The sequence below is a fragment of the Streptomyces kronopolitis genome, assembly GCF_014646275.1.
In the GTDB taxonomy this organism is placed as follows: Bacteria; Actinomycetota; Actinomycetes; order Streptomycetales; family Streptomycetaceae; genus Streptomyces; species Streptomyces kronopolitis.
The window spans coordinates 25,040-138,513 of record NZ_BMND01000004.1 but is presented as its reverse complement, the minus strand read 5'-3'; the positions used below and the strand labels follow the sequence as shown (position 1 = coordinate 138,513).

Here is a 113,474-nt window from a genome sequence, read left to right as displayed (position 1 = left end):
TCGAGCCAGGTGTTGAGCAGGGTGCCGCCGTAGATCTCGACGGCGATCTGCCGCCAGCCGCGGGAGCCGGTGTCCGGAATCGGCTTCACCCGCAGATTGGGAGAGTCGGTGTGAGCCCCGACAATTCGGTACGGCGTCGACGCGCTCGCGCCCTCGGGCACGTACCAGGCGATGATCGCCCCGCCGCGCAGCACATACTTCCCGCCGCTCGTGCCGTCCCACTCGTCGACCTCGGCGACCTGGTGGAAACCGGCCTTCTCCAGCCGCTCCGCCGCATTCGCCACCGCGTGGTAGGGGGACGGGCTGGCGGCGAGGAAGGACATGAGGTCGTCGGTGTGGCCGCGATCGAAGCGGGCGGAGTTGGTCATGGATTCAGCATAAGGATCCCGACCCGGCATTCCTCGTGCGCATGCCTCGTGACTCCGTTGCCTTCCGGCCACGATTCGGGTGCGCCGGAGCGAAGTCCGTAAGGGAAGCGGCAATTCCGTGTTTCCGTCCCGCTCGTCGGGGTGTCCGTCCCGCTCGCCGGGCGGACGGGCGGACGGGCGGCGCACCGGCGCGGGCGGCGCCGGCCGCAGATGACGCGGCCCGCCTCTCCGGGGGAAGAGAGACGGGCCGCGTCGGTCGGTGCGGTCGGTCAGGGACCGGTGAGGACGCCGCAGCGGGCTGCGGGCGGCGTGCTCAGAACGCGGCCTCGTCGAGCTCCATCAGCGACTGGTCGACGCTCTCGGCCAGGCCGCGCTCGAGGCCGACGCCCGGCAGGACGTGGTGCGCGAAGAACTTCGCGGCGGCGATCTTGCCGGTGTAGAAGGGCTTGTCCTTCGCCGAGGCGCCGGCCAGCTTCCCGGCGGCCACGGCCGCGCCCTTGAGCAGGAGGTAGCCGATGACGACGTCGCCGGAGGCCATGAGCACGCGGGTGGTGTTCAGCCCGACCTTGTAGATGGACTTGACGTCCTTCTCGGTCGCCGCGAGGTCGGTCAGCATGGTGCCGACGATCGCCTCCAGGTCGGCGGCGGCCTTGGCCAGCTCGCCGCGGGCCTCGGCCAGCTCCTCGCCACCGGTGTCGCCGGCGAGGAACTGCTTGATCTCGTCCGACAGGGCGGTGAGCGCCTGGCCCTGGTCGCGGACGATCTTCCGGAAGAAGAAGTCCTGGCCCTGGATCGCGGTGGTGCCCTCGTAGAGGGTGTCGATCTTGGCGTCCCGGATGTACTGCTCGATCGGGTACTCCTGCAGGTAGCCGGAGCCGCCGAAGGTCTGCAGCGACTGCGCCAGCTGCTCGTAGGACTTCTCCGAGCCGTAGCCCTTGACGATCGGCAGGAGCAGGTCGTTGAGGCGGGTCTCGGCGCTCGCGTCCTCGCCCGCGGCCTCCTTGACGATGATCTCGTCCTGGACCGTGGCGGTGTAGAGCACCAGGGCGCGCATGCCCTCGGCGTACGCCTTCTGCGTCATGAGGGAGCGGCGCACGTCGGGGTGGTGGGTGATGGTGACGCGCGGCGCGGTCTTGTCGGTGAAGGCCGCCAGGTCCGGGCCCTGCACGCGCTCCTTGGCGTACTCCAGCGCGTTGAGGTAGCCGGTGGAGAGGGTGGCGATGGCCTTCGTGCCGACCATCATCCGGGCGAACTCGATGATCTTGAACATCTGGCGGATGCCGTCGTGCTTCTCGCCGAGCAGCCAGCCCTTGGCCGGGTGGTTGGCGCCGAAGGTCATCTCGCAGGTGTTGGAGGCCTTCAGGCCCATCTTGTGCTCGACGTTGGTGGCGTAGGCGCCGTTGCGCTCGCCCAGCTCGCCGCTCTCCCAGTCGAAGTCGAACTTCGGCACGATGAACAGCGACAGGCCCTTGGTGCCCGGACCGGCACCCTCGGGGCGGGCGAGGACGAAGTGCACGATGTTCTCGGACATGTCGTGCTCACCGGAGGTGATGAAGCGCTTGACGCCCTCGATGTGCCAGGAGCCGTCCGCCTGCTGCACGGCCTTGGTGCGGCCGGCGCCGACGTCCGAACCGGCGTCCGGCTCGGTGAGCACCATGGTGGAGCCCCACTGCTTGTCCACCATGAGCTGGGCTATGCGGTGCTGCTCCTCGGTGCCCTCGTCGAAGAGCACGCCGGCGAAGGCGGGGCCGGACGCGTACATCCACACGGCCGGGTTGGCGCCCAGGATGGTCTCGGCGAAACCCCACAGGAGGGAGCGCGGCGCGGTGGTGCCGCCCAGCTCCTCCGGGATGCCCAGCCGCCACCACTCGGCGTCCATGTAGGCCTGGTAGCTCTTCTTGAAGGTGTCCGGGACCGGCGCGGTGTTGGTGTCCGGGTCGAAGACCGGCGGGTTGCGGTCGGCGTCGGCGAAGGACTCCGCCAGCTCGTTCTCGGACAGCCGGGCGATCTCGGACAGCACGCTCTTGGCGGTGTCGACATCCATCTCCGCGAACGGTCCGGTGCCGTAGACGCTGTCGCGGCCGAGGACCTCGAAGAGGTTGAACTCGATGTCGCGGAGATTCGACTTGTAGTGGCCCATGGGTACGGCTCCGTTAAGGGTTCGGGAGAGGGCCCCAAGGGAGGGACCTCAGACGCAATACCAGCTAGTAGCTAAATGATGCTACCCACCGGTAATAAGAATCAACCCCTACCGCCCATCTGTGACGAGCGTCCCCCGCCGCCCGCCGACTCAGTACGCTGGGCGGCATGTACGGCTACGACCAGAACGCGGGTGCCGGGCAGCAGCAGTACGGTGCGCCGCCCCCGCCGCAGCAACCGGCCCCCGGGGGCTACGGCGAGCAGCCGCTCTACCCCGAGCCGTCCCCGCCTTCCCTGGCCGACGCGGTGCGCGCCTTCACCACCGGCTCGATGTCGGCCGAGGACTTCCAGGGCATCTTCTCCACGTCCAAGATCTACTGCCCGCGCGGTGACAACCCCGGCTTCCTGGCGCTGCACAACACCCAGCAGCCGGTGATCCCGATGTTCACCTCGCTCAAGGAGCTGCGGCGGTACGCGGGCAAGGAGTCCAAGTACTTCGTGATCACCGGCGCCGAGGTCCTCGATCTGCTGCCGACCGGCTACGGCTTCGTCCTCGACATGGAGGGCGACCACCGGATGGTCTTCGACGCGAAGGCCGTGGAGCAGATGGTCGACTTCGCGATGCGGCGGATGTACGGCTAGCGGATGTACGGCTAGCGGATGTACGGCTAGGGATTGTCGACGCGCGGCCGGGCCCGGGAGGGGTTCCGGCCGTCTTTGCGGTGTGAGGGGCCGGTCCCGGGAGGGGGGTCGGCCCCTTCGGCTGTCCGTCGACCGTGCCCGATCCCCCCGGCGGCAGATTTTCGATTACCCGTCTGACCTGCGGATATGCGGCCGGGAATGCCGTGCCCCTTGCGGGTTGTTCACCATTCAACTAAGTTGGGTGCGACCGAGGAGGCCTTGATGCCCGCTGTGACCGTAGAGAACCCGCTGAGCCTGCCGCGTGTGGCGGCGCCCGCCGCGGCGCACACCCGTCCCGCGCTGGCCGTGGCCACCGCTCCGAGTGGAGTACCTGATCGACGGCACCTTCGTGCACCGTGACTCGCACGGGGGCGGCGGCGTCATCAACGACGGCGACACCCAGTGGATGACGGCCGGTTCGGGCCTGCTGCACATCGAGGCGCCGCCGGAGTCGCTCGTGCTGTCCGGCGGGCTCTTCCACGGCCTCCAGCTGTGGGTGAACCTCCCGAAGAGCGACAAGATGATGGCCCCGCGCTACCAGGACATCGGCGGGGGCAACGTCAAGCTGCTGACCAGCGCCGACGGCGGTGCGCTGCTGCGGCTGATCGCCGGTGAGCTCGACGGCCACCAGGGCCCGGGCATCACCCACACCCCGATCACGATGATGCATGTGACGGTGAACCCGGGGGCCGAGCTGACCGTGCCGTGGCGCAAGGACTTCAACGCCCTCGCCTATGCCCTGGCCGGACGCGGCACAGCCGGTGCCGAGGGGCGCCCGTTCCGCATGGGGCAGGCGGTCGTGTTCGGCGACGGCGACTCGCTCACGATCCGGGCGGACGAGTCCCAGGAGTCGCGCAGCCCGAACTTCGAGGTGGTGCTGCTGGGCGGGCTGCCGATCCGCGAGCCGATGATGCATTACGGCCCGTTCGTGATGAACACCCACGCCGAACTCGCCCAGGCCTTCGAGGACTTCCAGGCCGGACGGCTCGGCACCATCCCCGCCGGGGAGCACTGACGACGCGTCGGGGGCGCGGCGGACACCGCGAGCCCGGCCTGATCCCCACGGGCAGCCAGGTGCGGCGTTTCACGTGAAACGCCGCACCGGCCCGTTGCGGGGCCCGGGCGCGGGCCTTCGGGCGTGGTGGACTGTCCGGGTGCGAAACGACTCGGACGACAACCGGCCCGGCGCCGAGCGTGAACGGCCGTGGTCCCATGAGCCGCTGCTGCCCGTCGCGGCCCGCCGGGCCGCGGCCTGGTGCCTGGTGGTGCTGCTGCTCGCGACCGTGGTGGCCCTGGGAGTGTGGCTGTGCGTCGAACTGAGCGCGGCGGTCACCCCGGTCCTGCTGGCGCTGCTGGGCAGCGGGCTGCTCGGGCCGCTCTACCGGCGGCTGGTGGCGATGCGGCTCAACCATTCGCTGGCGGCCGGACTGACCTGCGCCGTCCTCGTGGTGGTGGTCGGCGGCGCCGGATACATCGTGGTCAGCGCGCTGGTCGACACCGGTGACCAGATCCTCACCTCGCTCCGGAGCGCCGCCAAGAGCCTGACGGAGCACTTCGGCGCGGCCGGCACCTCGCTCGACGACCTCGCCTCCCGGTCCAAGCAGCTGGCCACCAAGTTCGGCGGCAGCGCGGCCTCCGGGCTGCTGGCCGGGGTCAGCGTCGTCGGGCAGGTCATCGCCGCGTCGATCCTGGCCCTGCTGCTGACGTTCTTCTTCCTGCGCGACTCCGACAAGGCCGTGCGGGCGCTGCACGACTGGGCGCCGGGCAGCTCCGGGCCGCGGCTGGAGCGGATGGCCCGCCGGGGGTTCCAGGGCATCGAGGGCTTCATGCGCGGCACCACCTTCATCGCGCTGATCGACGCCCTCTGCATCACCGTCGGGCTGCTGGTCCTGCGGGTGCCGGGCGCGGTCGGCCTGGGCGCGCTGGTCTTCGTCGGCGCCTACATCCCCTACCTCGGCGCCTTCATCTCCGGGGCCGTGGCGGTGCTGGTGGCGCTGGCCGACCGCGGGTTCGTGATCGCGCTGTGGGCGCTGGGCGTCGTGCTGGCCGTGCAGGTCCTGGAGGGGCATGTGCTGCAGCCGATGATCCAGAGCCGCACCGTCCAGATGCATCCGGCGACCGTGCTGCTGGCCATCACCGCGGGCGCCAGCCTCGCCGGGATCCTCGGCATGCTGCTGTCCGTGCCGCTGGTCGCCGCGTTCTCCGGCGTGCTCCACGAGCTGCGGCGGCACTACGCCGCGGGACCGGACTCCGAGGACGGCGGGCCGGCCGCCGCGCCGGCGTCCTCGTAGAGCTCGCACCACGTCGACTTGCCGTCCCCGCGCGGATCCACGCCCCACGCCCCGGCGAGCAGTTCCAGCAGCACCAGACCGCGCCCCGACGATGCCAGCTCGCCGGGGCAGCGGCGGTGCGGCAACTCGTCGCTGCTGTCGGCGACATCGATCCGGATGCGCCGGGACCCGCGCTCCCCGGTGACCTCGGCGACCAGCAGGGCGTCCCCGTCGGTGTGCAGCAGCACGTTGGTGACCATCTCGGAGACCATCAGCACCGCCGAATCCACCTGGTCCGGGTCGGCCCAGTCGTGCAGCAGCGCACGCACCTGCCGGCGCGCCTCGGCTATCCGCTCCGGCTCGGCCTGGGCGACGGTGAGCACGGTGCGCCGCACCGGCCGGGCCGACGGTCCGCCGGGGCCGATGCCGCAGCCGGCGCCGTCGCGGCGCAGCAGGAGGACGGCGATGTCGTCCTCCCGGCGGTCCACCAGCGGTCCGGTGGTGTGGTGCGAGGGCGGTCCGTGCACGGCCTGGACCAGGGCGTCGGCGAGCCGTTCCAGGCTCTCGTCGCGCTCGCCGGTCTCCCCGGTCTCGTGCGCCTCGATGGTGTCGCGCAGCCGCGCCCAGCCGGTGTCCAGGTCGTGGCCGCCGGTCTCGATCAGCCCGTCGGTGCACACCAGCATGGTCTCGCCGGGCTCCAGGACGAGCCGGGTGGTGGGGTAGTCGGTGTCCGGGACGATGCCCAGCGGCAGCCCGCCCGCGGTGGGCCGGACCAGCACCGTGCCGTCGCCCAGCAGGATCGCCGGGTCGGGGTGCCCGGCCCGGGCGATGTCCAGCAGCCCCGTCGCCGGATCCACCTCGATGTAGAGGCAGGTCGCGAAGCGCTGGTCCTCGCCGTGGCCGTGCAGCTCGGTCGTGTTGATCCCGGCCAGGAACCGGGAGGCGCGGGAGAGCACCGCGTCGGGGTGGTGCCCCTCGGAGGCGTAGGCGCGCAGGGCGATGCGCAACTGCCCCATCAGGCCCGCGGCCCGTACGTCGTGCCCCTGGACGTCCCCGATCACCAGGGCGAGACGGCCGGACGGCAGCGGGATCATGTCGTACCAGTCGCCGCCGACCTCCAGTCCGCCGCCGGTGGGGACATAGCGCGCCGCGACCGTCATCCCGGGGATGTCCGGCTGCACCGTCGGCATCATGCTGCGCTGGAGTCCCAGCGCCAGTTCCTGCTGCTCCTCCTGCATCCCGGCCCTGGCCAGCGCCTGCGCCAGCATCCGGGCGACGGTGGTCAGCACCGAGCGCTCATCGGGGGTGAAGGCCACGGGCTGGAGGAACGCGGCCATCCAGGCCCCGATGGTCCGGCCCGCGTTCACCAGGGGCACGAACGCCCAGGAGGTGCGCCCGCAGGGGGCGTCCACCGGCCGGACGGCGGGGTAGCGGCGGCTGTACTCCTCGGGGGTGGGCAGATAGAGGGCCCGCCCGGTGCGGACGACCTCGGCGGCCGGGTGGTGGTCGGCCAGCGCCGTGGCGGGGAACGGCGGTGCGCCGTTCTCGTGGGCGTCGTGGGGGCCGTGGTGGCCGATGACCGACAGCCGGTCGCCCTCGATGGCGAAGACCGCCAGCCCGTCCGGCATGAACCCGGGCATGGACAGCCCCGCCGCGACCCGCAGCACCTCGGCGGTGGACCGCGCCTCGGCCAGCGCCCGGCCCGCGTCCAGCAGGAACGCCTCGCGCGAGCGCCGCCAGTCGCCGGTGATCGGGGTGTGCGCGGCGGAGGTCCCGGGCTGCGGCTCGGGCACCTCCTGGAGAGTGCCGACCAGTTCGAAGCCGCCGTCGACGGCCCGGGCGCGGGAGCGGGTGCGGACGATGCGCTGCACCCGCCCGCGCTCGTCGACGATCCGCAGCCGGGCCTCGGCCAGCGTCTCCTCGGCGAGGGCGAGCTGCACGATCCCGTTGATCTCGGCGAAGTCGACGGGATGGAACCGGGAGCGCACCGCGGCCTCGGTCAGCTCGGCGGGGGCGGCGGGCAGCCCGAGCAGCCGGGCGGCTTCGGCGTCGAGGGTCACCCGCCCCGACGCGTTGTCCCAGCGCCACAGGCCGGTCGCGATGGCGGCCAGGAGATCCTCGGTGCGCATTGCCTCACTTTATGGGCGTTTGCCGAGGCCGGGCCAGCGAGCTGGACGTGACCATCGTCCCAGTTGGGGCGCCCGCTCCCGGGTCCGGCGACGCTGATGCGTCTATGTCAACCAAGGCGTGCGGACCGGGACGGTAACCTGGAGCGGTTATGTCAATCCTGGGGTGGCCTTTCGGGTGATCCACGGGGAGAGCGACCGGGCATCCGCGCCCGTGCTCCTTTTCCTCTCCCTCTCCCAACTCCTCACCTCGACCTCGCGACGACTTGGATGAGCGATGCATCGGTACCGGTCCCACAACTGCGGCGAGCTCCGAGCCGCGGACGTCGACACCGACGTCCGCCTCAGCGGCTGGCTGCACAATCGACGTGACCTGGGCGGCATCCTCTTCATCGATCTGCGCGACCACTACGGTCTGGTCCAGCTCGTCGCCCGCCCCGGCACCCCGGCCAACGAGGCCCTCGGCTCCCTGACCAAGGAGTCCGTCGTCCGGATCGACGGCAAGGTCAGCGCGCGCGGCGCCGACAACGTCAACCCCGATCTGCCGACCGGCGAGGTCGAGATCGAGGTCTCCGACGTCGAGGTGCTCGGCGCCGCCGACCAGATCCCCTTCACGATCAACGCGGACGACGGCGTCAACGAGGAGCGCCGCCTGGAGTACCGCTTCCTCGACCTGCGCCGCGAGCGGATGCACCGCAACATCATGCTGCGCACCGCCGTCATCTCCGCCATCCGCCACAAGATGGTGGCCCTCGGCTTCAACGAGATGGCGACCCCGATCCTCTCCGCGACCTCCCCCGAGGGCGCCCGCGACTTCCTGGTCCCCTCCCGGCTGCACGCCGGCAAGTTCTACGCGCTGCCGCAGGCCCCCCAGCAGTTCAAGCAGCTGCTGATGATCGCCGGCTTCGACCGCTACTTCCAGATCGCGCCCTGCTTCCGCGACGAGGACGCCCGCGCGGACCGCTCGCCGGGCGAGTTTTACCAGCTCGATGTCGAGATGAGCTTCGTCGAGCAGGAGGACGTCTTCGGGCCCGTCGAGACGCTGATGACCGAGCTGTTCACCGAGTTCGGCAACGGCCGCAGGGTCACCTCCCCCTTCCCGCGCATCCCGTTCCGCGAGGCGATGCTCAAGTACGGCTCCGACAAGCCGGATCTGCGTGCCGAGCTGGAGCTGGTGGACGTCTCCGACGTCTTCGCGGGCTCCGGCTTCAAGGCCTTCGCCGGCAAGCACGTCCGCGCCCTGGCCGTGCCGGACACCGGCGACCAGCCGCGCAAGTTCTTCGACCAGCTGGGCGACTTCGCCGTCCAGCAGGGCGCCAAGGGCCTGGCCTGGGTCCGCGTCGGCGAGGTCCCCCAAGACCTTGAGGGTCAGGGAGGTGCCCCCATCGCCCTCAGCGGCCCGATCGCCAAGTTCCTCACCGAGGACGACACCAAGGCGCTGGTGTCCGCCCTGGACCTCAAGCCGGGCCACGCCGTGTTCTTCGGCGCCGGTGAGTTCGACGAGGTCTCCAAGATCATGGGCGCCGTCCGGGTCGAGGCCGCCAAGCGCGCCGGCCACTTCGTCGAGGACGAGTTCCGCTTCTGCTGGATCGTCGACTTCCCGATGTTCGAGAAGGACGAGGACACCGGCAAGATCGAGTTCTCGCACAACCCCTTCTCCATGCCGCAGGGCGGCCTGGAGGCGCTGGAGACCAAGGACCCGCTGGACATCCTGGCCTGGCAGTACGACATCGTCTGCAACGGCACCGAGCTGTCCTCCGGCGCGATCCGCAACCACGAGCCCGAGGTCATGTACAAGGCCTTCGCGATCGCCGGTTACGACAAGGAGACCGTCGAGGCCGAGTTCGGCGGCATGCTCCGCGCCTTCAAGTTCGGCGCCCCGCCGCACGGTGGCATCGCCCCGGGCGTCGACCGCATCGTCATGCTGCTGGCCGACGAGCCCAACATCCGCGAGACCATCGCCTTCCCGCTCAACGGCAACGCCCAGGACCTGCTGATGGGCGCCCCGAGCGAGGTCGAGGAAGCGCGCCTGAAGGAGCTGCACCTCTCGATCCGCAAGCCGCAGGCGAAGTAGGCACGGCCCGGGGCGATTCCCCGGCAGGCACAGGGGCGGCGTTTCACGTGAAACGCCGCCCCGGCCCGTTCCGGGGCCCGGGACACGGCCGGGTGGCCGGGCGGCCGGCAGGAGGACGGGCCGCTGGCCCGCGACGGCGGGCCGGGTGCCCCGACCGCTCCACCCGTGTGGCCGGGCCCCCGCGCCGCCCGCACTCTGGTGCCCATGCAGCAAGCCAGCCTCCTCTCCGCCGCGTCCGCCCTCGGGCCGAGGGCCCGGCCGGTGCGCTCCGCCCCGGCCCGTGACCTGTGGTGGCTAGCCGCCGTCGCCGTCGTCTTCACCGCCTGCCTGCTCTACTCGGCCCTGGTCACCCCCGGGCTGGGGTGGGACGAGGCGGTGTACGTCAGCCAGGTCGATCCGCACCGGCCGGCCGCGTTCTTCAGCGCCCCGCGGGCCCGCGGGGTCTCCTACCTGCTCGCCCCGGCCGCGGCACTGACGACCTCGGCGCCCCTGCTGCACTGCTATCTGGCGGTGCTCTCCGGTGCCGGGCTGCTGCTCTGCCTGTGCGTCTGGCGGCGCCTGCTGCCCGCGCCCGTCCCGGCCCTGGGCGGCGCGCTCTTCGCCGGCCTGTGGGTCACGCTCTTCTACGGGCCGCAGGCGATGCCCAACCTGTGGGTCGCCTACGCCGCGCTCGCCGCCACCGGCTGCTTCCTGCGGGCCGTCCGGCAGCCGCCCCGCCAACTGGCGCCCCGGGCCGGGCGGGGCGCGGCGGCGGGGCTGGCCGCCGCGGTGGCCTTCGCCGCGCTGATGCGCCCCACCGACGCCGTGTGGCTGGCCGTGCCGCTCTTCGTCGCGGCGCTGTGCGTACCGGCCTGGCGGCGCCCCGCCGTGCTGCTCGGGCTGCCGGCCGGGCTGGCCCTGGGGTGCGCCGAGTGGGTCGCCGAGGCGTATCTGCACTACGGCGGGCTGCTCGCCCGGCTGCGGGAGGCCGGGCGGATCCAGGGCGGCCTCGGCTGGCACCTGTCGTTCGACGACCATGCCCGGGCCCTCCAGGGGAAGACGCTCTGCCGCCCCTGCCACCTGGCGTGGGACCACCCGGAGGCGGCGGTGTGGTGGTTCCTGCTGCCGCTGGCCGTCATCGGGGCGCTCTGGGTGGGGCTGCGCCTGCGTGAGTCCGGCGGCGCGCCGCACGGGTACGGAGCGGTCTGGCCGTCCGCGCGCCGCGCCGGCCGGCATCCGCTCGGGCTGACACCCGTCCCGCCGGACGGACTGCGGCGGATCACCGCCCCGGCCGACGGCACCGGACCGGCCGGGACGACGACCCGCGGCCGCCCGGCCTGGTCCGGGGTGCGGCTGCGGGAGCCCGCCGGCGACCGGCACGGGTCCGGGCCGGCCCCGCTCGTCATGGCGGCCCTGGTCGGCGTGTGCCTCGCCGCCCCCTACCTCCTGACCGTGGACTACGCCGCGCCCCGGTTCCTGCTGCCCGCCTACGCCCTGCTGCTGATGCCGGCCGCCTGGTTCCTGTCCTGGCTGACCCGGCTGCCGCGCCGCCGGCACGGCTGGGCGGTGGCCGCCCTGGTGCTGGTGCTGCTCGGCCATGAGGTGGTCCAGCTGATGATCGTGCACCGGATGGTGCAGAGCACCGCGCGGGCGCAGACCGGCATCGACCGGATCGCCGGGATGCTGCGGGACGCCGGGGTCCGGCCGCCGTGCGTGGTCAGCGGCGAGGAGGCGGTGCGGGTGGCGTACCGGGCGGGCTGCGCGTCCCGGCAGCCGTCCGGCCATGACGCCGGCATCAGCCCCGCCGCGCTGGCCCGCCTGGGCGCGCACCGCCCGGCCGCGGTCCTGCTGCTCACCGGCGGCAAGCCGCCCGCCTACGCCCGGGGCTGGCGGCCGGTCCCGCTGCGGCCGGTGCCGGGCCTGGCGCGGCTGAGCGCCTATGTGTCGCCGCCGGCCCGGCCCTGAGCCGGGTCGCCTGCGGGGCCGCACACGCGGGCGCCCGCCCGGCCGCGGGGGCCGGACGGGCGCGTGCGCGCGGATGCGGGGAGGCCTACTCCTCGGCGCCGCCGAAGCGGGCGCGGTAGGACTCCAGGTCCTCCTCGGTGATCTTCGCGAAGAGCACCGGCGGCACGGTGAACGGCGTCCCGGCCGGCACCGAGGCCAGCGCCTCGGCCTCCTCCGGGGAGACCCACACCGCGGTGTCGTCCTCCAGCGCGAAGGCGCTGCGCATGGCCTTGGCCGAGGACGGGATGAACGGCTCGGAGACCACCGCGTAGAGGTGGATCAGGTTCATCGCCGTGCGCAGCGTCAGCGCCGCCGCGTCCTTGTCCGTCTTGATCTCCAGCCACGGGGCCTTCTCCTCCAGGTAGGAGTTGCCCGCGCTCCACAGGGCGCGCAGCGAGGCGGCGGCCTTGCGGAACTGGAGGGCGTCCATGTGGCCCTCGTACTCGGCCAGCAGCCCGGCGATCTCCGCGCCCAGCTTCTGCTCGGCGGCCCCGGCCTCGGCGCCCGCGGGCACCTCGTCGCCGAAGCGCTTCCGGGAGAACGACAGCACGCGGTTGACGAAGTTGCCGAGGGTGTCGGCCAGGTCCTTGTTGACCGACGAGGAGAACAGCTCCCAGGTGAAGGAGGTGTCGTCCGACTCGGGGGCGTTGGCGATCAGGAAGTAGCGCCAGTAGTCGGCCGGCAGCAGCTCCAGCGCCGCGTCGGTGAAGATGCCGCGGCGCTGGGAGGTGGAGAACTTCCCGCCGTAGTAGTTCAGCCAGTTGAAGGCCTTGAGGAAGTCGACCTTCTGCCACGGCTCGCGGGTGCCCAGCTGGGTCGCCGGGAACATCACCGAGTGGAACGGGACGTTGTCCTTGGCCATGAACTGCGTGTACCGGACGTTCTCGGCCTCGTACCACCACGACTTCCAGTCGCGGCTCCCGTCGGAGGCGGCGTCCGCCCACTCCTTCGTCGCGCCGATGTACTCGATCGGCGCGTCGAACCACACGTAGAAGACCTTGCCCTCGGCGGCCAGCTCGGGCCACACATCGGCCGGCACCGGAACGCCCCAGTCCAGGTCGCGGGTGATCGCCCGGTCCTGGAGGCCCTCGGTCAGCCACTTGTGCGCGATGGACGAGGCCAGCGTCGGCCACTCCTTGCTGCCGTTGCCCTCCAGCCAGCCCTCGACCTCGTGCTGCAGCTTCGACTGGAGCAGGAAGAGGTGCTTGGTCTCCCGCACCTCCAGATCGCCGCTGCCGCTGATCGCCGAGCGGGCGTCGATCAGATCGGTGGGGTCGAGCACCCGGGTGCAGTTCTCGCACTGGTCGCCGCGGGCCTTGTCGTAGCCGCAGTGCGGGCAGGTGCCGACGATGTAGCGGTCCGGCAGGAAGCGGTCGTCGGTGACCGAGAAGACCTGGCGGATCGCCCGCTCCTCGATGAAGCCGTTCTCGTGCAGCTTGCGGGCGAAGTGCTGGGTCAGCTCGACGTTCTCCCGCGAGGAGCTCCGGCCGAAGTAGTCGAAGTCGAGGGCGAAGCCGTCGTAGATCGCCTTCTGCTTGTCGTGCTGCTCGGCGCAGAAGGCGTCGACCGACTGCCCCGCGTCCTTGGCCGCCAGCTCGGCGGGGGTCCCGTGCTCGTCCGTCGCGCAGATGTAGAGCACCTCGTGCCCGCGCTGCCGCATATAGCGGGCGTACACATCCGCCGGGAGCATGGACCCCACCATGTTGCCCAGGTGCTTGATCCCGTTGATGTACGGAAGGGCGCTGGTGATGAGGTGTCGAGCCATTGCCGGCTGCTCCCAAGTCGCTACGGTGAGTGAGGATTTGCTTTACGGAACGTCAATATCGTACTGGACGGCCCGGGGGTGCCCGCGCGGGCTTTTACAGGGTGGACACGGGCTGGACAGTGCCCCGCCGCCGGACACCGGCGGCTCTCCGCAGGCCCCGGGGCCTCGCCCGCGGGGCCGCCCTCACACCGCGGCGTCCGCCGACTCGGCGCTGTCCGACGTCGGCACCTGACCCTGCTTCGCGGGCCGGCCGTTGACCATCAGCCCGGCGACCAGGGCGGCCAGCAGCATCACGGCCGACCCCACCCCGATGGCGATGGTGAACCCGTGCACGACCCCGGTCGTCACGATCCCGTCGCGCACCGCCGGGGTCAGCCCCCCGGGGCCGCCGGCCCGCCGCGCCGCGTCCGCCAGCCGGCTCGCGATGAAGGTCGCGCTCGCCGAGGTCGCGATCGTGTTCAGCAGCGCCGTCCCGATCGAACCGCCCACCTGCTGCGCGGTGTTGACCGTCGCGGAGGTGACCCCGGAGTCGTGCGGCGCCACCCCGGACGTGGCCGTCGCCATCACCGGCATGAAGGTCAGGCCCATGCCGAGACCGACGAGCAGCATGGCCGGAAGGACGTGCGAGACATAGGCGGGCGCGGCGGTCAGGTACCGCAGCGTGAAGAGCCCCGCGGCGGCCAGCAGCGCGCCCGGGACCATCAGGAACCGCGGCGGGACGCGGTGCAGCAGCCGCGCCGATATCTGCGTCGAACCGATCACGATCGCCGCCACCATCGGCAGGAACGCCATTCCGGTCTTCACCGGGGAGTAGCCGAGCACGGTCTGCAGGTAGTACGTCATGAACAGGAACATCCCGAACAGCGCGATGACCGCCAGGGCCATCGTCAGGAAGGCGCCGCCGCGGTTCCGGTTCCGCACGATGTGCAGGGGCAGCAGGGGATGGCGCGCCCGCGTCTGCCACCAGGCGAAGGCGGCCAGCAGCAGCACACCCCCGGCCAGCAGCCCGATGACCAGCCCGTCAGCCCAGCCCCGCGGCTCCGCCTCGCTGCACGCGTAGACGATCGCGACCAGGCCGCCGCAGCCCAGCAGCACGCCGGGAACGTCCAGGTGGACGCGGTCCCGCTCGGGCTTGTCGCGCAGGAACACGGCGGCGCCGGTGAACGCGATCACCGCGACCGGCACGTTCACGTACAGGCACCAGCGCCAGGTCAGGTACTGGGTCAGCAGCCCGCCGGCGATGAGGCCGATGGCCGCGCCGCCGCCCGCGATGGCCCCGTAGATGCCGAAGGCCTTGCTGCGTTCCTTGCCGATGGTGAACGTCGTGGTCAGCAGCGACAGCGCGGACGGCGCCAGCAGCGCCCCGAAGGCGCCCTGGAGCGCCCGCGCCCCGAACAGCATCGCGGAGCCGGTGGCCGCTCCGCCCAGCGCCGACGCGGCCGCGAACCCGACCAGGCCGATCATGAACGTCTTCTTCCGCCCGACCAGGTCGGCGATCCGGCCGCCGAGCAGCAGCAGCCCGCCAAAGGCGAGCGTGTACGCCGTGATCACCCACTGCCGGTTCGCGTCCGAGATCCCCAGGTCGCGCTGGGCCGAGGGCAGCGCGATGTTCACGATCGTGGCGTCCAGCACCACCATGAGCTGCGCGATGGCGATCACCACCAGCGCCCACCAGCGCCGCGGATCGGGCGGGGCCGCCACGGCCCAGCTGGGAGTGCTGGCGCCGGGAGCGCCGGCGGCGGCTCCCTGCTGGCTCGCGTCACTCATCACGACCGGCCTCGCTCGGCTGGTAGGGCCACCCCGCCCACCTCGCCGCCCACACCGGAGCAACCGGATCACACGGGGCATGTCACCCATTCAGCGTAGGTAGCGGGGCGGGCGCTCGCCTCTCGTGTGGTCAGGGAGCCGGGCGGGGCGGGAGAGGCGCCCCGTGGGGTGGTGCGTGCGGGGGCGTACGACAGCGGCCGCGGCCGGGCCGGTGGGGCCCGCCCGCGGCCGGTGACGTGGGGTGAGCGGAGCGGGGGTCAGCTGTCCTTGAGGATGCCGGCGCCGCGGGCCTCGGCGAGCCACTCGGGGAACTCGACCATGAGCTGCTGGTAGAGCTCGTCGTGGGAGAGGCCGCGGGGGTCGCGGCCGGCGTGGAAGAAGCCGGCGTTGTCGATGACCCGCTTCTCCGGGACGCTCAGGTCGTCGAGCTTGCGGAGGAAGTCGAAGCCCTTGGCGTCCGGGTCGCCGAAGCCGACGAACTGCCAGAAGAGGGGCAGCCCGGCCGCCTCGCAGAGCGCCTTCTCGGCGGCCGGCTTGGAGGTCGGGGCGCCGTCGGTCTGGAAGATGACGAAGGCCGGCGCGGTGGAGCCGGACTTCTTGTAGTGCTCGATGACGGCGTTGATGGCCCAGTGGTAGTTCGTCCGGCCCATGTGCCCGAGGCCGGCGTGCAGTTCCGCGATGCGCCCCTCGTAGTTGGTGAGGTCGAGGTCGGCGGTGCCGTCGACGTCGGTGGAGAAGAAGACGACCGGGACGGTGGCGTCGTCGTCGAACCGGGTGGCCAGGGCCAGCGCCTGCTCGGCGAGGTTCTGGACGGTGCCGTCCTTGTAGTAGTTGCGCATCGAGCCGGAGCGGTCGAGGACCAGGTAGACGGCGGCGCGCTGGGTGCCGAGGCCGTGCTTGTCCAGGGTGGCGGCCGCGGACTTCACGAGGCTGACGAGGGCGGGGGGCGTGGCGGTGCCGGTGGTGTCCGCGGCGGTGGTGTCCGCGGCGGCGGTGGCCACGGGCTCGGGGGCCGGGGCGGGCTCGGGGGCGGGCTGCGGCTCGGGGGCGGCTTCCGCCGCTGCCTCGGCCTCCGTCGTTGCCTCGGGCTCGGACGCCGGCTTGGGCTCCGGCTCCGCGACGGCCTCCGGCTCGGGCGCGGGCTCCGCGACGGCCTCGGTCTCGGTGGCCGCGGCCTTCGGCTCGGGCTCGGCTTCCGTCGCTGCCTCGGGCTCCGGCTCCGCGGCCGGCGGCGTGGGGTTGTCGAAGGCCTGGCTCACGAGGTCGGTCACGGCCTCGTCCCGCACCTCGGCCTCGTCGACGGACTCCACCGCGGCCCCGTCCCGCGCCTCGGCCTCGTCCCGTGCTGCGGACTCCTCCCGCGCCGCGGAGGTCTCCGCCGCGCGCTCCGCGACATCGGGGCGGCTGCCCTGGGCCGGCAGCGTGGGGGCCGCCGGGGCCGGGTCGTCGGCCGGAGCGTCCGTGGCGGCGGGGGGTGCCGTCCGTGCGGCCGGGACCTCGGCTTCCGGGGCCGGAGCGGAGGGGGCCGGAACGGACTCCTCGCGGGCCTCGGGAATGGTCGCGGACTCCGGGGTGGTGCCGGCGCCGCTCGGGGCCGCGCCGGTTTCTTCGCGGGTCGCCTTGGAGCGACCGAAAGCGTTGCGCAGCAGACTCCGAATGCCCATCGGCGAACCTCTCTTGCGTGTGGTGGGTGCGGCCTTTGTCCGTGAAGCACAGACATGTCCCTGACCAGGACGGATACGTAAGCGTAGCGGCCGGGACCGGCCTCATCGTGGGACCCCGCGCCTTGTGTGGTGGGCCATCCGGGGGTGTTACGGGGGCGATGGGTTTCGGCCAGGAGCCCGGCGGTGGCCCGCCGCCGCATTCGCCCTGCGTACGAGGTCGCGGGCGGTACGGGCGGGCCTTTCGGGGGTTCTGACGGACCGTCCCTCTCTTCGCCGAATCTCCCCACGGCATTTCACGGACCGGACCCCGGTATTCGCCCGGCGAAGGGCGCATCACGCAGAAAGCGTCGCAAAGGAAGCAGTGCGTCATGCATCGCGACAGTGCACCCGAACAACGCATTACTCGCCCATATGCAGCACACCGCACATCGGGAAGAATAGGGAGCAATAATTCGGCGAAATGCGTACCGCGCACCATATAGCCGGGAACCGCGGGACGGGCTTCGGCGGACGCGTCGGCGGAGAGCGCGTCAGGTGTCGCAAGGAGCGCACGGGGAAGGGAAGTTGATTCGGCCATTTGTGAAGTGGCGGGATGTGCGGGGTGGGAGGGACGGCCCGAGGCGCGGGTGTCCGGGCCGCCGGCCCCGTGCCCTGCTGCCGAACACCTCACTGACCTGGGCTTTTGGGTCGACGGGCGCGCCATCCGCGCCGCGCTCGCCGCGCCTTCGCGAGCGCCGATGGCCCCCGTCGCACATCACGCCGCGGAAACGATGTGGCAAGAGCGAGGTAAGAACTGGGTCGTTCAGGTATCCGATGCGCAGGTGTGCCCATCTTCTCCGGTGACCATTGTCCTGAGCCGCACGTTGTGCCTTAGGCGGCCGTAAGAAGGCAAGAACCCTTTCGCGGGTGACGGGAGATGTGGGCGCATGGGGCTGACCAGTCAGTCGCTCGAGTACACGGTGATCGTGCTGGCGGTGGCGAGTGTGGCCGCCACGGTGTGGCTCTGGCCCCGGTTGTCACGACGCGGGGTCGGCCCGGTCCTGGGCAGACTGGGGGCCATCGCGGTCACCCAGCTGTCGATCGTGTGCGCGCTCGCCCTCGCCGTGAACACGAACTTCGAGTTCTACGGCAACTGGGACGAGCTGCTGGGCAACAACGACAAGGCCCCGGTGTCCGTGAGCCAGGGCGGCGGCCAGTACGCCTCGGTGGGCAACATGAAGGGCGGGCTGATCCAGCCCGCGGGGCCGCAGGGCCTCGACCGGGTGACCGGGCTGCCCAAGGGCCCCGCCGACAAGGTGGGCAAGGTCGAGTCCGTGCGGATCATCGGCCGCCGCACGCGGGCCATCAACCCCGGCTTCGTCTATCTGCCGCCGCAGTACTTCCAGCAGCAGTTCCGCCGTCAGCGCTTCCCCGTCATGGTCGTCATCAGCGGCTACCCCGGCGGCATCATGAACCTCGCCCAGCACCTCCAGGTGCCGCAGAACGCGGGCCGGCTGATCGCGCAGGGCCGGATGCAGCCGACGGTGATCGTCATGGTGCGGCCGACCATCGCGCCGCCGCGGGACACCGAGTGCGTCGACGTGCCGGGCGGGCCGCAGGCCGAGACCTTCTTCACCAAGGACCTGCCGGACGCCATGAAGGCGACCTACCGGGTGGGCCACGACCCCAGCGCCTGGGGCGCGTTCGGCTACTCGTCCGGCGGTACCTGCTCGCTCCAGCTGGCGATGCGCAACCCGAAGGCCTACACCTCGGCGGTCTCGCTCTCGGGCGACTACGCGATCAAGGACGACCTGACCACCGGCAGCCTGTTCGGCCCGGGCCCCGAGGGCGCCAAGCGCGAGCACGAGCACGACCTGCTGTGGCGGCTGAAGCACCTGCCCACCCCGCAGATCTCCGCGCTGGTGGCCAGCAGCCGCAAGGGCGAGGCGGATTACGGCGCCACGATGGACTTCGTGCACGCGGTCAAGCCGCCGATGACGGTCGACTCGATCATCCTGCCGCAGGGCAGCCACCAGTTCACGACCTGGCGGCGCGAGGTCGTCCCGGCGCTGGAGTGGCAGAGCCAGCAGCTGACCTTCCCGCAGGACACCCAGGCCGCCCCGCCGCGGAAGCCCGGAGCGGGCAAGGGCGGTGCCGCGGGGCCGCAGGCCGGGCCGTCCAAGTCGCCGGCCGGGGCCGACGACAAGGGACGCCGGCGGGTGGAGGCGGAGCGCCCGCGGGGGTGAGCCGCGGGTGAGACGTCCGCGGGCGGGCCGAGCAGGCGCGCACCGCGGGGAACCGAGCAGGGGCGCCGGAGCGATCCGGCGCCCCTGCCGTGTGTCGTGGCCCGGTCCGGCGCGGGGCGGCCGGCCGTCCCGCATGATCGCCGCGACCGGGGGTACCCGCACCTGCCATCGGGGCGCACGGCCCTTCTCGGACACCGGGAGATCGTCATGGCGCGTACGGAACAAGGTGGCGGGGCCGGGTGGTCACCGGTCGCCGCGCGGGCTCCACTGGCCGTCCGGATCCTGCTGCTGGTGCTGGCGTTCGCCGCGATGGTGGCCTTCGCGGTGGCGCTGGCGCGGGTCACGCTGACCCCGTCGGCGGCGTCGGTACCGCTCACCCACCCCAACCTCCGCCCGGGCGACTCGATCCGGAGCTACTTCACCCAGTCGACGGCGGCCGACGCGGCCAAGCAGCTGGGCGGCAATGTCGTCCTGGGGATGCCGTTCGGGGTGCTGCTCCCGGTGCTGCTGCCGAAGGCCCGCGGGCTGGTGCGGGTGGGGGTGGCGACGGCGCTGGTGATGCTGCTGGTGGAACTGGTGCAGGGGGCGCTGATCACCGGCCGCGCCTTCGACATCGACGACGTGATCCTCAACTGCACCGGCGCGCTGCTCGGTTATCTGCTGCTGGGCCGCCGACTGGGCCGCGCCGTGCACCCGCGGCGCCGGCACTGGTGGCACCGGCTGCGGAACCGGGGTCCGGTGGGGCCTACCGAGACCGCCGGGGCCGGGACCGCCAGGGCCGGGACCGCCGGGGCCGGGACCGCCGGAGCGGGGACCGCCGGGGCCGGGACGGAGTGACCGCGGCGGGACGGCGTGACCGGCGACGGCCGGCCGGCAGGCCCGCGCGCGGTGGGCCGGGCCCCGCGGAACCCGCCCCCGTCGCCGCTACGGCCGGTGGACCATCCCCGGCCGCGGCTTCGCCGGGGCGAGCAGCCGGGAGACCGTGACCACCGTGTAGCCGCGCTTCTCAGCCACCCCGAGCGGCCACCCGGATAGGCCACCCCGATCGGACGCGTCCGCCGCGACACTCCGCGCCCGCCGGGGTGGACTCGTACCGTGACCGCACCGCCGCCGGACGACTGCCTGGCCCGAAACGACTGGATCTGCGGCGACTATCTGCGTACCCGTCAGCAGATCCTGCTCGACGCGGTCGCCCAGCATCTGCAGCTGACGCTGTCCTCGGTGGCGCTCGGGCTGGTGATCGCGGTCCCGCTGGCACTGCTGGCCCGCCGCCGGCGCTGGACGGCCGGGCCGGTGCTCGGCATCACCACGGTGATCTACACGATCCCGTCGCTGGCGATGTTCTCCCTGCTGCTGCCGGTCTACGGGCTGTCCGCCACCCTCGTCGTGGTCGGCCTGGCCCTGTACTCCCTCACCCTGCTCGTGCGAAACATCCTGGCGGGGCTGGACGGGGTCCCCGCCGAGGCCACGGAGGCCGCCCGCGGCATGGGGTACGGGCCGATGCGCCAACTGCTGACCGTGGAGCTGCCGCTGGCCGTGCCGGCCGCGATGGCCGGGCTGCGGATCGCCACGGTCTCCGCGGTCGCGCTCACCACCGTCGGCGCGATCGTCGGATACGGCGGGCTGGGCAACCTCATCTACGCCGGGATGAACTCCTTCTTCAAGGCGCAGGTACTCACCGCGTCGGTGCTCTGCGTGCTCATCGCGGTCGTCCTCGATCTGCTGCTGCTCGGTGCGGAGCGGCTGCTCACGCCCTGGCGCCGGACGCACCGGCGGACGCGGGTGCGCGGGGTGCGCCGTCGGGCCACGGCGGCGACGGAAGAGCCGGCCGCGGCCGTCGGGCGGCGGGCGTGAGCACCCTCGCCGCGGTCTGGTCCTGGCTGACCACCGCCGCCAACTGGTCCGGCGAGAACGGCGTCTGGCACCGCCTCGAACAGCATGTGGTGCTCACCTTCGCCTGCCTGGTCCTCAGCGCCCTGATCGCGCTGCCGGTCGCGCTGACCCTCGGCCATCTCGGGCGCGGCGGTGCGCTGGCCGTCAACCTCGCCAACGTCGGCCGGGCGGTGCCCACCTTCGCCGTCCTGGTCCTGCTGCTGCTCACGCCCCTCGGGCGGTACGGTCAGTGGCCGACGATCATTGCGCTGGTGCTGTTCGCCATTCCGCCGCTGCTGACCAACGCATACGTCGGGATGCGGGAGGTGGACCAGAACGTGGTGCGGGCCGCGCGCGGCATGGGGATGACGGGGCTGCAGCTGGTACGGCGGGTGGAGGTGCCGCTCGCCTTCCCGCTCGTGCTGACCGGCATCCGGATCGCCGCGGTCCAGCTGGTGGCCACGGCGACGCTGGCGGCGCTGGTGGGCGGTGGCGGGCTGGGGCGGATCATCACCGCGGGGTTCAACCTGGCCAGCACCCCGCAGGTGGTCGCAGGCGCCGTACTGGTCGCGGTGTTCGCCCTGCTGATGGAGGCGGCCTTCGAGCTGGTGCAGCGGCGCGCGCCGGGGTGGGTGCGGGGGCAGGCCCGGTGAGGGCCGCCGGGCCGGTCCTGGTGCTCCTCGCCGTCGTCGGGCTCGGGGCCTGCGCCGGCGGGCCGTCCCTGGAGACCCGTTCCGCGATCACCAGCTCCCCCGGCGACAGCCACGAGCTGGCCATCGGCTCGGCCGGGTTCACCGAGAGCGAGCTGCTCGCCCAGATGTACGCGGCGCTGCTCGACCACGCCGGCTACCGCACCCATGTGGTGACCGTCGGCAACCGTGAGCTGTACGAACCCGCCCTGGAGGCCGGGCAGATCGATGTCGTCCCCGAGTACGCCGCGACCTTCGCGGACTGGCTCAACACCAAGAACAAGGGCTCCAAGGCGGCCCCGGTCGCCTCGCCCGATCTCGGCGTCACCATGGCCGCGCTGCGCCGGCTGGCCGCCCCCCGCGGGCTGACCGTGCTCCCGGCCGGCCGGGCCGTCGACCAGAACGCCTTCGCGGTGAGCGCCGCCTACGCCCGCAAGCACCACCTCAAGACCCTCAGCGACCTGGGCCGGTCCAAGCTGCCGGTGCGCCTGGCGGCGGGTGACGAGTGTGTCCAGCGGCCGTTCTGCGCGCCGGGGCTGCGGAAGAAGTACGGGATCCACATCACCGCCATCGACCCGAAGGGCGTCGGCACCACCCCCGCCAAGCGGGCCGTGCAGAACGGGCAGGACCAGATGATGCTGACCACCAGCACCGATGCCACCCTCGACAAGTTCGGTCTGGTGCTGCTCACCGACGACAAGAAGCTGCAGAACGCCGACTACGTCCTCCCGGTCGTCAACCGCTCCCGCGCCGGCAGCGCACGGGTGGCCGCCGCGCTCAACCGCCTCGGCAAGGTGCTCACCACCGCCGATCTGGCATACCTCAACGAGCAGGTGGACAGCTGGCGGCGGCTGCCCGAGGACGTGGCCCGCGCCTTCCTGCGATCGAAGGGGCTGCTGCCGAAGGGGTGACCGCGGCGGCACGGCACGGTCGGCGCGGCGGGTGTTTCACGTGAAACAGCCGCTCTCCCCCTCGCTCCCCCTCTCGCGCGACGCGCTCACTGCGTCGGCACGGAGTCCACCTCGTCCCGCTCCCGCGGTACGCCCCGCTTGCCCCGGCCGATGGTGCGGCGCAGCGCCTCGTGGAGCGCGGTCGGGGTGAGGACGCCCAGGAAGCGGTGGCCGTCCAGGACCGCGATCCAGCCGGCGTCGTGCTTGAGCATCTCGCTGAAGGCGTCCTTGAGGGTGCCGGTCACCGGGACCCAGGCCTCCATCCGCCGGGCGTGCCCGGCGACCGTGCCGGCCGCCCCCACCAGCTCCTCCGTGCCCACCCAGCCGTGCAGTTCGCCCTCCTCGTCGAGGACCACGGCCCAGCGGGCGCCTTCGGTCCGCAGCCGGGTCATGGCGTCCGCGGCGGGCTCGCCGAGCCGGGCGAACGGAGGGCGTTCGAGGTCGGCGCGGTCGATGGCGGTGACCGAGAGCTGCTTCAACGCGCGGTCGGTGCCGACGAATTCGGCGACATAGGGCGTGGCGGGGGCGCCGAGCACGTTCGCCGGGGTGTCGTACTGCTCGATCCGGCCCTCCCCGTAGACCGCGATCCGGTCGCCGAGCCGGATGGCCTCCTCGATGTCGTGGGTGACCAGCAGCACGGTCTTGTGCATGCCGGCCTGGAGCCGCAGGAACTCCTTCTGGAGCCGGTCGCGGACGACCGGGTCGACCGCGCCGAACGGCTCGTCCATCAGCAGCACCGGCGGGTCGGCGGCGAGCGCACGGGCCACCCCGACCCGCTGGCGCTGGCCGCCGGAGAGCTGATCGGGGTAGCGGGAGCCGTAGACGCCGGGGTCCAGGCCGACCAGGTCGAGGAGTTCGGCGGCCCGCTCGCGCGCCCTGGCCTTCTTCCAGCCGGTCAGAAAGGGCACGGTGGCGGTGTTGTCCAGCACGGTGCGGTGCGGGAAGAGGCCGGTCTGCTGGATGACGTAGCCGATCCGGCGGCGCAGCCGGACGGGGTCGACGCCGGCGATGTCGGCCCCGTCGACGCTGATCCGGCCGCGGGTGGGGTCGATCAGCCGGTTGACCATCATCATGGTCGTCGTCTTGCCGCAGCCGGACGGCCCGACCAGCGTCACCAGCTCACCCTCGCGGACCTCGAAGGAGAGGTCGTCGACGGCGGTGGTCCCGTCGGGGTAGCGCTTGGTGACGGAGTCGAACCGGATCATTGCGCCATTGAATCCCGGGGTTAGCGGCCCGACCCGTCTTACGGGCAATCGGGTGGGGCGGGTCCGGACGGGCCGTCAGCGGAGGCCGGGGCACCGGTTCAGCCGAGGGCGCCCGCCGCCGGCTCGCCGCTCGCCGAGGGGGCGTCACCCGCCGCCGGCCCGCCGCCCATCCGGTATCCGGCGCCCGGCACGGCCTCGATCACCGGCGGGTCGCCGAGCTTGGCGCGCAGGGTGCCGAGCGTGACGCGGACGGCGTTGGTGCGGTGGCGGGGCTGCTCCTCCCACACCTCCTCGATCAGCTCGTCGTCGCCGACCACCGCGCCCTGGGCACGCAGCAGCACCTCCAGCACGCCGAACTCCCTGCGGGACAGCGCCAGCGGCCGGCCGTCGCGGACGGCCAGCCGGCGCCCGGTGTCGAGGCGGACACCGGCCCGCTCGATCACCGGCGGCCGTCCGGAGCGGGCGCTGTGGCCCAGTGCCAGCACCCGGTCGCGCAGCACGTCGAACGCGAACGGCTTGGTCAGCAGGTCGTCGGCGCCGGGCTCCCGGCCGCCGGGAGAGGGCGCCGGGCCGGACGCGACCAGCAGCAACACCCGGGTCGGCAGCGCCTGTTCCACCACGTACCGGAAGACCTCGTCACCGTGCAGGCCGGGCAGATCCTGGTCCAGGACGAGGACGTCGTAGGCGTCGCGCCGCAGCCGGTCCAGTGCCCCGCGGCCGCTGTGGGCGATGTCCACCGTGAGCGCCGCGCGGCGCAGCCCCGAGACGATCATGTCCGCGAGGAACTCCTCGTCCTCCACCACCAGAACGCGCATGGCGTCATGTGTACCCGAGCCGCCGCGTCCGGCCGCCGGACGCTCCTGCGGCGGCGACCCGCGGGCCGGGGAATTCACCACCCCGGGTCCGCCCGGCGGCCAGGCGGCCCTGCCCGGGGGGCCGTACGAGTTGCTTCCGCCGCACCGCCTCCCCTCCTGCCGCGTCCGGCCCCGCCCCCGTGCTTACGATCCACTTCGGCCACCGGTCGGAAGGGTGGAAGGGAACGCCACATGAGAGCCGTAGCAGTCAGCGCATTCGGTGCACAGCCGCAGCTCATGGATCTGCCACAGCCCGAACCAGGGCCCGGTGAGGTCCTGGTGCGGCTGGCCGCCGCCGGACTCAACCCCATCGACTGGAAGATCGCCGACGGGATGTTCGGGGATGCCATGCCGGCCTCGTTCCCGCTGGTCCTGGGGTCGGACGGGGCGGGTGAGGTGCTCGCGATCGGGTCGGGGGTACGGCGGTTCACCATCGGCGACGCGGTGTTCGGGCAGTTCCAGCGGCCGGCGCAGGGCGGCGGTTCGTACGGCGAACTCGCCCTCGCCGACGAGGACCGCATCGCGCACGCCGCCCGCAGCGTCACCTACGCCAGCTCCGCGGCGCTGCCGACGGCCGGCATGACCGCGTACAACCTGGTGGAGGAGACCCGGGTGGGCGAGGGCCGCCGGGTGCTGATCGTCGGTGCCACCGGCGGCGTCGGCACCTTCGCCACTCAGCTCGCGGCCGGCCGCGGCGCGGAGGTGATCGCCACCGCCCGCCCCGCCAAGGCGGAGCTGATGCGCACCCTGGGCGCCGCGGAGACCGTCGACCACACCGCGGGGTCGGTCGCCGACCAGGTGCTGGCGGCCCATCCGGACGGGGTCGACGTGCTGATCGACATGACCGGCGGGCCCGAGGATTTCGCCAAGATGACCCGGACCGTGCGCGACGGGGGCATCGCCGTCTCGCTCATCGGCTCGGCCGACGCGGACGAGCTGACCGAGCACAACCTGCGCGGCTTCAACTTCGTCAACCGCCCCTCCCCGCAGCTGCTGGAGATCCTCGCCGGACACGTCGACGCGGGCCGGCTGACGGTCCTGGTGGGCCGCGAGGTCCCGCTGGAGGAGGCGCCGGAGGCCCTGGCCGCCAGCCGCACCGGCCGGGCGCAGGGCAAGACGGTGCTGGCGCTCTGAGCGCGGGTCAGCAGCCGTCGGCACCGCGGGCCGCGCGCCGTGCGCGCAGCGCCCGGGCCGCCTGCGGGCCGCCCGCGGCCAGCGCGCCGGTCAGCGTGCCCGCGCCGATGAGCAGCCAGACCCCGGTGAGCAGCGGATCGGTGAGCGCGTCGGCGTAGGCGCCCGCGGCGGGCCGGGAGACCATGGCGGGCAGCGCGTCCAGGGTGCGGCGGCGCAGCAGTGACAGCGCCACGGCCAGCAGCGCGGCGGCCGCCGCACAGCCCGCCCCGGCGCCGATCAGCGCCCGCCGCCGGCGCCGCACCAGCAGCAGCCCGCCGGCCAGGCACAGCGCCGCGGCCGGCGGCAGCAGCCGGGCCCCGGTGAGGACGAGGTCGTGGAGCGCCCGCACCCGCGGCACGTCCGGCGCCTTCAGCAGCACGATCCGCACCCCGGCCGACGGCACCCGGCGCACGACGTCGAGCCCCATGCCGTTGTGGGACAGCTGACCGCGCACCCGCTCCACGACGGGCGTGAGATCGAGGGTGACCGCGGAGCGGCCGGGCGCGGTCAGGCTGCCGTCCAGGGTCCGGTGGGCGGTGCGGTGCACCCCGTTCCACATCGCCGGGAAGCCGTGGCCGGTGACGACCTGCCGCACCTGCCGGGTCACGTACTGGCGGATGCCGCGGGTGAAGTGGCGGCGCACCGCGGGGCGTTCGGCGCGGGGGACGGTCCTCAGCAGTCCGTCGAGCCGGACGTGGGCCATCACCCCGTCGGTCACCTCGTGGACGACCGCCTCCTGGACGGCGGTGTTCCCGGCCAGCGGCGCCACCGCCGCCACATAGCCGTCGGTCTCGGTCAGCTCGGTGCGCGCCCGGACGGCGGCCAGCCCCAGCGGCAGCAGCACCGCCCCCACGAGCAGCAGCACCCCGCCGACCAGGCTCCGCGGGCGGCGGCGCGGGCCGGGCGGCGAGGGCTTTGCCGCGCGCACCCGCCCGCCCGGGCGTACGGGTGCGCTCGCTGACATCGCGGCTGTCCTTCCTGGCGGCACTGCGGTCTGCGTCCCCTGGCTCGGCCGGTCCGGGGAGCGCCACCCGGCGCGCCCCGCGGCCTGCTCCCAGGCAAGTGCGAACCCCCGCCGTCCGCGAGCGGGGCCGGTGCCAACGGGTGACCGGGCGCCCGCCCGCGCTCAGCGCCGGGCCGCGGTCCGCCGCCGCACCGCCCGCACCACGCCCGGCCCGAACAGCGCGGCGGCCGCGGCGCCCACCGCCCACCACACCCAGTCGTCGCCGTCGCCGCCCTCCGGATGCGTCTCCGGCATGTCGTCGAGGTCGCCCGAGCAGGCCGTGGGCGCGAAGGAGCCGCCGACGTAGACGCAGACCGTCGCGGCGGCGCGCAGGCTGCCGGGGGCCGCGGTGGCGGTGAGGTCGGGGCGGTCGCCGAGCACGGCGGTGGCCCGGAACACCTGGATGTCGTGCGCGGGCAGATCGGAGCGCCAGATCACCTTCCGCCCGCCCGCGCCCCGGCCTTCGACGGTGGCGCCGGGCGCGGTGGCGGAGGTCGTGGTGGCCGGCATCTCCTGCTCGATGCGGGCCCGGTGGACGACGGTGGGCCCCAGGTTGTGCACGGTGATGCGGTAGTCGAGCCGCTTGCCGGCCTCGGTGTCGTCGAGCCCGTCGGTCACCGCGACCGACACCGAGACGGCGGGCGGTGGTGCCTGCGGGAAGGCTGCGGCGGCGGACGGTCCGAGGAACGTGGCGGTGCACAGCAGCGTGCGGACAACGGCGGTTCTCATGCCGTCATCGGAGCATCGCGGCCGCCGCCACCGGCGGCAGGCGGCCCCCTCCCGGGCACGGGTTCACCCGAGTGAGGGGGCGGCAGCGGCGGAACGCCCGGCGGCGGCCGCCGTCAGTGCTCGTGCGGACCCGGCCGGTGCACCGGGCCGTGGGCGTCCGCGCAGTGCCCGGGCCCCTGGTCCGGCTCGGCGCCGGGCCGCGGGCCGAGCGTGAGGACGTCGTCGGGCGCGCCCTGTTCGCCGACGTGGTCGACCTGGAGGGTGGCATGGGCGATGCCGTACTCGCCGCTCAGCAGCTCCTGGAGGCTGCGGCGGACCTTGTGGCAGTCGCCGCCCGGCTCCACCAGGATGTGCGCGGACAGCGCCGGCTGCCCGGAGGTGATCTGCCAGATGTGCAGGTCGTGCACCTCGACGACCTGGTCCGCGGCGCACAGGTGATCGCCCAGCGCGTCCGGGTCGACCCCGGCCGGGGCGGCCTCCAGGAAGATCCGGCCGGACTCGCGCACCAGATTGATCCCGGCCCGCAGCATCAGCACCACGACCACCAGCGAGGCGATCGAGTCCGCCTGCCGGAAGCCGGTCGTCAGCACGATCAGACCGGAGACTGCGGTGGCGATGAACCCGAACAGGTCGTTGAGGATGTGCTGGTAGGCGCCCTCGACGTTCAGGCTGGAGCGGTTGGCCCGGGACAGCATCCAGGTGCAGAACAGATTGATCACGACCCCGGCCAGCGCGGTGACCAGCACCAGCCCGCCGGTCACCGCGGGCGGCGAGATCAGCCGCTGGATCGCCTCGTACCCCAGCCAGGCCGACAGCAGCAGCAGGGTGATGCCGTTGGCCTGCGCGGAGAGGATCTCGGCCCGCTTGAGGCCGTAGGTGTACCCGCCGCGGGCCGGGCGCGCGGCCAGCCGCATCGCGACCAGGGCGAGCACGATCGAGACCGCGTCGGTGAGCATGTGGGCGGCGTCCGCGATCAGCGCCAGGGACTGCGCCAGGACACCGATCACGACCTCGATGGCCAGGTATCCGGTCAGCAGGAAGAGGGCGCCGCGCAGCCAGCGCCGGTCGGTGTCCGCCGAGACACCGTGCGCATGGCTGTGGTCGTGCCCCTGGCTGTGGGCGTGCTCGGTCATGGACGCCTCCCTTCCGCTTCCTGTCGGTCCGGCTCCTGCTGGGAAGCAAACCGCACTTCGGCGAAAGATCCAAAGGCTGCACCGGTGACCGTTGTCATTACCGTCGAACGGCCGATCGTGCCTGGTCAGAGAGGTGTGGGGGCCGAAGCAGGGAGAGCGGGAAGCGGAAGCCGACCGCCCGGCCACCTCCGGCGTGGGCAACCGCCGCAGCCGGCCCGGCGCCGGTAGCATCCGGCGGCATGAGCGCTACGGGGGAGACCCGGCGGCCCGCGCCCGGCAGGGGCCAGATCATGGCGGTACTGGGCCTGCTCGCCGCCGTCGCCATCCTGTACACCCAGCCCGACGGCCTGCCCTTCTGGCTCGGCGCCCTGACCGGCGTCCTCGCCGTCCTCGGCCACCTGGCCTGCTTCGACGCCCCCCGCGGCCCCTGGCAATGGCTCCCCGCCCTCGTCGGCTTCTGCGCGGCCTTCCTGTTCACGGGGCAGTTCCTGCGGGCGTTGTTGAGCTGAGGGGCGGGCGGCGGGCGGACGGCCGCCCGGAGCCCGCCGGGGCTCCCCGCGGACCACCGCCCTCCGGCCGGTCAGTAGAGTTCGGCTCCCGTCCTTCCGGAACGGAAGACCGTTCCCTCCCGACCCCGAGGTACCCGGCAGTGAGTCCCGCACCGACCGAACCGGCCGCTCGTGAACCGCTGTGTGTCGTCGGGATCGGGGCCGACGGGTGGGACGGGCTGCCCGCCGCCTCCCGGGACGCGCTGGAGGCGGCGGAGGTGCTGATCGGCGGGGGCCGTCAGCTGGCGCTGCTGCCCGACGAGTGCGGCGGGGTGCGGGTGCCGTGGCCGTCGCCGCTGCGGCCCGCCGTCCCCGGGCTGCTGGACGCGTACGCCGGGCGCCGGGTGTGTGTGCTGGCCAGCGGGGATCCGATGTTCCACGGGATCGGGCGGACCCTGACCGAGGCGCTGGCGGAGCGGGCGGGCCGGGACGGCGCGGGCGGGCCGGGCCCCGGGCTGCGGATCCTGCCGCACCCCTCCTCCGTCTCCCACGCCTGCGCCCGCCTCGGCTGGCCGGTGGAGGACACCGAGGTCGTCACGCTCGTCGGGCGGCCCGCCGAGAACCTGGTCCGGGCGCTGTACGACGGCCGCCGGGTGCTGGTGCTGTCCGCGGGGGCCGGCACCCCCGCCGAGGTCGCCGCGCTGCTGCGCGCCCACGGCTTCGGACCGACCCGGGTGCGGGTGCTGGAGCAGCTCGGCGGTGCCCGCGAGCGGATCGCCGAGGGGGTGGCCGAGGGCTGGGACCTGCCGCCCGGCGACGCCCTCAACGTGCTCGCGCTCGACTGCGTCCACGCGCCCGGCACCCCGCACCTGTCCACCGTCCCCGGCCTGCCCGACGACGCTTACGCGCACGACGGCCAGCTGACCAAGCGTCATGTCCGGGCCGCCACCCTGGCCGCGCTGGCGCCCGCCCCCGGTGAACTCCTGTGGGACATCGGCTCCGGCTCCGGCTCCATCGCCGTCGAGTGGCTGCGCGCGCACCGCTCCTGCCGCGCCGTCGGCGTCGAGCGGGACCCGGTGCGCGCCGCGCGCATCGGCCGCAACGCCGGGGCGCTGGGCGTGCCCGGGCTGCGGGTGGTCACCGGCTCCGCGCCCGAGGCGCTGGCGGGGCTGCCGGTGCCGGACGCGGTGTTCATCGGCGGCGGGCTGACCGCCCCCGGCCTGCTGGACGCCTGCTGGGCGGCGCTGCCCGCGGGCGGCCGCCTCGTCGCCAACACGGTGACCCTGGAGTCCGAGGCGCTGCTCGCCGAGCGCTACCGCCGCCACGGCGGCGAACTGGTCCGGCTCGCGGTCTCCCACGCGGTGCCGGTCGGCGGCTTCACGGGTTGGCGGCAGGCGATGCCGGTCACCCAGTGGTCGGTGGTCAAGCCCGCAGCCGACGCCCCGGCCCCGATACCGTCCCCGTCCCCGCAGGAGAACCGACAGCCATGACCGTCCACTTCATCGGCGCGGGTCCCGGCGCCGCCGACCTGATCACCGTGCGCGGCGCCCGGACGCTGGAAGCCTGCGGGGTGTGCCTGTACGCCGGCAGCCTGGTGCCGCGGGAGCTGCTCGACGCGTGCCCGCCCGGCGCCCGGCTCATCGACACCGCGCAGCTGGACCTCGACACGATCACCGCCGAGATGGTCCGCGCCCACCGGGAGGGCCACGACGTCGCCCGGCTGCACTCCGGCGATCCGTCCGTCTTCAGCGCCGTCGCCGAGCAGATGCGCCGGCTGGACGCGGCCGGGGTGCCCTACGACGTGGTGCCGGGCGTGCCCGCGTTCGCCGCGGCGGCCGCCGCCCTCAAGCGCGAGCTGACCGTCCCCACCGTCGGCCAGACCGTCGTCCTCACCCGGGTCGCCCAGCGCGCCACGCCCATGCCCGAGGGCGAGGACCTCGCCACCCTCGGCCGCAGCGGCGCGCTGCTGGTCCTGCACCTGGCGGCGATGTACGTGGACCGGGTCGTCGCCGAACTCCTGCCGCACTACGGCGCCGACTGCCCGGCCGCCGTCGTCGCGATGGCCTCGCGCCCCGACGAACTGGTGCTGCGCGGCACCCTCGCCGACATCGCGTGCCAGGTGAAGGACGCGGGGGTGGTCCGCACGGCCGTCATCCTCGTCGGCCGCACCCTGGGCGCCGAGCAGTTCCGCGACAGCCACCTCTACTCGGCCGACCGCGAGCGCCCGCATGCGCCGTGCGCGGAGCCGGAGCCGGCGCCGACGGACACGCCGTGAGGCCGGGACCGTCCGGTGGGTGATCTCACCGCATCGGGGTGAATAGCCGTTTCCTGGCTCCCGGGGGCCGGTAAGGAAGCTGCGACATCCATAGGGGGGCCGAGCCAAAGGAGTACGCCACGATGCGTACCAGACTCGCCGCCGGCCTGGTCGGCGCCGCAACCGTGCTGACGCTCTTCGGCGGCCCCGTCGCCGCCGCGGACGGCAAGGACCACGCCACGCTGTCCTCGGACACCCCCCGGACGCACGACGCCTCGCCGTGGATGCACGACACCCCGTTCCGGACCTACGACTCCGCGGCCCGGTTCCGCGACCGCCGCAGCGACCGCCGGGTCGGGCGCACCGAGGCCCAGGGGCGCCACCGCAACAACCCGCTGCGGATGACGGCCTGCGCCCTGAGAACGGCCCTGGGCGCGCTCACCGGCAACGACGACGCCTGCGCGCAGCGGCTCAGCCGCGGCTACCGCACCTGATCGCCGGCGCGGGGACGCCCCTCACCCGAGGGGCGCTCCACGTCCGCTCTCCCCGGGGCCCCGCGGCTCCGCCCGGCCCACCACCATCCCCGCGCGGTCGATGCAGATGACATCGACCGCGACGGGCGCCCCGCGCAGCACGGCCAGCGACTCCTCGCGCGCCCGGGCCGCCACCAGATCGCCCAGCGGCACGCCCGCCGCGGCACACAACTGGAGTGCCGCCAGGCCCGTGTTGGCCTCCGCCACCGCCGCCGCCAGTGCCTCGTCGGCCCCGCCCCGCCGGGCCAGCTCCGCCAGGAAGCCCTTGTCGACCTGGGAGCGCGCGGAGTGCAGATCCAGGTGCCCGGCCGCCAGTTTGGACAGCTTGGCGAACCCGCCGCAGACGGTCAGCCGGTCCACCGGATGGCGCCGCAGGTACTTCAGCACCGCGCCCGCGAAGTCGCCCATGTCCAGCAGCGCGTCCTCGGGCAGGTGGTGCAGGGCGACGGCGACCTTCTCCGAGGTCGATCCCGTGCACCCGGCCACGTGCCGGCGCCCCGCGGCCCGCGCCACGTCCACCCCGCGCCGGATCGAGTCGATCCAGGCCGAGCAGGAGTACGGCACCACGATCCCGGTGGTGCCCAGGATCGACAGCCCGCCGAGGATGCCCAGCCGCGGGTTCCAGGTGCTGCGGGCGATCTCCTCCCCGTGGTCGACCGAGACCTCCACCTCGACGTCCGGCACCGCGCCCGCCCCCGCGCCGTACCGTTCCGCGACCCGGGTCAGATGCTCCCGGATCAGCTGCCGCGGCACGGGGTTGATCGCCGGCTCGCCGACGTCCAGCGGCAGCCCGGGCCGGGTCACCGTGCCGACGCCCGGCCCGGCCCGGAAGACGAGGCCCGCCCCGGCGGGCAGCGGCCGTACCGTGGCGCGCACCAGCGCGCCGTGCGTGACGTCCGGATCGTCGCCCGCGTCCTTGACCACGCCCGCCATCGCGGAGGACCGGCCCGCCGCCAGCTCCTCCACCGCCAGGGCGAAGGACGGCGTCTGCCCCTTCGGCAGCGTGATCGTCACCGGGTCGGGGAACTCGCCGCTCAGCAGCGCCGTGTACGCGGCCGTGCTCGCCGCCGTCGCACAGGCACCGGTCGTCCAGCCGTGCCGCAGCCCGGTGTGCGCGAGCTGCGCGCTGCGGCCCCCCGCGGCCCCGCCCGCGCCCTGCGGCCCCGTACCCTGCGGTTGCGCTTCAGCCACGGAGGAACCCACATCCCATGAACGACGCAGCCCGCCCGGTGCGCCATGTCCTGATTCTCGGCGGTACGACCGAGGCCCGCCGGCTGGCCGGCCTCCTGGCGGCCGACCCGTTCCTGCGGGTGACGAGCTCGCTCGCCGGCCGGGTCGCCGCGCCCCGGCTGCCCGCCGGGGAGGTGCGCATCGGCGGGTTCGGCGGCCCCGAGGGCCAGGCCCGCTGGCTGCGCGAGCACGCGGTGGACGCGCTCATCGACGCCACCCATCCTTTCGCCGACACGATCAGTCGCCATGCGGCCCTGGCCGCCGGCACCGCCCATGTTCCCCTGCTCGCCCTCCGCAGGCCCGGCTGGGTACCGGGACCCGGCGACCGCTGGCATGAGGTCACCTCCCTGGACGAGGCCGCCGCCGCTCTCCCGGCCCTCGGCAACCGCGTCTTCCTCACCACCGGCCGCATGGGTCTCGCCCACTTCGCCCACCTCACCGACCTCTGGTTCCTCGTCCGCTCCGTCGACGCCCCCGAACCTCCCTACCCGCCCCGGATGACGACCCTCCTGGACCGCGGCCCCTTCACACCGGAGGGCGAACGGGCCCTGCTGCGGGAGCACCGCATCGACGTCCTCGTCACGAAGGACAGCGGGGCGGCCGCCACCGCCGCCAAACTGACGGCGGCCCGCGAGGCGGCCCTGCCGGTGGTCGTCGTCCAGCGCCCGCCCGTCCCGGACGGCGTGCCGGTCGCGACGGATCCGGAGGAGGCCGCGGAGTGGCTCCGACGCCTTTTCGGCGGGGCCGGTTCGCGCTGAAGTGAGGGGTCTCGCGGGCCCGCTGCCGTCAAGGGCGGGGGCCGATGCGTTCCAACTCCGGCTGTCCTACGCTCACTTGTGGGGCAGGGCGCTCTTCCCGCGAGCTTCCTCGCACCTGTCAGGCTGTTGCTCATCGCCACTGTGAAGGTCGCCACCGCCAAGGGGGACGCATGGACTGGGGAACGCTTCTCGCGACGTTGAGCGGTGGGGTCATCGCGATCTCCGGGACCGTTCTCGCCGATCGTCTGCGCCATCGTCACGAGGGTGAACGCACCGGCGAGGCGCGGCGGCGGGCGGTGTACATCGAGTTCATCACGGCCGCCGGGGTGGGGCATGCGCGGTTGCGGCAGATCGCCCAGAGCCCGGAGGCGGAGGCCGATCCGGAGGCCGCCGCCCGCGCGGCGCTGAGTGACGCCGGGATCCGGGAAGTGCGCGAGCGGCTGTTCATTGACGCGACGACCGACATCGCCGGCGCCGGGCAGGCGATGTTCGAGCGGCTGCGCGTCCTGCAGCGCGTCGTCGGTGCGGGCGCCCGGCAGACCTCGCCCGCGTTCCACGACGCCTACCACCCGTATCTCGACGCCGTATGGGCCTACCGCGTCGCGGTGCGCGAGGAACTCGAAGGCACGTCCTTCGGCCCGGCGGCCTTCGGCTGGGAGGAGTGGGACGGCACGGACCGGTGCGCGGTCTGCCGCCGCGAGGCGGCGGCGGCCGGGGCCTGAGCGCCGGGCGGATTCGCGGCGGGTGCCGCGCCTCGCGCCTTCACCCGTTCGGACGCCTTCGTCGCGTCCCTGCCACTTCCCCTCGCGTCCGAGATGACGATGGGGCTCACCTCGGGGGGCGGGTCCTGTGTGCGGCAGGGAGGTGTCTACCTGGGCTTGACTTGATGTGTCTAGTGTCATTGGACTTACACTGATGAAGTACCGGGATCTGATCAAAAAGATCAGTGACGCGGCCAAGGCCCAAGGCGTCGCCTTCGACCTCGTCCGCCAGAAGGGCAGTCACCAAACCTGGGTGTGCGGCCACACCCGCGTCGTGATCCCCAAGCACACCGAAGTCAACGAACTCACCGGTCAGGGCATCTGCAAGACGCTCGAACCGGAACTCGGAGAAGGGTGGTGGCGATGACTTCCTACCGTGTCACGGCGCGCCGCGCGGGTGAGTGGTGGGCCCTGGAGGTCCCGGACCTGCCGGGGGTGTTCAGCCAGGCCAGGCGCCTCGACAAGGCGGATGAGGCGGCCCGCGAGGCCATCGCCGTCATGCTCGATGTCGAGACCGAGGACGTCGAGGTGAGGATCGAGCCGGTGCTGCCGCGGGAGGCGGTCCGGGCCATCAAGGCGGCGGAGAAGGCCGAGAGGGCTGCCGAGGACGCGCGGAAGGCCGCCCAGGAGGCGATGCAGCAGGCCGCGGCCACCCTGACCGAGTCGCTGAGCCAGCGGGACGCCGGTCGCGTCCTCGGGGTCTCGTTCCAGCGCGTATCGCAGCTTCTGCGGGCCCGGCCGGGCGCGTCGGCGCCGAAGACCGCGGTCAAGGCGACGAAGGCCGGACGGGCCCGTGCCGGTCACGACGAGCGTTCCGGTGGGCAGAAGCGCTTGCAGCGGGGCAGGGAACTGTCCGGATGACCCGTTAGCCCCTGCCGGTTTCAGTTCTCCGGGTACCTCCGGGGTGTCCAGACGGACTCCGTGCCGTCGTCGCGCCGGACCGCTTGGGTCTGGGAGGAGCCGACGATGAGGAGGGTGCGCATGTCGACCTGGTGGGGGTCGAGGTCGGTCAGGCGGACGGTGCGGACGGATTCCTCGGGGCCGCCGATGTCGCGGGCGAGGATGACCGGGGTGTCGGGGGCGCGGTGTTCCAGGAGGAGTTCGCGGGCCTTGCCGACCTGCCAGGTGCGGCTGCGGGAGCCGGGGTTGTAGAGGGCCAGGGCCAGGTCGGCGCCGGCGGCCGCGTGCAGGCGTTCGGCGATGACCTCCCAGGGCTTGAGGCGGTCGGAGAGGGAGATGACCGCGTAGTCGTGGCCGAGGGGGGCGCCGGCCCGGGCGGCGGCGGCGTTGGCGGCGGTGACGCCCGGCAGGACGCGGACCGGGATGGACCGGTACGGGTCCTGGGCGGCGACCTCCAGGACGGCGGTGGCCATAGCGAAGACGCCGGGGTCGCCGCCGGAGACCACGGCCACTCGGCGGCCGCGCCGGGCCAGGTCCAGGGCGAGTTCGGCGCGTTCGGACTCGACCTTGTTGTCGGAGCCGTGGCGGCGCTGGCCGGGGCGCTGCGGGACGCGGTCGAGGTAGGTGGTGTAGCCGACCAGGTCCTCGGCGGCGGCCAGGGCGCCGCGGGACTCGGGGGTCAGCCAGAGCGGGCCGGCCGGGCCGGTGCCGACGACGACGACCTCACCGGTGCCGGGCTCGGGGTCCGTCTCGGGGGCCGCGCTCGCGATGCGGCTGGGGACGACGGTGACGGCGAAGTACGGGACCGTCTCCGCGTCGATGTCGGCCAGTTTCTCGGTGCGTTCGCCGGACATCGTGGCGCGTTCGACGTAGTGGGCCTCCGGCAGGCGCCCGGCGCGTTCCATGGCGCGGCGCACGGTGGGGAAGGTGCGGCCGAGCTTCATGACGACGGCGGTGTCGGTCGCGGCCAGACGGGCGGTCAGCTCCTCCTCGGGCAGGGTGCCGGGGAGGATCGTCAGCACCTCGTCGGCCTCGGCGAGCGGCCGGCCCAGGCGGGCCGCGGCGGCGCTGATGGAGGTGACGCCGGGGATGACCTCGGTGCGGTAGCGGTCGGCCAGCCGCTTGTGCATGTGCTGGTAGGAGCCGTAGAAGAGCGGGTCGCCCTCGGAGATGACGGCGACCGTGCGGCCGGCGTCGAGGTGGGCGGCGAGGCGGGCCGCCGCGGACTCGTAGAACTCGTCCAGCGCGCCCCGGTAGCCGCCGGGGTGGTCGGTCGACTCGGTGGTGACCGGGTAGACCAGCGCCTCCTCGATGTGGTCGGCGCGCAGGTGCTCGGCGGCGATGGCGCGCGCGATGGAGCGTCCGTGCCGGGCGCTGTGATAGGCGATGACGTCGGCCGCGCCGATGACCTGTACGGCCCGCACGGTCATCAGGGACGGGTCGCCGGGGCCGAGCCCGACGCCGTAGAGACGGCCCGGGGCGGGCGGGGTGCCGTCGTTGCCGGGTGCCTGCTGCTCGCTCACGCTCACTCTTCCTCGCTCGCCAGGGCGTTGATCGCGGCCGCGGCCATGGCGCTGCCGCCGCGGCGTCCGCGCACCACCAGGTGGTCCAGCTTCGACGGGTGGGCGACCAACGCGTCCTTGGACTCCGCGGCGCCGATGAAGCCGACGGGTATGCCGAGGACGGCGGCGGGGCGGGGCGCCCCTTCCTCGATCATCTCCAGGAACCGGAAGAGGGCGGTGGGGGCGTTGCCGAACGCGACCACGGCGCCCTCCATCCGGTCGCGCCACAGCTCCAGGGCGGCGGCGCTGCGGGTCGTCCCCATCCGGGCGGCCAGGTCCCAGACGGCGGGGTCGGCGAGGGTGCACAGCACCTCGTTGTCCGCCGGCAGCCGCTTGCGGGTGACGCCGCTGGCGACCATGTTGGCGTCGCAGAGGATGGGCGCACCGGCGCGCAGCGCGGTGCGGGCGGCGGTCACCACGCCGGGGCTGAAGGCCAGGTCGCGTACCAGGTCGACCATGCCGCAGGCGTGGATCATGCGGACCGCGACCCGGCTGACGTCGGCGGGCAGAGCGCCGAGGTCCGCCTCGGCGCGGATGGTGGCGAAGGACTGGCGGTAGATCGCCGCACCGTCCTTCTCGTAGTCGAACGCGGTCACTGTGGCCTCGGGGTTGTCGGGTGCGGGCTGGCTCATGGGGTGCGGCTCGGGGCCGGCGGGGCGGGGTGCGGCGGGGGTGCCGGGGTGTCGTCGGGGGCGGCAGCGGGTCGGACGACCGACACCCGGTAGCCCTCCTCCGTCGCCAGCACGTCCACCCAGGCGCCGTGCGGGTGGCCGCAGCGGCGGGCGCAGCCGGACCAGTGGACGGGCAGGCCGTCGGCCGCTTCCCCGGCGGGGAGGCGGGCGCCGGCGGTGACGGCGGCCGCGGCGTCGGCGCGCACGTCGGTGAGGGACTTGGCGCAGCCGGGGCGGCCGGTGCAGGCGCCGAGGCGGTGCCAGGGGGAGTCCGGGTCGGTGATCAGGCCGGCCGCGGCCAGCGCGGAGAGGCGGGCGGCGGCCGCGCCGGCCGGCAGCCCGGGGAGGACGAGGCCGCGCCAGGGGGTCAGCCGCAGCGCGCCGCAGCCGTCGTCGGCGGCGACGGCGGTCAGCAGCCGCCACTGGGCGGAGGTCAGCCGGCCCAGCGGTGCCAGGACGCAGAGCGCCGCGGTGCCGTCGGGGCCGTCGACGATCCCGGGGGTCGCGGAGCGGGGGGAGGAGGGGGCGGCGGGCGTTGGTGGCTGTGCCAGATATGTGGCGGTGAGGCCGGTTTCGTGCAGCCGCGCCGCCACGTCGCGGGCCGTCAGCCGCTGTCCGTCGGGCAGTTCGCGGACCCGCCAGGCGCCGCTGCCGCTCGCCGCGGCGGCGGACAGAAAGGCCTCGGCGGCGGCGAGCGCGGCCCGCGGGGCGTCTGGGCCGGCGATCCGCAGCGCCGCCGGATCGTCGCCGACCCGCAGCAGCGCGGTGCCCGCGGCCCCGGCGGGCTCCCCGGTCCGGGCCGCTTCTGCGACCAAGCTCACATCGCCGCCGAGCCCCGCCAGCTCGCCCAGCCCGTCGTCCAGGACGAAGAGGAACCGCCCCGACAGCCCGGCCGCCGGCTCGCTCGCGCAGAGCAGTCCGTCCAGCTCACGGGCCCACCGGCGCACCTGGGCAGGGGCGTTGGCGGTCAGTCCGGCCAGCGGGGAGGCGAGGATGTTGCGGACGCGCTCATGGCGGGCGGAGGGCAGCAGTCCGGCGTCGCGCAGCAGGTCGGCCAGCTCGGCGCCGCAGCCCTCGGGCAGGCCGCGCAGCTCGGCGTTGCCGCGCGAGGTCAGGGAGAGGTGGCCGTCGCCCAGCCGGTCCGCGGCGTCGGCCAGGACGGTTGCCTGACGCACCGTCAAATCCCCGGCAGGCAGCCGCACTCGGGCGAGGTGCCCGTCGGCGGCGGAGTGCAGCCGCAGCGCCCCCGGGCAGGCGTCACCGCGGTCCCGCAGGGGCGGCTTCGCCCCTGGGGGGCGTATCGAGGGGGAGGGCGGCATGGCGGCGAGCATACCTACGACGGTGCGCGCCGGAACCGGCCCCGGACCCCCTCGCGGCCACCCCGGGGCGGCCGCCGCGAAGGCCCGCTTACCTCGCCCGGACGCAGCCCTTACCATTCAGGTCGGTGGGTCGGCTGATCCGCCGACGCCAGCGACGGCGTGGGGTCGTACGACCCCGGGGAGGAAGCCCGGTGCGAATCCGGCGCGGTCCCGCCACTGTGAACCCGGCAGGCGCCGGGTGAGTCAGGAACTCCCGCCGTCCCTACGACCCACCCGGGGCGCGGACACCCCGAGGAAGGCCTGCGCTCGCATGCTTCTGCTGCTGTCGACCTCCGACACCGACCTGCTCAGCGCCCGCGCGGCCGCGGGCCCGGTGCCGTACCGGCTCGCCAACCCCGCCCGCCTCGACGTCGCCGAGCTGCCGGCCCTGCTGGAGGGCGTGGACCTGGTCGTCGTGCGCCTCCTGGGCGGCATCCGCGCCTGGCAGGAGGGCCTGGACCTGCTGCTCGCCGAGGACCAGCACCGCCCCGTCGTCGTGCTCACCGGTGAACAGGCCCCCGACGCCCAGCTCATGGAGCAGTCCACGGTCCCGGTCGGCATCGCGGCCGAGGCGCACGCCTACCTCGCGCACGGCGGCCCCGCCAACCTCGACCAGCTCGCCCGCTTCCTCTTCGACACGGTGCTGCTGACCGGCCACGGCTTCGAGCCGCCGGCGCCCGCCCCGTCCTGGGGCCCGCTGGACTGGGAGGGGCGCAACGACAGCGGCCCGCTGATCGCGGTGCTCTACTACCGCGCCCACCACATGAGCGGCAACACCGGCTTCGTGCGGACCCTCTGCGAGCAGATCGAGGCCGCGGGCGGCCGGGCCCGGCCGCTCTTCGTCGCCTCCCTGCGCGCCCCCGAGCCGGAGCTGATCGAGGCCCTGGGGGCCGCCGACGCGCTGGTCACCACGGTCCTCGCGGCCGGCGGCAGCAAGCCCGCCGAGGCCTCGGCCGGCGGCGACGACGAGGCCTGGGACGCCGGGGCGCTGGCCGCGCTCGACGTGCCGATCCTCCAGGCCCTGTGCCTGACCGGGCCGCGCAGCGCCTGGGAGGAGAACGACGAGGGCCTCTCCCCGCTGGACGCCGCCTCGCAGATCGCCGTCCCCGAGTTCGACGGCCGGCTGATCACCGTCCCGTTCTCCTTCAAGGAGGTCGACGAGGACGGTCTGCCGGTGTACGCCGCCGACCCCGAGCGCGCCGCCCGGGTCGCCGGGATCGCCGTCCGCCATGCCCGGCTGCGGCACATCCCGGCCGCCGAGAAGCGCCTCGCGCTGGTGCTGTCCGCCTACCCGACCAAGCACTCCCGGATCGGCAACGCGGTCGGCCTGGACACCCCGGCCAGCGCCGTCGCCCTGCTGCGCCGGCTGCGGGCGGACGGCTACGACTTCGGCACCGAGGAGGTGCCCGGCCTGGAGTCCGGCGACGGCGACGAGCTGATCTACGCCCTGATCGAGGCCGGCGGCCACGACCAGGAGTGGCTCACCGAGGAGCAGCTCGCCCGCAACCCGGTCCGCATCCCCGCCGCCGACTACCGGCGCTGGTACGCCACCCTCCCGCAGGAGCTGCGCGACTCCGTCGAGGAGCACTGGGGCCCGCCGCCCGGCGAGATGTTCGTCGACCGCAGCCGCAACCCCGAGGGCGACATCGTGCTGGCCGCCCTGCGCCGCGGCAATCTGCTGATCCTCATCCAGCCGCCGCGCGGCTTCGGCGAGAACCCGATCGCGATCTACCACGACCCCGATCTGCCGCCCTCGCACCACTACTTGGCCGCCTACCGCTGGATCGCCGCCTCCGCGGACGACGGCGGCTTCGGCGCGGACGCCATGGTCCACCTGGGCAAGCACGGCAACCTGGAGTGGCTGCCCGGCAAGAACGCCGGCCTGTCCGCCGCCTGCGGCCCGGACGCCGCCCTCGGCGACCTCCCGCTGATCTACCCCTTCCTGGTCAACGACCCCGGCGAGGGCACCCAGGCCAAGCGCCGGGTGCACGCCACCCTCGTCGACCACCTCGTCCCGCCGATGGCGCGCGCCGAGTCCTACGGCGACATCGCGCGCCTGGAGCAGCTGCTCGACGAGTACGCGGCGATCTCCGCGATGGACCCGGCCAAGCTGCCCGCGATCCGCGCCCAGATCTGGACGCTGATCCAGGCCGCCAAGCTCGACCACGACCTGGGCCTGGAGGCCCGCCCGGACGACGACGGCTTCGACGACTTCCTGCTGCACGTCGACGGCTGGCTGTGCGAGGTCAAGGACGCCCAGATCCGCGACGGGCTGCACGTCCTGGGCGGCGCGCCGATTGGCGAGGCGCGCGTCAACCTCGTGCTGTCGATCCTGCGCGCCCGGCAGATCTGGGGCGGCAAGTCCGCGCTGCCCGGCCTGCGCGAGGCGCTCGGGCTGGACGAGTCCGCCGCGACCCGCACGAGCGCCGACGAGGCCGAGGCCACGGCCCGCGCGCTGGTGCAGGCGATGGAGGACGCGGACTGGGACCCGGCGGCGGTGGCCGGCATCGCCGCGGGCCACCCGTCCGCGGTCGCCGACATCCTCGACTTCGCCGCCCGCCAGGTCGTGCCGCGCCTGGCCGCCACCACCGACGAGATCGACCACGCGGTGCACGCGCTGAACGGCGGGTTCGTGCCGGCCGGCCCCTCCGGCTCCCCGCTGCGCGGCCTGGTCAACGTGCTGCCGACGGGCCGCAACTTCTACTCCGTCGACCCCAAGGCCGTCCCCTCCCGCCTCGCCTGGGAGACCGGCCAGGCCCTCGCCGACTCCCTGCTGGCGCGCTACCGCGACGACAACGGCGACTGGCCGCAGTCGGTCGGGCTGTCGCTGTGGGGCACCAGCGCGATGCGCACCAGCGGCGACGACGTGGCCGAGGCCCTCGCGCTGCTGGGCGTCCGCCCCGTCTGGGACGACGCCTCGCGCCGGGTCAACGGCCTGGAGCCGATCCCGCTCGCCGAGCTGGACCGCCCCCGCGTCGATGTCACGCTGCGCATCTCGGGCTTCTTCCGCGACGCCTTCCCGCACGTCATCGGCCTGCTCGACGACGCGGTGCGGCTGGTCGCCGGGCTGGACGAGCCCGCGGAGTCCAATTTCGTGCGCGCCCACGCCCAGGCCGACCTGGCCGCGCACGGCGACGAGCGGCGCGCCACCACCCGCATCTTCGGCTCCCGCCCGGGGACCTACGGCGCGGGCCTGCTCCAGCTGATCGACTCCCGCGACTGGCGCACCGACGCCGACCTCGCCGAGGTCTACACCGTCTGGGGCGGCTACGCCTACGGCCGGGGCCTGGAGGGGCGCCCGGCCCGGGAGGAGATGGAGACCGCCTACAAGCGCATCGCGGTCGCCGCCAAGAACACCGACACCCGCGAGCACGACATCGCGGACTCCGACGACTACTTCCAGTACCACGGCGGGATGGTCGCCACCGTCAAGGCGCTCAAGGGCAAGGCGCCCGAGGCCTACATCGGCGACTCGACCCGGCCCGAGACGGTCCGCACCCGCACCCTGGTCGAGGAGACCTCCCGGGTCTTCCGCGCCCGGGTGGTCAACCCCCGCTGGATCGAGGCGATGCGCCGCCACGGCTACAAGGGCGCCTTCGAACTCGCCGCCACCGTGGACTACTTGTTCGGCTACGACGCCACCACGGGCGTGGTCGCCGACTGGATGTACGACAAGCTCGCCCAGGCCTACGTCCTGGACCCGGAGAACCGCGCCTTCCTCCAGGAGGCCAACCCCTGGGCCCTGCACGGCATCGCCGAACGCCTCCTGGAGGCCGAGTCCCGCGGCATGTGGGAGAAGCCGGACGCCGAGACGCTGGCGGCGCTGCGGGAGGCGTTCCTGGAGACCGAGGGCGAGCTGGAGGGCGAGGACTGACCCGGGCGCGGACTGATCCGGGCGCGGGGCCGCCCCGGCCGGGGGGCCGGGGCGACTCCACGTCCCGGGCGGCTCAACAGCCTTGGCGTCAGGCGGACTTCGCGGTGATGTCCCCGTTGCTGGTGGACAGGTCCAGGCGGTAGCGCGCCGCCGGGTCCTGGCCGACACCGAGCCGCTTGTCGCCGTTGCTCGTCTCGGCCGACACGCGGTAGCGGGCCCTGGGCACCGTCACCGTGATGCTGCCGTTGGAGGTCTTCGCCCGGATGCTCTGGGCGGTGGCCGGGGTGAGGTCGATCTCCCCGTTGGAGGTCTCGGCCGCGATCCGCCGGCCGGACAGCCCGCGTCCGGTGATCGCGCCGTCGGAGGTGGTGGCGTCGACGGTGCCGGTGACGCCGGCCAGGTCGATGGCCCCGGAGCTGGTGGTCACCCGCACCGCGCCCACCCCGGACAGCTTCAGCGAGCCGTCCGAGGTCTCGCCGCTCACCGGGAGGCCCGCCGGTACCTCGACGGTGTAGTCCACCGAGCACTGCTCGCCGCAGCCGCCGAGCACCAGCACCCCGTCCTCGATCCGGTGGGTGGCGTGCCCGGGCCGGTGGCCGTAGTACGACACGGAGCGGTGCACCGAGACCGCGCCGCCGCGCTTTCCGCCGTGGACCGTGAGGCCGCCCGAGGTGTTGTCCAGCCGGATGGCGGTGATCTTCCTTGAGATCTCGGCGTCGTCCCGGAAGGTCGTGCCGGTCACCAGGTCGCAGGCGCTGAGGCCGCACATCCCGATGCCGGCCGCCGCGACGACGGCGAGGAAGCGAGTCCGCTGGTGCATGAGGTCCCCCGGAGACGATCGATGGTCGGTCCGGCGGGCCGCCGTGGTCCGCCGGGCGCCCGCCGAGGTGAGACTAGGGCGGTGCGAGACGGCCCCACCATGGGGAAAACCCCCTGATCGGGGGCGGGATCGCCCCAGGTGCGGCCGGTCCGGGCCGGTGCGAGGATTTGTGGGTGGGGGCGTTATATGTGCTGCTCGGGGCGCGTACGAGGAGGCTTCCGGTGACCGCCACGAAGACATGGAACACCGAGATCAGCATCGTCGAGGTCGACAGCGAGGTCAGGGCCGAGGCCAGGCTGCGGGGCAAGGACGGCGGGCAGCTGGTCGGCCAGGGGACGGCCCGCTGCAACCCCGCCGACGAGAACGTCCCGGACATCGGGGACGAGCTGGCCGTGGCCCGGGCGATGTCCGACCTCAGCCATCAGCTGATCCAGCGGGCCGCGCACGACATCGAGATGCACACGGCCCGCCCGGTGGAGCGGCTGCGCGTCTGACGCACGGCGCGCCGCCCACTGCGGTGCCCGCCGGACCCTGACCGCGGCCGGGGCCCGCCGGACACCCGCTACCCCTGTGCCCGGAAGTCCGGCCCGATCGTCAGCGTCACCGCGCCCGCCGCCGCGCCGGCCGACTCCGTGGCCTTCGTCCCCCCGAGCCGGGCGGCGAGCACCTCGCTCTGGGTCTTGAGCGCGGCCGGGTAGGTGACGGTGGTGCGGTCCGTGGAGGGGCCGTTGCCGGTGGCGATGACGGTGAAGCCGAGCCTGCGGAGCTGCTCTGCGGCGGAGGCGGCCCGGCCGGGGACGCCGGTGCCGTTGAGCACGCGGACCCGCACGGCGTGCGCGGTCACCGGGTTCTTGGCGGCCTCGGCCAGCTTCTTCTTGCCCGCGGCGCCGAGTTCCCGGTCGTGGGCGATGTCGCTGAACAGCTGGGCGGCCTGGGGGTATTGCCAGACGACGTTGGCCTTGTCGGTGGGGACGTCGGACTCGCGGTAGTAGTTGGGGACGGTCACGAAGGTGAGCCGGTCGGCGGGGATGTCCTTGACGGTCGCGGCCAGGTCGTAGAGCGGCTTGAGTCCGGCCAGGTCCTTGTCGGTGGTCAGGGACTTGGTGGCCGAGTCCAGGAAGTCGTAGAGCTCGCCGGGGCTGGTGAGCTTGGCCTGCGCCTTGGCGCCCAGGGCCTTCATGAACTCCTGCTGGCGGCCGATCCGGCCGAGGTCGGAGCCGTCGCCGACGCTGTAGCGGGTGCGGACGTAGCCGAGGGCCTTCTCGTCCTGGACGTTCTGGCAGCCGGCGTCCAGGTCCAGGTGGGCCTTCTTGTCGTGGATGGCGTGCTTGGGGCAGACCTCTATGCCGCCCAGGGCGTTGACCATGCCCTTGAAGCCCTGGAAGTCGACCGAGGTGAAGTGGTCGATGCGCAGCCCGGTGTTCTTCTCGACGGTCTTGATCGTGCAGGCCGCGGCCTTGCCGATGTCGCCGGAGTCCCCGCCGATCGAGAACGCTTCGTTGATCTTGAAGTGGTGCGGGGTGGACTGGGAGCCGTTGCCGCGGGTGCAGGCGGGGATCTGCACCCAGGAGTCCCGGGGGAAGGACACCGCGGTGGCCCACTTCCGATTGGCGGCGATGTGCACCACCATCAGCGTGTCCGACTGCATGGTGGTCAGGCCCTTGCCGTACTTGGCGTTGGCGCCGGCCCGGCTGTCGGAGCCGACGACCAGGATGTTCTTGGAGCCGGGGCTGAGGTTGACCGGCCGGGCGCCGTCCACGCCGATGTCCGCGCCGTGGATGTTGCCGTCCAGGTGCTGGTAGACCCAGGCCCCGACGCCGGCCGTGCAGAGCAGCAGCACACCGAGCGTGCCGCCGGTCCAGGCGACGATCCGGCCGCGGCGGGTCATCCGCACCTTGTCCGGCCGGCCCGCCTTCCGGGAGCCGCCGGCGGACCGGCCGCCGGAGCCGCCGGCCGGGTCGGCGGACCTGCGGCGCCCGGAGGCGCCGCCCCCGCGGGCGCCGCCGGGGCCGCGGGAGCCGTCACCGGCGGCAGGGGGCGTGCCGGTGGCGCCACCGGTGCCCCGCCGGGCCGTCTGCTGGTGCCTCTGCCTGTCATGCACGCCGGTGGCCCTTCTGGTCCTTCTGATGCTGTCGATGCGGGTGATGCCGTACGGGGGAGGGGGCGCTCGCGGTGGCCGGGCGGGCCGGCCGGGGGGAGTGGGTCACAGACCGGTGCTGGGCAGCAGCAGGATCGACTCTGGGTCGTAACGCAGCCACTGCGGGCACGCGCCGCCGGGCAGCGTCCGCAGCCGGCACCACAACTCGCCCGCCCCGTCCGTCCACCAGGCATTGATCCGGCCCAACGTCCATCCGCCGTCCGGGTATTGGACCTCCACCGGCTGATAGACCCATCGCACCTCCGCCTCTGGGGGCGGGCAGTCCCAGGTCAGGAGTCCGCACCTCGTTGCCATCTCCCCCTCCGGAAGCGCCTGTTGCGCAGTGCGCGCCACTGTACCGGGAAGTTCTACAGTCGTGTAGAAGGAGCCGGTCGTGGGGTGGCGCACGGCGCACCGCGCGGGAGCCGCCCGGTACGGGTCATGGGTCAGTGTGCACTCAGAGCGGCGTGGCCGCCTTCAGAACGACGAACAGCGCGACGGCCGCGTTGAGCGCGCAGAGCGCGGAGGCGGCGGTGCCCGCCGCGGCGACCAGGGCCGCCAGACCCGCCGGGGTCAGCGCCGGCGGCCACGGGCGGGCCGGCGGTACGGGCCCGAGCAGCGCCGCCACCCGCCGCGGTACCGGCCCCGGTTCGGGCCCGGCGAAGTGCGCCAGCTCCACCGGCGCCGCGGACCGCTGGATCAGCGCCGCCCGGCCCACCGCCCGGGCGGTCAGCCGCCGGTCGCCCACCACCCGCGCCGCCTCCTCGTCGGCCCAGCGCTCGGTGGCGAACGCGACGGCCGAACGCAGCGGCAGCAGCAGCGGGTTGACGCAGCCGGCCAGCCGCACGGCGAGCAGCGACCGGTGGTGACGGCAGGTCAGGTGCGCGTGCTCATGGGCGAACAGCGCGCGGACCTCGTCCTCGTCCAGGCGCTCCAGCATCCCGCGGGAGACCGCTATCCGGCCGGGCCTGGCGGGCCGTCCGGGCCGGGCGGGGGCGGCGGGCACGGCGTAGGCGTAGGGGGCGTCGTCCGGCAGCACCGCGGGGTCGGTGCCGGCCGGCAGCGCGTCCAGCGCGCGGTGGGTGCGGGCCCGGATGCGGTGGTGCCGGCGCAGCGTGGTGGCGCCCACCGTGAGCGCCGCGGCCAGCAGCGGGATCGCGGCGGCGCCGGCGACCTCGGCGAACGGGACCGCGGCCCGCACCTCCGGGTCCGACCAGCCGTCGGGCAGCGGGTTGCCGGGCAGCTGGGCGGTGCCGACCACCACCAGCAGCCCCAGGCAGAGCGTGCTGCACAGCCCGAGGACCGCGGCGAGCAGGGTCAGCAGCCGGGTGGTGGCCCGCGGATGGAGGTGCTGCTCGGCGAGCCGGGCGATCGGCAGGGCGGTGAGCGGCAGGACGAGCGGCAGGAACACGAAGACGCCCACCGGTCAGCCTCCGCGCGCTTCGTCCGTGCCGGAGTCCTCGTCCGCGGCGCGGTCCAGCAGGGCGCGCAGCAGCTGCTCGTCCTGGGCGGAGAGCGCGGAGACAAAGCTGGTCAGGACGGCGTCCCGGTCCGGTTCGCCGTCCAGGACGCGGCGCATCCGCAGGGCGGCGAGCCCGGCCTCGTCGGCCGCCGGGCTCCAGAGGTAGGCGCGGCCGGACCGCTCGCGGGTGACGGCCTGCTTGGCGTGCAGCCGGGACAGGATCGTCATCACGGTCGTGTAGGCGAGGTCGCCGCCGAGCCGTTCGCGGACCCAGCCGGCGCCGGCCGGCCCCGGCGCGCGGTGCAGCGCGGCCAGCACCTGGGCCTCCAGCTGGCCCTGCCCGCGGCGGCGGGTGTGCTCCGGCCCGCCGGCGCCGCACTCCTGCGCTTCCGGCGCGGCCCGGCCGGGCTTCCCCGCGCCGCCCGGCGGCCTCCCGAAGGGCTTCCCGCCCATGCCGTCGCCTCCCGTCACGCCGGGCGCCCCGCGGGCCGGGACGCCGCAGCATCCTACTGAGCGACGGCCTCCGGACGGGGCGGCCGCCCGCCCCGGAGCCCGCCGCCGGCGCTCCCCGCCGGCGCACGGGCGGGCGCATCCGGACCGGCCGGGAGGCGGGCCCTTACCCCGCGATAACCGCACAGAGCAGCACGTAGTCCCCCATATGGGGATGTACCTGGCCCACTCGGGGTACCGTGAAAGCACCGGAACACCGAGGAATGCCGAGGGTGACCGAGGTATGCGGTGAGGTGAGCACATGCAGACGCTGTGGACCGTGGTCGTGCTGCTGGCGCTGGTCGCGCTGGGCGCGCTGTTCCTGGCCCGGCTCAACGCACAGAACACCGGGCGGATGCCCCACCACCGGTACGCGGACTGGAGGGAGTCGCGGCGGCTGCGCAAGCGGCAGCAGGCCGAGGCCGCCGGGAGCGGACCGCACGTGGCCGGACCGCCGCCACCCTCCGGCAAGGCGGGAAGCGACCTGTGACCTCCGCGGCCCGCGACGTCCCGCCGGCGGGGGACTACGACGGGACCTCGCCGTTCCCCGACCGCGGCGCCCCGTCCCCGCCGACGAGTGGCCGCAGGATGTACGTCACGATCACCGCCATCATCGTCGTCGCCCCCTTCGTCGGACTGGCCGTCGCGATCCCCCTGCTGTGGGGCAGCGCCGTGCACCTCACCGACCTCGTACTGCTCGTGGTCTTCTACGTCATCAGCGGTCTGGGCGTCACCATCGGCTTCCACCGCGGCCTGACCCACGGCAGCTACACCGCCACCCCCGTGCTGCGGATCGCCCTGGCCGTGGCCGGCTCGCTCAGCTTCCAGGGCGATGTCATCGACTGGGTCGCCACCCACCGCCGCCACCACGCCTTCACCGACCGCCCCGGCGATCCGCACTCCCCCTACCGCTACGGCACCGGCCTGCGCGGTCAGCTGCGCGGACTGGTGCACTCGCACATCGGCTGGCTGTTCGGCGACGACCCCACCTCGCACCGCCGCTACGCGCCCGATCTGCTCGCCGACCCCGGCATCCGGGCGGTGGACCGGGCGTTCCCCGTGCTGTGCCTGCTCACCCTGGGGCTGCCCTTCGCGCTCGGCTGGGCGCTGGGCGGCTCCTGGGTCACCGCGCTCACCGCGCTGCTGTGGGCGGGGTTCATCCGGATCGCGCTGCTGCACCATGTGACCTGGAGCGTCAATTCGCTCTGCCATCTCATCGGTGAGCGGCCCTTCCGCACCCGCCGCCACGACCGGGCGACCAATCTGTGGCCGCTGGCCCTGCTGTCGTTCGGCGAGAGCTGGCACAACCTGCACCACGCCGACCCGACCTGCGCCCGGCACGGCGTCGACCGCGGGCAGGTCGATGTGTCCGCCGCCGTCATCCGGCTCTTCGAACGCCTCGGCTGGGTCCGGGACGTGCACTGGCCGGACCCGGCGCGGGTGGCGGCCCGCCGCATCGGGAGCACCGCATGACCGCCGTCGCCAAGGACCACCCGCACACCGACCCGCACCGGCACCACGCGCCCCCGCCCGTCGCCCGCCTGACCTTCGCCCCGCACACCGGCACGGCGCGGCGCATCGACGGCGTCTGGTGGCCGCACTCGGCCGACCTCCTGGCCGAACTCCCCGAGATGCTGACCGCGTTGCCCTTCGACTGGCCGCGGATCACCCACGCCACCGTGAACGGCAAGGCCTGGCCCGCGCTCCCGTCCCACATCCTCGTCGAGGGGCATGTGGTGCGCCTGCGCCGGACCGCCGGCCGCCCCGGGCCGGACACCGTCTGCCTGGTCTCGATGGGCCGGGGCCGCTGGGACCTGCTGATCATCCCGCCCGGCATCCCCGAGCCGACGGGCGTGCGCATGATGGCGCAGATGGCGCGCACGGGCGAGCTGACACCGGCCTGAGCCCGGCCCCGCCTCGCTCCTGGCCCGGATCCGGCCCGCGTCCGGCCATAACCCAGGTTCCCGTCCGGCGCACCCGCCGGCACCCCGCCCGGCGCCGCGGCGAGGCGGACGACCCGTCCGTGCCGGGCCCGCGACCTGCGATCCCCCGCCCCTGGACGGCCGCGGCTACTGCGTACGGGTGGTGTTCATCGGAAGAACGCCGATCCGGGGGCGTCGGTCCGTGAATCCTCCCATTGCGTACTCATCATAAGAAAACGCAACAGAAGCGACGCCATCCGAGCGGTGCACCCCCGGAAGCGGAGCGACTGGAGCGCCGCACCACCGGCACGAAGGAAGTAGACGCAACGGATCTCTCGGGGAGAGGTCCTCCACCGAAAGTGAGGGGCCATGGCTGCGACCAAGGTCATGAAGTTCTGGGCGGTGTGCCTTGCCGTGCTCGGCAGGCTGCTGGCATCACTGGGTGTCTCCGCGACCGCCTCGGCGGCGCGCCGGGACGCCGCACTGTACGAGCGGACGCCGGGCAAGGAGAGCGCGGGCGGCGAGGCCCCGGGCACCGGAGTTCCCGAGGCGGTGGGCCGCGGCGCGTCGGACCGGCCGGGAGCGGGGTCGCCCTCCGTGCCCGCGCCGCGCGGCGTACCGCTGTACGGCCAGGCCGGATCGGGGCGGCGCAGGTTCCCGCGGCCCGAGCTGCCGCCGACGATCAAGCAGCGCATCCTCGCCGAGGCGCACGGCACCTCACCCGGCATGCGCAGCCGACGCAGCTACACGGCCGATCCGCTGACCAGTGACGACGCCTGCGCCGACCAGGACGAGGCCGCCCCGGCCACCGCCGAACCGGCCGCCGCCGCGCCTGCCGATGCCCGCGCCGACGTCCGCACCGATGCCCACGCCGACGCACGCGGCGCGGTCATCCCGGCGGCCCGCAATCGCGCGCACACCGCCGGTGTCATCTGACCTCGGATTTCCGACGATTCGACGATTCGACGATTCGACGATTCGACGGTTCGGCAGTTCGGTTTGACGGCTCCGATGATGGTGACGGCTCGGTCGGTCCCGACGAGGGACGGACCGGAGACGGACCAGGCGCGTGACAGATCCGCGCCGAGGAGAGCGGTCACCGGCACGATCCACCGCACGCACACCGGTGGGCACCCCCGGAGCAGTTCCGGAGCGGAGACCCACCGGCCGGTCCGGCAGCGGATCCCGAGGCGCGCTCCCGTAGCGGGGCCGCACGACGGACCAGCAGCCCGACCGACACCCACGCAGATGAGGGAACTTACGCGGATACAGAGGCAGAACTGAGGTAGACGCAGACCCGGACAGTGAAGCAGAACTGACGTAGAGGCAGGCCTGGCACAGACACAGGCACGAACGCGGAAATGGACTTGGGTGCCGACGCGGGAGCCGTCGCAGACGTGTTCCACGTGAAACATCCGCAGAGGCCGAACCCACCGGAACAGCCGGTCCACGCACAGACCTGAACAACCCGTACCACAACCGGAGTTCAACGGCCCAGCCCCCACGGGGCACCGGTCCCGGACCCTCCCGGCTCCAGCCCGAGAAACCGCACGCAGCGCCTGCGTAGCGGAATTTCCGTGGGTGGCGAGCGGGAAGTGGTCGACGGCATGACCGCGCGGGGCCGTGCGGACTCCCGCCGGGCGCGTAGTGCCTCGGCGTATCCCGCCGCGATCCCGTTCGAGGGCTCGGTCGGCGCCGTCGCGGTACGTGGCTCCCCGCCGCACACCGCACCGCCGCGCGCCCCGTACGAGGCTCTTCCGGTCGCTCCTGCCCGCGCGCGGCCGCCGTCCGCGGCCGCCGTGTGCCGTCCCGGTCCGCCGGTGGCTGTCGCGCGCCCACCCGGGTGAAACCCCCGCATGTCGCGCTCCGCAAGCACGCCAAAAACCATATTGCCGGGTTAGTTGGTGCGTGCCCACCGGTCGTGGCGAGCACTCCGCCACGGCGTTGCCGGAGCACAGCGGAGGAAACCGCCATGCCGTCGCACCTAGCCAAACGGTCCGTCGAAACGCTGCTGTCCGTGCTGCTGGTCATGCTGGGAGTCCTCGGCCTCGCCGGCCGGGGCGCCGCCGTGTCCGCCGCGCCCGCCGGCCCACCGGGCCCCGACTGGGAGCGCATCGCCGCCTGCGAGAGCAGCGGCCGCTGGCACATCAACACCGGAAACGGCTACCACGGCGGCCTCCAGATCGACCTCGCGACCTGGCGCGCGTACGGCGGCGACCGCTTCGCCCCGCGTGCCGACCTCGCCAGCCGCGCCCAGCAGATCGCCGTCGGTGAGCGCATCGTCCGCGACCGCGGCCTGTCGGCCTGGCCGAACTGCGCCCGGGTGACCGCGGCGAGCGACCGCACCGCCCCCGCCGACCAGGAGACCGCCGCGGCCGCCCCGGCCACGGGCCAGCGCCCCTCCACCCGCGCGCTGCGGTCCGCCGCCGCCCGCACCCATGTGGTGCGCCGCGGCGACTGCCTCTCCGCCGTCGCCGCGCACGCCCGTGTCCCGGGCGGCACCAAGGCCCTGTACGACCTGAACAAGGACAGGCTCGACCGGGGCCCGGACCACATCCGCCCGGGCCAGCGGCTGCGGCTGCGGTCCTGAGAAGCGTCCTGACCGTCCCGCCCGGCTCGCCCGGCTCGCGCCGTCCGGCACGCCCCGGACGGCGCAGCTTGGCGGCCGTTGGTGTGCCGTCGCAGGGGGCCGTCACGGTGAATCCGGTGATCGGTCAGGGTGAATGCGCGGGACGGGCCGTTGCACACGCTTGGCGGATGGGGGAAGGGCCGGTAGCAAGACCGCGGGGTACCAACCGCGAGGTGCAGGAGCACACAGTGAAGAACATGGCACGGGTCAATGTGGTGTTTGCGGGAGCGTGCGGTCTGCTCCTGGCCGTCGGCGGGGCCTCACCCGCCCAGGCCTGGGACGGGCCGTTCGATGACGGGGGCGGCGTGTGGAACAGCGACACCGTGGCCAGCTTCCACGCCGGATTCAACTGCACGCGCCGCGCCCGGATCTGCATCAACGGGCCGCTGAACAGCGGAAACGTCCAGAACTCGCAGAACGTCCACATGTCGGGCAACAACAGCAACAGCGGTAGCCCGACCAACGTCAACGGCAACACCAACGACGACGCCGGCGGCACGACCGGGGCCGAGAACAAGACCAGCAACAACCAGCAGCACATCGGCCACGGCGGCAAGCAGCGCCTGTGATCCGCCGCTGACCCGCCACACCCTCCGGCCCCGGACCGCTCCGGGGCCGGAGTCGTTCCCGGCGGGAGTCGTCACCGGCGGGGGCCGGGGGCCGGGCGCTGCGGGGGAGGCAGAGCGCTGTGCGGGAGGCGGGGCCGCACACGGCGATCGCCCGGCGGGGGCCGCCGGGCGATCGGGGAAGGGGTCGGGGAGCGAACGGGCCCCGGGCCGGGGCCCGTTCCGGTCAGGGCAGGCGCAGGATGCGCTGGAGGTTGTTGCCGCTGTCCTTCGACGCGCCCGTGACGGTGTCGCCGCTGTTGGTGGACCCGTTGGTGTTGTGCAGATTGCCGCTGTTGTTGGGATTCCCGTGGTTGATGAAGTTGCCGCTGTGCAGGCTGTTGCCGCTGTGTACCGGCCCGTTGACGCACGGGTGCGGCGATCTGACCACCGGGGACTTGTAGTTGAAGTCGGCGAGGCGGTTGTTGCAGATCACTCCGGAGACCATGCCGGCCACGGTGCCGACGTCGGCACCCGCCACCGCCGACAGCAGCGAATCACCCGGAACGGTCACGGCCTGGGCGACCCCGCCACCGAGCATCACCAGTCCGCATGCCCCGACGATGCTCCCTGCCTGCGCAATTCTTCTCACGTCGCTCCTCGCCTCCGCGTCCGTCCGATGCCAGACGTATCGTCCTGCCGTTGCGCACCCGCACCGTCGTTCAACCCGCCAGGAGCGAAACGCTCGGCGGCCACAATCAGCCAGGTGGCCCAACGCGCCATGCCGCCTTTTGCGCGCGGAGCGGGCACGGGCCGGGCGGCACGGAGGCGGGCGGCGCGGAGGCAGGCGGGCGAGGGCCGCGGACGGCCGGAAGCAGGCGGGCGAGGGCTGCGGGGGCTCAGATGACGAGCCGCTCCGGCATGGGCTGCTCGACGCCGTCCAGCTCCAGCGTGCACCGGGGCATGGAGGGCACCAGATGCGGCTGGCGCAGCAGGACCCGGAAGGGGTGGACGGGCTCCTCGGGCAGCTCACCGGTCAGCACGTTCATCCCGGCGCTGTGCTCCTTCTGGTAGGCGACCACCTTGCCGTCCACCAGGAGCTCGACCTCCCCGGCCCGGCCGGGCCCCACGTTCACGGTGATCGAGTGATCACCCTGGTCCAGGTGGAAGTGGTGGCTCTGACCCATGACGCACCTCCCGGGTGCTCTGCCCGCCGGACGGGGTCGCCGTCCGTGCGGCCGGCCGTGCTTCCGTCTCTCCAGCGTAGGTTCCGCGCGCGACAATGGTGAGGTGAGGCCGGGCGACCGCTTCCGGAGCGCGGGCCGAAGAGGCCTGCCCGGGTGGCGGCCGGGCGCCGGGCGGGCAGGAGACGAGCATGAACGGCTCGGTCCGGGTGGGACGTGTGGTCGGGGTGCCGCTGCGCATGCACTGGAGCGTGCCGCTGCTGATCGGCCTGTTCGCGTACGCGCTCGGCCGGCAGGGCCTGCCCGTCTGGACGCCGGGCCGCCCGGGCGCGGTCTACGCGCTGGCCGGGGTCGTCGGGGCCGCGCTGCTCATGGGCAGCCTGCTGCTGCACGAGACGGCGCACGCCGCGATCGCGCTGCGCAAGAAGATCTCCGTCGAGGACGTCACGCTGTGGGCGCTGGGCGGCACCACCCGGATGGGGCGGCCCAAGACCGCGGCGGCGGCCTTCGCGGTGGCCGTCAGCGGCCCGCTGACCAGCCTGGTCATCGGCGGCGTCGCGCTCGGCGCCGGCCTCGGGCTGCACCGGCTGTCCGGCTGGGCGGTGCCCGCCGTCGTCCTGGCGTGGCTGGGCTGGGCGAATCTGTTCCTGGGCGTCTTCAATCTGCTGCCGGCCGTGCCGCTGGACGGCGGGCGGGTGCTGCAGGCCGTGCTGTGGTGGCGCACCGGGGACCGGGACCGCGCGGATGTGGTGGCCTCCCGGGGCGGGCAGATCATGGGGCTGCTGCTGGTGGCCGCCGGCTGGATCGCCGTCCTGCGGGGAGCGCCGGGCGGGCTGTGGATCGTCTTCGTCGGCCTGTTCATCATGGTCGTCGCCGGGGCGGAACGGCGCCGTGCCGCGCTGCACGCCGCGCTGCGCGGGGTCACGGTGGCCGAGGCGATGTCCAGCCCGGTGGTGACCGGCGCCGACTGGCTGACCGTCCAGCGCTTCATCGACGAGGTCGCCGTGCCCTCCCGGCACTCCGCGCTGCCGCTGGTCGACTTCGACGGCCGCCCCAGCGGCGTCGTGCAGCTGCGCCGGCTGGCGTCCCTGCCGGTGGCGAGCCGGGAGAGCGTGCGGGTGCGCGAGGTGGCGATCCCGCTGTCCCAGTGCGCGGTCGCCGCTCCGGACGAGCCGCTGAGCGCGGCGCTCGACCGGATCAGCCTGCGCAGCGGGGCCCGGATCCTCGTCGTGGACGACGGGCGGCTGGTGGGCATCGCCACCGGCAAGGACATCTCCCGGCTGGTGCAGCGCGGCTCCCTGAGCGGCCGCGAACCCCGCTGACCGGCCGGTGACCGCGCAGCGGGCGCGCGGGGCGGGGACCCGGCGCGACAATGGGGGCACGGCACGCCGCGGGCCCGCCGTGGTGGAGCACCGAGTGGGGGTGCGTGCATGCAGTACGTCACCGTGACCGCGCTGAGCCATACCGGACTGGTCCGCGAGCACAACGAGGACAGCCTGGTGGCCGGCCCCTGGACGCTCTGCGGCACGGTGACCGAGAACCCGCAGACCCTGGTGTTCCCGCTCGGCGGCCCGCTGGTCGTCGCGGTCGCCGACGGCATCGGCGGGCAGCCGGCCGGGGAGGTGGCCAGCGCGCTGACCGTGCGGCAACTGGCGGCGTTCGGCCCGTCACTGGACGGCGAGGAGGCCGTCCGTGATGCCCTGAACCTCTGCAACCACGCGGTGTACGCGGCCGCGGACCGCGACCCGGAGCTGTCCACCATGGGCACGACGGTGGCCGGCGCCGTCGTGCGGGACGGGTCGGTGCTGGTGTTCAACGTCGGCGACAGCCGGGTGCTGGACGCGACCGGGGACGGCCTGCGGCAGGTGAGCGTGGACGACAGCCCGGCCCTCGCACCGGGCCGGACCACCACCTCCCTCGTGACCCAGGCGCTCGGCGGGGCACGGGAGTTCACCCCGGTCGCCCCGCACTTCACGACCGCCCCGCTCGCCGCGGGCGCCCGCTACCTGGTGTGCACCGACGGCCTGACCGACCACGTCCCCCGGGACGAGATCGCCGACCTGCTGCGGCAGCACAGCGGCGGCCGGGCCGCCTTCGAACTGTGGAGGTCCGCCATCGAGGCGGGCGGCCCCGACAACATCACGCTGGCCCTGATCGGCATCGGCGAGTAGCCCGGAGCGGCACCGTCCGGACCGCCCGCTCGGGTCAACCCCCCTGCGGGTACTGAGGGTTGCCGGATGGGCGGCCGCGGATCGCTCAACCACTCTTGCCCCATGACGACTTACGCCTCCGGGGCGCGGGCTTCCGCGCTCTGTCTCGCGGTCCTCGCCGCCACGGTGATCACCGCACAGCCGGCCGGCGCGGCCGGCGTCCGCACCCCCGCGCTCACGTGGCGGCCGTGCGCCGGCCCCCAGGACCCGCCCGGCAAGGAGTGCGCCACCCTGCCCGTCCCGCTCGACTACCGCGACCCCGGCGGCCCGCGGCTCGGCCTCGCCGTGACCCGGGTGCGCAGCGAGCGGCCCGCGGCGCGCCGGGGCACGCTGCTGGTCATCCCCGGCGGGCCGGGCGGCTCCGGGCTGAGCCGGATGACGGCGAAGGGTGCGGCGCTGAGCCGGGCGACGGCGGGGGCGTACGACCTGGTCAGCTTCGATCCGCGCGGGGTGGGCGGCAGTTCGCGGGCGGGCTGCGGGCTCGCCCCGGAGGACCGGCACCTGGTCACCCTGCGGTCCTGGCCGGGCCCGGACGGCGACATCGCGGAGAACACCGCCCGCTCCCGGCGGATCGCCGAGGCGTGCCACCGGAACGGCGGGGCGGTGGTGCGCAGCATGACCACGGCGAACGAGGTGCGCGACATCGACCGCCTCCGCCGGGCCCTGGGCGAGGAGAAGCTGTCGGCCTGGGGCGTCTCGTACGGGTCCTATGTCGCGGCGGTGTACGCGCAGAAGTACCCGCGGCACACCGACCGCTGGGTGCTGGACAGCACCGGCGACCCCGATCCGTCCCGGGTGGAGTGGGGGTGGCTGGCGAACACGGCGGTCGGCGCGGACGACCGGTTCCCGGACTTCGCTGCCTGGGCGGCGGACCCGGCCCGCGGGGAACTGCGGCTGGCCCGGCGCGCCGCGGACGTCCGGCCGCTGTTCCTCGCGCTGGCGGCGAAGCTGGACCGCGCGCCGAAGCCGTCCACCACCCCGGGCGTCCCGCTGACCGGCAACCGGCTGCGGCAGGCGATGCAGAACGCCCTGGTCGGCGACGACCTCTTCGAGGAGCTGGCCCGGCTCGTGCGGGCCGCCGGCGATCCGGCCGCCGAGCCGGTGCTGCCCGCCGCCGTCGCCGGGCCGCTGCCCGACGAGGACGCGGCCGTCACGATGGCGACCGTCTGCAACGACGTGCGCTGGCCGGCGTCGCTGCCCGCCTACCGGCGCGCGGTGGCCGCCGACCGGGTCCGGCATCCGCTCACCGGCGGGATGCCGGTGAACGTCTCGGCCTGCGCCTTCTGGAAGGACGCGCCGGCCGACGAGCCCACCCGGATCACCGGGGACGGCCCCGCCGACATCCTGATGATCCAGAACCGCCGGGACCCCAACACCCCGTACGCCGGTGCGCTGAAGATGCGTCAGGCGCTCGGCGGCCGGGCCGTTCTGGTCACCCTCGGCCACGGCGGGCACGGCGCCTACCTGGGCAACGGCAACGCCTGCGGGGACCGCACGGTGACCGCGTTCCTGACGACGGGGCGGCGCCCGCAGCAAGACACCTACTGCGCCGACTGAACCGCGCCGCCGCGGCGCTGACGGGCCGTCCGCCGTGCCGCCGCGGCCCCGCCCGCCCACGGACGGGCGACTTGCGGGGCCGTGTGCGCCGTCGGGGCCCGGTCCGCGTCTAGGTTGGCCGGGATGAGCGCGACAGGGAGCACCGTTCGGGGAGCCGTGCTCCTGGGCACGTCGGGGTCGGTGCTGCTGGGGGCCGGGTCCTGGGCGGCCGGAGCGCTGCCGCCGGGGGTCGCGGACGGGGTGTGGGGGCGGCGCGGGGAGCCGTTCACCTCGGTGTGCGTGGCGCTCTGCTATGCGGGGCTGGTGCTGCTGCTCACCGCGTGGTGGCGGCTGGGCGGGCACCTCGCGTGCGGGGCGGCCGTCGGGCGGCGGCAGGTGCGGACGGCGCTGTGGTGCTGGGCGCTGCCGCTGGTGCCGGGGCCGCTGCTGGGCAGCAGCGACGCCTACAGCTATCTCGCCCAGGGCGCGTTGGCGGGCCGCGGCCTGGATGTGTACGCGCTGGGTCCGGCGGCGCTGGGCGGCCCGCTCGCGGCCAACGTCCCGGGGATGTGGCACGACGCGCCGGCCCCCTACGGACCGCTGTCCGTCGCCGTGGCCCGCGCCGTGGTGGCACTCACCGGGGAAGGGCACGTGGTGGCCGCGGTGCTGGGGCTGCGGCTGGTGGCGCTGGCCGGGGTGGGCCTGCTGGTGTGGTCGCTGGGGCGGCTGGCGGGCAGCGCGGGCCCGGGGGCGGCCGGCGCGCTGTGGGCCGGGGCGCTCAGCCCGCTGGTGCTGCTGCACCTGGTGGGCGGGGCGCACAACGACGCGCTGCTGCTCGGGCTGGTGTCGGCCGGGCTGGTGGCGTTCCGCCGCGGGCGCTGGTGTCTGGGGACCGTCGTGCTGACCGCGGCGGTACTGGTGAAGGCGCCCGCCGTGGTGGCGCTGCTGTGCGCGGCCGCGGTGAGCGTGGCCGGGCGGTCGGGCCGGCGGGAGCGGTGGCGGCAGGCGGCGCGGCTCGCCGGGGTGTTCGGCGCCGCGCTGGTGGCGGGGGTGGCGGCGTGCGGCCAGGGGTGGGGCTGGCTGTGGACGCTGCGGAATCCCGCCGAGGTGCACACGCTGCTGTCCCTGAGCACCGACGCCGGCCATCTGCTGGGGTGGCTCGCCGAGGGGCTGGGGTGGGGCTCGGCGGACGGGGCGATGACGGCCGCGCGGCTGGCCGGGCTCGCGGTGGGACTGGCCGCGGTGGGCCACTGCGTGCGGCGCGCCCCGCGGACCGGCGCCGAACGGGCCACCGGGGCGGGGCTGCTGGCGCTGGTGGCCGCCGCGCCGGTGGCGCAGCCCTGGTACGCGCTGTGGGCGGTGGTGCCGCTGGCGGCGGCCGACTGGCGGCCGCTGGCGCGGACCGGCGCGAAGGCCGCGGTGGTGGCGCTGACGCTGGTGGTGATGCCCTCGGGGCAGGGGCCGAGCTGGGCGAGCGGCTGCGCGGCGGCGGCCGGGGCGGCCTCGGCGCTGGCCGTGCTGGGCGCGGTGACGCTGTGGCGGCGCGGGGCGGGGGGACGCTCCGGGCCGGCGGTGTCCGGCCCGGCACCCGACCGGGCCACCGCGACCCCGGGGCGGTCCGCACCCCACCCCTAGGGGCTTCGCACACGGTCCCTAGGGCGCGGCCGGAGCCGGTGTCGGCCGTCGTGCTCCCGGGTGCAGCAGCCAGAGCGCCCCGGTGAGCGCGCCCAGGGGGATCTCCAGCAGATGCGTGAACGCGGCGAAGAGCAGCAGCGCCGCGGCCACGGCGGCGGGGGCCCCGCCGAGGGCGACGAGGGCGACGGCGGCGGCGCTCTCGGTGACGCCGATGCCGCCCGGGGTCACCGCGATCTGGGTGAGCAGCCGGCTGGCGGCGAACACCGCGAGCGCGTCCCCCCACCCCGTACGGGCCCCCGCCGCCTGCAGGCACACCAGGAACAGCGCACCCTGGGCCGCGAGCGTGGCGGTCATCGCGCACGCCAACTGCGGCCACGAGCGGCGCAGTACGTCCCGGCCGGTGCGCACCCCCGCGGCCAGCCGCCGGGCGCCCGCGGTGATCCGGCGCCGCGGCGCCCCGGCCGGTGCGTGAGTCCGGCGGGCCCGGTGCGCGCGGTGGCGGCGGACGACCGGGCGGACGGCGGCGTACGCCGCGGGCAGGACCAGGACCACCGCGCCGGCCGCCGCCGCCCAGCCGATGCCGGGCACCGCCGTCCGGGCCAGCAGCAGGGCGCCCACCGCCGACAGGAACAGCCGGGCGGCGACGTTGCACACCCCGGTGAGCGCCACGCACACCGCGACCGCGCCCGGCGGATGCCCCCAGCGGCGCGTCATCGCGTAGGTGACCGCCACCCCGGCACCGCCGCCGAGCGGCAGCAGATTGCTGACCGCGCTGCCGGTGCAGTGCACCAGCAGTGCCTGACGCCGCGTCAGACCCGGCAGGGCGGCGGTCAGGACGTAGGTGTAGGTCCACAGCGCGGCCGCCGCCGCGGCGCACATCAGCGCCAGCTGCGCGCCGCCGAGATGGGCGAGCCGGTCCCGGACGGCGGACCAGTCGGTGCCCGCCGCCTTCGGCACGGCCAGCGCCAGCAGCACCAGTCCGGTGGCGGAGGAGAGCACGCCCAGCAGCCGCCCGGCGCACGCCGGCAGCCGCCGGGCGCGGTGCGTCATCGGCGCGCTGCCGTCGCCGCCGTGCCCGCCAGGGTGGCCAGCGGATCCCGCAGGACCGGCCCGGCGGGCAGCCCGCGCTGGATGTACCACTCGGTGCCCAGCACCTGGCGGAAGGCCGGACCGGGCAGCCGGCCCAGGGCGGCCAGGGTGCGTTCGGAGTCCCCGCCCCGCGCCTGGCTGAGGTGCGCGGCGAGGCTGGCGCGCTTGGCCCGCCAGTGCCGCTTGACCGGCACCCGGTGAGTGATCTCGGAGCGCGCCCCGTAGGCCGTGCGGAAGGAGTCCCGGTCGAACTCCGGCGGGAAGCGGTGCACCCAGGAGGCCGCCCGCAGCCCGCGCAGCAGCAGCGTCCGGTCGACGGTGGCCTCCAGCACCACCGGGGTGCCCGCGAGGTGGGCCGCGCGGTAGCCGACGCGGTGCACCTGGACGTGGTCGGGATGGCCGTAGCCGCCGGCCGGGTCGTAGACGGTCAGCAGGTCGGCGCGCTCCTCGGCCAGGAGCTCGGCCAGCCGGCCGGCCGCCTCGGCGACGTCCGCCGAGGCGAACGGCTGCGGGCCGCCGGGGGCGGGTGCGGCCGGGGCGCCGGTGTGTCCGGAATCGGCGTAGCCGAGGAAGGCGACCCGCGCGCACCCCAGGATCCGGGCGGAGGCGTGGGCCTCCGCGCGGCGCACCCCGCCGAGGCCGTCGCCGCGCAGGGCGTCGGAGGTCAGTCCGCGCTCGCCCGCCGTGGCCAGGACCAGCACCACGCGGTGTCCCTGCCGGGCCAGGGCCGCCATGGTGCCGGCGGTCAGCAGTGCCTCGTCGTCCGGGTGGGCGTGGAAGAACAAACACGTATGTCGCACGAAGCATGATGTACCACCCCATACTGGTGGACTTCACGCCAGATTTCGGAAGTGCAGCCATGATCCTTCACATTTCAGACTGCTTCGCGCCGCGGACAGGAGGTATCGAGATCCAGGTCGCCGCCCTGGCCGCCGCGCAGCACCGGGCGGGTCAGGCCACCGAGGTCGCCACCGCCACGCCCGCCGCCCCGGGAGCACCGGAGACGCCATGGCCGTTTCCCGTGCACCGGCTCACCGCGCGGGTGCCCGGGCAGCTGCCCGTTCACCCCAGGGCGGGACAGGCGATCGACCGGCTGTTGACGACGCGTCACCCGCGGGTGGTGCATGTGCACCTGGGCGCGGCCTCCCCGTTCGCGTGGGCGGCGCTGGCCTGCGCGCGGCGGCGCGGCATCCCGGCCGTGGCCACCATCCACAGCATGTGGGACCCGGTCGTACGGGCCATGTACCGCCTGCTGAGCCGCACCGGACACGGTCCCGCCGCTCCGGTGGCCGTGACGACGGTGAGCCGGTCGGCCGCCCGGCTGGTCCGCCAGGCGCTTCCGGACCTGGCCCCGCGGGTCATCCCCAACGGGATCGACGCCGCCTGGTGGCGCACCCGGTCCGCGGCGGAACGGCAGGACGGCCGGGTGCACGTGGTCGCCGTCGGCCGGCTGGTCCCGCGCAAGGAACCCATGGAGCTGCTGGCGGCGCTGCACTCCGCCCACACCCGGATGTCCCGTCAGGGCACCGCGCTGCGCGCCACCTTCGCCGGCGCCGGCCCGAGCCTGCGGCCGATACAGCGCTATCTGCGCCGCAACGGGATGGACAGCTGGATCCGCCTGGTGGGCCGCCTGCAGCCCCGGGAGGTCCGGGAGCTGCTGTCCGAGGCGGACCTGTTCGTCAACGCGTCCTGCCGGGAGTCCTTCGGGATCGCGGCGCTGGAGGCGCGCACCAGCGGGCTGCCGGTGCTGGCCCGGGTGCACACCGGTGTCGCCGACTTCGTCCGGCACAACCGGGAGGGCGCGCTGTGCGGCCACTCGGCCTTCGCCCTCGCCGACGAGGTGCTCTGGCTGGCCCGCACCCCGGGGGCGCGGCGCAGCCTGGCGGCCCACAACTGGGAGACCGAACCGGTGCACTGCACCTGGCCGGTGGTCACCGACGCTTTCGCGCACGCCTACGACGACGTCACCCGCTGACGCACCGCGCCGCCCCTCCGCACGGCGGCCACCGAGGACAGCGGCCACCGCAACCGCCGGAAGGTATCCATGCACTCGGTCCTCGACCGCTGCCACCGCACGCTCTTCGCCGTGCTGTCCCTCCTCGGTGTACGAGGCCAGGAGCGGCTGCTGCACCGGTACTTCGACTGGTGGCACCGGCGGCCGGACCCCTGGGGGCTGGCCGTGGACGACTACGAGCAGTTCAAGTACGCGACGACGCTGCGGCAGCTGCCCGCGCGGCGCTACCGGCGGATCCTGGACGTGGGGTGCAGCGAGGGCACCTTCACCCATCGCCTCGCGGCGGCCCACCCGGAGGCCGACATCACCGGTGCGGACATCTCGGAGCGCGCCCTCGCCCGGGCCCGCGCCGCCGGCCCGGCCCCCCGGTTCGTGCGGCTGAACATCGTCACCACCCCGCCGGAAGGCCGCTTCGACCTCGTCTTCTGCGCCGAGCTGCTCTACTACCTCGGGCGGGCCCGGCAACTGCGGCGGGCCTGCGCCCATCTGACCGCGGCCGTGGCGCCCGGCGGGCTGCTGGTCCTGGTGCACCCCTGGCCGGAGGCCCGCAGATTCTGTGCGTACATCGAGGCCGAAGCGGGCTTTCGCCTTATCGCCGAGCACGTGGAGCGGGGCGGCTGCCGCCCGTTCGCGGTCAGTGTCTACGAGGCGGCCGGGGCGGCGGACCACCGCGCGCCGCGCCGCCCCGCGGAGCACGGCCGGCGGACGGGCCGCGGCGCGTGAGCCGCGCGGTCCGCCTCCCTCCGGGCGGGGCGGGCGGGGTGCGCGCAACATCGGGCCGGCGCCGCGCCCACGCGCTGCGCGGGCTGTTCGCCCGCCGCCCCGGTCCGGTGCTGCTGCTGTCGGCCACGGCGCTGCTGTTGCTGGTGTGGATCCCGGCGTGCCTGCGGACCGGCCTGATCGATCTGCGGGTCTACCGGGCCGCGGCCCCGCATCTGGCCACCGGCGATCTCTACGCCTTCCGCCTGCGCCTGCCCGGCCCGCACATGTTCCCGCTGCCGTTCACCTATCCGCCCTTCGCCGCCCTGCTCTTCCTCCCCCTCGGGCCCGTCGCCTGGCCGGTGGTGAGCGGGGTGTGGACCGCGGCCTCGGTGGGTGCGCTGTGCGTGCTGGTCCACTGCTGTCTGCGGCTGGCCGACCCGGCCGCGCCGCACGCCCTGCACCGGCGCCGGGTGCTGCTGTGGAGCGCCGCCCTGCTGTGGACCGAACCGGCCGCCGTCACCTGCGCGTTCGGGCAGATCAACCTGCTGCTGGCGGCGCTGGTCGGGCACGCCGTCCGGCGGCGGGCCGCGGCGGCGGGGCTCGGCGTCGGCCTCGCCGCGGGCGTCAAGCTGGTCCCCGCGGTCACCGGCCTGTACTTCCTGGCGCACCGGCGCTGGGCGGCGGCGGGCTGGACGGCCGCGGTGTTCCTCGCCACGGTCGCGGCCGGCTGGTGGGCGGCCCCGCGCGCCGCCGCCGAGTTCTGGCTTCACGCGGTCGGCGAGGCCGGCCGGGTCGGGCCGGTCGGCTCGGTGCTGAACCAGTCGCTGCGCGGGGCCCTGTCGCGCACCCTCGGCCATGACGTGGGCTGGTCCGCGGCCTGGTGGGCGGTGGCCGTCCCGGTGGCGTCGGCCGGGCTGGCGGCGATGGTGCGCACGGCCCGCCGCGGCGACCGGCTCGGCGCCCTGGTCGCCGTCCAGTTCACCGGCCTGCTGCTGTGCCCGGTCTCCTGGTGCCATCACTGGGTCTGGGCCCTCGCGGCGGTGCTGTGGCTGGCGTACACCCCGCGCCGGACCCGCCCGCGGACCGTGGCGCTGCTCGCCTGGTGCGTCGTCCTCGCCGGGTATCCCATCCACTGGCTGGAGTTGGCCCAGCCGGACATCGCGGTGTTCGGCCGCCCCTGGTACCTCGCCGCGCTCGGCTGGTGCTATCCCGTCTGCGCGGTGCTCACCCTCGTCGCGCTGTGCGCGCGGACCGGCGGTGACGGGGGCGGACGGCCGCCGGCGACGGCGTGGCCGACGACCGGCCGGTACCGGCTCCACCCGGCGTCGGACACGGAGAGGTAGCCGACGTACCGTGCGCGGACCGGAATCGGCGCCCCTCCCCCCGGCGGAACCCGCCCGGACTCAGGGGCGTCTTCCGGCGTGTCGGCGTCGACGGTCCGTGGAGGAAACCCGGTGGAGAACAGGATATTGGGGCAGCGCTATGAGCTGGTGGAGCAGCTCGGGCACGGCGGGATGGGGACGGTTCACCGGGCCCTGGACCACCGGTTGCGCCGCACCGTCGCCGTCAAGACGCTCTCCGCCGAACTGGCGCTGCAGCCCGAGTTCCTCTCCCGCTTCCAGCGCGAGGCGCATGCCGCCGCCGCGCTCAACCACCCCGGCGTCGCCACCGTGCACGACGTGGGCGAGGACGCCTCCGGCGGCGTCGCCGAGCCCTATCTCGTCATGGAGTACGTGGAGGGCACCACCCTCAGCCACGTCCTCAAGGGCGGGGCGCTGGCGCCGGACCGGGCCGCCGACGTGGTGGGGCAGGTGCTGGAGGCGCTGGAGCACAGCCACCGGCACGCCATCGTGCACCGGGACATCAAGCCCGCGAACGTCATGCTCGCCGGCACGGGCCGGATCAAGGTCGTCGACTTCGGTATCGCCAAGGCCCTCAGCGAGGTGGCCACCCGGCTGACCGGCACGGGGGTGGCGGTCGGCACCCCCGCCTATCTGGCCCCCGAGCAGATCAAGGGCGGCGACACCGACCACCGCACGGACCTCTACGCCGTGGGCTGTCTGCTGTACGAGCTGCTGACCGGGCGGCCCCCGTACACCGGCGACTCCCCGTTCTCCGTCATGCACCAGCATCTGACGGCGGATCCGGTGCCGCCCTCCCGACTCCGCCCGGACCTGCCGCCGGCCCTCGACGCGGTGATCGCGCAGGCCCTGCACAAGGACCCGAAGAACCGTTTCGCCGATGCCGCCGCGATGCGTACGGCGCTGACCGCGGCGGCCCGGATCGCCCCACCGCCGCCCGCCCCGACACCCACTGCCCTCGACCCCCGGGCCGCCGCCCTGCCGACGCCCGGCGCCGCCGCCGTGCCGGTCGACGCGGTGCTCGCCGCCTCCGCGCCCCGGGACGAGGCGCCGCGGCCCGCGCGACGGCGGCCGGCCCGGGTGGTGTTCCGCCCGACGGCCGAGGGGGCGGTCGCGCTGCTGGGCTGTCTGCTGTCGCTGGTGATCTCCCGGTCGGACGTGATCGAGGGCAGCGCGTTCTCCCGGGTCGCCCTGCTCGCCGCGGCGGCGGGGGCGGTGCTGCTGCTGTGGTCGGCGCGGCTCGCGTGCGCGGTGGCCTGGGGCCCGGTGGCGGAGGCCGTGGCGGTGCTCTCGGGGCTCGCCCGCGGCTACATCGGCTGGGACACCCACTACGTCATCCTCGCGCTGCTGCTGGGTGTGGTGGCAGCGGTGTGCCTGATCGCCGGCTACCGGGACGAGCGAGCGGGCGGATTCGCGCTGGTGGCCTTCTGGTTCACCGCGCTGACCGCGGTCTGGTTCTTCCTCGACGACCTGCGCAAGATCGGCGTCTTCTACGTCCTGCTGCTGAGCGTCCCCCTCGCCATCGGCGCCCAGGTCCTCAAGTCCCGCACCCGCCCGCCGTACGGCGCCCCGCAGTCCCCCGCGACCGCACCCGCCGGCCGCCGCCGCGCCCGCGAGGGGGCGGGTGGCGCGGTCCGCTGAACGGGGCCGCGGGGCGCGGCGGGTGCGCCCGCGGGGGCGTCAGCCCACGCACACCACGCCCAGGAGGCACACCGGTGAGGTCGGATCGGCCGTCGGTGCGGTCGGGGCCGGGCGCGACGGGGAGGTGCTCGTGGCGGGCGGGTTGCCGGTGCCGGGCCGGGTGGTGGACGGCGACGGTGTGACGCTCGGGGCTGTCGTGGCGCGGTGGTCGTCGTGTGCCGTGGCCGGCGCGGAGGTGACATGCGGTGCCGCGTGCGGTGCCGACGCGGAGTGGCGGGGCGCGGTGTGGGTGGCGGTCGGCCGCGGGCTCGCCGGGGCCGGAGGCGGCGTGCTCGGCGCGGCGGAGTGCTGCCGGCCGGCCGCCCTGGAGGGGCGGTTGTCGTGCTGCCGCGAAGGATGGCCGTCCGGCTCCTTCGAGGACGCACCGGTGTTCACCGTCCGGGGCGTGCCCACGCCCTCCGGGTGGGGGGACCCGGCCGCCTGCGTGTGACCGGTGGCGGGCTTGTTCTGCAGGAGGCTCGCGGTCAGACCGCCGCCCACCAGGGCGAGCGCCGTGGCGGCCGCGGCCCGCCGGCGGTACTTCTTCCACCGCGCCAACTGCCGTCGCCGGGCCGCCCGGCCGAGTCCGTCGGGGGCGGCACCCTCGTAGCCGCCGGCCGCACCGTCGCCCGTACCGCCACCGCCGGTCTCCGCCGCACTGGCCACGGCGTCGTCGACGGGTGCGGTGGCGGGGTACGGAGCGCCGGGGAAAGCCCCCGCGGCGAGATCCTCCCGCGCGGGCCAGGCCTCCCACGAGGAGTCGGCGGCATCCGCGCTCGCCTGGGACACGGGGTTCGCCTGGGAGGCGCGGCGGCGGTAGGACGGCGGGGCGATGTCGGGGGCGTAATCACCGCATCCCGGGCACACCAGCGCCCCATTGAGATTCCGACGGCACGACGAGCAGTAATCCATCTGCGATCTTTCTGTGCTGGCTGCGCCGCCAGGGACGCCGGCGACGTTTTTTCACGTTCGCACGCGGGATCGAGCGGCCAGCAACGCTAACGGCACATACGGAAGGCAACGCGTAGAGCTTGTAACGCTTCCGTGCAGATTTCTTACCCACCGGTATTTCCGCTCCGGACATGTCCGCACGAATACCGGGATGCGCCAAGGAAATTGACGACGCCCGCCGATCCGCCTTATACGGGGCGGCAATTCACTTCCCGGATACCCGGCCCGATAGGGGAGAATTCGCTCCGTGGGCGCCGGGTGTCCGTGCCCGGGGCGGCCGCGCCGGGCCGCCCGTGCCCCGGGGCGCGGCCCGCCCGCCGGCAGGGGAGGGGTCCGCCACAGCCGCCGTCGAACGCTTCTTGATCTTCCCGGCCCCGCCGCGCCGAAACCTGCCATGGCCACCGGAAACGCTTACGGGGTGCGGGTTTTGAGGAACCGTCATATTCGGTGGGGGGCGAGGGTGGTGGGAAAGCCCGAATTCACCGCCGGGGAGGCCGGGGAGAGCGAAGTGGCAGCCGGGTAGTGATGCGGTGAAGTGACGGCGGGGTGGAGAAGTGCGGCCCGGCCGTACGCCGCGCCATCGAAATCGCGGCCCTCGGAATCGCCTCGTCGGGAATCTCCGGATCTCGGCAATCTCCGAGATCTCGGGAATCAAGGCCGCGGGAAACGCTCCCGGATCACCGCCGCCACGATCCGGCCGTCAGGACCTGGCCGTCAGGATCCGGGCGCCAGGCTCCGGCCGCCGGTGAGGCCATCTATGAGGCCACCGGCGAGGCCGTCGGTCAGGACCCGGTGTGCCGGTCCGGTCGGCCCTCGTGGCGGCGCAGCTCGTCGTTGAGGCGCAGGGCCTCTTCGAGCTGGTCTTCGAGGATGATGATGCGGCAGGCCGCGTCGATCGGTGTGCCCTGGTCGACGAGTTCGCGGGCGCGGGCGGCGATGCGCAGCTGGTAGCGGGAGTAGCGGCGGTGGCCGCCGCCGGACCGCAGCGGGGTGATGAGGCGGGCTTCGCCCAGGGACCGCAGGAAGGCGGGCGTGGAGCCGATCAGCTCCGCGGCGCGGCCCATCGTGTAGGCGGGGTAGTCGTCGTCGTCGAGATGGCCGGCGGCGTTCGGCCGGGGTTCCGGAGCCATACGCACCCTTCGTCCTGGGCATCCAGGGGCCCGGGTCCGTGTGCACCCAAGGCCCCACCGGGGTCGGTCTCCGCCTGTCCGCCCGGGAACCGCGTCCGGATCGGGGGCGCACTCCGTGGCCCTGCTGCCAGGCAGTGCTCGCAGTGCGTGGCCGCCCTGCCGGACGGCTGCGCGCTGCGCGACCGAGCCTATCCGCTGGCGGTGAAGAATGTCTATTGCGGCCGCTGTAGATTTCGGCCGTCGGGGCCCGGTCCGGTGGGGCGGCGCACATGGAATCGGCGTGGAATGGCGATGAATATCTCATGTCGCGAGCGGAGAAATTACGGATGCGTGGGCACCGGTTCCGGGCCCGGGGCCGGTCGGCCGGGAATCCTCTGTGCGGTGTTGTATGAGCCGTGCTACTGTCGATATCAGTTGCAGTTGTGGTTCCCGAAATCTTCAACGCTTCGGCCGGCTTCCAGTCGGTGGGAGCGTTTTGTGTAGCCGGAATTTTTCCGGATGGGAGAATCATCGCGGCGACGCGAGGCTCGCGCAGTGCGGGTCCAAAGAATTCCCCGAATGGAGAAATAAGATATGGCTACTGGCACCGTGAAGTGGTTCAACTCGGAAAAGGGCTTCGGCTTCATCGAGCAGGACGGTGGCGGCGCTGACGTGTTCGCCCACTACTCGAACATCGCCGCCCAGGGCTTCCGTGAGCTGCAGGAGGGCCAGAAGGTGAGCTTCGACGTGACCCAGGGCCAGAAGGGCCCCCAGGCGGAGAACATCGTTCCCGCCTGACGCTGAAGCGTGCAACGCTGGGGCCCGCGCCTTGGGTGCGGGCCCCAGCGCTTGTCATTTCGCGGCCCACGCAGCCGTGCCGCCCGATGGCTCGTGCCGTCCGGGGCACGGATGACGGGGGCGGCCGCCGCGGGACGGCGCAGCCGGTGATGACCGGCCGTCGCCGCGGCTTTCGAGTCCTGCCGTTCGAGTTCCGTTTTCGAATCCGGTCGTCCGATGTCCTCGGACGGCCCGCCGCGCAGAATGCCGAGAATTTCCGGCGCGCATACCTCGAAAACCTCGTTCGCAGCCGGACCTGTTTCATATCTTGTTCGACTCGTTCTGGCGATTCTCCGTGTGGTCCGCAGGGCCGAGGATTCCTCGTACGTGTCGCTCTTGACCGAGGAAGGTTCACATGAACCGCACAGCACGTACGAACGGCCGCACCACCCGAACGGGCCAGGGCAACCCCACCAGCCGGGACCGTTCCAAGACACCCAATCGCGCCAAGGCTCCGAACCGCGCGAAGAATTCCCGCCCCTCGGGTGGCCGAAAAGGCCGCTCCGGTGGGCCCCAGGGCGAGTACAGCGTCCCGACGTCCCTGACCCCCTCGCTGCCGGCCGTCGCCGCGTTCGACGAGCTGGACATGCCCAAGCCGCTGCTCGCGGCGCTCGCCGCCGAGGGCGTGACCGTGCCGTTCCCGATCCAGGCCGCGACGCTGCCGAACTCGCTGGCCGGCCGGGACGTCCTGGGCCGCGGCCGCACCGGCTCCGGCAAGACCCTGGCCTTCGGCCTCGCGCTGCTCGCCCGCCTCGCCGGACAGCGCGCGGAGACCCGCCGGCCGCTGGCCGTCGTGCTCGTCCCCACCCGGGAACTCGCCCAGCAGGTGACGGACGCGCTCACCCCCTACGCCCGCGCCCTGGCGCTGCGGCTGGCCACGGTGGTCGGCGGCATGTCGATCGGCCGCCAGGCCGGTGCCCTGCGGGACGGCGCGGAGGTCGTGGTGGCCACCCCCGGGCGGCTGCGGGACCTCATCGCGCGGGGTGACTGCCGGCTGGACCGGGTCACCGTCACCGTGCTGGACGAGGCCGACCAGATGACCGACATGGGCTTCATGCCGCAGATCACGGCGCTGATCGACCTGATGCCCGCCGACGGCCAGCGGCTGCTCTTCTCGGCCACCCTGGACCGCAATGTCGACGCCCTGGTGCGCCGCTACCTGCACGACCCGGTCGTGCACTCGGTCGACCCCTCCGCGGGGGCGGTGACCACGATGGAGCACCACCTCCTGCACGTCCACGACGCCGACAAGCACGCCACGACGACCGAGATCGCCGCCCGTGACGGCCGCGTCATCATGTTCCTGGACACCAAGCACGCGGTGGACCGGCTCACCCGGCACCTGCTGAAGAGCGGGGTGCGGGCCGCCGCGCTGCACGGCGGGAAGTCCCAGCCGCAGCGCACCCGCACCCTGGCCCAGTTCAAGGAGGGCCATGTCACGGCCCTGATCGCCACCAACGTGGCGGCCCGCGGGATCCACGTCGACGACCTCGATCTGGTCGTGAACGTGGACCCGCCCACCGACCACAAGGACTATCTGCACCGCGGCGGGCGCACCGCCCGCGCCGGTGAGTCGGGCAGCGTCGTCACCCTCGTCCTGCCCCACCAGCGCCGCGAGATGGACCGGCTGATGGCCGACGCCGGGATCACCCCGCGCACCGCCAAGGTGCGCTCCGGCGAGGCCGAACTCAGCCGTATCACCGGCGCCCAGGCTCCCTCGGGCATTCCCGTCACCCTCGCCGCCCCGGCAGCGCAGCAGAACCCGCCGCGGACCGCGGCCGCGCGCCGTCGGCGGGGAGGCGGCGGCCGGGGGCGTCGCACCGCCGCGTCCGCGCACGGGCGGGCGCCCGTGTCCCGGGGGCCCCGTGGCGGCGCGACCGCATGATCCGTCCGTCCGGACCGCTCACGCCATGAGCGGCCGCATCGATCCGGAGCCGGCAGGAAGCGCCGGTCCCTCCCTTCAACCCTGTTGAGGCACCATGCGATGCGTTATCGCCCACTTCCCCTTCGACTTCGTCAAGAGTGAGGTGGAGCAGCTCATGGCGGGGATCTCGCCGGAGCCCGCCGTCGGCCCCTGCGTGGTCATCGGACGCCGCACCTACCCCGTCAAGCAGGTCGGTGCGGTGATCACGCGGCAGGACCGCCGGGACTTCTCGGCGGGGGAGGTGACCAGGGCGCTGACCCGCCTGGGCTTCACCTGTGTCACTCCGGCCGCTCCCGCCCCGCCGGAGTCCACCGAGCTGCCCGGGCTGCAGTTCTGACCGTCGCGGGTGACGGGCCGCCGCGGTGCGGGGAGCCGCCGGCGGCACCGTCGCCCGCGCGCCCGGTCAGCCGCGCTCCTCGCGCTCCTGTTCCTCGGCCTCCATCTGCCGGATGCCCTCATGCGTCAGCGTGACCATCGCGGGCGTGTGGTGCGTCGTCCAGTCGACCTCGACGAGGCCTTCGCCCACCAGATACGTACAGGCGGCGGCCAGATCCTGCTCGGGCAGCCCGAGGTCGTCGCGCAGCCTGGTCCCCGGGGTGCCCAGCCGGTTCTCCGCGGTGGCTCGGTACAGCGCCTTCAGGACCGCTGTGCGGTAGTTCTTCCGCTCGTGCAGTGTTGCCATGGCTGCCGCTCGCTCCTCGATTCGGTACGCCCCCTTGGGCCGGTGCGGTCCGCCCTCCGGCACGGCACGGGCTTCACGGGCCGCAGCCGGCACCGGCTCCGTCAGATCTCGTCCGCCTGGAGACGGCGGGCCCCGGACGCCTCGCCGGTCGCCGGCCAGGGCCGGGGCGCCGCCGCGGTGTGGGTGGTGTCGACCGTGAGGTGCAGGCGGGTCCCGCCCTCGCCGCCGGCGGGGTAGCTGCGCTGCTCGGTGGCGGCGAAGCGGCGCCGCAGCGCCTCCGCGATGAGCCGGGCGGCCTCCGGCGTCGCCGCGACGATCCGGACCTCGGCGTGCCCGGGCGGGGGCAGTGGGTGGGGGTGTCTCATCGTGGGCCGCCCGGCGGGCAGGCGGGCGGATCGGGGAGCCCGGCCGTCCGCCGGCGCGCCGCACGCCGGTCCCCGCGCCCCGGCAGGCTGCCGCCGCGGGCCGCCGCGCCCCGTCCGCCGTGCCGTGCCGCGCCCGGTCCGGCCTGCGGTGTGCCGCGCAGGCGGATCAGGTACGCGACCACGATGATCAGGGCCAGGATCGCGGCCACGGTGACAACGGTCTCCATGCCCTCACACCCTTCGTGCCGACGGGCGTCCGCGCGGCGTCCGGGCTGTCGGCCCGGGAAGCTCCCGCGGACACCCGGTGGTGTCGCTGCTGGTCTTCTCCGCCATACCGCGACCTGTCCCCGGGCCCGCGGGCACCGCGTCCCGGTGTTGCTGCCGGCCGGGAGGCACACCCGCGAGAGAGCCGGTGTACGAAGTGCTCCCGGTGCTTTCACCCTACTCCGCACACCGCTCCCGGCGCCCTCCGCGAGACCCGTGCACCGTCTCTGACCAGGGCAGACGCCCCCGGCCTCGGCGGCGCCCCGCGCCCGGGACGCACACCGGCACCGGGCTGCCCGCCCGGCCCCCGACGCCTCGCGCTAGCACAATTCGGATGCGCACGGACACTGTGCGCGAATCTCTTCCGGGGGCGGCGGCCGAGGGCCATACTGTCCCTACTGAAACTCACTCAACTTCCTTGGTTCGCGAGTGAGTTCGACCATCGGGGGGTGGGTGCTCGTGCCTGAAGAGTCCGCCGCGTCGCCGCCGGACGGCGCTCCGCAGTACATCCGCAGCGAGGCCACCCGGCTGCTGTGCGCGGGTGTCTACTTCGACAGCCGGTTCCGCCGCCGCGTCATCGAGCAGCTGGTCGAGCACGAGGAGCGCCCGGTCGCCCCGTCGCTCGGCATCGACGTCCTGCCGGTCCTCGCGCACGCCCTGCGCGCCCGCCGCAGGGAGGCGGAGACCGGGCTGGTGCTGCTGGCCGTCTGGGCCGGGTTCATCGCCTGCTGGCTGGCCGGCATCTGGTCGCAGACGCTGCTGCCGGTCCCCTGGTTCCTGGCGTACGGGCTGGTCTGCGCCGTGTGCTGGGGCGTACGAGGGGGCCGGGGCGCCGTCTTCGCGCTCGGCCGCTCGGTGCTCAAGGAGGCCACTCGCGGCCGGCTGAAGGCGGTGCTGCCGGTCCTGCCGTTCGCCGTGACGTTCGCGTACTGGGCGCTGGTGCTCTTCACCCTCTTCAGCGGCGGCAGCGCCTGGGCCGCGGTGCTGTTCCCGGTGCTGCTGGTCCCGCCCGTGTGGGCCCACCGCGCACACGTCTCCTCCGTGATGCGCCACCAGCTGAGCCGCGGCGCCCCTGCGCGCCGCGAGGAGCTGCCGGTCAGCGACCAGTACCAGCGCATCGGCGCGGCCATCGACCGCGAGCAGCACGCGCATTTGGCGATCTACGACCCCTTCCGGCCGTTCGTCGGGGCCGGCGAACCGTACAAGCCGTGGTCGTTCGTCATGGAGCTGAAGCGGCGGACGCCGCAGAAGCAGCTGGGCGGGGTGCCGGGGCCGGGCGCGGACACCGGGGCGCTCACGGGCCGCGAGGTCATCGACCTCATCAAGCCGCGGCTGGAGGCCCTGCGCACCTCGGCCGCGGCCAGCAGCCGCGACCGCCTCCGCTCGCTGGAGGTCGACGAGATGGTCTATCTGCCGGTCGGGGTCGCGCGCGGCGAGGTCAGGTACGACCCCGCGAATGTGCGGCGGCACCTCGACGGCGCGGTCGGCGAGGGCGGCGAGGCGCGGCGGCACTTCCTGCGGGTGCGGGTCGGGGCGTGGGACGAACAGGTCGGGGTCTCCCTCCTGGTCCGCGTCCACACCCAGGGCGGGATGCTGGTCCTGGAGGTCGTGCCGCACATCCTCACCCCCGTGCGCCCGGAGTTCCGGTCGGTGGACGTGATCGCCGCGCAGCGCGCGGACGATGTGCTGCGCGATGCCGTGCGCTGCCTGCTCACCAGCCCCGCGGCGGGTTTCGCCGCCGCGGTCTCGCTGCTCCGCACGGCCGTCTCCCTCTTCCGCACCTGGCTGACGCTCCCGCAGTACGCGCTGCCGGACGGGCCGGTCACGTCGGTGCGGGAGCTGGGCAGCGTGCACGAGGTGTCGCTGCTCCAGGAGATGGACATCAGCCGCTACGTGAAGACGCTGCAGGACCGGATCGCCGGCGGGGTGCGGGAGGCGCTGCGCGCCAAGGGCTACGAGTCCGGCGAGTTCGAGCAGTACGTCGTCAATGTGAACGGGGGCGGGGTCTTCATCGGTGAGATGAGCGGCGGCGCGGTCGCCACGGGCGAGCGGGCCTCGGCGAAGCAGCAGGACATCACGGTGAAATCAGGGGGCGGCCGGTCATGACCACGGGGATGCGGGAGCCGGAGGAAGACGGGGGAGCGGCCGGCGCGGCCGCCGTCCCGCCGTCCGCTCCGAGCCCGTCAGGAGGAATCAGCGTCGGTGTGCTGACCGGTGGCGCGGTGGCCGCCGGTGAGGGGGCGACCGCCGAGGACCGCGCGCAGCGCGTCGGTCATCCAGCGCCCCCGCTCGGCGACGGAGGGCCGCCCGTCGTGCCCCCGGCCGTCCCCGGCGGCATCAGCATCGGCGTGATGAGCGGGGGCGCCGCGGCCTCGGGTCCGCACGCCAAGGCCCTGGACGCCGGCACCACCGTCCTCGACGCGCCTCCCGAACTCCGCACCGCCATGGCCACTCTGCGCGCGCAGTTGCACCTGCTCAGCCCCAGTGACGAGATGTCCGACGTGGACGCCCGGCTCGCCGAGGCGGAGGAGGAGATCGAGGCCACCGGGCAGGTGCGCCGCAGCCGTCTGCAGTGGCTGCGCGAGCGGCTCGACCTCGGTGCGACGGCCGCGGCCGCGCTCGCCTCGGCGGCGTCCGTGGTCCAGCAGATCACGCAACTCTTGGGCAGGCAGGGGTAGTCGGCGTGGACCAATGGGATGAGGAGCGGCAGGACTGGGCGGCGGCGCCGCACCCGGACGGACCGCCCGCAGGCAGCAGGCCCCGGCGCGCGCTGGTCGTGGCGATCGCCACGGTCCTGCTGGCGGCGGCGGCCGGCACGGGAATCTGGCTGCTGGCGCGCGACGGCAGCGACGGCGGCACGGACCAGGGAGACGTCCTGCCCGGCGTCGTGCCGTCGAGTTCACCGACCGGGTACGGGTCCTACCCGACGGCATCGGCTTCCCCGGGGTACGGGTCCTACCCGACGTCCTCGGCGTCCCCCGGATCCGCGACCGACCCGTGCGCGGCGCTCGACGCCACCACGGCCCAGCAGCTGGGGCTGGGCACGGGCCTGCCCGACAACCCGGGCAATGCCGGTGTGCAGCTGAACTCGTGCAGGTGGAGCTACTCCGGCTCCGACGGCCGCGAGGCCGCGGCGTTCCATCTCGTCTACACCCGGGATGTCCCCGTCTCACCCTCACCGACGCCGATTTCGGTCGTCGGCGTGCCGTCCGCCGTGGCCACGAGCAACGACAACGCCTGCGCGATCCTGTGGCCCGCGTCGTTCGGGGAGGTCCTCGTCCACGTCGCCCGGGTCAACGCGGGGCCCCAGCGGGACCTGTGCGCTCTCGCCTCGGAGTTCGCGGCGGCGGTGGCGCCGCGGGTGCCGAGCTGAGGACCGGAGCGGGGGCCGGGGGTGCGCGGTCTCCAGCCTCCGGCAGCCCCTGAGACCTGCCGTGGGCCCCGGACGCGAGAGCGCGCCGGGGCCCATGACCACCCCACCGGAAGGCAGTTCGGGGCGCGACGAACCGGTGGGACGGGCGGTGCTGCGATGTTGCGGTGCTGCGTTACGTGTCAGATCCCCACGCCGCCGGAGAAGCCCGCCTGGCCGCCGACGGGACCTATCTGACCGCTCACGCCACCGGAAACCGAGCCGCCCACCGTGGGCAGGGCGGGCAGCCCGGGAAGCGGCGACGCCCCGCCGCCCAGCAGGTTTTCGGCCCCGAGCACGCCACCGGACACCTGGTCCAGCTCGTGGTCGGCGATCTCGTGCGTCTCGTTCCGGGGCATGGAGTCCTTGTGCATGACGGCCCTTTCCTTCGTTGTTCACGGTGATCATGAGCGGGTATCGGCCGCCCCGGCGACAGGCTGACGCCGCCGGTTCGACGGCCGTGGCAAGCGGAAGCGGATGTGAGCCTTCCGATTGCTGCGAGATCCCACCACGTCCACGGCGAACCGGCCACCCCGACCCATCGGTCATGTCCCCAGACGTTCCGGTATCGCGTGATGTCGGCGCGCACCGCGCTCCACCGGATGGTGACAACTCCTTCACCGTCCTTTGAGCACCCCAGGATTGCCAAGCGGCACCGACCGTGCCGCCCGCAGGACACGGCGAGCCGTGAGGACCCGGGAATCCCGCGTGCTGCCTGCGCCTTTGGGCCGAGTGGAGAGGGGCGCCCGACTTCACGGAGTCCGCGTCGGCAGCGCGTGCGTGCCCTTTCTGCACAGAGAATGCGCAGGATTACGGGGCCTCGGAAGGAGTGCCTGATGTCGGGGGATGTCGGGTTCACCTGATGTATCGGAATTCGGTGGGGTGGTGAGGTCCGGGGCGGGTGGGTGGCGAGGTCTGGGGCGGGGCGGCGAGGTCCGGGTGGGCTGCCTGGCGCGCGTGGTCTGCGTGACCTGGGTGGTCTGTGTGACCTGGGTGGGTTGGCTGGGCTGCCCTGCCTGGGTGGTCTGCGGGTGGGGGAGGGGCGTCAGGTGAGGTCCCACAGGCGGCGGTAGAAGGCGGTGCGTTCCGGGTCGGGGGCGATGCCGTAGGCGTCGAGGAGGGTGCCGTCCCATCCCGGACCGTAGTTCCACTCGGTGCTCCAGGTGGCGACGGCGAGGTCGGCCCAGCGGTCCGCGACGCCCAGCGCGCCCATGTCCACATGGCCGGACCAGGAACCGTCCGCGTGCAGCAGCGTGTTCGGCGCGCAGGGGTCCCCGTGGCACACGACGAGCCGGTCCACCACCGGCTCCTCCAGCGTTGCGGGGGCGCCGCCCCCTGCGGACCGGGCGCGCCCGAGACGAGCGGCGACCGACCAGCTGAAGGGGCAGTCGGCCACCGGCAGGCGCTCGTGCAGGGCGCGCAGCCCCACCCCCAGCGCCCGTACCGCGGTTCCGGGATCAGCCGTCCAGCGCGGGCTGACGGCGCTCTCACCGGGCAGCCCGCGGGTGACGAGCCAGGCCCCGTCCGCCTCGTGGCCGTGGTCCAGGACGCGGGGCACCGGTGTGAACCGCCCGGCCCAGTCCAGGCGCGTCATCTCGGCGGCGAGGTCCAGCCCGGAGCCGGCCGGCGCCCACTTGGCGAACAGCCGGCCGTCCCCGGCGCCGAGCTGGAAGGTCAGGCCGCCCAACGCGTTCTGCCAGACGGGCACCAGCGGACGCCCGCCGGCCACCGCGGCGATCGACGGCGGCACGCGCACCTCGCGGCCCGGCGGTCCGGAAAGGCTCCTCATCCCCTCATGCTGCCCTTTGGGCGGGCGCCGCGGCGAGGGATATTCGGGGGTGGGGGATCCGGGGTGGGGGATCCGGGCGGCGCGGCCCCGGCTCGCGCCCGGACAATGAGCATGCGCAGCGCGCGCACGGTCCTGGGCACGGGCACGGGCAAGGGCACGAGCGGCCGAACGGCCAACGGCACGGGAATGGGTGAGGGTACGAGCATGTGGACCACCAGGCTGGACGCCGCGGGTATTCACGACCCGCAGTTGCGCGACGACTTCACCCGGCAGCGCTCACTGGTGGCCCGCTACAAGCCCGCGGCCTACCTGGCGGTCCTGCTGCTCCTGCCGCGCCCCCTGGCGCCCCACGTGATCGCCGCCACCGCCTTCATGCACCACACCGACAACCTCCTCGACCACGGCCCGCTGCCCGAGCGTGCCGCCGCCTACACGGCATGGGAGAAGGAGGTGCACCAGGCCCTGGCCACCGGCGTCAGCGACCACCCGGTGATCCGCCCCCTCCTGCACACCGGCGCCCGTCACCCCCGCCTCCTCGGCCACGTGCGGGAGTTCCTCGACACCGCCGCCACCGACCTCGAATTCACCGGCTTCGCCACGGAGTCGGACTACCAGCGCTACCTCGACCACTACTCCCTGCCGGCATTCCTGCTGGTCGCCTGCCTGCTCGCACCCGGCGACGAACCCGCCGGCTACCGCGCCGCCTGCCGCACCTACATCGACGGCAGCCAACGCCTCGACTTCGTCAACGACCTGGCCGAAGACCTCGCCGACGACAGACTCACCATCCCGCAGGAGGCCCTGCTGAGCCACGGTGTCACCCCCGCCGACCTCCGCCAGGCCCCGGACACCCCCGAAGTCCGCGCCCTGCTACGCGACCTGCTCCACCGGGCCCGCACCACCCTGGCCGCCAGCCACCCCGTGACCGACCTCGTCCCGCCCGCCAACCGCCCCTTCGTCCGCGCCCTGATCGCCCTCGAAGAAGCCACCACCACCGCCGCCACCGCCAAGGGCCCCCGCCTCCTCACCTCCTCAGCCCGCCCCGCCCTCCCCACCCTCCTGAAAATCCTCCTCCGCGAACACCGAAACGCCCGACGCGTCTGAGGGACGGCTATCCGAACACGGCCTGAACGCCCGTGTGCGTATGAGGGCCAGTCGGCGGCCGCTCGGTTCCGGCAGACTCGCTGTTCTGATGCAGTTCTGCTTCGGGACCGCCGTCTTCTCGCCAAGTCCCGTCCTCGAGAACTCGGTCAGGGCGAAGGCCTTCAATGAGTACGGTGAGCCCTTCAAGGGGTGAGTCTCCGAGAAACCACCAGCCGCCGTGGTTGACCAGAAAGAGCCTGTTCTGCTCGTCCACGGCGATCAGGGATTCCTCGCCGTGAGAGCCGAAGGGGAAGATCCGACTACCGATGCGCTCTGCGAACCGTTGCATCGTGGCCAGGGCGTGTCGCCCCTCGCGAGGGTCGACAACTATGCCGTGAAGGGCAACTTCCTTGCCCGGGCCGTGGAGGAGAACGTCCACTCCGTAGAATTCGCGCAAGGCGGCCTCGGCTGCCGGGAAGAGTTCCCAATGTGCCCGCTCATCGCGGCCGACCGTACTGGCAGTTTCCAAAATGGCCGTGAAGGCGGACGAGCCGCAGTCCCGCCCGGGAGCCCATCCTGCACGAGTCAACACTTCGACGGCGCTACGCACATCTGCCTCCGGGTACGTGCTCTCCATCCGGCTTCACGGCCCGATGAATCGGATGTTCAGCTGGCCGAGAAGGGCGCGGCAGGCGCCACACGGCTCGGTGGGCTGTCCATGGTCGGGATCTCCATGATCACGGATCTTCTTTGAAACCATGGCTGCCCCGGCAAAGTGTGCGGCGGCTTCTTCGAGGGAAACCTGGTGCTGCCCTTCCTGTTCGGATTCCAGTGCCCAGAGCTGGTCGGAGACGAGTGCAGACTCGGCGCAGTATCCGATAAATGGCTCGCGTTCCTCGATCGGGAGCCGGTCGAAGAACTCGAGTACGGCCGGATGGAGATTCGGATCACCATCGCCGACCAAGTTGGTATGACTGAAGATCTTGCCGTGAATGAGCAGCGAAGAGGCAGTGCCAGGGACAATGCTAGACAAAATAATCCTCCGCGGGCTGTAGACCCCCAACGTACAGGCAAGCAATCGCTTCTCTGATTCCAACTCCCATGTAGTAGAACCCGGTGTGGTGAATGCAGAACATCCGACCCAACGGGTCGATCACGGTTAGCCCCCCTTCGATCTTGTCCCAGCCGACAGGGAAAACGGGCTGCTGCAGATCCTCGGAGAGCTCAGTGATCTCTTCTGCTTCATTGCTGCAGAACCGGGCGCACGTGTTGAAGTGTTCCGTGCGGCCCGGGTCGTAAGGGAATTTTACATCGAGGAATCCGTACGAACGCAAGAATGCTTCTGCTGCAGGGAACAGGGAGACTTCGCAGTCGTGAGTAGCCAGGTCAGCGATCACGAATTGCGTCAATTCCGCTACTCGATCCGCCTCGTCGCGCTCCGGATGCCATCCTGCCTCGGCAAGAAGTTTGTCTACCTCTTTGAGCGTTTCCTCGCGTGGCACAAGACTTCCTTTCCTTGAAGGTTTCGGTTACTTATGGGCTCGGACGCCCAGTCTGGGAAGCATTGCGGCGCAGGAACGGCAGGGAGGCTTATAGTCCCCGTGATCGTATTCAATTTTCCCCGTCTCCTTGCTTATCTGTTGTCCAATCTGCCTAGTGTGAACGCTGCTGCCATGGAGTGCTCTGCGGGCGTCCTCAGGCGTGCGTATGCTGGTGCCATCAGGGTCCAGCTGATGTAGGCGGTCGGAAATCAATGATACTTCCGCACATTTTCCATGCCCGGTTCCTGGATGTCTTCCCTCTGCCTTGATCTCCTGTTCAACCCTGTCGAGCACCTGCTGCACAGCAGGGTGCGCTCGCGGGTACATCTGTGGTTCGGGGCGCTTCATCTCCCCCGCATCCATCCGTATCTTGTCCTGCGGTCTAATGACTGGCTTTCTCTTGATTGAGCTCGTATGTGCAGTGATCGTTCCATTATGCAAGAGGCTCCCCGCACATCCATCTTTACGGTAATCCTTGCCGGGAGTGTCTCTGGTATTTTTCGTGTCCCGAGCGTCGTCGGCGAGTTGCCGCGACTCGTTTTCCAAATGCTCAAGTTGGGTTTGCGGGTTCTCGTGGGATACATCGATCGGATCTCTGCGATGATGCCGCATCTCGTGCGCGCTGTGGCCATGCCACCAAGGGTTACGCCCGGATCCGTCGTCCGCGCCGGTCTTACCGCCGCCGGGCCCCTTCCCTCCGCCGCCGCCACCTGTGTGGGGGGCTTTCGGGTCGGTCCGGTCACCCTTGCCCAGGCCGGAGAAATGTGAGGCGAGCTTGTCGTCATTCTCCTTGTGGTTCTTTGCCATCTGCTTGACGCCGCGAGTCATGTTGTCATCGAGGTGTTTGGCGGTCTTTTTGACGCCCTCCTCGATGCCGTCGATGACTTTGTCCAACATGGCGTTCGCCGCATCAGCGATGGCGTCCTTGCCCCGGGTGCGGCCATGGTGGGTGCGGGCCCGGCCGATCTTGCCGCCGGCCTTGTTGCGGAACGTACCTCCCGCACTCTGCAGGCCGGTCACGGCCCGGTCGTGTTCATCGGGGTCGAAGCTGAATCCGCCGCGGGTTCCGCCCTCGCTTCCTGACGGTGCGCCGCTTGGGCCTGCGCTCAGGAGTTGCATCGGATTGTCGGCCACCGACTTGGCGGAGTCCTTGGCGTCATGAGCGCCCTGCTTGAAGCCGTCCTTGCCGGCTTGGGCAGCGTGTCCGAGGTCGATGCCGTCCTGTGCTCCCAAGGCGTTGGCGCCGAGCTGAACGACCAGGTCACCGACCATCGCACCGAGCGCTTCGTCGACGGGGGTGAGCGCCATGCTGACGACTTGCTCGGCGACCTGCTGGCACACCTCCTTGAATATTCGGCGAACTGAGAGGCGGGTGACCTGGGTGCCCGCCAGAGCCCCCAGCTCGGAAAGGCCGAGTGTGAAGGGGGCGGCGGCCTGCGCGGCTATCACCTCTGCGGCAAGAATGCCGAGTTGAACGATCGCGCCGATCTTGGCGCCTTCGATCAGGATGGCGACGCCGTCCAGCGCCGTGGCCGTGAGCCGACCACACTCACCCAAGTTCCTCAGGTGGGTACCGTTGATCTTTCCCCAATGGCGGTTCAGAGCTTCCGCGGCCAGTGAGCCGCCTGCCGACTCAACCAAGCCCTGGATGGCAGTGTGTGCCTCCTTGGCGCCACCATCGATGTCATCGGCGAACTCGCGCATGGCATCAGCCATGTCCCGGTAGTCGTCCTCGTCGACGTTCGGCCATGAGACTCCGATGATGTCGAGAACCTCGTCCGCCCACTCAGGCAGCACTACACCCAACGCGAAACACCCCCCTGCTGTTCAACTCGCCCTGGAAGAGATGCTCCAACAGGGAATAGTGGTTCCACGGGGTGCCCATGAGCCACCGGCCTGCCGCCCCTGATGGGTGGCCTTGTCAGGTCCCACGGCCAGCACCGGTCCGGCCCGGCGCTGCACGGAGTCGCCCCGTGAGCCGCCAGGCTGAGTGTCTTCCGGCGAGCGGCTTCTACTCCCTCTTCGGCACCTCTTCCACAGGCTCGCCGCTGGTGCACGGCGCAGGGCTCCGTGAGGTCCGGGTACATGGCCGCCGATCTGGGCGAGCTGGTCCCCGGCCGGGTGACAGCCATCGACGCGGCGGCGGACGTGGTGGAGGCGGTGGCGTGTGCCGTCGCGCCGAACGCGGGCTGGAAGACGCCGAGTTCGACACCGTGGACATGCACGCGCTGGAGTTCGCCGACGACACCTTCGACGGGGACCGCGTCCACTGGTGCGGCATGTGGGCCGACCGCATCCTGGATTCGGCCATCGCCGACCGGCTCAGCCGCGACGCCTCGCCACCGAGGACGACCTGCGCAGCATTTCCGCCGCCTGGCGCACCTGGGCCTCCGACCCGGTCGGCTGGCTCAGCGGCCTGCACGGTGCGATCATCTGCCGGGCCTGACCGCACGTCGCGTCCTGTGCCGGGACAAGCCGGTCACAGGACGATGTGCAAACCACCCGCGTCGCCCCGTACACGTTCCCCTAGGGGCATGCGTTCCTCGCCGCAGCAGTCGGGGCTACGGCTCTACCCCATGGGCTGACTCAGGGCATCAGTTGTTCTTGCACTTCTTGGTGTCCGTGTTGACGTCCATGATTTCGTTGATGCGCGCGAACTTGTACTTGCCCTGGGAGTCGCCCTGGAAGGTGACGCACTTGTAGAACGGCGTGGATCCGTCGTTGTAGAACTTGAAGGCAGCGGTGGTGCGGGTGCCCCCGAGGCAGTGGTTGTTGTAGTAGACCGTGGTGCTCGACCAGCCGCTCTTCCAGGAGAAGTTGACCCGCCCGCTGGAGCCGCTGCACTTGACGCTGTCCTTCCCCGACTTCGGCGGGGCCTTGGCCGCCACCGGGGCCGAGGCGGAGTGCTGAGAAGCGCCGGACGCGGCGGGAGCGGTGGGCGCCGCGGACGCCGGTGCCGAACACAGACCGAGGCTGAGGCCGACGGCGGCGAGGGCAGCTCCGGCCGAGGTGAGAGTGCGCATCGATTCCCCCAAGAGATCGCGGATCACTAGATATTGATCGTTTGAAGACAGTCGCGATCACTAAAGCTCTCGGCCCGTTAGGCGTCAAGGGAGTTGTGGAGACCCGGCGGGCACGCTCGGTCGGAGTTGCGTTGGCGAGCTTCAGCGACGGCGGCATGCGCGACCGGTTCGTGGACGCGCCTGCGTGACCGGGTCGATGCCAGCGTGTGGGATGGGTGGTTCGGGCAGTTGCGGTGGTAGGGGGTGTGGAGGGGGCTGTTGTTGTGGGGGGCGGGACTGTGAGGGAAGAGGAGGAGCGGCGTGGGTGTGTCTGATGGTGTGGATGAGGAAATGCGTGTGCGGGGGCTGGTGGCGGCGCAGGGGAAGGCGGCGGCGCTGTTCGAGGAGGTCGAGCGCCGGGGGCTGGTGGTGCCCGGGGCCGGTGAGCGGGAGGTCAGTGACCGGATCCGGGATCTGGCGAACGAGATGTTCGGCACGACGAAGCACTGGCATAAGCGGATCGTCCGCTCGGGGCCGAACACGCTGTTCCCCTATCGGGAGAATCCGCCGGACCGGGTGATCGGGGCGGACGACATCGCGTTCGCCGACTTCGGGCCGATCTTCGAGGAGTACGAGGCGGACTTCGGGCGCACCTTCGTCCTCGGTGACGACCCGGTCAAGCACCGGCTGCGGGAGGACCTGGCGGCGATCTTCGCGGCGGGCCGGCGGGCGTTCGAGGCCGATCCGGACATCACGGGGGCGCGGCTGTACGCCGAGGTGGCCCGGCTGGCGGCGGAGGCCGGCTGGGCCCTGGGCGGCTGGCACGCGGGGCATCTCGTCGGGGAGTTCCCGCACGAGACGATCGACGGCGCCAAGACGGACTCGTACGTCGTGTCGGACAACGTCCACCCGATGCGCCGCACCGACCGGGCGGGCCGGCGCTGCCACTGGATCCTGGAGGTCCACCTGGTGCACGAGCGGAAGGGAACCGAAGGAGCTGAAGGAGTCGACGGGGCAGATCGGGCCGGCGGGTTCGGGGGGTTCTACGAGCAGTTGTTGGATTTGGCCTGACGGCAGCCGTCGGCCGTCGTCCCGGGCGGCCCAACGAAGCATGTGGAATCGCTCATTTCGTGGTGTGGGCGCATGTTCCCGTGCAGGTCAGCACATTCAGGGGCGCACATTTGGCGAGTCGACGGCCTGTCAGACTTCGGGTGCACGTTGAACCACTTCCGGAACGGTTACGTGGTCACCCGTGTCACCTGTATGCCGCACGTCCCGGGGAGATTCATGACGCGCAGATGGTCGCTCATCACCGCGATCGCCGTACTGACCGTCGCGCTGGCCTTCGTCGTCACCCAACTGGTGCGCGGCCAGGGGGCCGGGGGGTCCGCGAAGGAGGAGGCCGGGGGGAAGGCGGCCCCGTCCGGCCCGGACGCCGGCGCCGGGGCGCTGCGCGGTATCGGGTGGTGGCCGCTGCACCGCTCGGGCACCGCGAAGGCGGGGGAGCACGACGCCGTCGTCAGCGGCGGCGCGCAGTGGACCGACGGCCCCGAGGGCGGCGCCCTGCGGCTGGACGGCACCAGCGGATTCGCGGACACCGGCTCCCGGCTCGACACCGCCGGCAAGGACTACTCGGTCGCCGCACGGGTGCGGCTCACCCCCGAGGACCTGAACGGCTTCCACACGGTCCTGTCCCAGGACGGCGACCGGAGCAGCACGTTCTACCTCCAGTACTCCGGCCAGGACCAGAACTTCGCGTTCAGCTTCACCGGTGCCCGTACCGTCGCGGAAGGGGCCGAGCAGCCGCAGGCCGGCCGCTGGTACCACCTCACCGGCACCTACCGGCAGAAGGACCACCGGATGCGGGTCTACGTGGACGGTCGGCTCGCGGGCAGCAGGCAGGCCGCCGGCACGGTGAAGCCCACCGGAAGCGTGGTGGTCGGACGCGCCAAGTTCGACGGGAAGGCGGCCGACCGCTGGCAGGGCGAGGTCGCCGATGTGCACGTCTACGACCGGGAATTGACGCCTGATCAGGTGCGTTCGCTCTCCTCCCGCGAACCGGGCTGACGGAGGTACCGGGGCGGGGTCACCGCCGCCGGCGGACACGCCGCACACAGCGCACGACCGCTCGTGGCGGCGTCCGCCGGCTCCCCCACGGCCGGCGGCGTCCGTCTTCCCCACAGATGATCCGGAGAGGAAAGGGCCCCTTGTCGGCCAGTGCTTCGACCGAAGACCGCATATCCCGCCCCCACACCGCGGAACTCCGCCCCGACGAGTTCCTCAGATCCCTCTACCAGTGCCACGGCAGCGCGCTGCTGCAGTTCGCCGCGCGGCGGCTGGGGGGCGACTGGCACCGCGCCGAGGACGCCCTCCAGGAAGTCGCGATCCGCGCCTGGCACCACGCCGGAGAGCTCGACCCGACCGCGGACTCGGTGCGGCCGTGGCTGTTCACCGTGCTGCGCAACCTCGTCATCGACGGCCACCGCGCCCGGCAGGCCAGACCGCCGGAGGCCGGTGACCCGGAACTCGCCCACCTTCCGGTGTCCGACGGCGTGGACCACCTGCTCACCTCCCAGGTGCTCATCGAGGCGATGAGAGACCTGCGGCCGCCGCAGCGCGAGGTGCTGCTGCACGTGCACTACCTGGGGCGCAGCGTCAACCAGACGGCCCGGGTGCTCGGTGTGCCGCCGGGCACGGTCAAGTCGCGTACCCACTACGCCGCCCGCGCCCTGCGGGCGGCGCTGCACAGCCGAGGGCTGCACGCCGGCGGCCAGGACCGCGCCGCCGGATGAGGTTCACGTCAGACGCCCCGCGTGCCGGGTGATCGCCAGGCCGAGCGGACCGGTGTCGAGCGAGCCGTCCGCGCCGACCCGCCAGGGCCACCCCGCCGGCGCGTCGCCGAGCACCAGCAGCCCGTCCCCGCGCCGCATTCCGTCCAGCGCCCCGGCCCGGCGCGGGAGTTGTGAGGCGTCCACGACGAACAGGTGGGGCGCCTCGCCCTCGACGGCGATCCGGCTGCTGCCCTCGATCAGCCGGAAGATCTGGGTGACGTCGGACGAGCCGGGCTCCGGCTGCCCCCGGCCGGCCGAAGCGGCCCTGGCGAACGCCTCCTCCAGGCTGGCCGCGGTGTGCAGCCGCGAGGTGCGCGGCGCGTCGCCGCCGAAGAACCCGTCGCCGGCCAGCGAGCCCACCAGGGTGACCTCGGCGAGCGCGCCCACCGGGCCGGCCAGCGCCTCGGTGACCAGGGCCCGTGCCAGGCCGCGCACCTCCTCGTCCGGGCCGCTCACCGAGACCGGTCCGGCCGCCCGGGAGAGGTCGACCAGCACCCGGTCGGCGCCGTCCAGCCCCACCGTCACCGTCAGCGCGTACGGCAGGGCCGGTTCGCCCTCCGGGCCGGGGCGGTGCAGGTTGTCGGGCGAGATCGTCCAGCGTTCGCCGTCCGCCTCGGCGGTCCAGGGCGCGGGGGCGGACTCCTCGGGGCCGGCCAGCAGCAGTCCGAGGCGGGCCTCGGAGTAGACGACGGCGTACAGGTCGGGCAGCGACCGGCCGGAGCGCAGGCACTCGCCGGTCAGCCGGCGCAGGCCCGCGTTGACCACGTCCAGCGCTTCCCGCCCCACGACGGCGGCCGAGGCGGTGGCGGGCTTCGGCGGGCGGGGCCGCCGCTCGGTGACGATCAGCGCGGCCACCGCCCCGATCAGCGCCAGCCCCAGCACCACGGCCAGGACGTACCAGATCATCTTCGGACTCCTTGTCGGGGCGTCCCGGCGGCGGAGCCGGGACGGTCGGAAGCGGGGGCGGCACCGCGGCAACGTCGCGGTGCCAGGTACCCGAAGGCCACTACGGGGCGCGCCCGCGGATGGTTCACGGACGGGCGGCGGGCGGGTCCGTGAACCATCCGCGCACCGGCGCCGTAGGTCCGGGCAGTGGCACGGGAGCCGACGGACAGGGCTCCCGCGGCCCCCGTTCACGCCGGCTGGAGGACGTTTTCGTGTCGTTGATGTTGACCGTGGTCGAGGGGGGCGGTGAGGCGTTCGACGTCCATCTCGACGCCGACCCCGACACGCCCGTGGGTGCCGTCGCGGAGGCGCTGGCCGGGGCGGGCGGCGTCCACCGGCCCCCGGAGGGCCTCGGCCTGTACGCCGGTGACGAGCTGCTGCCCGCGGACCTGCGGCTGCGGGACGCGCCGCTGCGGCACGCGTCCGTCGTGGGCCTGGGGCGCCCGGCGGGCATCTCGTCGGCCGAGCCGGACGGGCTGGTGGAGGTCCGCGCGGTCGGCGGCGCCGGGGCGGGCGCGGTGCACCGGCTCGACATCGGCGCGTACCGGATCGGACTGGCGCACGACGGCACCGCGCAGCTGCTGCGCGTCGTACCGCAGCGGCCGTTCGCCGTGCTGACCGTGGGCCCCGGCGGACGCTGCCGGGTGGCACCCGACGCGGCCGCGCCGGACGGCCCCCTCCAGCTGGACCGCGCGGACCTCACCGGGGACACCGCCTGGCCGGCCGGCGCACAGCTCCTCGTCGGCGGCTGCCTGCTCGAACTCGCCCTGCCCCAGACGCCGGACGCGGCCGTGCAGCTGTCGGAGGACGGCACCGGCTGGGACTACAACCGGCCGCCGCGGCTGCGCCCGGCCGAGAACGCCACCCGCTTCACCCTGCCCTCCCCGCCCGCGGCGCCCGCCGCCCGGCCGCTCCCGTGGATCACCGCGGCCGCCCCGGTGGTGATGGCCGCGGTCGGCGCGCTGGCCTTCGGCCGCATGTCGATGCTGCTGTTCGGGCTGCTCTCCCCGGTCGTGATCCTCGGCAACTACCTGATGGGCCGGCGCAACGGGCGTCAGTCGCACGCCGACCAGGTCGCCGCCTACGAGGAGAAGAAGGGGCGCATCGAGGGCGACGCGGAGCAGGCCCTGACGGCCGAACGCACCGCCCGGCGCCGCGGCTTCCCGGACCCGGCCGAGGTCGTGCTGACCGCCGTCGGCCCCCGGCGCCGCCTGTGGGAGCGCCGCACCACGGACGCCGACTTCCTGGAACTGCGCATCGGGACCGCCGACCTGCCCTCCGACGTGGTCCTGACGGACCCGACCAAGGACGAGCACCGCCGCGAGGACCCGTGGACCGCCTACGACGTCCCGGTGACGGTGCCGCTGCGGGAGCACGACGTCCTGGGCATCGCCGGTGAGGGCCCGGCCGCGCGCGCCGTGGCACGGTGGGCCATCGCCCAGGCCGCCGTCCTGCACAGCCCGCGCGACCTCCAGATCCACCTGCTGACCACCGGCGGTCCGGGCCGCGACGGCTGGTCCTGGCTGCGCTGGCTGCCGCACGTGCGGAAGAAGGGCGGCGACACCCCGGCGAACCTCGGCTACGGCACCGAGACCTGCGCCCGGCGGGTCGCCGAACTGACCGCGCTGATCGCCGAGCGCGCCGGACGGGAGGACCGGCGCGGCCGGACCGCCGGGCCCGATGTGCTGGTCGTCCTCGACGGCGCCCGGCGGCTGCGGTCGCTGCCCGGCGTGGCGCAGATCCTGCGCGACGGGCCGTCCGTCGGCGTCCGCGCGGTCTGCCTGGACGCCGAGGAGCGGCTGCTGCCCGAGGAGTGCCACGCCGTCGTCGCCGAGGAGCCCGGCGGCACCGTGCGGGTGGGACGCTCCGGGCGGGGCACCGTCGGCGGCATCCGGCCCGACGTGGTGTCCCAGGACTGGTGCCGTTCGCTGGCCCGCGCGATGGGGCCGCTGCGGGACCCGGGCGGCGACGACGAGCAGGCCGCGGTGCTCCCGCAGTCCGCGCGGCTGCTCGACGTCCTCGCCCTCGACCCGCCGCAGGCCGCCGGCATCCGGGCGCGCTGGACGGCCGGGGGCCGCTCGACCCGGGCGGCCGTCGGCGTCTCCCTGGACGGCCCGTTCCACCTGGACCTGCGGCGCGACGGCCCGCACGGGCTGGTCGCCGGCACCACCGGCTCCGGCAAGTCCGAACTGCTCCAGACGCTGGTCGCCTCGCTCGCGGTGGCGAACCGCCCGGACGCGATGACGTTCGTCCTCGTCGACTACAAGGGCGGCTCCGCGTTCAAGGACTGCGTGGACCTGCCGCACACCGTCGGCATGGTCACCGACCTCGACGCCCACCTGGTCGAGCGGGCCCTGGTGTCGCTGACGGCGGAACTCACCCGGCGCGAGCACCTCCTCGCCGCGGCCGGCGCCAAGGACATCGAGGACTACGTCGACCTGCTGGAGCGCGAGCCGGCCGCGGGCCGACCGCCGATGCCCCGGCTGCTCATCGTCATCGACGAGTTCGCCTCGATGGTGCGCGATCTGCCGGACTTCGTGAAGGGCCTGGTCAACATCGCCCAGCGGGGCCGCAGCCTCGGCATCCACCTGATCCTGGCGACGCAGCGCCCCAGCGGCGTCGTCTCCTCGGAGATCCGCGCCAACACCAACCTGCGCATCGCGCTGCGGGTGACGGACGCCGGCGAGAGCACGGACGTCCTCAACTCCCCGGAGGCCGCGGGCATCTCGCAGAGCACCCCCGGCCGGGCCTATGTGCGCCTGGGCCAGAACTCCCTGGTGCCGTTCCAGTCCGGGCGGGTCGGCGGGCGGCGGCCCGGCGCCGCGGCGGCCTCGCTGCCGGCGCCCTGGGCGGTGGCGGTCGGCTGGGAACGGCTCGGCGAGCCGCTGCCGGCGCGGCCCCGCGCCGCGGCCGCGCCCGCCGAGGTGGAGACGGACCTCACCGGGCTGGTCGCGGCGATCCGCGCCGCGGACCGGGAGATGGGCATCCCCGCGCAGCACAGCCCCTGGCTGCCGCCGCTGCCCGAGAAGCTGGTCATCGGCGAACTGCCGCCGGTCCCGGCCTCGGACTACGACCTGGCGCCGGTCGCGTACGGCGTGGTGGACCTGCCCGCGCAGCAGGCCCGGCTCCCGCTGGTGATCGACCCGGCGACGCTCGGGCACCTGCACCTCGTCGGCTCGCCCCGGCAGGGCCGTTCGCAGGCGCTGCGCACGCTCGCCGGCACGCTGGCCCGCGTCCACTCCCCGGCGCAGCTGCACATGTACGGCATCGACTGCGGCAACGGCGCGCTGCTGGCCATGGAGGGGCTGCCGCACTGCGGCGCCGTCACCCAGCGCACCCAGCCCGACCGGGTGGCCCGGCTGCTCGCCCGGCTGACGGCGGAGCTGACCCGGCGCCAGGAGATGCTCGCCGCCCGCGGCAGCGCCGACCTGACGGAGCTGCGCCGCGCCCTGCCCGAGGAGGAGCGGCCGCCGCACCTGGTGCTGTTCCTCGACCGGTGGGAGGTCTTCGACAAGCAGCTCGGCGAATACGACGCCGGGAACCTGCTGAACGCCGTGCTGACCCTGCTCCGGGACGGCGCGAGCGCCGGCATCCACCTGGTGATGACCGGTGACCGGGCGCTGTTCTCCAGCCGGGTCAACAGCTCCACCGAGGACAAGCTCGTGCTGAAGCTGAACGAGAAGTCCGAGTACGGGATGATCGGCATCACCCAGCGCAACGTGCCCGACGAGATCCCGCCGGGCCGCGCCTTCCGCGCCGCCGACAAGGCCGAGGTGCAGATCGCGCTCCTCACCGAGAACCCGGAGGGCCAGGCGCAGGCCGCCGCGCTCCAGCAGATCGCCGAGGAGTGCCGGCGGCGGGCGGACCGGCTGCCCGCCGCCACCCGGCCGTTCCGCGTCGACACCCTGCCGGACCGGCTCACCTTCGAGGAGGCCGCCCGGTACGTCCCGGCCCGGCGCTCCGCGCGGTGGGCGCTGGCCGGCGTGGGCGGTGACGAACTCACCGCGATCGGGCCGGACTTCACCGTCACCCCGACGTTCCTGGTCGCCGGGCCGGCCCGCTCGGGGCGCAGTACCGCCCTGTCGACGCTGGCGCTGGCGCTGCTCACGGCCGGCACCCCGATCGTGGTCGGCGCCCCGGCCCGCTCGCCGCTGCGGCACCTCGCCGGCCGGCCCGGCGTGCTCGCGGTGTTCGACGACGCCGACCTCGACCCCACGGCCCTGGAGGCGGCACTGGCCTCCGCGCCCGACGGGGCCGTGGTGCTCCTGGACGACGCCGATCTGCTGCTGAAGACGAAGGCCGAGCCGGTCCTCACGCAGATCGCCAAGTCCGGCGCCGAGACCGGCCGGGGCCTGGTCATCGCGGGCCAGACCGACCGGCTCTCCTCCGGCTTCTCCGGCTGGCACACCGAGGCCCGCCGCAACCGGTGCGGACTGCTGCTGAAGCCGCAGAACATGAGCGACGGCGAGCTGATCGGCGTCAAGGTGCCCCGCAGCCGCCTGGGCGCGACCCGCCAGGGCCGGGCGATCCTGCACCTGGGCGACGGCGTGCTGCGTACCGTGCAGGTCCCGGAGACGGTGTTCGCGGCGCCGGGCGGTGCTGCCTGACCCCACCGCGCGGACGCGTCCGCACAGCACAGAGGGCTCCCGCCGATGAGGTCGGCGGGAGCCCTCGTGCCTGCGCGTGCGCTAGGGCGCGAGGCGCCAGCGGTGCACGTCGTCCCCGTCCGAGGTGAGCCACGTGCCGTCACCGAGGGCCTTGGCGTCCATGCCGACCGGAACCGGGTAGCGCACGCGGCGGCGAACCGTCGGGTCCGTCAGATCGAAGAGGAAGTGCTCGGTCTCCTCGGACCAGCACTCCTCGCCCACCGCGGCGATGACGTGGGAGTCGTCGACGAACCCGGAGTCGCCCATGAGGTACGACTCCTGCGCGCCCCGCAAACGCTCCGGGTCCACCTCGCACTCGGTGCGCAACGACCCGTCGGGGAGGGCGCGCCGCACCCGCAGCCAGCTGCCGCCGACGTCCTGCACCACGACGCTGTCGTGCCGCGCGCCCGTCACCCGCGCCGTGCCCGATGTCAGCTCCATGAGGTGCAGACGGCCGTCCGCCACGTCCACCCTCCAGGAGTACGCACCGTCCTGGCCCTGCTCCCCCGACAGGAAGAAGGCCGGGGCCCCTCGAAGGGGAGCGTCCAGGGAGTAGCTGGCGGAGAACGTCGGGAGAAGCGTCTCGTCGAGCAGTTCCCCGGTATCCGAGGCGAGAAGAACGCAGCGGTCACCGGGGTATTGCCCGGCGGCGTCGGGAGTTCCGGGAACGACGGCGAGCAGATGGCGCCCGTCCGGGGTTTCCGCACAGGCTCCGCTGCCGAGGGGTCCGTCCCCCCAGGGAAAGTGCCGGAAGCTCCATGCGGCCGCACCACCGCGGGAGTGGTACGACACCGAGTCGTGTCGGGCCACCGCGACGCCGCCCCGGACCGGGGTCACGTAAGGGAATTCGCCGAGGTCCGCCAGCGGGACGGAGAGGCTGCCGCCGGAGAAGAGCGGCGCCTCGGCGGACGGACCCACCGTCCGGACGACCGCCAGGTCCGCGGACCGCGTCACCAGCCGCAACGCCCCGTCGCGGAACTGCCGTCCGTCGAACTCCCCCCAGGCGTCCGCGTTTCCTTCGACGGTCTCTTGGCCGATGAGGTGCGGGGTCATTTCTTCGGGCATGTGTGCCTCCCGATTCTCGTGGGGCGCTGCGCGCGCTAGGACGCTTCCGGAACGGGAAAGACGAAGTGCCGCACCTTGGTGCCACCGTCCCGGATGTGGATGGGCCCTTCCACCCTGCCTCCGAAGCCCGTGATGAGAGGTTCGCAGATCTCCTCGCACACGCCGCGGCTGGCTGCGCCGTGCGTGGGCCGCAGGCCCACCCTGTCGAGGAATTCCAGAAGGTTCTCCTCCGCGTGCCCGGGAAACATCGTAATCGGAGAGATGTACTGATCGTTGGGAAGGTAATTGGCTCCCCGGGCCTCGACGAGATCCCGTTGCGCGGGAGTCAGCTTCGACTTGCTCGTGCCGGACACCCAGATGCTCCCGGTCTCGTCGCGGATCGCGGCGACCGTCTGACCCACTTGGCCTCGCCTGGGCAGCACCCTGTTCACGTCGAGGGCGAGGGTCTCCAGCTCGTCGCACATGGCGAGTCCGAGGGCGTCGAACCACGTGTGCGGATTGTGCGGATAGGCGCGGGGGTTGGGAGCGGGTTCGAGGCCGAGCGGGTCCGGCGTGGTGTAGCGGGCGGTCTCGGGGTCGTAGTGCCGGAAGAAGTTGTAGTGGAGGCCCGTTTCGGGGTCCTCGTACTGGCCCGGGAAGCGCAGCGGCGTGTGGGCGGTCGCGTCCCGGTTGCGTGCGGTGACGCCCCACAGGGTGGTGCGGGAGCGCCAGGCGATGTCGCCCTGCTCGTCGACGAGTTCGGTGGGGGTGCCGACGAGGTCGGTGACGATGGCGAAGAAGCGGGAGTCGTATTCGTCCTGGCTCTTCGGTTTGCGTTCGAGCTGGGTGAGGGGGCGGTGGCCCTCGTGGTCCCAGGTGAGGGTGACGCCGTTGGCGGTGTCCGCCTGTTCGGCGAGGCGGGTGCCGTCCCAGGTGAAGTACACCGCTTCGGTGGCGTGGGCGCCGTCCTCGGCCATGCGGTACTTCGCGGTGCGGCGGCCCATCGGGTCGTAGGTGTAGCGCCACCGGGTGCCGTCGGGCGTGACGCAGGCGACGAGGTGGTCCTCGGCGTCCCACTCGTAGCGCCAGGTGTCGGGCTTCTTCGACAGGCGCCGCTTCTGGCGGAGCACCATCCGGCCGGCGTCGTCGTACTCGTAGCGGACCGCGCCGGCGGAGAGCAGACGGGTGTCGCGGTAGGTGCGCGGGCCCCGGGCCTCGGCGCGTGGCGCCTTGTCGGGCCAGTCGGCCTCGGTCTGGTTGCCCGCCCGGTCGTAGGCGTAGGACTCGGTCCAGCCCTCGGCGGTGACCGTCAACGGGCGCCCGGCCGGGTCCAGTTCCATCCGCCGGCTCGTCCCCGTCGCCTCGTCGGTGAGGGAGGTGACGTAGTTGTCCGCCCGGTATGCGTAGTGGCGGTCCCGGAGGTCCCCGCCCCGGGCGGTGAGCCGCTGTGCGACGGGGCGGCCGGCCGGGTCCCAGGTCGTGGTCATGGCGACCGGCGAGGTGGGCGTGCCCAGGGCGCGGACGAGTTCATGGCCGAGGAGGTCGTGGGTGAACTCCATCCGGTGGCCGTCGGCGGTCAGGGAGCTTCGGTTGCCGGCGGCGTCGTAGGCGAGTTCGGTGCGGGCGCCGGTGGGCGTGGTGCGGGAGGTGCGGCGGCCCATGTCGTCGTAGGTGTAGCGGATGGTGCGTCCGTCGACGGTCTCCGACAGCAGGCCTCCCATGAGGTCCCGCTCAAGGGCGAGGGTGGAGGTGGGGGAGACCGCGCGGAGCAGCGCGCCCGCGGCGTCGTAGGTGTAGTCGGTCCGCACCCCGGCGGCGTCCTTGGATATCAGCTGGTGGAGCGCGTTGTAGGTGTAGCGGATCTCCTCGCCGAGCGGTGTGGTGCGGGTGGTGAGCCGGCCCGCCGCGTCGTGGGCGTAGCGGATTTCGCGCCCGTCGAAGTCGGCCTCCCGGATGAGGCGGCCGGCGCTGTCGTAGGTGTAGTCCCAGTGCAGGCCCTGCGGGTTGGTGACCCGGGTGAGGCGGAGCTGGGCGTCGTAGGCGAAGGTGCAGCGGGCGCCGTCGGGCCCGGTGCGCGCCGCGAGCTGGTCGAAGTGCGTGTACGCGAACCGGGTGGTGCCGCCCGCGGGGTCGGTGTGCGTGAGGCAGTTGCCCTCGCCGTCCCAGGTGAGCCGCTCGGTCCGGCCGTCGGGCAGGGTGCGCTCCGCTACGCGGCCCTCGACGGTCCACACCGTGCGGGTGACCGCGCCCAGGGGATCGGTGAGGGCGGTGGGGCGGCCGAACGCGTCGCGCTCCAGCAGGGCGGTCCCGCCCGAGGCATCGGTGACGGAGCGGGGCAGACCGGCGTCGTCGTTGTCGTACGCGGCTGCCGCGCCCGCCGCGTCGGTCGCGGTCGCGAGGGCGCCGGAGCGGTCCCGGGTGAACCGGATGGTGCCGCCGTCCGGGGCGGTCATGGCGGTGGTGTTGCCCCGCTCGTCGTACGCGCAGTGCCACGTCGTCCCGTCGTGCCCCGTCGACGCCACCGGGAGGTTCAGCTCGTTGTACGTCGTCGTGGACCGGCTGCCGCCCGGGAGTTCGACGGCGGTGGGGTTGTGGGCGGTGTCGTACTCGTACCGGGTGGTGTGGCCGAGGGCGTCGGTGCGGGCGAGGAGGTGGTCGTAGCGGTCCCACTCGGAGGTGGTGGTGTGGCCGAGGGGGTCGGTCTCGCCGATGACCTGGTGGAGGTCGTTGAGCTGGTAGACGGTCGTGGCGCCGCAGGCGTCGGTGAAGTGTGTCCGGTGCCCGTCGGGGTCGTAGCTCCAGCGTGAGGAGAGGAAGCCGTCGGGTCCGACGGTCTCCGTGACGCGGTTGTCGTCGTCGTAGATGTAGCGGTAGCTGGAGTCGTTGCGGTCCGTCCAGGAGGTGATGCGCGAGCGGTCGTCGTAGGCGAACACCAGCGGGTCGCCGGACGAGTTCGCCACGTGCGTGAGGTTGCCGTCCGCGTCGTGGCGGTAGGACATGACCTCGACCGGGCCCTCGGGCGTGTGCACCGCCAGACGGGTCAGCAGGCCGGCGAGGCAGTGCACGTCGACGCGGTAGCCGCCGGTGTGGTCCAGCCTCGTGGGGGTGCCGTCCGCCAGCCGGGACACCACGACCGCGTTGTCGTTGCGGTCGTGCCACCGGGTCAGCCAGTACAGGCCGCTGCCGTCGGCGGGATCGTCCGTGAAGGTGCGGACGAGGCCCGTGTGCGGATCGCGGACGCGGTAGCCGGTCCCGCCCTCGGTGTCCACGCGGGTCAGCGGCAGGCGGGGGCCTTCCTCGGGCCACACCGCCTCGTCGGACCCCGCGGCGGGCAGACCCGGGTAGGTCAGGATCGAGCCGTCCTCGCGGGCCCACGACACCCGTCCCCGGTCGTCCACTTCCAGCCGCTCGTCCAGGGTGGACGCCCAGGACGGGCCGTAGAACTGGCCGTAGCGGTACGTGGAGAGATGGGTGCGGGTGAGGACCAGCGGCAGCACGCCGGGCAGCGACAGGTCGGTCTGCGTCAGCAGCATCTCCCCGCTGGCCACGTCGACCGGGTCGGTCTTGCAGGTGCGGCCGCCCGCGGGACGGCTGGTGACGCGGACGCTGCCCGGCTTGATCGAGGCGGGCTTGACGCCCTTCAGCACCGAGCCGATCCCCCCGATGCCCTTGAGGGCCGCGGCCCCGCCCCCGACCATGCCCACGACGCCGAGCACGATCTCCAGGACGTTCCACTCGCCCGTCTCCGCCATCGTGGAGATGTTGATCCCCAGCGACGCCGCGCCGGCCACGATGCTGCCGATCGTCAGGGCGATGCCGATGCCCTGGAGGCCGGGCACCAGCATCGCCAGCACGCCCAGCACCGCGCTGATGATGCCCAGGGCCGTGCTGAACGCCTTCTTGATCTTGTCCCAGAGGCTGCAGCCCGCGACGGACTCGTCCTTCGCGTCGTCCAGCTTCTGCGCCGCGGTGGCGGCGTCCTCCTCGCGCACCTGCCGCGCGTCCTCGGCCAGCATGCGGGCCGCGTCGAGGTCCGCCTGCGCGTCGTCGGCGTGCCCCTGCGCGGTGGACTGCTTGCTGTGCGCCTCGTCCAGCGCGCGCCGGGTGCTGGCCCGCGCGTCGATGTCGTCCGGCGGGTCGGTGACCGCGTCCAGCCGGCCGATGTCGGCGCCGGCCGCGCGCACCGCCTCGGTGGCCGACGCCAGCCGCTCCTTGGCCTCGCGCCCCTTCTCCAGGGCGTTGTCGGCATTGCGCTGCTGGTCGCGCAGCGAGTGCACATACATGTCCAGGGCGCCGGCCGCCTGGTCGTAGGAGCTGTGCAGCTTGCGCACCTGGTTGGCCAGGTCGCCCAGCTTGTCCCGGAGCTTCTCCATGGACTTGCCCTCGCCCACCTGCTGGTTCTCCAGCCCGGAGACGAGGGGGAGGGCATCACCCGCGTTGTCGGCCACGGACCGGTAGCTGCGCGCGAGTTGTCCCAGCACCTCCGCATCACCCGGGGTCGGGTCGTCCTCGAACCCGAAGACCGATTCCCATTCGGACACCGCTGGACGCGCCATGGCCGCTCCCTCACTTTCCCTTGTCTGCTTCGCCCATGGGGCCGCCACCGGCCGCCTTTGCCACCGGATCCGCCGCGCCGGCCGGGCCGGCCGGGTCCTCGAAGCGGAACGACTCCGCGATCGCGTCGAAGACGTCGTAGAACTGGTCGGCCAGATCCACGTTGGGGGTGGAACTGGCGAGCACCAGATAGTCCCGGCTGTTCGGCACCGGGATCAGGGTGTGCCGCACCGCGGTGGGCACGGGCTTCCCGTGGTGGTCCACGTCCTCGATCCTGCTGATCCGCCCGACCGCTCCGACGTGCGGCAGGTCCACCAACTCCACCTCGCCGGGCGGCAGTCCGGTGCCCTCGGCCGCGGTGCCGAGCTGCATGCCGGCCGCCATGACGAGGTCCGCCAGGTCCTCCGACTCGTCCTCGGGAACGGAGATGCGCAGCACCACCGTCGTGGCGCTGAGCACCAAGGGGCCGCTGCCCGCACGGAGGATCCGGAGCATCCCCGACGCCCGCAGCGCGCCCTGCGCGTGCGCCTCGCGGGCGATGCGCCGGGTGGTGCGGATCAGCGCGTCCACCTGCTCGCGGGAGAGCTGCGGGGCCTGCTCCACCTCGGACTCGATGCGGCGGCGGATCGACGCGTCCCGGGTGCTGGGGTCGAGGTCGAGCTGCCACCAGGAGTCGGGGAACCTCAGTGTGTAGCCCGCGGGCGCGCCCGCGGAGTGCTGTGTGACCGGCTGCGTCATGACGCCTTTCCCTTCCGCACGACGTCTCCTGTCACGCGTCCTTCCTCGATTTCTCCAGCGAGCCGGCGGTGTCGTCGTCCGTCTTCGTGAAGTTCTCGGCGATCTTGTCGGTGTTCTCGGAGAACGTCTTCACGTTGTCGTGGACCCGCTCGTGCCCCGCCACCCATGCCTTGTCGAACCCGTCGAGGGCCTCGGCGAGGCGGGAGTCACCGGCGGCGCTCTTGAACGAGCCGGACTCACCCGTGGCGTGGTAGAGCGTCGCGGAATTGCCGATCAGGTCCCCGATGTTCTGGAGCTCCCTGGCCGTGTCCTTCAGATCCTGCACGGGCACGCTGATGCGCCCCATCGGTGCCTCCTCTCCTGCTCCGGCCGTCCGGCCCCGCCCTCACCGGGAGGACGGGGCCGGACGAGGCGGGGCACGTCAGCCGATGGAGCCGGACGTCTGGTCGTCGGTGTCGACGAACGCGTCGGCGACCTGCTTGATGAACTCGCTGACGCCCTGGAGGCCCTCGATCGCCTTCTCGGTCCCGTTCTTGTACTCCTCCCAGTACGGACGGAACTTGGTCTCGGAACCGGGGGTCGCGTAGGCCGCCTCGACCATCTCGTCCATCTTGGTGTTGGCCTCGTGGAGGCTCTGCTGCATCAGTTCCTTCTGGTTCTGAAGCCAGGTCGACGCCTCCCGCATCTCGTCCGGGCTGATATGGATGTTGCCGCCGGCCATGCCGATTCCTTCCCTCGCTGCGTAGCGCCGCGGCCACCGGGGCCGCGCACATGTGGCTGTACGGGGCATCTTCCGGGGCGGTTCACGCCTGTTGCGGAACGGTGACAAAGGCGGCGGGGGCGTCGTCAGGACGGCAGGTACCGGGCGGTCTCCAGGGCGAGGCGCAGTTCCAGGGTGCTGTCCGCGGTGGTGGCCACGGGGAGGAGTTCCTCGGCGCGTCTGACGCGGTAGGTGACGGTGTTGCGGGCCACGTGCAGGGCGGCGGCCGCGGCGCGCAGGCTGCGTTCCTCGGCGAGGTACACCCGCAGCGTCTCGCGCAACTCCCGCACCCGGGCGCCGTCGGAGGCCAGCGGGCCGAGGACGTCGTGCACGAACCAGCGGGCGTGCTCGGGGTCGGCGGTGGCCAGGGCGGCGAGGCGGACGTGGCGGTAGTCGGTCAGCCAGTCGCCGGGGGCGAGCCGGGCGACGCGTTCCGCCTCGCGCGCGCCGTGGTGGCTGCGGCGCATCCCGGCGGTGCCGTGCGCGGGCGGCCCGAGGGCGAGGCGGACCCCCGGGGCGCGGTCGCATCCGCTCCGCACCCGGTCGGTCAGGCCGGTGAGGTCGTCGGGTGCGTGCAGCCACACCCAGGCGGTGTCCGCGGTGGCGGGGACGGTCAGCGCGGCGCCGGTGCCGAGGGTGCGGGCCAGCGCGGTCGCCGTGTGCTGGAGCCGTTCCGCGGCGGGCACCGGGTCCTCGGTGCGCTCGCACCACAGCACGGCGGCCAGATGGGTGCGGGTGACGTCGTAGCGCAGCCGCCGGGTCGCGGCCTCCGGTTCCACCGGGCGGGCGGCCAGCAGGTCGTCGACCGTCGCGCGGCGGGCCGCCTCCTCGCTGCCGCGCCAGCGGTCCCGCTCGGCGATGTAGGACTCGGCGATCAGGCCGGCGTGGGCGTCGGCGTGGGTGAAGAGCTCCTCGGTGACCCGGCGCAGCTCGGTGAGGCGCTCGTCGGCCGGGACGTACCGTTCGACGGCGGTGGTGAGTTCCTGGGTGAGCCGGGCGTGGCCGAGCCGCACCCCGCGCAGCACCCGGTCGAGCCGCAGGCCCCGGCGCGCGAACTCGCGGCAGCTCTCCAGGGCTTCCTCGGGCAGGTGGCCGCCGTCGCCGGAGCCCTCGGTGAGCAGCAGGCGCAGGGCGGCCAGCACGGTGGACTCGGTCGAGCGCCGCAGGGTGGCCAGGGGGGCCGGGCCGCCGCCGTGTTCGGGAACCTGCTCCAGGACCTCCGCGGCCATCGCGTCGGCGGTCTGCAGCCCCCACCGGACCGGCTCGGGCCCGAGGTCCGCGGCCGCGGCGCTCACGACGGCCGGTGGGATCGCCGGTTCGTGGGACGGGAGGTCCGGGTCCGGGCGGAGCCGGCGGAGCCACTGACGCGTCATGGTGTCGCCCTTCGGGTGCGTGGGGCCGGAGCCCGCCGGCCGCACCGTGTCCTGGTGCTCGACCACCCCTACCACCGCTGCCCGCCGTCCGGGGTGCGGGCCCTCCCTGCCGGGGCGGGCGGGAGGGCGGGTGTCACCTCACCCGGCGGGCACCGCGGCGGCGGACCCGACGAGCCCCTGCCACAGCGCCGCCAGCAGGCCGGGCAGTTCCTCCGGGCGGGCCGCGCCGCCGAAGACGTAGTGGTCCGGGCGCAGCAGCAGGGCCTGTTGGCCGTGGTGCGCCAGGTGGGCGCGGTAGGTCCCGTCGAGGTCGACGACCTCGTCCGGCCCGTCCGCCGCGGGGTCGCCGGTGACCCGCAGGAGGCGGATGCCGAGCCGTGCGCACCGGTCGAGGGCCTCGTCGTCGAGCGCGGCGCGCGGGTCCTCGGTGGCGAGCAGGGTGAAGCCGGTGCCGACGACCTGGTCGAAGAGGCCGGTGCGGCCGCGGAAGCGCACCCGGCCCTGGCAGCCGAGCTGCCCGGCCGGGGCCACCGGCGCGCCGTCCGGCCCCTGCCGCAGCAGCCCCGCGGTGAGGACCTGCGGGGGCAGGTCCGCCAGCGGGTCCCGGCCGGCCCGCCGGTCGGCGAGCATCCGCGCGTCGCGCAGCGCCGCGGCGGCGGGGTCGGGTTCGCAGATGATGCCGCCCAGGAGGACGGAGAGTTCGAGGGCGTGCCGCAGATGCCCGGAGCGTTCCGCGGTGTAGGTGTCCAGCAGGGCCTCGTCGGCGTCGCCGGACAGCACGAGGTCCAGCTTCCAGGTGAGGTTGGCGGCGTCCCGGATGCCGGAGCACATGCCCTGCCCGGCGAACGGGGGCATCTGGTGGGCGGCGTCACCGGCCAGCAGCAGCCGCCCCTCGCGCCACCGCTCGGCCCGGCGGGCCCGGAAGGTGTAGACGGTGTGCCGCTCCAGGGTCGCGTTGCCCGGGTGCAGGTCCCAGTCGGCCAGCAGCCGCCAGGCCGTCTCCGCGCTGCCGAACTCCGCGGCCGATTCGCCGGGCAGCAGCATGAACTCCCAGCGCCGCCGGCCGGGCCCGCCGGAGACCGCGGTGGTGGGCCGGGACGGGTCGCAGATCTGGAGGTTGCGCGGGGTGAAGACCCGGCCGGGGTCGTGCGGGAGCACATCGAGGACCAGCCAGTCGTGCTCGAAGCCGAGGTCGGTCATGGTGGTCGTCATCCGGGAGCGGACGAAGCTGTTGGCGCCGTCGCAGCCGACGGCGTAGCGCGCCCGCAGGGTGCGCCGCCCCTGCTCCCCGTCGCGGAGCACCGGCCGGTCCCCGGCGCTCTCGGCGACGGTCAGCGCGACCCCGTCCGCGTCCTCGGTGAGGTCCACGGCCTCCCAGCCGCGCAGCACCTCGACCCCGGGGGTCTGCCGGGCCCGCGCCTCCAGGGCGGCCTCCAGCTGCGGCTGGGTGAAGATGTTCATGGCCGGCCAGCCGGAGTGTCCGGTGTCCTCGAAGGCCAGCCGGAGCAGGGTCTCGCCCCGGCCGTTGCGCCACTCGTAGTCCGTGGCCGGTTCACTGAGCGCGGCCAGCTCGTCCGCGAGCCCCAGCGAGGCCAGGACGCGGGCGGCCTCGTGGTCGAAGACCACCGCCCGGGGCAGCGGATAGCGCCGCGGCCAGCGCTCGACGAGGCCGACCCGCCGGCCCCGGGCGCCGAGTTGGGTCGCGGTGATCAGGCCGACGGGGCCGGCGCCGATGACGAGGACGTCGTACGGGTCGTGCGGGTCGTACGCGTCGGGCCCGTCGTGGGCAGCGGCTCCCGTGGCCGGTCCGGCGTCCGTGCCACGTGCGGCCGCGCCCTCCGTGCCGCGGCCGCCCGCGCTCTCCGTGCGGTGCTCGTTCATATCGTCAGTCCTCCTGCCGTTCGGGGTCAGTTCGCGTCGTGGGCGCCGGTCATCAGCGCGGCGAGGTCCTCGGGCCGGAGGAAGGACGGAGGGACCGGCGGGCCCCAGTTGCTGAGCGCGCGGGCGTCCTCCCATACGCGGGGGGTCCACAGCTGGTCGTCGACGATGCAGTCCATGTCGGCGAAGTACTCGGAGAAGTTGCCGGCCGGATCCTTGAGGTACCAGAAGAAGTTCGAGCCCACGTGGTGGCGGCCCAGGCCCCAGACATGCCGTTCGGGGTGCCCCTCCAGCATCCGCGCCGCCCCGCGCCCGACCTCGTCGACGTCGTCGACCTGCCAGGAGGAGTGGTGCAGGAAGGGGACGGGGGCCTGCTGCACCAGCACGTTGTGGTGATCGGTGGAACACCGCAGGAAGGCCGCGCCGGGGACCAGATCGCTGACCTTGAAGCCGAGGCCCTCGGTGAAGAACCGCTGCGAGGCGGGCTGATCGGTCGAGCCGAGCACCACATGCCCCAGTCGGCGCGGCCGGACCGGCTCCTCGCGCAGCACCGCCGGCGCCCGGCCGTCGGGCCGCTCGGCACGCCCGGGCCCGTTGTACGGCACCGGTGCGGGCGCGGTCTGCACGAGGCGCGGCCGGACCTCGACGGCCACCGTCACCTCCGTCCCCGGATCGACCGCGCGCAGGCAGTGCCCGTCGAGGACGTACGGCACCTCCAGGCGGTCCAGGGCGGCGCCGATCCGGCCGAGGTCATCGGCGTCGTCGGCCGCGACCACCAGTTCGTCCAGGCGGCGCCGGGCCGCGTGCACGATCTTCAGCTGTTCGCCGCCGTCGGCCGAGGCGAAGCGCCCGCGGCCCAGGGCGGTGAGCCCGAAATCGGCGTAGTAGTCGTGGGTGGCCGCGACATCGGGCACCCCCATGGTGATGCGGGCGAGACGGTGCAAGGGCATGGCAACTCCTCGTAAGCGGGGAAGGGTCGGGGTCAGGCGCCGGGGCCGTCGGGGTAGGCCGGGCCGGCGACCATCCGGTTGCGGAGCGCGCCGATGCCGTCGATCCAGCTGTGCAGTTCCTCGCCGGGGGCGAGGAAGCGGCGCGGCGTACGCGCACCGCCGACACCGGCCGGCGTGCCGGTGAAGAGCAGGTCGCCGGGCAGCAGCGGGCAGATCGCGGAGAGCCGGGCGATCTGCTGCGCGACCGGGAACACCATCCGGCCGGTGCGGGAGTCCTGCATCGTCTCGCCGTCGACGGCGCAGCCGAGCGCCAGATCGTCGGGGTCGGCGAACTCGTCGGGGGTGACCAGCACCGGACCGGTCGGGCTGAACCCGGGGAACGACTTGCCGAGCGCGAACTGCGGTGCCGGACCCTGGAGTTGGATGCGCCGCTCCGAGAGGTCCTGGCCCAGGGTGAGCCCCGCGACGTGCCGCCAGGCGTCCTCCGCGGCCACCCGATGGGCCCGCGCGCCGATCACGACCACCAGTTCGACCTCCCAGTCCACCATCGCGCTGGGCAGCTCCACCGTGTCGTACGGACCGGCCAGCGACGTGGGGTACTTGGTGAAGACGGCCGGCTCGTCAGGGGTGGCGAGGCCGGACTCCTCGATGTGGTCGCCGTAGTTCAGCCCGACCGCGAACACCTGCCGCGGGCGCGGCACGGGAGCACCGAGCCGCTCCTCCACCAGCGGGACCCGCTCGCCCTCCCGCGCCGCAGGCGTCCGCGCCCACGCGCTGAACTCCGCCCACCGCGCGAAAACGGCCTGCGGATCGGCCGCGAAACGACCACCGCTGGCCTGCTCCACGTCGACGGCTCCGTCGTCGTGAACAAGTACCAGTCGGTTGTCGAGATGTGCTGTGCGCATGGGGGGTTACCTCCGGGAGGGGGGAAGGGGAAGGGGGAGAAGGGGGTGTCCGGTACGGGGGCGGGGAGGGGTCCTGCTGGGTACGGGGTCCTGCCACATCGGGGAAGGGGTTTCTGGGAGGGGCGCGCAAGGCGGTCGGTCTCGGAAGACGGGCCGGGTCATGGAAGACGGGCCGGGTCGTGGACGACGGGCCGAAGCGGTCCGTAAAGCGGCCGCCACGGACGTGACATCCGCCTTGGCGACCGACGTTCACGCTCACGCCGGGGTCGCTCACGCCGGGGCCGTTCACGCTCGCGCTCATGCCCGGGCTCCGCCGCTCACGCTCGGGCCGTTCACGCTCACGCCTGGGCTCTGCGCCACCGCAGGCGCTGGCGGGCCCCTTCGCCAGTGGTAGCCGTCAGCACCAGCTCGTCCGGACCGTGCTGAACGGCGCGCTCCAGGGTGGTCCCCACCCAGGGCCCGTAGTGGCTGGCGGCGACGCGATGGCGCACCGACCCGTCCGGCGTCCGCTCCCAGCGCCCCGCGTACGCCACGGTCCCGCCGGACGCCCCCGCCGTGGCGGCCGCTTCCGCCCGTGCCGCGGCCGCGTCGACGCCCGCCGGGTCGGTGGTCAGCAGCGCACTCATCCAGCCGTCGGGGGTGTACAACAGCATCCCGCCGGGCCGGTCCCCCAGCGGCCGGGTCTCTCGCCCGGCCCGCTCGACCGAACACTGCACCAGGCTCCAGCCACCGACGATCTCGTCCTCGTCCACCCACGCCTCACAGGTCTCGTGCGGAACGGCCGGGCCGGACCGGACGCACAGCGCACCTCGGAACGGCACCCGGCAGTCCGGGCCACGGAGCGACGGACGCCGCCCACACCCCGACCCCATCGCGAAGACCCCCCACCGCACTCGGTCCACGAGCCCAAAAAACCCACCACCACTTGCGCTCTGTGGCCCCCACCCCCCCCGCAACTCCGCCAGGCCGCCCCCCCCGCACCTTGGCGACGCGCCCCACAACAACACTCAAGGCCACACTGGCCGAGCCCACAATCCGCTTGAACGTGCCGTCCCGGCGAGGGACGGGCCCGGACACACACCTGAAAGCACATCAGGTATTTCTCGGCCGACAACGGCAACGGACGGCCACGGCCGATTGAGCAATTTCGGGCGAATGGAACCCTGCGGCCGCGCTCACCACCTCAACGCCTCACCGCACGGCACCGTCACCGCCACCGCACATCTGCAGAACGAATACACGGGGGCCGCCGAATCATCTCGGCACGGCACTCAGGGGACACGGACATCGACCGCGCCCCCTGAGCACACCGGGAACAAGATCCAGATCAAAGACGCCGCAGCCAGGCAGCTGCCCCATGCCCGACGGCGAGGTAAACCAGCGCGGGAAGGGCGAAGTTGAAGAACACCCGCAGCCCTTCCGTCTTCATGACGAAGATGTCCTGCGACCAGCTCGCCAGCCAGTTGGCCACACCGCGAACGAAGTCGACAAAGACATTCGCATGATTCGCATCGAGCAGATACAGCAGGATCCACAGCCCGAGAAACCCCGCAGCGATGTCCGCGAGACTATGAATGATCAAGGCGAGGCGATCCGCTCCGATCCCTCTCCGATTCCCCCGCCAACTCTCCCTGCTGTCATAGGGCGTGTGCGGTGGCGCGGAGTGATACGGATCTGCCGGGGCAGACTGGTACGGCGAAGGCGAATTGCCGGGATACGGGGCATGCCCGCCGCCATTCGGGAACGGAGCCGTATCGCCGCCGTTCGGCGAGTTTGCTCCGCCGTGGTAGGGAGAGTTTGCACTGGAACCGTATGGGCGATTTTGCGATACGCCGTCATTGGGGTAACTCACGGTGCCGTGCATTTCCCGTCGAACGATTCCGAAACTCCTTTCACCGCTCATTCACATCGCAGCCCTCGCGCCACCACTTCCCGGCCGACGACCGCTGGCGCGAGCGCCCGACTGGAGGGCTGCCCCGCCACGCGCGGCAACAAGTAGCGGGGGCCAACACCCCACACACCGGACGTACCGCTCCTCCGGGTAACGCAACAGCGCCCCACGACGCAGAACCCCATACGGGCGCGCAATCGCCCTCGCGATCACGGTCAGGGCGACTCCTGTGGGGGGTGGCCGCCCTGTCCGTGATCGCTCTCTCCTCCGCCATCGATGCCCGGCGTAGAACTCCGCCGCGCTCCACATCAGCTCGCTGGTGAAGCGTTCACCGTCAGAGGCCTCACGCGGTGCTGGCCAGTCGCCCGCGCCACCAGTCCACAGTCGTCTTGATCTGCTCGTCGAGGGGGGTGGCCCGTACCGCGAAGGCGGCTTCGTAGGCGCTCGCATCGGCCGTGAACGGGCGGTCGAACTGGTAGCGGATCTCCTTCATCTCGCGGAGCAGGGGCGAGAAGAGCGAGGCGATGCCGAGCACGGCTGGGGAGAGCCTGCGCACCGCGACCGGGCCCACTCCCGCCTGGGCGGCGAGGCGGTCGACCATCTCCCGGACGGAGAGGGCGGGTTCGGTCGGGACGTGCCAGGCCCGGCCCCAGGCCTGTTCCGCACCGGCGACCTCGACCAGGGCCCTGGCCACATCGGGGAGGTAGCTCCAGCTGTGCGGGGCGTCCGGATCCCCGAACGCGGAGACCGGCTTACCGTGCAGCAGCGCCGGCATGACCCGCCCCGCCAGGTGTCCGCCGTCGGTCACGCCGGGCCCGAAGAAGTCCGAGGGCCGCAGCTCAACCGCCTTGATGCGGCCCTGCTCGTGCAGCTTTAGCGCCTGCTCCCACACGGCGGCGCGCACCCGCCCCTTGGGGCCGGTCGCCGCGAGCGGCAACTCCTCGGTCATGGGGCCGTCCACCGGGCCGTAGCCGTAGAGGTTGCCCAGCATGACCAGGACGGCGCCGGTCGCCTCGGCCGCCGCGCAGAGCGACGAGGACAGCGGCGGCCATTCACGTACCCAGCGGTGGTAGGGCGGTCCGGCGCAGTTGATGAGCGCGGCAGCGCCCTGCGCGGACTCGCTCAGCCGCTCGCTGTCCGTCGCGTCCAGCGCGATGTGCTCGATGCCGGGCTCGGGGCTCCGACCGGACCTGGTGATGACCCGTACCGACTCCCCCCTTTCGACCAGCAGTCGAGCGGTGGCCGCCCCGGCGGGCCCGAATCCTATGACGACGTAGAGGCTCACTCGCGCACCCTAGCTTCGGCGCGCTCCGTCCCCGAGCCGAATGTCCCCGGGGGCTCCGGGTGGAGGTCGCGGACCGCGGTTTTCGGCCAGCCGGGCGGCACCGGAACGCCCTTGTGTTCAGCTGCCGGCTTCCGCCCGCTCGACGATGCGACGGAGTTCGGCGACATGCGGCCCGGCACCTTCATCCTCAACCCCTTCACCCACCCCGACCCCACCGGCCCCGACGCCCTGAGGCTGATCGAGGACGGCAGCGCGAACATGATCGCCTACGGCGCCCTGTTCCTGGCCAACCCCGACCTCCCCCGCCGCCTCGCCTCCGGCGGCCCGTTCAACACCCCCGACCCGACCACCTTCTACGGCGGCGACCACCGCGGCTACACCGATTACCCCACCCTCCCCGCCTGAACGACACCCCGCCCGCACCGTGGGGCCGGCCCACTACGGCACGGCCCCACGACCGGCACCCGAGCACCCCTCCTCATGCAGCCCCAGCCCGCCGCTCGACACAGGCCCTGCGGAGACTCGTTCGATCGAGCCGGTCCGGCCACGATCCACTCAACCCGGCGTCGTTGTCAGTGCCTCCTTCTAAGGTCACCGCATGACGACATTCCGTTCCGGTTTCACGCTCTGGAAGATGGTCAGCGGGGCACGGGAGCTCACTGAGCACCCGAGCGTGCTGGAGCGCATCGATGCGGTGCTGCGCATCATGGGCCCTGCCTTCGGCGGGACGGGGTACGGCAAGGGCAGGCCGTTGGTGAACGCCTTGGAGGATGTTGCCCAGGAATCGCTCCTGTTCGGAGACTTCGCTCTTGCGCAGCGGTTCCAGCGCTTCGCCGCCTACGCCGGCGGCGAGCTGTTCCTCGAAATCCTGGAGAACTACTACGACGAGAACGCTCGGCATCGTAGCGAGGAAGGCATGCGCAGGATGGTGGCCATGGGCGCCGATCGAGCTGTGGCTGTTTTGGACGCCCTCTCCAAGGACAACCCCGAGGCGACGGTGGCCGATGCGCGGGACCTCTTTCGCGGGATAGCTCTGTCCGTGGACCACTTGGGCCTCGGTACGGGGGAGGGCGGGATCCGGCTGCCCACTCGAGAGAGGAGGCGACTCCAGCAGTACGGGCACATGGAGCTGGTCCTGAGGAACCTGCCACGACCGGCCTCGACCGAGGCCGCGCGAATGGTCGGCGACTTTCTGGCGGACGCCGACGCGGGGTTGCTCGCCCAGTTGCTGGAGCTGAAGGCCCGGAGAGCAGGTCTCGACGCTCTCCGGGTTGTAGTGGAGGACGAGACGAGCTCCGAGAGCGCACTCCACGCCCGTCTGAAGAATCAGGAGTGGATCTTCGGCGGTGCTTATGTGGCAGAGCTGGCACGCCGGCAGTACACCGCGGACACGATTCTGGACATCCCTCTTCTGCGTGGTGACGGGTCCCTTCATGTGGTGGAACTCAAGCGTGCCAACATCAAGGACCTGGTGATTCGCCGCAGCGGCCACGTCATGTTGGGTGCCGCGGCCCACCGCGCGGTGTCGCAGGCGCAGAACTACCTCCGCACCATGGACGAGAACCGTAAGGGGATCCTCGCGCGCCATGGCGTCGATACTCGTAGGGCCTCGGCGACGGTTGTGATCGGGCATCCGAGATTCGTGAGTGGGGGCGTTACCTCCCAGGAGATCGCGGAGACACTGCGCACCTACAACACGCACGCGGTACGCATTGAAGTGATTACGTACGAAACCCTGTTGGACTCAGCAGCCCGGATGTTGGCCCTCGCGTCAGCGCAGCAGGACGCTGCTCACCAACCCGAGGAGCCCACGGCATGACCGAAGACGCGCGTCCTGCGATCGAACAGCTGCTGGGCCGCCTGTGCGGTGGCGTGATCACAGGCAAGGATTACGTCGGCTACTTCCTCAACGAGCACGGGGAAGAACTCGTCTTCGCCCAGCGCCGGGGAGAGAAGACCGGTCGGCTCTGGCACAGCGATGCCGACTGGCAGCTGTTCCGCGTCGACGACCATTCCATACGAGTCGGCAGCGTGATGGACGGGGTGGTCACCGTGGGCGACCTGATCATTGATCGCGCTGAGGCGACGTGGCTGTCCTCCTGCCTCGCGGCTTCTCGCCACCTGCGTCAGAAGCGCGGCTGACACGTCGCTCGGAGATGGACAACAAACAAGGCCCAGTTCTCCGACCCGGGCCTCAACTATCGAGCGGGTGACGGGAATCGAACCCGCGCTCCGAGCTTGGGGATCAGCGGGCGTCCACTTCGGTCCCCCGTCGCGCATGTGCTGCTCCTCGCGTTCGCCTATCTGCTTGTCCGGTCCGGGGGGGGGCGGCTGCCGAGGCTCGCCCAGTCGCAGGAGCCGCGGGCCTTTTGATCCCCCGATCACCCCGGCCACCAAATCAGCGGGGGGAGAGAGGAAGCGGAGAGCCCCGGTCGTCGGGCAGCGAGGAGTCCGCATAGACGGCGGGCGCTTCTCGGCTGACCTGGGACGAACGGTCTCCGCGTCAGCGACTCATGTGCGGGCGGGCATCTGGTGAAGCTGTCTGGTGATCGGGTACTCGGTTCCGTCGCTCAGTTCCGTGCCAGGGCCATTGCCGGCGACACAAGATCGCCTTAGGCCCTGGGGAGCATGATCCGGCCAGGAACCGTTTTCTCGGGCTGCTTCGGCGGGGATACAGTCCGGCCAGGGACCGCAGCACGGGACCAGGGGAGGGGGCGGCGTGTTCGAGATCGTGACGGTGGGGGCGCTCACCGCATTCTTCACCGCGGTGGGGAACGGTGCCGCGGGGGAGATGGGCAAGCAGGTGCTTGTGTCCACGGGTGCTCTGGTGAGAAGGACTCTGGGGCGTGAGACGCCGTCTCCGGCCGGTCCGGTGGGGTGGGAGGCGCTGGCGCGGGAGCTGCATACGAGGCTGGCCCTGGATCGGCAGCGGAATGACGAGTGGGCCCAGCTGCTGCGGAGCATGCCGGAATCCGCGCTGCTGCTGCACCCGGGAGCCGGGCTGCCGCCTGCCACCAGAAACTTCACCGATCGCCAGCGGGTACTGAAGCAGCTGACACGAGAGGCGGTCAGATCGGCAGCTGGACAGCCAAGGGTCGCCCTCCTCCACGGACCGCCCGGGATCGGAACCACCGCGGTGGGTCTGTACTGGGGCGCCGGCCAGCTTGCCCGGTACCCCGATGGACAGTTCTACGTCGATCTCCGTGACGCAGCCGCCGAAAACGGGCCCGCGCCGTCGGCCGTCCTGCTGCGCCTGTTGCTGAAAATGGGGGTCGAGCGGGAGCGTGTTCCACCCACGGAGGCCGGGCGGGAAGAGCTGTACCGGCGGCTGACAGCCGGCCGAAGGGCGCTGGTGGTGATCGACCATGCCTCGTCCGTCGCGCAGGTCCGCAATCTCATCCCCGCCACCCCGGAGGTCTTCCTCCTGGTCATCGCGTCTGGACCAGCCTTCGCCCTGGAGGCGGAGCGCATCGCCGTACCGCGGCTGAAGGACCGGGACGCGGTGAAGATGCTGAGGAAGGTTGCCGGACCGGAGAAGGTGGCTCTCGCCAAGCCCCAGCTCCCGGCGCTCCTGGGCCACTGCGCGGGGAACGCCTTTGCCCTGAAGGCGGCGGCGATGAGCCTGCTGTCCCAAGAGGCGTCGCTCCCGGACCCGGCGGACGGCACCCTCGGGCGCTCTCCGGTGCACGGCATGGCTGAGGCTCTGTGCCGGGGGCTCGGCCCGGAGACCGCACGGCTGTGCCGGCTGACTGCGGTGGGCGGCTGGCCCGCGTTCGACGCCGATCTGGCCGGGGCGGCCGCGGACGTTGCCCCGGAGGAAGCCGACCGCATGCTGGCGGAAGCGGCCGCCACGGAGCTGGTGGAGCCCCTGCACGACGGGCGATACCGCTTCCGCCCCGAAGTACGGCGCCTTCTGGCAGACGCCGCGGGACCCGAGCACGGGATCGCGGAGTGCGTCGGGGCGGTCTCGCGAGCGCTGGACCATGTGCTCGACCGAGCACTGCACGCCGCCCATGCCGCCCTGCCGCACAGCTGGCGGGTCGAGCCCGCCCCGACGGACGACAGGCCGTACCGCGATGAAGCTGCGGGCATGGCGGCTCTGCGGGCCGAGGCGGCGAATGTGATCCGGGCGGTCTCCGTCGCCCGCGAATACGGACATCGCGGTACGGCACTGAAGCTGGCCCGCGCGCTGTGGCCCCTCCAGCTGAAGGCCGGGTACTGGGACGAAGTACTGCCTGCTCTGCAGATCGCGGCGCGGTGCGCCGACGAGCAGGAAGCGGATTCCGCTGCGGCAGCAGCACTCCACTTCCAGCTCGGTCACTGCCTCGGCGAACTGCGGCGATGGGAGGAGGCCGACCGTGAGGCGCACCTCGCCGTCGCCGGGGAGCGGACCGCGGGCCATCTGAGAGGCGAGGCGTCGTCCGTGGAACTGCTGGGACTGCACTCGTTGAGCCGGTGGCGCTACGGAGCGGCCTACGAGCGGTTCGTCGAGGCTGAACACCTGTACCGGCGGATCTCCTCCGGGCAGGACGGCTCGGAGGACCTGCCACGTGCTCTTGCCCTCACCGAGCGCCACCAGGGGCGTGCCCTGCGCGGCCTGGAACGACCGGAGGAATCCCGCATCCGTCTGGAGAGGGCGCTGGACTTCTTCGTGGAACAGGGCGAGGCGTACAACCAGGGACGGGTCCTCACCGACCTCGCCGAGACGCTGCACGACGCCGGCGACGACACCGCGGCGCTTGCCAGGATCGCCGAGGCCGAGCGCCTGCTCGTGCCGGAGGGGGCGACTCCGCACCTGGAATACCTCGCTCGCCTCCGGCAGCGATGCGAAGCGGCGGAGTAGGGGCCGTCACCTGGTGCACACCACCGGATGTATGCCGCCGGCCACGTGCACCCGGAGCGTCGCCCCGCCCGGCGGCACTGCGCCGCTGTGCGCCAACCATGCGTGCAGTGCCGACGCGTACACCGCCGGGTCGGCGTCCGCGGCCCGGCCCGCTGACAGCTGGAAGACACCGTGGCCACGGGCGCTTACCGTGCACCGGTCCGGCCCGCCGACATACGCGGCGAGCGAGCAGTGCGGGTGCCGGTGGAGCATTTCCGCTGTCCACGAGGCCGGACCGCCGATGCGGGGATCGTCCGGCGGTCCGTCACGCCAGATCACATCCGCCGTCTCCAGGTCACCCGGATCGCGAGTGTCCTCGTGAACAGCGCGGTGTGCCTCGCCGTCGGCGTCGTACGGATGCCCGGTGGACCGCTCGATCACGACGTCGAGGCCGCGCACACGGGCGCGGACATCCAGCGGATGGGTACGTAGTGGCGGGTCGTAAGGCGGCAAGGGCAGCGGTTCCAGCAGTGCCGGAGCCTCGGGTTCCGCGAGGTCCATCAGGGTGTAGAAGTGCCGCCGCAACAATTCCGCCGAGGCTCCGGGAGCTGAGGTGGTGAACTCGGCGGGCCCGGCGAGCGGCCGATGGCGTGCGAGCAGTTCTTCAAACTGCTCGCGCAACGGGCCCTGTGGGTCCAGCCGCGGAGCATCCCGGACGAACGCCGCAAGCGGTGCTTCGGGGTCCAGCCGCTCCTCTCCGGCGGCCGCCAGCAGCACGGGGCAGCCCAGTGCCGCGGCGTAGTAGGTGACCGCTCCGAAGTCACCCAGGACGACGTCCGCGGCCAGGAGCGCCTGGCGCCATGCGTGCACCGGATCGATCAGCGTCAGCCCACTGCGGCGGGCTCGGTCCAGCCACACGCGGATCTGGCCCGGGCCGTGCCCGTACCAGATGTTCGGGTGCAGCACGGCTGCGAGCCGGTAGTCGTCGGCGGGCAACTCGGCCGCAAGCCGGGGCAACAGGCTTGGCAAGACGTCTTGGCCGCCACCGCTCCCGAAGAGACCTTCCGGGTTCCACGTGGAGTTCACCACGATGAGGCGCTGTCCGCGCCGAAGTCCTAGAGCGCGCCGGAACCGCTCCCGGTATGGGCGGGCGGCCAGCATGCGGTCGAAACAGGGGTCGCCGGCGAGTACGGCCGCCTTCTCGGCCTCCGGGCATGCGCGGCGCAACCGCTCCAACTGCTCCGGATGCGATAGCACGAGACCATCCACGAACGGTTCGCCATCCGCCAATAGCCAGTCCGGTGACAGCCCGAATGTCGGCTCCCGGCTCCCGGCTCCCGGCTCCCGGCTCCCGGCTCCCGGCTCCCGGCTCCCGGCTCCCGGCTCCCGGCTCCCGGCTCCCGGCTCCCGGCTCCCGGCTCC

Annotated in this window: 99 protein-coding genes, 2 pseudogenes and 1 riboswitch (1 of these 102 cut by a window edge); of the genes and pseudogenes, 51 read left to right on the top strand and 50 right to left on the bottom strand. The window is 73.3% G+C overall.

Annotation, left to right across the window (positions count from 1 at the left end; genetic code table 11):
- Positions 1-368, bottom strand: partial view of a M18 family aminopeptidase gene (locus tag IEY78_RS06770; protein ID WP_189096661.1) — the 5' end (the start) only. 928 nt of this gene lie to the left of the window's left edge; 368 of the gene's 1,296 nt are visible here — the first part of the coding sequence; the start codon lies at positions 366-368; its stop codon lies off the left edge, out of view.
- Between the two features lie 313 nt (positions 369-681).
- Positions 682-2,508: an acyl-CoA dehydrogenase gene (locus IEY78_RS06765; protein ID WP_189096660.1), complete on the bottom strand. Its 1,827-nt coding sequence runs from the start codon at positions 2,506-2,508 to the stop codon at positions 682-684.
- Positions 2,509-2,675: 167 nt separating this feature from the next.
- Here IEY78_RS06765 and IEY78_RS06760 point away from each other — a divergent pair, with 167 nt between their 5' ends.
- The 3 genes and pseudogenes from IEY78_RS06760 to IEY78_RS06750 all read left to right on the top strand — a co-directional run bounded on the left by IEY78_RS06760 (position 2,676) and on the right by IEY78_RS06750 (position 5,479).
- Entirely contained in the window at positions 2,676-3,149 is a 474-nt protein-coding gene (locus IEY78_RS06760; RefSeq protein ID WP_189096659.1) for an SseB family protein, read from the top strand.
- 261 nt (positions 3,150-3,410) lie between these two features.
- Positions 3,411-4,203 (top strand): annotated as a pseudogene (locus tag IEY78_RS06755) (pirin family protein).
- 139 nt (positions 4,204-4,342) lie between these two features.
- A complete protein-coding gene (locus tag IEY78_RS06750; protein ID WP_189096658.1) occupies positions 4,343-5,479 on the top strand; it encodes an AI-2E family transporter in 1,137 nt (378 codons plus the stop codon).
- On the opposite strand, the gene IEY78_RS06745 is transcribed toward IEY78_RS06750, so the two are convergent.
- Positions 5,419-7,587: an ATP-binding SpoIIE family protein phosphatase gene (locus IEY78_RS06745; RefSeq protein ID WP_189096657.1), complete on the bottom strand. Its 2,169-nt coding sequence runs from the start codon at positions 7,585-7,587 to the stop codon at positions 5,419-5,421. The genes IEY78_RS06750 and IEY78_RS06745 overlap by 61 nt on opposite strands.
- A gap of 274 nt (positions 7,588-7,861) precedes the next feature.
- Here IEY78_RS06745 and aspS point away from each other — a divergent pair, with 274 nt between their 5' ends.
- Both aspS and IEY78_RS06735 read left to right on the top strand, forming a co-directional pair.
- Complete coding sequence (gene aspS / locus IEY78_RS06740; protein WP_189096656.1) at positions 7,862-9,658, top strand: aspartate--tRNA ligase; 1,797 nt, start codon at positions 7,862-7,864, stop codon at positions 9,656-9,658.
- Positions 9,659-9,862: 204 nt separating this feature from the next.
- A complete protein-coding gene (locus IEY78_RS06735) occupies positions 9,863-11,602 on the top strand; it encodes a hypothetical protein (RefSeq protein WP_189096655.1) in 1,740 nt (579 codons plus the stop codon).
- An 85-nt stretch (positions 11,603-11,687) separates the two neighbouring features.
- Here IEY78_RS06735 and metG read toward each other — a convergent pair whose 3' ends face one another.
- The 3 genes from metG to IEY78_RS06720 all read right to left on the bottom strand — a co-directional run bounded on the left by metG (position 11,688) and on the right by IEY78_RS06720 (position 16,837).
- The gene (metG, locus tag IEY78_RS06730; protein WP_189096654.1) at positions 11,688-13,406 is read right to left on the bottom strand and encodes a methionine--tRNA ligase; all 1,719 of its coding nucleotides are present in this window, start codon (positions 13,404-13,406) and stop codon (positions 11,688-11,690) included.
- Between the two features lie 183 nt (positions 13,407-13,589).
- Positions 13,590-15,173 (bottom strand): MFS transporter, encoded by a 1,584-nt coding sequence (locus tag IEY78_RS06725; RefSeq protein ID WP_229699747.1) that lies wholly within the window; start codon positions 15,171-15,173, stop codon positions 13,590-13,592.
- A gap of 257 nt (positions 15,174-15,430) precedes the next feature.
- Positions 15,431-16,837 carry a vWA domain-containing protein gene (locus IEY78_RS06720; RefSeq protein WP_189096653.1) on the bottom strand — a complete coding sequence of 469 codons (1,407 nt, stop codon included), beginning with the start codon at positions 16,835-16,837 and terminating at the stop codon, positions 15,431-15,433.
- A gap of 926 nt (positions 16,838-17,763) precedes the next feature.
- Here IEY78_RS06720 and IEY78_RS06715 point away from each other — a divergent pair.
- The 5 genes from IEY78_RS06715 to IEY78_RS06690 all read left to right on the top strand — a co-directional run bounded on the left by IEY78_RS06715 (position 17,764) and on the right by IEY78_RS06690 (position 22,534).
- The gene (locus IEY78_RS06715; protein WP_189096652.1) at positions 17,764-19,062 is read left to right on the top strand and encodes an alpha/beta hydrolase; all 1,299 of its coding nucleotides are present in this window, start codon (positions 17,764-17,766) and stop codon (positions 19,060-19,062) included.
- 207 nt (positions 19,063-19,269) lie between these two features.
- Complete coding sequence (locus tag IEY78_RS06710) at positions 19,270-19,899, top strand: VanZ family protein (RefSeq protein ID WP_189096651.1); 630 nt, start codon at positions 19,270-19,272, stop codon at positions 19,897-19,899.
- A 258-nt stretch (positions 19,900-20,157) separates the two neighbouring features.
- Positions 20,158-20,916: an ABC transporter permease gene (locus IEY78_RS06700; protein ID WP_189096650.1), complete on the top strand. Its 759-nt coding sequence runs from the start codon at positions 20,158-20,160 to the stop codon at positions 20,914-20,916.
- Positions 20,913-21,587, top strand: coding sequence for an ABC transporter permease (locus tag IEY78_RS06695; protein ID WP_189096649.1), 675 nt, complete (start codon positions 20,913-20,915; stop codon positions 21,585-21,587). The genes IEY78_RS06700 and IEY78_RS06695 overlap by 4 nt, the downstream gene beginning before the upstream one ends.
- Entirely contained in the window at positions 21,584-22,534 is a 951-nt protein-coding gene (locus IEY78_RS06690; RefSeq protein ID WP_189096648.1) for an ABC transporter substrate-binding protein, read from the top strand. The genes IEY78_RS06695 and IEY78_RS06690 overlap by 4 nt, the downstream gene beginning before the upstream one ends.
- An 86-nt stretch (positions 22,535-22,620) precedes the next feature.
- On the opposite strand, the gene IEY78_RS06685 is transcribed toward IEY78_RS06690, so the two are convergent.
- Together IEY78_RS06685 and IEY78_RS06680 are read right to left on the bottom strand one after the other, a co-directional pair.
- Complete coding sequence (locus IEY78_RS06685; protein WP_189096647.1) at positions 22,621-23,778, bottom strand: ABC transporter ATP-binding protein; 1,158 nt, start codon at positions 23,776-23,778, stop codon at positions 22,621-22,623.
- A 98-nt stretch (positions 23,779-23,876) separates the two neighbouring features.
- On the bottom strand, positions 23,877-24,593 hold the full coding sequence (locus IEY78_RS06680) for a response regulator transcription factor (protein ID WP_189096646.1): 717 nt from the start codon (positions 24,591-24,593) through the stop codon (positions 23,877-23,879).
- A gap of 231 nt (positions 24,594-24,824) precedes the next feature.
- Here IEY78_RS06680 and IEY78_RS06675 point away from each other — a divergent pair, with 231 nt between their 5' ends.
- Entirely contained in the window at positions 24,825-25,766 is a 942-nt protein-coding gene (locus IEY78_RS06675; protein WP_189096645.1) for an NADP-dependent oxidoreductase, read from the top strand.
- Positions 25,767-25,773: 7 nt separating this feature from the next.
- On the opposite strand, the gene IEY78_RS06670 is transcribed toward IEY78_RS06675, so the two are convergent.
- The 3 genes from IEY78_RS06670 to IEY78_RS06660 all read right to left on the bottom strand — a co-directional run bounded on the left by IEY78_RS06670 (position 25,774) and on the right by IEY78_RS06660 (position 28,670).
- Entirely contained in the window at positions 25,774-26,769 is a 996-nt protein-coding gene (locus IEY78_RS06670; RefSeq protein ID WP_189096644.1) for a hypothetical protein, read from the bottom strand.
- 162 nt (positions 26,770-26,931) lie between these two features.
- On the bottom strand, positions 26,932-27,537 hold the full coding sequence (locus tag IEY78_RS06665; RefSeq protein ID WP_189096643.1) for a hypothetical protein: 606 nt from the start codon (positions 27,535-27,537) through the stop codon (positions 26,932-26,934).
- 113 nt (positions 27,538-27,650) lie between these two features.
- A complete protein-coding gene (locus IEY78_RS06660; protein WP_189096642.1) occupies positions 27,651-28,670 on the bottom strand; it encodes a cation diffusion facilitator family transporter in 1,020 nt (339 codons plus the stop codon).
- 239 nt (positions 28,671-28,909) lie between these two features.
- Here IEY78_RS06660 and IEY78_RS06655 point away from each other — a divergent pair, with 239 nt between their 5' ends.
- The 4 genes from IEY78_RS06655 (at position 28,910) to IEY78_RS06640 (ending at position 31,906) form a co-directional block, all read left to right on the top strand.
- Positions 28,910-29,179, top strand: a complete 270-nt coding sequence (locus IEY78_RS06655; RefSeq protein WP_229699746.1) for a hypothetical protein — start codon at positions 28,910-28,912, stop codon at positions 29,177-29,179.
- Positions 29,180-29,319: 140 nt separating this feature from the next.
- A complete protein-coding gene (gene cbiE, locus IEY78_RS06650) occupies positions 29,320-30,648 on the top strand; it encodes a precorrin-6y C5,15-methyltransferase (decarboxylating) subunit CbiE (protein ID WP_189096641.1) in 1,329 nt (442 codons plus the stop codon).
- Entirely contained in the window at positions 30,645-31,433 is a 789-nt protein-coding gene (gene cobM, locus IEY78_RS06645) for a precorrin-4 C(11)-methyltransferase (protein ID WP_189096640.1), read from the top strand. Before cbiE ends, cobM begins: the two co-directional genes overlap by 4 nt.
- 122 nt (positions 31,434-31,555) lie before the next feature.
- Positions 31,556-31,906 carry a hypothetical protein gene (locus tag IEY78_RS06640; RefSeq protein WP_189096639.1) on the top strand — a complete coding sequence of 117 codons (351 nt, stop codon included), beginning with the start codon at positions 31,556-31,558 and terminating at the stop codon, positions 31,904-31,906.
- Between the two features lie 21 nt (positions 31,907-31,927).
- Here IEY78_RS06640 and IEY78_RS06635 read toward each other — a convergent pair whose 3' ends face one another.
- Entirely contained in the window at positions 31,928-33,136 is a 1,209-nt protein-coding gene (locus IEY78_RS06635) for a cobalt-precorrin-5B (C(1))-methyltransferase (protein WP_189096638.1), read from the bottom strand.
- Positions 33,137-33,153: 17 nt separating this feature from the next.
- On the opposite strand from IEY78_RS06635, the gene IEY78_RS06630 reads away from it, so the two are divergent.
- The 4 genes from IEY78_RS06630 to IEY78_RS06615 all read left to right on the top strand — a co-directional run bounded on the left by IEY78_RS06630 (position 33,154) and on the right by IEY78_RS06615 (position 35,555).
- A complete protein-coding gene (locus IEY78_RS06630) occupies positions 33,154-33,933 on the top strand; it encodes a cobalt-precorrin-6A reductase (RefSeq protein WP_189096637.1) in 780 nt (259 codons plus the stop codon).
- A gap of 170 nt (positions 33,934-34,103) precedes the next feature.
- Positions 34,104-34,655 carry a CchlQ gene (locus tag IEY78_RS06625; RefSeq protein WP_189096636.1) on the top strand — a complete coding sequence of 184 codons (552 nt, stop codon included), beginning with the start codon at positions 34,104-34,106 and terminating at the stop codon, positions 34,653-34,655.
- A gap of 193 nt (positions 34,656-34,848) precedes the next feature.
- Positions 34,849-35,061, top strand: a complete 213-nt coding sequence (locus tag IEY78_RS06620) for a type II toxin-antitoxin system HicA family toxin (RefSeq protein WP_189096635.1) — start codon at positions 34,849-34,851, stop codon at positions 35,059-35,061.
- Positions 35,058-35,555, top strand: a complete 498-nt coding sequence (locus tag IEY78_RS06615; RefSeq protein WP_189096634.1) for a type II toxin-antitoxin system HicB family antitoxin — start codon at positions 35,058-35,060, stop codon at positions 35,553-35,555. The genes IEY78_RS06620 and IEY78_RS06615 overlap by 4 nt, the downstream gene beginning before the upstream one ends.
- A gap of 20 nt (positions 35,556-35,575) precedes the next feature.
- Here the strand turns inward: IEY78_RS06615 and IEY78_RS06610 are convergent, their stop codons facing one another.
- Genes IEY78_RS06610 through cobG form a run of 3 tightly spaced genes read right to left on the bottom strand, consistent with a single transcriptional unit; the run spans position 35,576 to position 39,146 of the window.
- The gene (locus IEY78_RS06610) at positions 35,576-37,123 is read right to left on the bottom strand and encodes a precorrin-2 C(20)-methyltransferase (protein WP_189096633.1); all 1,548 of its coding nucleotides are present in this window, start codon (positions 37,121-37,123) and stop codon (positions 35,576-35,578) included.
- Entirely contained in the window at positions 37,120-37,788 is a 669-nt protein-coding gene (locus IEY78_RS06605; protein ID WP_189096632.1) for a precorrin-8X methylmutase, read from the bottom strand. Before IEY78_RS06605 ends, IEY78_RS06610 begins: the two co-directional genes overlap by 4 nt.
- Positions 37,785-39,146 carry a precorrin-3B synthase gene (cobG, locus tag IEY78_RS06600; RefSeq protein WP_373294074.1) on the bottom strand — a complete coding sequence of 454 codons (1,362 nt, stop codon included), beginning with the start codon at positions 39,144-39,146 and terminating at the stop codon, positions 37,785-37,787. The genes IEY78_RS06605 and cobG overlap by 4 nt, the downstream gene beginning before the upstream one ends.
- A gap of 140 nt (positions 39,147-39,286) precedes the next feature.
- Positions 39,287-39,419, top strand: a riboswitch (cobalamin riboswitch).
- A gap of 37 nt (positions 39,420-39,456) precedes the next feature.
- Here cobG and cobN point away from each other — a divergent pair.
- Entirely contained in the window at positions 39,457-43,059 is a 3,603-nt protein-coding gene (gene cobN, locus IEY78_RS06595) for a cobaltochelatase subunit CobN (RefSeq protein WP_189096630.1), read from the top strand.
- A gap of 88 nt (positions 43,060-43,147) precedes the next feature.
- Here the strand turns inward: cobN and IEY78_RS06590 are convergent, their stop codons facing one another.
- Positions 43,148-43,879, bottom strand: a complete 732-nt coding sequence (locus tag IEY78_RS06590) for a DUF4097 family beta strand repeat-containing protein (protein WP_189096629.1) — start codon at positions 43,877-43,879, stop codon at positions 43,148-43,150.
- Positions 43,880-44,100: 221 nt separating this feature from the next.
- On the opposite strand from IEY78_RS06590, the gene IEY78_RS06585 reads away from it, so the two are divergent.
- Positions 44,101-44,373, top strand: coding sequence for a DUF1876 domain-containing protein (locus tag IEY78_RS06585; RefSeq protein WP_189096628.1), 273 nt, complete (start codon positions 44,101-44,103; stop codon positions 44,371-44,373).
- A gap of 68 nt (positions 44,374-44,441) precedes the next feature.
- Here the strand turns inward: IEY78_RS06585 and IEY78_RS06580 are convergent, their stop codons facing one another.
- The 4 genes from IEY78_RS06580 to IEY78_RS06565 form a co-directional block, all read right to left on the bottom strand.
- Positions 44,442-45,767, bottom strand: coding sequence for an LCP family protein (locus tag IEY78_RS06580; protein WP_189096869.1), 1,326 nt, complete (start codon positions 45,765-45,767; stop codon positions 44,442-44,444).
- A gap of 315 nt (positions 45,768-46,082) precedes the next feature.
- Positions 46,083-46,331: a hypothetical protein gene (locus IEY78_RS06575; RefSeq protein WP_229699745.1), complete on the bottom strand. Its 249-nt coding sequence runs from the start codon at positions 46,329-46,331 to the stop codon at positions 46,083-46,085.
- Between the two features lie 142 nt (positions 46,332-46,473).
- Positions 46,474-47,439, bottom strand: coding sequence for a M56 family metallopeptidase (locus IEY78_RS06570; protein WP_189096627.1), 966 nt, complete (start codon positions 47,437-47,439; stop codon positions 46,474-46,476).
- A 3-nt stretch (positions 47,440-47,442) separates the two neighbouring features.
- The gene (locus IEY78_RS06565; RefSeq protein ID WP_189096626.1) at positions 47,443-47,931 is read right to left on the bottom strand and encodes a BlaI/MecI/CopY family transcriptional regulator; all 489 of its coding nucleotides are present in this window, start codon (positions 47,929-47,931) and stop codon (positions 47,443-47,445) included.
- A gap of 298 nt (positions 47,932-48,229) precedes the next feature.
- Here IEY78_RS06565 and IEY78_RS06560 point away from each other — a divergent pair, with 298 nt between their 5' ends.
- From IEY78_RS06560 to IEY78_RS06535, 6 genes are all read left to right on the top strand, one after another.
- Positions 48,230-48,457, top strand: a complete 228-nt coding sequence (locus IEY78_RS06560) for a hypothetical protein (protein WP_189096625.1) — start codon at positions 48,230-48,232, stop codon at positions 48,455-48,457.
- Positions 48,454-49,440, top strand: a complete 987-nt coding sequence (locus IEY78_RS06555; RefSeq protein ID WP_189096624.1) for an acyl-CoA desaturase — start codon at positions 48,454-48,456, stop codon at positions 49,438-49,440. Before IEY78_RS06560 ends, IEY78_RS06555 begins: the two co-directional genes overlap by 4 nt.
- Positions 49,437-49,871, top strand: coding sequence for a DUF5994 family protein (locus IEY78_RS06550; RefSeq protein ID WP_189096623.1), 435 nt, complete (start codon positions 49,437-49,439; stop codon positions 49,869-49,871). The genes IEY78_RS06555 and IEY78_RS06550 overlap by 4 nt, the downstream gene beginning before the upstream one ends.
- Positions 49,872-50,258: 387 nt before the next feature.
- Positions 50,259-50,825: a DUF6344 domain-containing protein gene (locus IEY78_RS06545; protein WP_189096622.1), complete on the top strand. Its 567-nt coding sequence runs from the start codon at positions 50,259-50,261 to the stop codon at positions 50,823-50,825.
- A 1,036-nt stretch (positions 50,826-51,861) separates the two neighbouring features.
- A complete protein-coding gene (locus IEY78_RS06540; protein WP_189096621.1) occupies positions 51,862-52,479 on the top strand; it encodes a LysM peptidoglycan-binding domain-containing protein in 618 nt (205 codons plus the stop codon).
- A 227-nt stretch (positions 52,480-52,706) separates the two neighbouring features.
- The gene (locus tag IEY78_RS06535; RefSeq protein ID WP_189096868.1) at positions 52,707-53,087 is read left to right on the top strand and encodes a hypothetical protein; all 381 of its coding nucleotides are present in this window, start codon (positions 52,707-52,709) and stop codon (positions 53,085-53,087) included.
- A 223-nt stretch (positions 53,088-53,310) separates the two neighbouring features.
- Here the strand turns inward: IEY78_RS06535 and IEY78_RS06530 are convergent, their stop codons facing one another.
- Both IEY78_RS06530 and IEY78_RS06525 read right to left on the bottom strand, forming a co-directional pair.
- Positions 53,311-53,664 carry a hypothetical protein gene (locus IEY78_RS06530; RefSeq protein ID WP_189096867.1) on the bottom strand — a complete coding sequence of 118 codons (354 nt, stop codon included), beginning with the start codon at positions 53,662-53,664 and terminating at the stop codon, positions 53,311-53,313.
- Positions 53,665-53,962: 298 nt separating this feature from the next.
- Positions 53,963-54,250 carry a hypothetical protein gene (locus tag IEY78_RS06525; RefSeq protein ID WP_189096620.1) on the bottom strand — a complete coding sequence of 96 codons (288 nt, stop codon included), beginning with the start codon at positions 54,248-54,250 and terminating at the stop codon, positions 53,963-53,965.
- Between the two features lie 188 nt (positions 54,251-54,438).
- Between IEY78_RS06525 and IEY78_RS06520 the strand changes: the two genes are divergently transcribed.
- From IEY78_RS06520 to mptB, 4 genes are all read left to right on the top strand, one after another.
- Positions 54,439-55,569 carry a site-2 protease family protein gene (locus tag IEY78_RS06520; RefSeq protein WP_189096619.1) on the top strand — a complete coding sequence of 377 codons (1,131 nt, stop codon included), beginning with the start codon at positions 54,439-54,441 and terminating at the stop codon, positions 55,567-55,569.
- 108 nt (positions 55,570-55,677) lie between these two features.
- A complete protein-coding gene (locus tag IEY78_RS06515) occupies positions 55,678-56,418 on the top strand; it encodes a PP2C family protein-serine/threonine phosphatase (protein ID WP_189096618.1) in 741 nt (246 codons plus the stop codon).
- Positions 56,419-56,520: 102 nt separating this feature from the next.
- Positions 56,521-58,014, top strand: a complete 1,494-nt coding sequence (locus IEY78_RS06510; RefSeq protein ID WP_189096617.1) for an alpha/beta hydrolase — start codon at positions 56,521-56,523, stop codon at positions 58,012-58,014.
- Positions 58,015-58,137: 123 nt separating this feature from the next.
- Positions 58,138-59,628, top strand: coding sequence for a polyprenol phosphomannose-dependent alpha 1,6 mannosyltransferase MptB (mptB, locus tag IEY78_RS06505; protein WP_189096616.1), 1,491 nt, complete (start codon positions 58,138-58,140; stop codon positions 59,626-59,628).
- An 18-nt stretch (positions 59,629-59,646) separates the two neighbouring features.
- Here mptB and IEY78_RS06500 read toward each other — a convergent pair whose 3' ends face one another.
- Positions 59,647-60,678: a lysylphosphatidylglycerol synthase domain-containing protein gene (locus tag IEY78_RS06500; RefSeq protein WP_189096615.1), complete on the bottom strand. Its 1,032-nt coding sequence runs from the start codon at positions 60,676-60,678 to the stop codon at positions 59,647-59,649.
- Positions 60,675-61,517, bottom strand: a complete 843-nt coding sequence (locus IEY78_RS06495; protein WP_229699744.1) for a PIG-L deacetylase family protein — start codon at positions 61,515-61,517, stop codon at positions 60,675-60,677. Before IEY78_RS06495 ends, IEY78_RS06500 begins: the two co-directional genes overlap by 4 nt.
- 59 nt (positions 61,518-61,576) lie before the next feature.
- On the opposite strand from IEY78_RS06495, the gene IEY78_RS06490 reads away from it, so the two are divergent.
- The 4 genes from IEY78_RS06490 to IEY78_RS06475 all read left to right on the top strand — a co-directional run bounded on the left by IEY78_RS06490 (position 61,577) and on the right by IEY78_RS06475 (position 66,435).
- The gene (locus IEY78_RS06490) at positions 61,577-62,692 is read left to right on the top strand and encodes a glycosyltransferase family 4 protein (RefSeq protein WP_189096614.1); all 1,116 of its coding nucleotides are present in this window, start codon (positions 61,577-61,579) and stop codon (positions 62,690-62,692) included.
- Positions 62,693-62,761: 69 nt separating this feature from the next.
- Positions 62,762-63,454, top strand: a complete 693-nt coding sequence (locus IEY78_RS06485; RefSeq protein ID WP_189096613.1) for a class I SAM-dependent methyltransferase — start codon at positions 62,762-62,764, stop codon at positions 63,452-63,454.
- Positions 63,455-63,492: 38 nt separating this feature from the next.
- Positions 63,493-64,776 carry a glycosyltransferase 87 family protein gene (locus IEY78_RS06480; protein WP_189096612.1) on the top strand — a complete coding sequence of 428 codons (1,284 nt, stop codon included), beginning with the start codon at positions 63,493-63,495 and terminating at the stop codon, positions 64,774-64,776.
- A gap of 111 nt (positions 64,777-64,887) precedes the next feature.
- Positions 64,888-66,435 (top strand): protein kinase domain-containing protein, encoded by a 1,548-nt coding sequence (locus IEY78_RS06475; protein ID WP_189096611.1) that lies wholly within the window; start codon positions 64,888-64,890, stop codon positions 66,433-66,435.
- 39 nt (positions 66,436-66,474) lie between these two features.
- Here the strand turns inward: IEY78_RS06475 and IEY78_RS06470 are convergent, their stop codons facing one another.
- Both IEY78_RS06470 and IEY78_RS06465 read right to left on the bottom strand, forming a co-directional pair.
- Positions 66,475-67,386: an SCO2400 family protein gene (locus tag IEY78_RS06470; protein WP_444544913.1), complete on the bottom strand. Its 912-nt coding sequence runs from the start codon at positions 67,384-67,386 to the stop codon at positions 66,475-66,477.
- A gap of 821 nt (positions 67,387-68,207) precedes the next feature.
- A complete protein-coding gene (locus IEY78_RS06465) occupies positions 68,208-68,555 on the bottom strand; it encodes a MerR family transcriptional regulator (RefSeq protein WP_189096609.1) in 348 nt (115 codons plus the stop codon).
- Positions 68,556-69,128: 573 nt separating this feature from the next.
- On the opposite strand from IEY78_RS06465, the gene IEY78_RS06460 reads away from it, so the two are divergent.
- The 3 genes from IEY78_RS06460 to IEY78_RS06450 all read left to right on the top strand — a co-directional run bounded on the left by IEY78_RS06460 (position 69,129) and on the right by IEY78_RS06450 (position 71,632).
- Positions 69,129-69,332, top strand: coding sequence for a cold-shock protein (locus IEY78_RS06460; RefSeq protein WP_006604579.1), 204 nt, complete (start codon positions 69,129-69,131; stop codon positions 69,330-69,332).
- Between the two features lie 394 nt (positions 69,333-69,726).
- Positions 69,727-71,256 (top strand): DEAD/DEAH box helicase, encoded by a 1,530-nt coding sequence (locus tag IEY78_RS06455; protein WP_189096608.1) that lies wholly within the window; start codon positions 69,727-69,729, stop codon positions 71,254-71,256.
- A 94-nt stretch (positions 71,257-71,350) separates the two neighbouring features.
- Positions 71,351-71,632 (top strand): SCO5918 family protein, encoded by a 282-nt coding sequence (locus IEY78_RS06450; RefSeq protein ID WP_189096607.1) that lies wholly within the window; start codon positions 71,351-71,353, stop codon positions 71,630-71,632.
- Positions 71,633-71,698: 66 nt separating this feature from the next.
- On the opposite strand, the gene IEY78_RS06445 is transcribed toward IEY78_RS06450, so the two are convergent.
- The 3 genes from IEY78_RS06445 to IEY78_RS06435 form a co-directional block, all read right to left on the bottom strand.
- Positions 71,699-71,977, bottom strand: a complete 279-nt coding sequence (locus tag IEY78_RS06445) for a hypothetical protein (protein WP_189096606.1) — start codon at positions 71,975-71,977, stop codon at positions 71,699-71,701.
- A 101-nt stretch (positions 71,978-72,078) separates the two neighbouring features.
- On the bottom strand, positions 72,079-72,342 hold the full coding sequence (locus tag IEY78_RS06440) for a hypothetical protein (protein WP_189096605.1): 264 nt from the start codon (positions 72,340-72,342) through the stop codon (positions 72,079-72,081).
- On the bottom strand, positions 72,339-72,569 hold the full coding sequence (locus IEY78_RS06435; RefSeq protein WP_189096604.1) for a hypothetical protein: 231 nt from the start codon (positions 72,567-72,569) through the stop codon (positions 72,339-72,341). The genes IEY78_RS06440 and IEY78_RS06435 overlap by 4 nt, the downstream gene beginning before the upstream one ends.
- A 496-nt stretch (positions 72,570-73,065) precedes the next feature.
- Between IEY78_RS06435 and IEY78_RS06430 the strand changes: the two genes are divergently transcribed.
- Genes IEY78_RS06430 through IEY78_RS06420 form a run of 3 tightly spaced genes read left to right on the top strand, consistent with a single transcriptional unit; the run spans position 73,066 to position 75,979 of the window.
- On the top strand, positions 73,066-74,712 hold the full coding sequence (locus tag IEY78_RS06430; RefSeq protein WP_229699743.1) for an AbeC-like domain-containing protein: 1,647 nt from the start codon (positions 73,066-73,068) through the stop codon (positions 74,710-74,712).
- Positions 74,709-75,284 (top strand): hypothetical protein, encoded by a 576-nt coding sequence (locus IEY78_RS06425; RefSeq protein WP_189096603.1) that lies wholly within the window; start codon positions 74,709-74,711, stop codon positions 75,282-75,284. Before IEY78_RS06430 ends, IEY78_RS06425 begins: the two co-directional genes overlap by 4 nt.
- Before the next feature lie 5 nt (positions 75,285-75,289).
- A complete protein-coding gene (locus IEY78_RS06420; protein WP_189096602.1) occupies positions 75,290-75,979 on the top strand; it encodes a DUF3558 family protein in 690 nt (229 codons plus the stop codon).
- Between the two features lie 179 nt (positions 75,980-76,158).
- On the opposite strand, the gene IEY78_RS06415 is transcribed toward IEY78_RS06420, so the two are convergent.
- On the bottom strand, positions 76,159-76,389 hold the full coding sequence (locus IEY78_RS06415; RefSeq protein WP_189096601.1) for a hypothetical protein: 231 nt from the start codon (positions 76,387-76,389) through the stop codon (positions 76,159-76,161).
- 671 nt (positions 76,390-77,060) lie between these two features.
- On the bottom strand, positions 77,061-77,804 hold the full coding sequence (locus IEY78_RS06410; protein ID WP_189096600.1) for an aminoglycoside 3'-phosphotransferase: 744 nt from the start codon (positions 77,802-77,804) through the stop codon (positions 77,061-77,063).
- Between the two features lie 204 nt (positions 77,805-78,008).
- On the opposite strand from IEY78_RS06410, the gene IEY78_RS06405 reads away from it, so the two are divergent.
- On the top strand, positions 78,009-78,908 hold the full coding sequence (locus tag IEY78_RS06405) for a squalene/phytoene synthase family protein (protein WP_229699742.1): 900 nt from the start codon (positions 78,009-78,011) through the stop codon (positions 78,906-78,908).
- Positions 78,909-78,915: 7 nt separating this feature from the next.
- Here IEY78_RS06405 and IEY78_RS06400 read toward each other — a convergent pair whose 3' ends face one another.
- The 4 genes from IEY78_RS06400 to IEY78_RS06385 are packed head-to-tail and all read right to left on the bottom strand — an operon-like array spanning position 78,916 to position 82,225.
- On the bottom strand, positions 78,916-79,497 hold the full coding sequence (locus IEY78_RS06400; RefSeq protein ID WP_189096599.1) for an SUKH-3 domain-containing protein: 582 nt from the start codon (positions 79,495-79,497) through the stop codon (positions 78,916-78,918).
- Positions 79,498-79,530: 33 nt separating this feature from the next.
- Positions 79,531-79,920, bottom strand: coding sequence for a YwqJ-related putative deaminase (locus tag IEY78_RS06395; protein ID WP_189096598.1), 390 nt, complete (start codon positions 79,918-79,920; stop codon positions 79,531-79,533).
- Entirely contained in the window at positions 79,913-80,389 is a 477-nt protein-coding gene (locus IEY78_RS06390; protein WP_189096597.1) for an SUKH-3 domain-containing protein, read from the bottom strand. The genes IEY78_RS06395 and IEY78_RS06390 overlap by 8 nt, the downstream gene beginning before the upstream one ends.
- 27 nt (positions 80,390-80,416) lie before the next feature.
- Positions 80,417-82,225, bottom strand: coding sequence for a YwqJ-related putative deaminase (locus IEY78_RS06385; protein ID WP_229699775.1), 1,809 nt, complete (start codon positions 82,223-82,225; stop codon positions 80,417-80,419).
- Between the two features lie 484 nt (positions 82,226-82,709).
- Here IEY78_RS06385 and IEY78_RS06380 point away from each other — a divergent pair, with 484 nt between their 5' ends.
- Positions 82,710-82,874 carry a hypothetical protein gene (locus IEY78_RS06380; RefSeq protein WP_189096595.1) on the top strand — a complete coding sequence of 55 codons (165 nt, stop codon included), beginning with the start codon at positions 82,710-82,712 and terminating at the stop codon, positions 82,872-82,874.
- Positions 82,875-83,022: 148 nt separating this feature from the next.
- Here IEY78_RS06380 and IEY78_RS06375 read toward each other — a convergent pair whose 3' ends face one another.
- Positions 83,023-83,451, bottom strand: coding sequence for a hypothetical protein (locus IEY78_RS06375; protein ID WP_189096594.1), 429 nt, complete (start codon positions 83,449-83,451; stop codon positions 83,023-83,025).
- 330 nt (positions 83,452-83,781) lie between these two features.
- On the opposite strand from IEY78_RS06375, the gene IEY78_RS06370 reads away from it, so the two are divergent.
- The 3 genes from IEY78_RS06370 to IEY78_RS06360 all read left to right on the top strand — a co-directional run bounded on the left by IEY78_RS06370 (position 83,782) and on the right by IEY78_RS06360 (position 86,222).
- Positions 83,782-84,501 (top strand): M24 family metallopeptidase, encoded by a 720-nt coding sequence (locus tag IEY78_RS06370; protein WP_189096863.1) that lies wholly within the window; start codon positions 83,782-83,784, stop codon positions 84,499-84,501.
- A gap of 216 nt (positions 84,502-84,717) precedes the next feature.
- Entirely contained in the window at positions 84,718-85,497 is a 780-nt protein-coding gene (locus IEY78_RS06365; protein WP_189096593.1) for a LamG domain-containing protein, read from the top strand.
- Between the two features lie 140 nt (positions 85,498-85,637).
- Positions 85,638-86,222, top strand: coding sequence for a sigma-70 family RNA polymerase sigma factor (locus tag IEY78_RS06360; protein WP_189096592.1), 585 nt, complete (start codon positions 85,638-85,640; stop codon positions 86,220-86,222).
- 3 nt (positions 86,223-86,225) lie between these two features.
- On the opposite strand, the gene IEY78_RS06355 is transcribed toward IEY78_RS06360, so the two are convergent.
- The gene (locus IEY78_RS06355; protein ID WP_189096591.1) at positions 86,226-87,167 is read right to left on the bottom strand and encodes a hypothetical protein; all 942 of its coding nucleotides are present in this window, start codon (positions 87,165-87,167) and stop codon (positions 86,226-86,228) included.
- A gap of 260 nt (positions 87,168-87,427) precedes the next feature.
- Between IEY78_RS06355 and IEY78_RS06350 the strand changes: the two genes are divergently transcribed.
- The gene (locus tag IEY78_RS06350) at positions 87,428-91,813 is read left to right on the top strand and encodes an FtsK/SpoIIIE domain-containing protein (RefSeq protein WP_189096862.1); all 4,386 of its coding nucleotides are present in this window, start codon (positions 87,428-87,430) and stop codon (positions 91,811-91,813) included.
- Positions 91,814-91,894: 81 nt separating this feature from the next.
- Here IEY78_RS06350 and IEY78_RS06345 read toward each other — a convergent pair whose 3' ends face one another.
- From IEY78_RS06345 to IEY78_RS06290, 12 genes are all read right to left on the bottom strand, one after another.
- Complete coding sequence (locus IEY78_RS06345; protein ID WP_189096590.1) at positions 91,895-92,917, bottom strand: hypothetical protein; 1,023 nt, start codon at positions 92,915-92,917, stop codon at positions 91,895-91,897.
- Between the two features lie 35 nt (positions 92,918-92,952).
- A complete protein-coding gene (locus IEY78_RS06340; protein WP_189096589.1) occupies positions 92,953-97,452 on the bottom strand; it encodes a DUF6531 domain-containing protein in 4,500 nt (1,499 codons plus the stop codon).
- 10 nt (positions 97,453-97,462) lie between these two features.
- The gene (locus tag IEY78_RS06335; RefSeq protein ID WP_189096588.1) at positions 97,463-98,188 is read right to left on the bottom strand and encodes a hypothetical protein; all 726 of its coding nucleotides are present in this window, start codon (positions 98,186-98,188) and stop codon (positions 97,463-97,465) included.
- A 31-nt stretch (positions 98,189-98,219) separates the two neighbouring features.
- A complete protein-coding gene (locus IEY78_RS06330) occupies positions 98,220-98,534 on the bottom strand; it encodes a DUF6317 family protein (protein ID WP_189096587.1) in 315 nt (104 codons plus the stop codon).
- Between the two features lie 75 nt (positions 98,535-98,609).
- The gene (locus IEY78_RS06325) at positions 98,610-98,909 is read right to left on the bottom strand and encodes a WXG100 family type VII secretion target (RefSeq protein WP_189096586.1); all 300 of its coding nucleotides are present in this window, start codon (positions 98,907-98,909) and stop codon (positions 98,610-98,612) included.
- Positions 98,910-99,034: 125 nt separating this feature from the next.
- Entirely contained in the window at positions 99,035-100,321 is a 1,287-nt protein-coding gene (locus tag IEY78_RS06320; protein WP_189096585.1) for a PucR family transcriptional regulator, read from the bottom strand.
- Between the two features lie 138 nt (positions 100,322-100,459).
- Entirely contained in the window at positions 100,460-102,202 is a 1,743-nt protein-coding gene (mhpA, locus tag IEY78_RS06315) for a bifunctional 3-(3-hydroxy-phenyl)propionate/3-hydroxycinnamic acid hydroxylase MhpA (RefSeq protein WP_189096584.1), read from the bottom strand.
- 26 nt (positions 102,203-102,228) lie between these two features.
- Positions 102,229-103,149: a VOC family protein gene (locus IEY78_RS06310; RefSeq protein ID WP_189096583.1), complete on the bottom strand. Its 921-nt coding sequence runs from the start codon at positions 103,147-103,149 to the stop codon at positions 102,229-102,231.
- Positions 103,150-103,181: 32 nt separating this feature from the next.
- The gene (locus IEY78_RS06305; RefSeq protein WP_189096582.1) at positions 103,182-104,054 is read right to left on the bottom strand and encodes a fumarylacetoacetate hydrolase family protein; all 873 of its coding nucleotides are present in this window, start codon (positions 104,052-104,054) and stop codon (positions 103,182-103,184) included.
- Between the two features lie 338 nt (positions 104,055-104,392).
- Positions 104,393-104,875: a lipocalin-like domain-containing protein gene (locus tag IEY78_RS06300; protein WP_189096581.1), complete on the bottom strand. Its 483-nt coding sequence runs from the start codon at positions 104,873-104,875 to the stop codon at positions 104,393-104,395.
- Positions 104,876-105,381: 506 nt separating this feature from the next.
- A complete protein-coding gene (locus IEY78_RS35100; protein WP_373294073.1) occupies positions 105,382-105,918 on the bottom strand; it encodes a hypothetical protein in 537 nt (178 codons plus the stop codon).
- Positions 105,919-106,288: 370 nt separating this feature from the next.
- Positions 106,289-107,230, bottom strand: a complete 942-nt coding sequence (locus IEY78_RS06290; RefSeq protein ID WP_189096580.1) for an NAD-dependent epimerase/dehydratase family protein — start codon at positions 107,228-107,230, stop codon at positions 106,289-106,291.
- A gap of 171 nt (positions 107,231-107,401) precedes the next feature.
- Here IEY78_RS06290 and IEY78_RS06285 point away from each other — a divergent pair.
- The 4 genes and pseudogenes from IEY78_RS06285 to IEY78_RS06270 form a co-directional block, all read left to right on the top strand.
- A pseudogene (locus IEY78_RS06285) lies at positions 107,402-107,635 on the top strand (alkene reductase); the annotation flags it as partial.
- 193 nt (positions 107,636-107,828) lie between these two features.
- Positions 107,829-109,049: a Shedu anti-phage system protein SduA domain-containing protein gene (locus IEY78_RS06280; RefSeq protein WP_189096579.1), complete on the top strand. Its 1,221-nt coding sequence runs from the start codon at positions 107,829-107,831 to the stop codon at positions 109,047-109,049.
- Positions 109,046-109,372 (top strand): hypothetical protein, encoded by a 327-nt coding sequence (locus IEY78_RS06275; RefSeq protein ID WP_189096578.1) that lies wholly within the window; start codon positions 109,046-109,048, stop codon positions 109,370-109,372. The genes IEY78_RS06280 and IEY78_RS06275 overlap by 4 nt, the downstream gene beginning before the upstream one ends.
- Before the next feature lie 577 nt (positions 109,373-109,949).
- Positions 109,950-112,073 carry an ATP-binding protein gene (locus tag IEY78_RS06270; protein ID WP_189096577.1) on the top strand — a complete coding sequence of 708 codons (2,124 nt, stop codon included), beginning with the start codon at positions 109,950-109,952 and terminating at the stop codon, positions 112,071-112,073.
- Between the two features lie 6 nt (positions 112,074-112,079).
- Here IEY78_RS06270 and IEY78_RS06265 read toward each other — a convergent pair whose 3' ends face one another.
- Positions 112,080-113,321, bottom strand: a complete 1,242-nt coding sequence (locus tag IEY78_RS06265) for a CDP-glycerol glycerophosphotransferase family protein (protein WP_229699741.1) — start codon at positions 113,319-113,321, stop codon at positions 112,080-112,082.
- Positions 113,322-113,474 lie beyond the last annotated feature (153 nt).

Coding starts and splice junctions, on each gene's coding strand:
- IEY78_RS06530 (WP_189096867.1), bottom strand. CDS start 53,664: ATGCTCGGTGGCGGGGTCGCCCAGGCCGTGACCGTTCCGGGTGATTCG.
- IEY78_RS06745 (WP_189096657.1), bottom strand. CDS start 7,587: ATGCGCACCGAGGATCTCCTGGCCGCCATCGCGACCGGCCTGTGGCGC.
- IEY78_RS06590 (WP_189096629.1), bottom strand. CDS start 43,879: ATGCACCAGCGGACTCGCTTCCTCGCCGTCGTCGCGGCGGCCGGCATC.
- aspS (WP_189096656.1), top strand. CDS start 7,862: ATGCATCGGTACCGGTCCCACAACTGCGGCGAGCTCCGAGCCGCGGAC.
- IEY78_RS06605 (WP_189096632.1), bottom strand. CDS start 37,788: ATGAGCCAGCCCGCACCCGACAACCCCGAGGCCACAGTGACCGCGTTC.
- IEY78_RS06625 (WP_189096636.1), top strand. CDS start 34,104: ATGGACTGGGGAACGCTTCTCGCGACGTTGAGCGGTGGGGTCATCGCG.
- IEY78_RS06335 (WP_189096588.1), bottom strand. CDS start 98,188: ATGACGCAGCCGGTCACACAGCACTCCGCGGGCGCGCCCGCGGGCTAC.
- IEY78_RS06425 (WP_189096603.1), top strand. CDS start 74,709: ATGACCACGGGGATGCGGGAGCCGGAGGAAGACGGGGGAGCGGCCGGC.
- IEY78_RS06685 (WP_189096647.1), bottom strand. CDS start 23,778: ATGATCCGGTTCGACTCCGTCACCAAGCGCTACCCCGACGGGACCACC.
- IEY78_RS06470 (WP_444544913.1), bottom strand. CDS start 67,386: ATGGATTACTGCTCGTCGTGCCGTCGGAATCTCAATGGGGCGCTGGTG.
- IEY78_RS06375 (WP_189096594.1), bottom strand. CDS start 83,451: ATGCGCACTCTCACCTCGGCCGGAGCTGCCCTCGCCGCCGTCGGCCTC.
- IEY78_RS06500 (WP_189096615.1), bottom strand. CDS start 60,678: ATGACGCACCGCGCCCGGCGGCTGCCGGCGTGCGCCGGGCGGCTGCTG.
- IEY78_RS06760 (WP_189096659.1), top strand. CDS start 2,676: ATGTACGGCTACGACCAGAACGCGGGTGCCGGGCAGCAGCAGTACGGT.
- IEY78_RS06540 (WP_189096621.1), top strand. CDS start 51,862: ATGCCGTCGCACCTAGCCAAACGGTCCGTCGAAACGCTGCTGTCCGTG.
- IEY78_RS06340 (WP_189096589.1), bottom strand. CDS start 97,452: ATGGCGCGTCCAGCGGTGTCCGAATGGGAATCGGTCTTCGGGTTCGAG.
- IEY78_RS06665 (WP_189096643.1), bottom strand. CDS start 27,537: ATGAGAACCGCCGTTGTCCGCACGCTGCTGTGCACCGCCACGTTCCTC.
- IEY78_RS06615 (WP_189096634.1), top strand. CDS start 35,058: ATGACTTCCTACCGTGTCACGGCGCGCCGCGCGGGTGAGTGGTGGGCC.
- IEY78_RS06545 (WP_189096622.1), top strand. CDS start 50,259: ATGGCTGCGACCAAGGTCATGAAGTTCTGGGCGGTGTGCCTTGCCGTG.
- IEY78_RS06655 (WP_229699746.1), top strand. CDS start 28,910: ATGAGCGCTACGGGGGAGACCCGGCGGCCCGCGCCCGGCAGGGGCCAG.
- IEY78_RS06715 (WP_189096652.1), top strand. CDS start 17,764: ATGGGGCTGACCAGTCAGTCGCTCGAGTACACGGTGATCGTGCTGGCG.
- IEY78_RS06550 (WP_189096623.1), top strand. CDS start 49,437: ATGACCGCCGTCGCCAAGGACCACCCGCACACCGACCCGCACCGGCAC.
- IEY78_RS06735 (WP_189096655.1), top strand. CDS start 9,863: ATGCAGCAAGCCAGCCTCCTCTCCGCCGCGTCCGCCCTCGGGCCGAGG.
- IEY78_RS06680 (WP_189096646.1), bottom strand. CDS start 24,593: ATGCGCGTTCTGGTGGTGGAGGACGAGGAGTTCCTCGCGGACATGATC.
- IEY78_RS06435 (WP_189096604.1), bottom strand. CDS start 72,569: ATGGAGACCGTTGTCACCGTGGCCGCGATCCTGGCCCTGATCATCGTG.
- IEY78_RS06565 (WP_189096626.1), bottom strand. CDS start 47,931: ATGGGCGGGAAGCCCTTCGGGAGGCCGCCGGGCGGCGCGGGGAAGCCC.
- IEY78_RS06355 (WP_189096591.1), bottom strand. CDS start 87,167: ATGATCTGGTACGTCCTGGCCGTGGTGCTGGGGCTGGCGCTGATCGGG.
- IEY78_RS06710 (WP_189096651.1), top strand. CDS start 19,270: ATGGCGCGTACGGAACAAGGTGGCGGGGCCGGGTGGTCACCGGTCGCC.
- IEY78_RS06485 (WP_189096613.1), top strand. CDS start 62,762: ATGCACTCGGTCCTCGACCGCTGCCACCGCACGCTCTTCGCCGTGCTG.
- IEY78_RS06465 (WP_189096609.1), bottom strand. CDS start 68,555: ATGGCTCCGGAACCCCGGCCGAACGCCGCCGGCCATCTCGACGACGAC.
- IEY78_RS06345 (WP_189096590.1), bottom strand. CDS start 92,917: ATGCCCGAAGAAATGACCCCGCACCTCATCGGCCAAGAGACCGTCGAA.
- IEY78_RS06455 (WP_189096608.1), top strand. CDS start 69,727: ATGAACCGCACAGCACGTACGAACGGCCGCACCACCCGAACGGGCCAG.
- IEY78_RS06415 (WP_189096601.1), bottom strand. CDS start 76,389: ATGCACAAGGACTCCATGCCCCGGAACGAGACGCACGAGATCGCCGAC.
- IEY78_RS06675 (WP_189096645.1), top strand. CDS start 24,825: ATGAGAGCCGTAGCAGTCAGCGCATTCGGTGCACAGCCGCAGCTCATG.
- mhpA (WP_189096584.1), bottom strand. CDS start 102,202: ATGAACGAGCACCGCACGGAGAGCGCGGGCGGCCGCGGCACGGAGGGC.
- IEY78_RS06515 (WP_189096618.1), top strand. CDS start 55,678: ATGCAGTACGTCACCGTGACCGCGCTGAGCCATACCGGACTGGTCCGC.
- IEY78_RS06350 (WP_189096862.1), top strand. CDS start 87,428: ATGTTGACCGTGGTCGAGGGGGGCGGTGAGGCGTTCGACGTCCATCTC.
- IEY78_RS06370 (WP_189096863.1), top strand. CDS start 83,782: ATGCGTGTGCGGGGGCTGGTGGCGGCGCAGGGGAAGGCGGCGGCGCTG.
- cobM (WP_189096640.1), top strand. CDS start 30,645: ATGACCGTCCACTTCATCGGCGCGGGTCCCGGCGCCGCCGACCTGATC.
- IEY78_RS06325 (WP_189096586.1), bottom strand. CDS start 98,909: ATGGCCGGCGGCAACATCCATATCAGCCCGGACGAGATGCGGGAGGCG.
- IEY78_RS06490 (WP_189096614.1), top strand. CDS start 61,577: ATGATCCTTCACATTTCAGACTGCTTCGCGCCGCGGACAGGAGGTATC.
- mptB (WP_189096616.1), top strand. CDS start 58,138: ATGAGCGCGACAGGGAGCACCGTTCGGGGAGCCGTGCTCCTGGGCACG.
- IEY78_RS06525 (WP_189096620.1), bottom strand. CDS start 54,250: ATGGGTCAGAGCCACCACTTCCACCTGGACCAGGGTGATCACTCGATC.
- IEY78_RS06560 (WP_189096625.1), top strand. CDS start 48,230: ATGCAGACGCTGTGGACCGTGGTCGTGCTGCTGGCGCTGGTCGCGCTG.
- IEY78_RS06330 (WP_189096587.1), bottom strand. CDS start 98,534: ATGGGGCGCATCAGCGTGCCCGTGCAGGATCTGAAGGACACGGCCAGG.
- IEY78_RS06365 (WP_189096593.1), top strand. CDS start 84,718: ATGACGCGCAGATGGTCGCTCATCACCGCGATCGCCGTACTGACCGTC.
- IEY78_RS06720 (WP_189096653.1), bottom strand. CDS start 16,837: ATGGGCATTCGGAGTCTGCTGCGCAACGCTTTCGGTCGCTCCAAGGCG.
- IEY78_RS06440 (WP_189096605.1), bottom strand. CDS start 72,342: ATGAGACACCCCCACCCACTGCCCCCGCCCGGGCACGCCGAGGTCCGG.
- cobN (WP_189096630.1), top strand. CDS start 39,457: ATGCTTCTGCTGCTGTCGACCTCCGACACCGACCTGCTCAGCGCCCGC.
- IEY78_RS06275 (WP_189096578.1), top strand. CDS start 109,046: ATGACCGAAGACGCGCGTCCTGCGATCGAACAGCTGCTGGGCCGCCTG.
- IEY78_RS06450 (WP_189096607.1), top strand. CDS start 71,351: ATGCGATGCGTTATCGCCCACTTCCCCTTCGACTTCGTCAAGAGTGAG.
- IEY78_RS06640 (WP_189096639.1), top strand. CDS start 31,556: ATGCGTACCAGACTCGCCGCCGGCCTGGTCGGCGCCGCAACCGTGCTG.
- IEY78_RS06765 (WP_189096660.1), bottom strand. CDS start 2,508: ATGGGCCACTACAAGTCGAATCTCCGCGACATCGAGTTCAACCTCTTC.
- IEY78_RS06660 (WP_189096642.1), bottom strand. CDS start 28,670: ATGACCGAGCACGCCCACAGCCAGGGGCACGACCACAGCCATGCGCAC.
- IEY78_RS35100 (WP_373294073.1), bottom strand. CDS start 105,918: ATGCACGGCACCGTGAGTTACCCCAATGACGGCGTATCGCAAAATCGC.
- IEY78_RS06510 (WP_189096617.1), top strand. CDS start 56,521: ATGACGACTTACGCCTCCGGGGCGCGGGCTTCCGCGCTCTGTCTCGCG.
- IEY78_RS06520 (WP_189096619.1), top strand. CDS start 54,439: ATGAACGGCTCGGTCCGGGTGGGACGTGTGGTCGGGGTGCCGCTGCGC.
- IEY78_RS06580 (WP_189096869.1), bottom strand. CDS start 45,767: ATGACCCGCCGCGGCCGGATCGTCGCCTGGACCGGCGGCACGCTCGGT.
- IEY78_RS06305 (WP_189096582.1), bottom strand. CDS start 104,054: ATGCGCACAGCACATCTCGACAACCGACTGGTACTTGTTCACGACGAC.
- IEY78_RS06620 (WP_189096635.1), top strand. CDS start 34,849: ATGAAGTACCGGGATCTGATCAAAAAGATCAGTGACGCGGCCAAGGCC.
- IEY78_RS06280 (WP_189096579.1), top strand. CDS start 107,829: ATGACGACATTCCGTTCCGGTTTCACGCTCTGGAAGATGGTCAGCGGG.
- IEY78_RS06460 (WP_006604579.1), top strand. CDS start 69,129: ATGGCTACTGGCACCGTGAAGTGGTTCAACTCGGAAAAGGGCTTCGGC.
- IEY78_RS06670 (WP_189096644.1), bottom strand. CDS start 26,769: ATGTCAGCGAGCGCACCCGTACGCCCGGGCGGGCGGGTGCGCGCGGCA.
- IEY78_RS06410 (WP_189096600.1), bottom strand. CDS start 77,804: ATGAGGAGCCTTTCCGGACCGCCGGGCCGCGAGGTGCGCGTGCCGCCG.
- IEY78_RS06310 (WP_189096583.1), bottom strand. CDS start 103,149: ATGCCCTTGCACCGTCTCGCCCGCATCACCATGGGGGTGCCCGATGTC.
- IEY78_RS06320 (WP_189096585.1), bottom strand. CDS start 100,321: ATGACGCGTCAGTGGCTCCGCCGGCTCCGCCCGGACCCGGACCTCCCG.
- IEY78_RS06445 (WP_189096606.1), bottom strand. CDS start 71,977: ATGGCAACACTGCACGAGCGGAAGAACTACCGCACAGCGGTCCTGAAG.
- IEY78_RS06630 (WP_189096637.1), top strand. CDS start 33,154: ATGAACGACGCAGCCCGCCCGGTGCGCCATGTCCTGATTCTCGGCGGT.
- cobG (WP_373294074.1), bottom strand. CDS start 39,146: ATGCCGCCCTCCCCCTCGATACGCCCCCCAGGGGCGAAGCCGCCCCTG.
- IEY78_RS06405 (WP_229699742.1), top strand. CDS start 78,009: ATGTGGACCACCAGGCTGGACGCCGCGGGTATTCACGACCCGCAGTTG.
- IEY78_RS06575 (WP_229699745.1), bottom strand. CDS start 46,331: ATGGCAACGAGGTGCGGACTCCTGACCTGGGACTGCCCGCCCCCAGAG.
- IEY78_RS06725 (WP_229699747.1), bottom strand. CDS start 15,173: ATGAGTGACGCGAGCCAGCAGGGAGCCGCCGCCGGCGCTCCCGGCGCC.
- metG (WP_189096654.1), bottom strand. CDS start 13,406: ATGGCTCGACACCTCATCACCAGCGCCCTTCCGTACATCAACGGGATC.